We start from the raw sequence: 115,343 nt of genomic DNA, 5'->3' as shown, positions 1-115,343 counted from the left end.
TGAAGAACCTCCTGGCCGCATCCTCGTCCAGGGACGCGGAGTTGCTGACGTCGACCACGACGTCGACGCCGTCCAGCGCGGCGCTCAAGCCGTCTCCGCTCGCGAGGTCGACGCCGGTCGAGCGGTCCAGCGCCACCACGGTGTGGCCGCGCCCGCGAGCCGCCTCGACGACGTGCGGGCCGACCAGCTCGTCCGCTCCGGCCACGGCGATGCGCACACTCTCTCCTCCCGCCACCGCGCGGAGTGCGCGGCCTCTCCAGCGTGCGGGAGCGCGGCCGGTCACGCACGATGGGAGCAGGACCGTCTGGGGGGACTGATGGAACGCTTGCTCGACCTCTTCGCGGCCAGGGTCGCCGAGACCCCGGACGCCACCGCTCTCGTCTACGCGGGCGAGCGCATGTCCTTCGCTCAGCTCGACTTCGAGGCCAACCGGGTCGCGCAGTACGTCGTCGGGCAGGGCCTTCGGGCCGAAGATCTGGTGGGGCTACGGATGGACCGCGGGTTCGAGATGGCGGTCGGCGCGCTCGGCGTCCTCAAATCCGGTGCGGCCTGCCTGCCGCTCGATCCCTTGTACCCCAGCGACCTCGTGGCCTGGATGGGTGCCGACGCGGGCGTGGAGCTCGTGCTCACCAACACCACCGAGGTCGCCGACGACGTGCGGATCGGCGACGCCGTGGCCGGACAACCCGGTCACGCCCCGGACGTCGAGCTCCGGCCCGAGAACCTCGCCTACGTCATGTACACCTCGGGCTCGTCGGGCAAGCCCAAGCCGGTGGGCGTCGAGCACCGCCACCTCGAACACGTCTTCGCGGCGTGGGACGCGCTGTTCCGGCTGCGCGAGGAGCCACTGACCTTCGTCTCGGTCATCGGGATCGGAGTCGATCTCTTCTTCGCCGACCTGCTGCGCTCGGTGTTCGCCGGCGGGACGATGGTGATCGCGACCCGCGAGGCGGTGGCCGACCCGGTCGAACTGCTCGCCGAGTTCCGCCGCCACGGCGGCGACGCGACCGAACTGGTCCCCGCCCAGGCGAAGGCCCTCGGCCGCGCGGGTGAGCTGCCCGTCATGCGGCTGCTGTCGGTCGGCTCGGAGGGGTGGCCCGCGGCCGACTTCCGCGAGCTCGCCGGGCGGCTGCACCCGGGTTCGGTGGTGGTCAACGCCTACGGCCTCACCGAGACCACTGTGGACTCCCTCCTGCTGCGCCCGGACGTCGACGTGCTCGGCGACGCCGCGATCGTGCCGCTCGGCACGCCGATACCCCGCGTCCACGCGTACGTTCTCGACGATCGCCTCCGGCCGGTCGAGCCGGGCGGGATCGGCGAGCTCTACATCGGCGGCGCGGGCGTGGCCCGCGGGTACCGCGAGCGACCCGCGTTGACCGCGGCGCTGTTCGTTGCCGACCCGTTCGTGGCGGGTGCGCGGGTGTACCGCACCGGCGACGTCGTGCGCGCCCGCGCCGACGGCAACTACGACTATCTCGGCCGCGGCACCGACCAGATCGAGCAACGGGGTCCGCGGATCGAGCTCGGCGCGATCGAGGACGCGCTGCTGCGGGAGCCCGGGGTCGTCCGCGCCGCCGCCGCGCTGCGCGACGGCGGGTGATCGGCTACGTCGTGGGCCCCGCCGACGCCGGACCCCTGCGATCCGCGCTCGCCGGGCGGTTGCCCGCGCACCTGGTCCCGTACCGGGTGCTCGTCCTCGACCGGATGCCGCTGCTGCCCAACGGGAAGCTGAACCGCCGTGAGCTGCCCGCGCCCGAGTAAACTCACCGGTATGAGGATCGGCGAGCTGTCGAAGCGCACGGGCGTGAGTTCGCGCTCACTGCGCTACTACGAAGCGCAGGGCCTGCTGACCAGTTCACGTTCCGGCGCCGGGCAACGGCACTATTCCGACGCCGAGGTCGAGCGCGTGTCGCTCATCCGGCAGCTGTTCGACGCGGGGATGTCCAGCCGGGTGATCGCGGCCGTGCTGCCGTGCGTCGAAACCCCGGGCGACCCGGGCATCGTCGAGGACGCGTTCGCCACGATGGCGCGCGAGCGCGACCGGATCGACGCCGAAATCGCCCGCCTGCGCGAGGCCCGGAACGCGCTCGACGTGGTGATGGCGGCCAACCGGCGGCACCAGGCGGAGCTGGTGACCCGGTCGGCCTGACGCTGTGACCCGCGCCTCAGCCGGTTGCCCCTGACACCGGTGTGAACGGTGAAGATGGCCGCAGAGCCCGGAAACACCGGGCCGGTCACCCGGAAGGCAGCGGAAAATGGGACAGGCATGGGGTTTCGGCGCGCACGGCGGGCCCGAGATGCAGGAGTTCTTCGATCGCCCCGATCCCGCCCCCGGTCCCGGTGAGGTGCTGATCCGCGTCGACGTCGCCGGGGTCAACCCGCTCGACCACCTCCTGCGCGCCGGCCTGGTTCCCGGGCTCGACGGCGGGCGTCCGTTTCCCCGCGTGCTCGGCATGGAGGCCGCGGGGACCGTGCTCGCGCTGGGGGAGGACGTCGACGGGCTCGAGGTGGGGGACGCGGTCTTCGGCTTCGCGCTGACCGGCGGCGGCACCTACGCCGAGACGACGGTGCTCTCGGCGCCGAACACCGCCCGCATCCCGAAGGGCCTGTCCGCCACCGTGGCGGCGACGCTGCCGGTCGCGGGGACGACCGCGGTGGACGCGCTCGACCAGCTCGGGCTGCCCGCCGGCGCCACGATCCTGGTGAACGGGGTCGGCGGCGGGGTCGGCTTGGCCGTCGCCCGGCTGGCCGCCGCGCGCGGGCTGCGCGTTCTCGGCACCGGCAGTGCCGCCAAGCGTGAGCACGCCGAAGCCGTCGGGGTGCGGTTCCTCGACTACACCGCCGAGGACGTCGTCGCGGCGGCCCGCGAGCTGGTGCCCGGCGGCCTCGACGGAATCGTGGACATGGTCGGTGGCGCCTCGCTGCGGGCGGTCGCCCCGCTGGCGCGCGAGCCCCGCACCGTAATCGCCGTGGGTGACCAGTCCGTGCCGGACATCGGCGGCCGGTTCGTAGAGCGGCGCCTCGACCGCGAGAACCTGGAGCGCGCCGCCCGATTGGCGCTGGACGGGGTCCTCGCGCCGGTGATCACCGCGGTCCACCCGTTGTCCGACGCCCCGGCCGCCCTCGCCGCCGTCGAAAGCGGCCACCCCGCGGGCAAGGTCGTCATCAAGGTGACCTGAGCAGTCCCGCTGGGCCGTTCGTGCGGCAAAGCTGCCCCGGATTACTCCCGTCCACGCCGCGGGCCGAGGCGGCCGGCCCGTCAGGTGTAGAAGGTGGTGGGGGGCTGTGGGCACACGGCCGACGGGGAATCGGGGCGCTGTGGAGCGGACGACGTGTTGCGTCGTGGGCGGGGGACCGGCGGGCATGGTGCTGGGCTTGCTGCTCGCGAGGGCCGGAATCGAAGTCACGGTGCTGGAGAAGCACGAGGACTTCCTGCACGACTTCCGCGGCGACACCGTGCATCCGGCGACCCTGCAGCTGCTCGACGAGCTGGGCCTGGGGGAGCGGTTCGCGCGGCTGCCCCAGACCCGGATCACCGACGTGGTCCTGCCCGACGGAGACGGCGGGGTCCGGCGGATCGGCGACTTCGGGGCGTTGCGCAAGTGGGGAGTGCGGCATCCGTACGTGGCGATCGTTCCCCAGTGGGACCTGCTGAACCTGCTCGCCGACGCCGCGCGGGCGGAACCGGGGTTCCGGCTCGAAATGGGGGCCGCGGTGACCTCGCTGGTCCACGAGCGCGGCCGGGTCGCCGGGGTCCGCTACCGCACGAGCGGTCCCGGCGGCGAGGAGGCCGAGATCCGGGCCGACCTCACGGTGGCGTGCAACGGCCGGAATTCGGTCCTGCCCGCGGCGGCCGGGTTGGGGGTGACCGAGTTCGACGTTCCCTTCGACACCTGGTGGTTCCGGCTCTCGCGTCGTGAAGGCGAGCAGGTCGAACAGCTGACCCGGCGGCCGGGCCGCGGACGGTTCGCGATCGTCATCCCGCGGGAGGGCTACTTCCAGATCGGGTACGTCGCGCGCAAGGGCACCGACAGCCGGCTGCGCGCTCGCGGCATCGACGCGTTCCGGCGTGATGTGGCCGAGCTCCTCCCGGAGTACGCCGACCGGGTCGGCGAGCTGGTCTCGATGGACGACGTCAAGCTGCTCGACGTCCGGCTCAACCGGCTGCGCCGGTGGCACGTCGAGGGTTTGCTGTGCATCGGGGACGCCGCGCACGCCATGTCGCCGGTCGGGGGCGTGGGCATCAACCTCGCCGTCCAGGACGCCGTCGCGACCGCGACCCTGCTGGCCGGGCGGCTCCGGCGGGGTGGGGTGCGCGGGAGCGACCTCGCCCGGGTACGGCGGCGCCGGTTGCCGTCACTGCTGCTGGTGCAAGCCCTGCAGCGGATCATGCACGCCGACCTCGCCGGCCCGATCCTGTCCGGGAAGCAAGCGGGGCCGCCGGGGTGGATGATGACCGCGGCGCAGTGGGTGCCGATCCTGCGGACGTCGGCGGTGTACCTGGTCGGCGTGGGGTTGCGCCCGGAGCGGGCCCCGGCGTCCGCCCGGCGTGGTGGCCCGCCGGAAGATCAGGTCGTGAGGACGTCGAGCGCGGCGGCGTGCACCCCCGGTGCGGCGGCCAGGTAGCTCTCCGAGGTGATCGTCCACGGTTTCCCGTCGAGGTCGGTGACCACCCCGCCGGCCTCCAGCACGAGCAGCACCCCGCCGGCGTGGGCGCGGACGTTGTCGAACTGCCAGTGCAGGTCCATCCGCCCCGCCGCGACCTGGGCGAGCTGGTGGCTGACCGGCACCGAGATCCGGACGTAGAGCGCGGCCTTCGACATCGCGGCGAACGAGGCGGCCGTGCGGTCGGCCAAGGCGACGGCCGTGCCGGGCTGCGCCTGGCCGGTTCCGGTCAGCGCGCCGTCGAGTGACTGCTTGTCGGAAACCCGCAGGGGCACTCCGTCGAGGAAAGCGCCGCCGCCCTCGGAGGCGGTGAACATCTCGTCCAGCAACGGGAAGTACAGCACCGCGAGCACCGGACGGCCGTCGCGGACCAGGCTGACCCCGATGTTCCAGTCGGTCATCCCGTGCACGGCGTTGAGGTTGCCGCCCACCGGATCGATCAGCCACCACGCGCCGTCGGGCAGCGGGCCGGAGCCGTGCTCGTCGTTGAGAAAGCTCGCTTCGGGGAGGATCTCGGCCAGCGCGGGTTCCAGCACGTCGACGACGGTCAGGTCATTCGCGCGGAGCTCGGCGAGCAACTCGGGCAGCCCCGGCTGGCGGGCAGCGGTGGAGTACCGCTTCAGCAGCCGGGCGCCCGCTTGGCGGACGGCGGCGGTCGTGGCCCGCACCAGGTCCTGGGACATGGGTATCTCCTGAGTCGATTGTCGAAAAGGGGGTGCGCGAATCTCCGGATTCGGCAAAAGCGCGACTGGCGTTTTCACCTTATGGCGATCCGACGGTCACTTCAAATGATCGCTCTGCACTTGTGTGCTTACCCGAGCGCAACCGCCGGTGCGCTCGCCGGGAGAATCGGGAGCAGCAGCCGTCCGTACTGTTCGCGGTCGAGCTCGGTGATGAACGCGGGGTGGCGGGTCGCGGTACCCAGATCGCGCCAGATCCGCTGCGCCGGATCGGATTCCGCGAACCGTCCGGCCCCGCCGACATCCAGCAGCTTGTCCACCGCCTGGCGGATCTGGCGCGCGGCGAACCCGCAGTCCATCCGGGAGCGGGCGATGGCGAGGGGGGACAACCGCGCGCCCGTGCGGGTGGCTCGGTCGACGGCGTGGGCGGTGCGCGCGGCCTGCAGGATCGCGCTGTCGATGAGCATGGCGGCGTCGGCGATGTTCGCCTGCACGGCGGGGGCGTCGATCGCCCGCGCGGGCGGTCGGCCCGCGGAGACCAGCGGCCGGCCGGCGCCGAGCCTCTCCACGACGCGGTCGTAGATCGCCATGCCCATCCCCAATACCGGGGCGGCCAGCGCACCCATCAGGCCCTGCGGTCTCGGTACGCTCAGCGGTCCCTCGGAGGCGCCGGCCACCCTGGCCGGGAAGACGACCTGCTCCGCCGGTACGAATACGTCGTCCGCGATGATCGTGTCGCTGCCGGTGCCGCGCATCCCGGCCATGTTCCAGGTGTTTTCGACCGACAGTTCGCTGGTCGAAACCAAAGCGAAACCGCTTTCCCGGCGAGACGCTCCGGCCTCGGTCACCACGCTGAGAATCGCCCAGGACGCGTGGTGGACGCCCGAAGCCCAGCCCCAGCGGCCGCTGAGCAGGTACCCGCCGGCGACCTCCCGGGCCGGCGCGGCGCCCGCGGAGGAACCGCACACGGTCGCGTCCGGATCCTCGGCCCAGACCCGATGCCTTACCTGTTCCGGGAAGAGCCAGAGGGCGATACCCGCGGTGTAGTACACCGTCAGCACCCAAGACGCCGATGAGCAGCCGCGCGCCACTTCCGCGGCGATCGCCGTCGCGGCGCACGCGCCGGTCTCGTGACCGCCGTACGTCCGCGGTGTGGCGAGGCGGAGCAAACCCTCTTTGCGCAGCGCCGCGATGTCGTCATCGGGCAGTCTTCCCGTGGCGTCCGCTGTCTCCGCGTTGGCGCTCAAGACCGGCACCAGCGATGCCGCGGCCGACACGAGCGCCAGTTCTTCCGCGGGCAGGTCGGCGGTGAGCGCCTCCAGCCGATCGTTCATGACCTTGCTCGGGTCCATCGTCGTACGTCTCCGCTCAGGATCTGGCACTCGGTAGCGTTTGTGAAACTACGGTACCAGATTTGGGGTGTAGTACCATCAGCCCCGTGACCAGGCTGCCGGAGCGGGACGAACGTCGTCCCGGTGCGCGCGAACTCGCCCGGCGTGCCATGCGGGCGCAGGTGGCCGAGATGGCGCTCGACTTGTTCCTGGACCACGGCTACGAGCAGACCACCATCGACGACATCTGCGCGGTCGCCGGAATCTCGCGCAGTACGTTCTTCCGCTATTTCCCTTCGAAGGAAGACGTCTTCGCGAGCGAGACCTCGACCGCGGTCGACGAGATCCTGCGGGCGTTGCGTCAGCGACCTGAGGACGAAGCCCCGTGGTCCGCGCTCCGCCACGCGATGGGCCCGCTCGTCGAGTACTACGCGAGCCAGACCGAACGCGCCCACCGACTGGCCGCGCTCGCCGTGTCGACCCCCGCGCTCGCGACGCTCCACCAGGAAAAGCAAGCGAGGTTCCGCGCCCTGATCGCCCCCGAGCTCGCGCGACGGCTCGGTTCGGACCCGGACGACCCCGCCGATCCGCGACCCCGTGCCCTCATCGCCAGCGCCCTGGGGTGTCTCGAGGCCGCCGTCGCGGCTTGGATCGCCGGCGATGGAACGCAGCAGCTGGGCCGGTTGCTCGACCGCGCGATGGGCTCGATCGGTCCGGAACTGCCTGAGCTGTAGTAAGAGCTACCTTTCCCGCGCGCGCGACTTCACGGCCGCCGCAGCGCCTTGGCCAGCGCGGCGACGTCGACCTGCCGGGGCTTGGGCAGCCACGCCGGCTGGTCGGCGCCGCGCGGGGACAGCACGTTCAGGTAGTGATGCGGAGTCCGCGACAACGTGATGTTCTCGGTGACGCCCTGATAGATCCCGAGCGGGGTCAGCGAAGTGAACAGCTGCGGGTCGAGCAGCTCGTGCTCGCCGCCGCTGCCGACGGCCGTCCGGACGTAGTCCCAGTCGAAGAAACCGAGCGTCACCGCCCACATCGCCGCCCGCGTCAGGGAGACGTGCACGCGGTAGCTGCCGCCTTCGGTGGCCCGGCGGGCCAGCGCCGCCAGGGCGCCGGTCGCGCCGAGCCAGGCGACCAGGTAGTCGTTGATGATCGACGTCGGCGGCAGCTTCGGCTCCTGGAGGCTGCCTTCCGCGGCGACCATGCCGGTCACCGTCCCGGCGACCTGGTCGAACCCGACGCGGCGGGCCCACGGGCCCGTTTCGCCGTGGCAGCTGGCGGTGACGTGGATGAGGCCGGGCCGGACGGCGAACGCCTGTTCGGCGTCGACGCCGAGTTCGGTGAGCAGGCCCGGCCGGCGGTTGGCGTAGAAGATGTCCGCGTCGCGCAGCAGGGCGCGGAGGGTCGCTTGCCCGTCGGGGCCGCGGACGTCGAGACGGGTCGACCGGACGCCGACGTTGGCCGTGGCGATCAGCGGGTCCTCTTCGAACTCCATGGCGCGCCAGACGTTGAGCGCGTCCGCGCCGAGCGACGCCAGGGAACGGCCGATGCCGGCGCCGGCGATCACGTGGCCCATGCCGAGCGCGCGGATGCCGGACAGCGGGTGCGTTCCCCACTCCGGCAGTGGTTCCGGCGGGGTGTCGGCGACCTTCTCGATCTCGATCAGCGGCCGGGACGCGAGGTGCTCGAACACCGGCTCCTCGACGAACTCCTCGACGCTGCGGACCTTCGCGAACACGATCCCGTGCTCCTCGCCGAGCGCTTCCAGCTCGTCGGCGCTGTGGCGGGCGATGGCGCGGCCGAGAGCCTCGGGGTTGTCGGCGCAGTCGAGGACGGCGAGCATCTTCGACTTCAGCCCGGGGTAGATGTTGGCCGGGATGACGCGGCGGCCGTCGCGGGTGGGGTAGAAGCCGAAGTAGGCGAAGACGCTGCGGTCGGACATGGCGGCGGGGTAGCCGTTGAGCGTCTCCCACTTCATCTCCGACGCCGGGGCGAGCCGGCGGATGGCCTGGCCGAGGTCGACGGTGATGTCCTGGCCGAGGCCGGTGCGCATCCGCCACAGCTTCGCGGCGACGACCGACTGCTGGGCCAGCGCGACCGCGGCGGCGCCGCCGATGCGCAGGCTGCTGGGCATCAGCGGGTCGCGCTTGAGGAAGGTGATGGTGCCGCCGCTGTCTTCGGGGGTGAAGCCGAGCGGGGCGAGGAGGGCGCGGAGTTCGGCGTGCGGGTCGAACTCGTCGTCGGTGGCGCGATTGCGGACGGCCTCGAGCATGGCGGCGCGCAGGACGCGCGTATCGGTGGTTTCCACTGTGGACTCTCCGGTCAGGGCAGCAGGGCGGTCGGGACGTCGACGTGGCGGGTGCGCAGGAACTCGCCGAGGGACTTGCCGATCTGGTCGAGGGCGAGGTTGGCCGAGCCGCTGGGCGGGAAGTAGCCGCGCAACACGAACGAGATGCCGTGCAAGTTCGGCTGTTCGTAGCGTTCGACGGCCACGTCCTCCGGGCAGTTCAGCAGCTCGCGGAGGCGGTCGGCGGTGAGGAACCCCGCGAGCCACGGCCACGCGGCTTCGTCGCGGGCCCACACGCCGAGGTTGGCGTTGGCGCCCTTGTCGCCGGTGCGCGCGTAGACGATCCGTCCGAAGGGGACTGTCGCGGTGGGACCGACCGGTTCCGGCTCGCTCGAGGGGGTTTCGGGCTGGCCGGTGAAGACGACGGTGTCCGGCGGGGGAGCGATGTCCAGCACCCGGCCGTCGGGCAGGTGCACCTGGTGACGCAGGTCGGCCTGCCGGACCAGCCCGGGCCAGTAGTCGATCCGCGGCTGGCCGCCCATCGAGTACATCTGGGTCATGTCGATGTAGAAGCCGGGGATGCTGCCCAGGCCGTAGGAGCAGAACTGGTTCAGGAAGCCGGAAACGGTCCTCTGGTCCGGCGCGGCCACGGCGACCTGGACGGCGACGGTGGCTTGCCACTGGTCCGCCGGGTCGGGGACCGGTTGCCCGCAGACGAAGAAGTGCAGCTCGTCGACCGGGTGGTCCTGCCGCGCCCGCTCGGCCTGGGCCTTGAGGACGTCGATCTTGGCGCCGACGTCGAGGCCGGTGGGGAAGAGCCAGGTCGCGCCGCGGTAGCCGCGCTGGAAGTTGACGCCGACCTTGGTCGTCTCCGAGGCGGCGCTGCCGCGGGCGCCGGTGACGCGCACGCGGTCGGGGCCCTCGTGCGCGAGCGTGATGGAGTCGGTGTGCCAGGTGACGTCCGGGTTGAGGTAGCGCGGGCCCTGGATCTCGTACATCAGCTGCGCCGTAACGGTGTCGACGGTGACCGCGCCGCCGTCGACACTGCGCTTGGTGATGACGAAGCTGCCGTCTTCGGCCACCTCGGCGATGGGGAAGCCGGGCAGCGTGTTGTCTTCGATGCCGGTGAAGCCGGCGAAGTTGCCGCCGGTGGCCTGCGGCCCGCACTCGATGATGTGCGCGGCGGCGGTCGCGCCCGCGATGCGGTCGAGGTCGTCGCGGTCCCAGCCGTGCCACCACGCGGCGGGCCCGGTGACGAGGGAGGCGTCGGCGACGCGGCCGGTGATGACGATGTCGGCGCCTTCGTCGAGCGCGGTCTTGATGCCCCAGCCGCCGAGGTAGGCGTTGACGGCCAGGAGGTCGTCGATCTCCAGCGGGGCCCCGGTTTCGAGGTGGTTCAGCTGGCCGTCGACGACCAGCTCCTTCGCGGTGTCGGTGAGGTCGTCGCCGGTCACGTACGCGACCTTCAGGCCGAGGCCTTTCGCGGTCACTTCGGCGCGGATCGCCTCGGCGAGCCCGGCCGGGTGGTAGATCCCGGCGTTGGTGACGACCTTGATGCCCTTCTCGGCGATCGCCTCGAGCTGCGGGGTCAGCTGGCGGAGGAAGAACTCCGGGAAGAACCGGCGGCGGCCCTCGGGGTTGCCGTGGAAGCCGGCGACGACCATCGACATGGTGATCTCGGCCATCGAGTCGCCGATCACGACGTCCACCGGATCGCCCCGCACGGCTTCCTCGAAGGCGGAGAACCGGTCGCCCATCGCGCCGGAGAAGTTCGCGATCCGGACGGGACGTGCCATGCCGGCCACCTCGTTTCATGGACACTTGTCGTCGAAATCGACGCTACTGCTATCGTTGACACGTGTCAACGAACGAGGCTTTGCGGGCGCCCGCCCGGACCGGCAGCGCCGATCCCCGGGCCGCGCGGGTGCGCGACCGGTTGCGCCGGGCCGCGTTCGAGCTGATCGAGGAGCGCCGGGTGGAGCGGATCTCGGTCAGCGACATCACCCAGCGCGCCGGGGTCAGCCGGCAGGTCTTCTACCAGCACTTCCGCGACCGCGACGACGCCGTCGCCCAGGCGGTGGCGGCCGCGTTCCGCGAACTCGCCCCGGACGGTGAGCCGGAAGACCCGCGCGCGGTGATCCACCGCCTGTGCGACTTCTCCGCGCGGCATGCGGACCTCTACCGCAACCTCTACCCGAGCGCGGCGTCGCAGCAGACGGCGAACGCCTACCGCGATCTCCTGCACCCGGCGTGCGTCCGGCTCGTCGAGCACCTGCCGAACCCGGCGACCCTGGCCGACTTCGTGTTGGGCGGCATCATCGAAGTGATCCGGCTCCCGGCCGAAGCATTCGGCGGCGAGGTCGCCGCGGAATCGCTGCGTCAGCGCGTCGACGTCTGCCTGGACGTTTTCGCTTCCTGACTCCGGATCTGACGAAAACCGTCAATGGCTTGACTTTTCCACTACTGAATCGGTATCGCCCGATCGGGTGACATTTGTCGCGGCGGCGTGATCGGCCCGTCTGTTCAGGCATGAGCGTCGACCCCACCGATCAGGAATCGCCTGTGAATCGCACGGCCACCGGGTACACCTTCCGTCCGACGCAATTCCGGACCGTCGGTTTCCGCCCGGGCCGGCGGCTCATCGAAGGCGAGTGAGTGTGACCAGTGACAGGGAAACCGTGCCCGCCGGTCAAGGAAGGAAGGATCTTGCCGAACTCCACGTGCTCGTGAACACGCCGGTCAAGATATTCGCACGCGCTCGGACCAGCCGGGTGGACCCGGACGAGATCGTGCACGAAACCGTCCTGCGACTGAGGCGGCACCTGGACCGCAACCCCGGCGACGAGCCGGCGAACCTGGTTCCGTTGGCGTTGACGATCGCTCGCAACCTCGTCATCGATCACTCGCGAGCAAGCCGTCGCGAAGTGCTGCTTTCCGCGGATGACCTGATCGCCGTCGAAGCCCTCCGGGAAGACGACTTCGCGGACCGGAGCGTCGAGATCATCGACGCCCGCAACGCACTCCGCGCCCTGCCCGACGACCTGCAAGAGATCGTGACGCTGGTGTGCCTGAACGAATGTTCGGTCCAGGAAGCGGCGCAGATCTTGGGAATCGCCGAACGGACGGCTCAGCGCCGCTACAAGAAAGGCCGAGAAAGGCTCCGGCGCGCCCTCGGGGCGCAGGGCAGCTGAGACCGGTGTGAGCCGACGAGGAGCAATGGACAAAACGAACAAGGGAGCGGGAAGCATGGTTCTCGGATGGTTCGGCCGACGCGCCGTCGAAATCGACGAGGTCGAGCTCGATCGGCGCCTAGCGGATCTTCGGCGCGCGCTGAGCGGCGCGCCACCGGAACGCGGTGCCATCGATCCTGAGCACGCCGCGCGTCGCCGCCGGTCCGGGGGCCGGGAACTGCTCGCCATCAGCGGCCACGGCCGCCGAGCGCGGCAGCCGGCCCCGGTCCCGGTCCCGGCGAAGCTGCAGGTGGTGCGGTCGCGGCAGAAAACCGGACGCCGCGGTCAAGCCGTGCACCACCTCGCCTGGGGCAGCGGACGGGCCCGCCGCAAGCGACGGCACCAACCCGCCGCGGTCGTGCTGGTGGTCTTGCTGGCGTTGTCGGCGGTACTGGGCGGGTTCTACTGGTACCGCGGGTCCGGGCAACCGGCGGTACCGCCGCCGGTTTTGGTCCGGGTAGGCGTGATGCCCCTCGTCGACGTCGCGGCGTTCTACCGGTCCGTCGACGAGGGGTACTTCCGCAAAGCCGGCCTGGACGTCCGGATCATCACCGTGGCCAGTGGGCCGGAGGCGGTCCGCGGGCTCGAGACGGGCGAGCTCGACGTCGCGTTCAGCAGTTACCCGGGGATGTTCATGGCCCAGTCCACCCACGCGGCCGACTTGAAGATCATCGCGCCGGCCTACACCGCGAAACCCGGCCACCTGATGCTCGTCGGGGCGCCGAACCGGTCGTTCACGCGGCCCGACCAGGCCGCGCACAAGCGGATCGGGGTCACCAGCCGGGGCTCGATCTCGGACCTGCTCGCGATCTCGGAAATGCGGCAAGCCGGCGGGAACCCGGACAGCGTCAGCTGGGTCAGCATGGACATGCGGGCGATGGTTCCGGCGATGCGGCGCGGCGAGATCGACGGCGCTGTCGTCGCCGAGCCGTTCGTCACAATGGCCGACGAAGCCGGCGCGGTCCAGCTGCTCGATCTCGGGCTCGACCTGAACTTCGAGATCGCCATGTCCGGCTGGGTGGTGCCGGCCGGTTTCGCCGCGAGCCGGCCCGACGTGATCGACGCCTTCCAGGACGCCCTCGCCCGCGGCGTCGGCGATGTGCAGAACCGCGACGTCCGCGAGCAGGTGTTCCAGCAGGACCTGGGCGTCGACGCCCGGACGGCCCGGGAGGTCCGGGTCGGCAGCTTCCCCGCCCACCTGGACCTCGGCGACCTTCAGCGCGTCGCCGACCTGATGCTGAACCAGCAGATGCTGTCCAAGCCGTTCAAAGTCGCGTCGATGCTCCTGCCCGGGCTACCGGGCTCTTGACCGGCCACCCCACATGCCAAACCTGGAGGAACACGATGCCGAAGCTCGAGACCTTGGGCCTTCGACGGAACATCGGTCAGCTGCTGGCCCGGCTCGGTCCGGTAGCGGACGCCATGCACTACACGATCCTCGCGGTGGACGTCGAAAGCTTCAACGCTCCCGGCCGGACCAACCCCCACCGGGTCGTCGTCCGATCCGGGCTGTACCGGGCGGTCGAGGACGCCCTGGCCGCCTCGGGCGTCCGGTGGCGAGGCTGCCGTCGGACGGACCTCGGTGACGGGGTGCTCGTGCTGGCGCCGGGGGCCTACCCCAAAGCGGTTTTCGGGGAACGGGTGCCGCAGGAACTGGCGAAGAACCTCTGTGCCCACAACAGCGGGCACGCGGCCGAGGAGCGGATCCGGTTGCGCATGGCGTTGCACGCGGGCGAGGTGACCCGCGATGCCCACGGCTTCACCGGATCGGCGATCATCCACGCGTTCCGGCTGCTCGATTCCCCTGCGGTCAAGGACGCGCTGGCGGGTTCCGACGGGGACATCGCCGTCATCGCGTCGAACTGGTTCTACGAAGAAGTCATCCGGCACAGCAAGTTCGGTGATCTCGCGGGTTACGTGTCGGTGTTCGCCGCGGTGAAGGAGACCGCGGCGCGCGCCTGGGTGCACGTCCCGGCCATCGACGCGCCGGCGATGTGCGTGACCAGGTCGCCCACGCGTCCGGCCTCCTCCGAGCAGTAGCGGCGTGGCTCCTACGACGGGAAGGCCGTCCGGAAAGCGGCGGAAATCGGTGCGAGGTCGGCGACGAGGCAGCCGAGTTCGCCGGCGGTGAGGGCGTCGTACGGCGGCTCGGCGAGCCGGTCGGTCAGTGCCTCGACCCGCTCCTTCGTGGCTCGGCCGGCGGTGGTGAGCCAGCCGTCCGGTCCGACGAGGCCGCGGTCGCGCATGCCGTCGACGACCGCGGTCAGCTGCGCCGCGGGGAGGTGCCAGACCCGGCCGAACTCGTTGGCGGGCAGGTCCACGGACAGGGCGTGGAGCACGTGGGCTTCGGTGCCGCCGATGCCTTCGGTCACCAGGGCGACGGTGTGGCCGTCGCCGCGGTGTTCGCGCAGCAGGGTGGCCGCGTGCCACAGCCGGGCCACCGGCTCCTCGGGGACCGGAAGCGCGCGCAGGGCGGCGTAGAGGGCGCGTCCCTCGGCGCGAGCGCTGGTCGCCGCCTTCAGCAGCAGGTCACCGGCGCGCGTGACGGCCGGGTCGTCGGCGAGCTCGCCGAGGACCCGCCGCATCCCGGCGACGCAGCCCCGCTCGCGGGCGGCCAGCGCGGCCTCGGGCGTGGTCAGCTCCCAGACGCGCGGGAGGTGCCGGGCCACCTCGCCGGGGGCGAAGTTGTAGAAGATGGCGTGGACGACGTCGGCCGGCACCCCGCGACCGAGCGGCGCGGCCCGGCCGGCGAAGTAGGCGTCCCAGGGGTTGCGCAGGCCCAGCGCCATGAGGGCTTCATCGGCCTCGTCGGCGAAGTAGGGGACCAGGCCGATGGGCTCGACCAGGTCGTACATGCGGCGGGCGACTGGTTCCGGGTGCGACATCTCGTCTCCTGGGGTTTGTGGCGGCGGTTCACCCACTCCACGAACGGCCACCACCGGATCCGACAACCGACCTCGAGCCGATTTTCTCGGCCGTCTTACTGCCAGCCGAGCTCGGTCAGCCGGTTCCGGACGTTGCCCCCGGGCCAGAAGGTCACCTTGTCCAGCCGGCCGGACGAGGTCCGGAACTTGACGCCCCGGCTGAACGGGCCGCGCACCCACCGCAAGCCGGTCACCTCGGCGCGGGCAATCCGGATCGGTACGAGGGTCCGGACGCGCAGCTCGATCTGGTTCCGGCTGACCAGCAGGTCGGCGAACGGCCACGTCACGTTGACGCCGTTCACCCAGGCGCCGCCCCGCAGGACGACGTCGTAGTCCTCGTCCCGCAGCGCCGTGATCCCGCGCGCGTGCTCCGGGGCCGGCGGTGGGACCTGGCCGACACCTCCGGTCTTCTCCCGCCGCCGGCTCTCGAAGAACACCGTCGTCACCAAGAGAGCGCAGAGCGCCAGCAGGAAGATCCCCAGTTCGGCATGAGGGCTCATCGACGTTGCTCCCACATCACCGGCGAAGTGTCCCAAGCGCCCGGCCGATCGACCCGCACGGGCTGGCGCGTCGCGTAGGCTGAGCGCGGCGCGCCGGGAAGTCTGGTCGGCATCCGGAAACCGGATCGGAAGGGCCAGCCGTGCGCGGAGTCGAAACCGTACTTTTCCTGGTGGTCGTGGCGACCGTCGTGGCCACCTTCGCGCGGCGGCTGCGCATTCCGGCGCCGTCGCTGCTGGTCGTCGTCGGGGTGGTCGTCGGGTTGCTGCCCGGCGTTCCGGCGGTCCAGGTGACCCCCGACGTGATCAGCCTGATCGTGCTCCCGCCGTTGCTCTTCGCCGCGGGGGAGGAGCTGCCGTGGCGGGACCTGCGCGCGGTCGGCCGTCCGGTCGCGGTGCTGTCCGTCGGTTTGGTGCTGCTGTCGGCGGCCGCGGTGATCGGGACCGCGGTGGCCGTGACGCCGTTGCCGGTCGGGATGGCGTTCGTCCTCGGCGCCGTGCTGGCGAGCACCGACCCCGTCGCGGTGACGGCCCTGGCGCGGCGGCTCGCGCTGCCGCCGCGGGTGCAGGCGCTGATCCAGGCCGAAAGCCTGTTCAACGACGCGACCAGCTTGCTGCTGTTCCGGGTCGCGCTGTTCCTCGCGGTCGCCGGCGGGGCCGCGTCCTGGGGGCGGACGCTGGGGGAGTTCGGGCTGCTCGCCGGCGGCGGCGTCGCGGTCGGGGTGCTGACGGCGATCGGGGCGTTCCTCATCCGCCGGCGCACCGAAGACCCGGTCCTGGAGACCGTGATCTCCCTGGTGACGCCCTACGCGGGGTACGTCGTGGCGGAGTCGGTCGGCGGGTCGGGCGTCACCGCGGTCGTGGTGGCGAGCGTGATCCTCGGGACCCAGGCCGAGCGGCTGACGACGGCGCGCATCCGGCTGCAGGTCGGCGCGGTCTACCAGACCGTGGTGTTCCTGCTGGAGAGCGTCGTCTTCGGCCTGATCGGGCTGCAGCTGCCCGCCCTCGTCCGCCGGGTGGCGGGCGGCGGCGCCTGGTGGCTGCTGCAGGCGCTGGCCATCGCGGCGACGCTCGTCCTCGCCCGGCTGCTGCTGGTGTTCGTCCTGTCCGCGCTGCGCCAGCGGCGCCTGGACGGCCGGCTCTCCTGGCAGGTGCCCGCGGTCGTGTCGTGGGCCGGGGCGCGCGGGGTGGTGCCGCTGGCCGCGGCGCTGTCCCTGCCGGTGGCCACGATGGACGGTTCGGCGCTGCCGGCGCGGGACCTGGTGCTGCTGCTGACGACGGCGGTGATCGTGCTGACGCTCGTGGTCCAGGGGTTCACGCTGGCGCCGCTCGTGCGCCGCGCGGGCATCGCGCTCGACCCCGCCGACCTGCGCACGGAGTACGCCACCGCGCGCCGGCGGCTGGCCGAAGCCGGCTTGGACCACCTGGACCACCTGGCCGAGACGGAGTCGGTGCCGGCGTTCGTGGTCGACCGGCTGCGCGCGGGCTGGCAGGCCCGGCTCGACCGCGTCCGCGCCGACGTCGAGGACAGCGGCGCGGACCTGGGCACCGGGATCGACGAACGGGCGCTGCGGCGGGAGCTGATCGACGTCGAGGCGGCCGAGCTGACCCGGCTGTTCGAAGCCGGCGAAATCACCGACGGCACCCGGCGGCGCATCCAGCGCCTGCTCGACCTGGAACACGCCGGGCTCGAAGACTGAGCGGCGCCGTCCACCCGAGGTTTCCGCGGAGTTCCGATCTATCAATCTGGTTTGATGTATCGTCCTGGCGTGCCCGATACCGAAGTCCCGCCGCCCTCGTTGGAACGCCGGCTGGGCACCAAGGACGCCGTCGTGATCGGTCTCGGCTCGATGATCGGCGCCGGGATCTTCGCCGCCTTCGGGCCGGCCGCCAAGGCCGCGGGGACGGGTCTGCTGGTCGGGTTGGCGCTGGCGGCCGTGATCGCTTACTGCAACGCCGTCGCGTCGGCCCAGCTCGCCGCGCAGTACCCGGTATCCGGCGGGACCTACGTCTACGGGCGCGAGCGGCTCGGGCCGTGGTGGGGGTTCACCGCGGGCTGGGGGTTCGTCGTCGGCAAGACGGCGTCGTGCGCCGCGATGGCGCTGACCTTCGCCACCTACGCGGTGCCCGGACCGGTGTGGCTGCAGCGGCTGGTCGCCGTCGCGGGAGTGCTCGGCCTGGCCGCGCTGAACTACCGCGGGATCACCAAAACCGTGGCGCTGACGCGGATCCTGGTCGGCACCAGCCTGGTCGCGCTGGCGGTGGTGCTCGGCGGGATCGCGTTCGGCGGGGGCGCCACGACCCGGAACCTCGGCGGGGTCGAGTCGCTGACCTCGGCCGGGTTCTACGGGATCGTCCAGTCCGCCGGGTTGCTGTTCTTCGCCTTCGCCGGGTACGCGCGGGTCGCCACGATGGGCGAGGAGGTCCGCGATCCCCGGCGGACCATTCCGCGCGCGATCCCGATCGCGCTGGGCTTGGCGGTGGTGCTCTACCTCGTCGTCGCGGTCGCGGCGCTGCTCGCCGCCGGGCCGGACGGCCTCGCGAACGCGGCCGCCCCGCTGGTCTCCGCGCTCGACGGCGCCGGTGCCGGGGGATTGGTCCCCGTGGTCCGCGTCGGCGGTGCGCTCGCCGCACTGGGCGCGCTGCTCGCGCTCATCGCCGGGATCGGCCGGACGAGCCTGGCGATGGCCCGCGAACGCGACCTGCCCCCCTGGCTCGCGGCGGTCCACCCGCGCTTCCGCGTGCCGCACCACGCCGAGCTCGCGCTCGCGGTGGTGGTTTCGGTGCTGGTGCTCACGGTGGACCTGCGTGGGGTGATCGGCTTCTCGTCGTTCGGCGTGCTGGTGTACTACGCGATCGCCAACGCCTCGGCGTTCACGCAGAGCGCGGAGAACCGGCGCTGGCCGCGGTGGCTCAACGTGCTCGGCCTGCTCGGCTGCCTGCTGCTCGTCGCGACCCTGCCCTGGGAGTCGGTGTGCGCGGGGCTGGGGATGTTCGCGATCGGACTGGCCGGCCGGGCTTGGGTGCTGCGCGCCCGCTGATGCCGCTCGAGTTCCTTTGAGCGGCATCAGCTTTCCGGGACGGCCGACCGCAACTGCCGCCCGCCCCGACAGTGCGGCGGCGGCTGGGTCCGCGCGGCTGCCCGCATCCACGGCGCACGCGGCGCTGGTGCGGTGCCGGATCAACCCCTTGTCCCGGATCGACCGGGGCGGCGGGAACCCCGGTTCGCTGACCCAGCCCGACGAAACCGCCGGAACCGCGGTGCTGCGCGGGCGCGCCTGGCTCGCCGCATCGGCTCCACAGCTCACCCGGCGGCAAGCCACCGTCCACGCGGCCGACCAACCTCCCGGGCAGCTCAGCTAACCCAACCTCGGCCGCTTCGCCGGCGGCCCGGTGGGTGACGCCGGTGGGGTGTGGACCGGCGGGAGACCCGACCCCGGCCGTTCGCTGGTCGGCGCGTGCGGCATCGGGGTGCCGTCGGGCAGGACGCCCGACGAGCCTGGGGGCAGGCCGTTCGGCGCCTGGGGGTACGACGGCCACGGGCCGCCCGTGTGGTTCGGCGCGCCCGGGTTCGTGTACGTCGGGTGCGAGCCGCGGTCGGGGCGCGGGGGCATGTACTTGTCCTCGTGCGCGCCGGTGCCGGACGAGCTCTTCGAGTACTCGACCTGGCCGTAGCTGCTGCCCTGCCGGTTGTAGTGCTTGTTGTCCTCGATGGGCAGCTTGTGCCCGGTCTCGTTGAAGTAGGTCCCCGCCGCCTTGTTGTGCCCCATGATGGCGTTCTTCTTGGGGACGATCTGGTCCGGCGTGCCGTCCTGGTGGTAGGTCTGGAACTGGCCGTGCTTCTGCATCCACTTGTTCTGCGCGTCGGTCTTGAGGCCGGGCGGCATCTGGTGCTTGTTGACCAGCGAGTCTTCGAACATCGGCCGGATGTTCTGGTGCGTCCAGCTCGGGTTGTCCATGCCCGCCGCCGGGCGGTTCTTCTTGTTCTTGTTCGGCCCCGCCGGCGCCGACTCCTTGTACCAGCCGCCGCCCGGGGACTGGCTGTACTTCCCGCCGCCCGGCGACTGCATGATCGGGTTGTTCCCGATGTTCGTGTCGAGCGTCAGCTTCGGCTTGCCGCAGGACTGCGGCGCGAGGCCGAGCGGGTCGATCTGCCCGAACGGGTTGTCCACGTAGGCGTAGGGATTGGGGCCGGGTACCAGGCCGAGCGGGTCCGGGCTGAGGTAGCGCGCGGTCACCGGGTCGTAGTAGCGCTGGGCGTTGTAGTGCAACCCGGTTTCGGCGTCGAAGTACTGCCCGGGGAACCGCAGCGGGGTCGCCGCCGGGGAACCCGCACCGGCGGGGGCGCCGTACACGCTCGTGCGCGCGCACCACGTGATCCGGCCCTGGTCGTCGACCAGCTCCGCGGGACTGCCCGTCAGGTCGGCGACGATGGCGTCGAACCGGGTGTCCACCCACGCCTGTCCCGGCCGGGACAGGCGGCCGCGCTGCGCGAGCGGCCGGTAGTCGCCGGGCTCGTAGTCCCACACCGTGGCCTGCACCCCGTCGGGCGTGTGCCGGGCTTCCTCGACGAGCAGCTGTCCGTCCCAGGTGAACTCGACGCGCTCGAGCGGCGTCCGGCCGTCGGCGGCCAGGTGCTCCTTGGCGACGCGGCGGCCCAGCGCGTCGTAGGTGTAGTGCCAGCGGCTGCCGTCGGGAACCCCGGCCGCGACGAGCCGGTCGTCGTCGTCCCAGGTGAACCGCCAGGTCAGCTTCGCGCCGCCGGGCATCGTGCGTTCCCGGAGGACGACCCGCCCGCGCCGGTCGTGTCCGTAGCGGGTCCCGCCGGCCGCGGTGACGAGCGGGCCCACGAACGTCCGCCGGCCCACGAGGTCCGGCTCGGCCGTGGGCCACGACGCTTCAGTGACGTTCCCGGCTTCGTCGTAGCGGTAGGACTCGGCGCCGCGCGGGGACCGCACCTCGGTGACCCGCCCGAGCGGGTCGAGGCCGAACTCGCGCGGACCGGCCGCCTGGTCGTGTAGCGAGACCAGCTCGCCGTCGGCCCGGTAGCCGTAGGAGCGCTGCTGGCGGGCGGCGCTGGACCGGTCGGTGATCACCTGGGACGCCAGCTGCGAGTTCGGCGTCCAGGTCTGCAGCAGGGTGGCGCCGGTGCCGAGGGTGCGGCGCACTTCGCGCCCCGCGGCGTCGTGGGCGAACCGCAGGTCCCGGCCGGCGAGCCGGGCCGCGACCGGCAGGCCGGCGGCGTCGTACTCCCACGCGCTTTCCGCGCCGGACGGCGTGGTCCGGTGCACCCGGCGGCCCGCGGCGTCGTAGGCGGAGCGCATCGTGCGGCCGTTGACCGTCTCGGCCAGGACCCGGCCCACCGCGTCCCGCTCGTAGCTGACCCGCGTGGTGCCGTCGTCGGCCGAGAGCAGCTGCCCGGTCGCGCTGACCTCGAACCGGGTGGTGCGGCTGCCGTCGCTCTGCTCGACCAGGTGGCCGGCGAGGTCGTAGCGGAACGTCGTGCGCTGCCCGTCGGGGCGGACGCGTTCGACGAGTCGGCCGGCCGCGTCGTAGCCGAACGTCGTGACGCCACCGGCGAAGTCGGTTTCCCGCACCAGGTTCCCGGCCGCGTCCCGTTCGTAGCGCCAGACCCGGCCCTGCTCGTTGGTCACCGCCTCGACCCGCAGTTCGCCGTCGTAGCCGACCGAGATCCGGCTGCCGTCCGGGAGGATCTGCGCCGTCGGCTGGTCGAAACCGCCGTATTCGTAGCGGGTGACGCCGCCGGCCGCGCTGGTGTGCATCCGGTTGTTGCCCTCGCCGTCCAGCACCCACCGGTCCTGGGTGCCGTCGGGGTTCTGGTGCCAGGCCAGCTTTCCGTCCACGGAGTAGCCGAAGCGCTCGACGCCGCCGACGGGGTCGGTGATCGCGACGACGCGCCCGAACTCGTCCCGCTCGTAGCGCGTGACGCCGCCGAGCGGGTCGGTCACGGCGACCGGCAGGCCGGCCGCGTCGTTGACGATGGTGGCCGTCGCCCCGGCGGGGTCGGTCAGCGCGACCGTGAACCCGTGGTCGTCGTAGCGGTACCGGGTGGTCGCGCCGTCCGGCGCCACGACCGCGGTGAGGTTGCCCCGCTCGTCGAACTCCTGGCGCGTCGCGACGCCGGGCGCGTCGTGGACCGTCACCGCTCGCCCGTCCGCGGCGCGCTCCCAGGTGCGTTCCGTGCCGTCCGGGCGGATCTCGGCGACGAGGTTGCCGAGCTCGTCGTAGCGGAAGCGCGTGGTGCGCCCCAACGGGTCCGTCGAGCTCAGCAGGTGGCCGCGGGCGTCCCACTCCGAGAGCGTCGCCTGCCCGAGCGGGTCGACCTCGCGGACCACCTGGCCGGCTTCGTTGAAGTGGAACTCGGAGGTGTGGCCGAGCGCGTCGGTGGAGCGGGTGACGCGGTTCTCCGGGTCGTACTCGAGCACGCAGTCCAGGAAGCCGCCCGAGCCTTCGGTGCGGACGACGCGGCCGGCGTGGTCGTAGTGGTAGCGGAACCACTCGTCGTTGCGGTCGGTCCAGCCCACGATGCGCCCCGCGCGGTCGTAGGTGTAGGTCATCGGCTGCCCGGACGGATTGGTGACCGAGACCAGGTTCCGGCGGTCGTAGCCGTAGCGGACCAGTTCGACCTCGCCGTCGCCGGTGACCGCGAACAGCGCGGTGACGAGCCCGTCGACGGTTTCGAAGCGGACGCGGTGCCCGGCGGTGTGCCGGATCTCCAGCGGCCGGCCGTCGTCGGCGCGCACGACCTCGAAGGCGTTGTCGTTGCGGTCGGTCACCGAGGTCAGCAACGCGCGCCCCGCGCCCGGCGCGAAGTAGAGCAGCCGGCCCAGCTCCTGGTCGTCGACCAGGTAACCGCCGTCCGGCGCGAGCTTCAGCGGGCGCAGCGGACCGCTTTCCGCCACGACCCAGTCGTCCGTGCCCGGGGTCGGGTAGCGCAGCAGGGTGCCGTCTTCGGCGGCGAAGCTGACGCCGTGCGCGTCGGCCTCGATCCGCTGGTCCACAGTGGACACCCAGCTGCCGCCGAGGAAGAGTCCCGCGCGGTAGCCGGAGAAGTGCGTCCGCCGGAACACCAGGGGCAGCACCCCGAGCAGGCTCGCGTCGACCTCTTCCATCACCATCTGCCCGGTCGAGACGGCGACCGGGTCGGTCACGCAGACCTCGTTGCCGATCGAGCGGTTGTTCTCCCCCTGGTCGCGGATGCCCTGCGGCTTGGTGTCGTCGGGGTTGCCGCGGGAGCCGGTGCCGCCCTGGTGGTTCCCGGAGGTGTCCGGGCCCTTGCCGGGTGTGCCGGACGGGCTGGTGGAGTCGCCGTGGCCCGGGGAACCGTTGCCCTTGTCCCCGGCGGAGTCGCCCTTGTGCCCGTTCGGGCTGCCCCCGCTGTGGTCACCGGCGGTGCTGGTGGAGTCGCCGCCCTTGCCCTTGGGCCCGTCGAGGCCTTTGGGACTGCCGTTGATGTCGGCGTGCTTCGGCGCCGGCGCGGCCTTGCCCGGCTTGATGTTCTTCAGTGCCTTGCCGGCGTCGTCGAACAGCGAGCCGGCCCGCTTCAGCAGCGGCATCAGCGCCCGGAGCGCCTTGACCAGCTTGGTGGTGAGCCCGCTGATCTTCGACGCCGTTTTCGCGACCGCGGCCACCACCTGCGGGACGACCCAGGTCAGCCCGATGCCGAGGGTGAACACGACCTGCAGTGCCCAGGAGATCAGGTGCCCGACCAGTTCGGCGATGATGTCGCGCACGAGGGTCCGGACCGCCGCGACGACCTCGCCGGCCGTCTTGACGCCGCTGGCTGCGCCTTCGCTGCCCTTCTGGGCGGCGGTGAGCAGCGTCGAGGTGTCGTCGGCGCGCTTGCGGTAGGCGTCGGCCGCCGGACCCGACCACCCGCCGAGGTCCGCCTTCACCAGGTCCACCAGGTCGGCGGAAACGCTTTCCAGCTCCTTGGCGACGTTCGTCCAGGTCGCCGACTGCGCCGAGATCTCGTCCGCGTTGCCGGTGAGGGCGTTGAGGGCTTCCTTGAGCGGGCCGACGTGCTCGATGAGCCACCCGACACCGGCGGCGAGGATGGCACCGAACGGGTCCATCGCCATCGACAGCGCGTCGAGCGCGGTCCCCACCGCACCCATCGCCACGGACGCCCAGTCGCCGCTCTCGATCGCCGACTTCAGGTCGGAGGCGCTTTCCAGCAGCGACACCCCGGAGATGGCGCTCGTCGAATCCTTCACCGGCGCAACCAGCGGATTACTCACCGCGCGGGGCCCCCTACTGCAGAGTTCACGATCAGGTGGTCGGAACAGCCGACAGTAGCGAACTCGGTCTTCCGGTGTGGGAACCATGCCCGAAGGGGCACCAAGGAGGAGTCGGAGACGCACAGCCCGTCGAAATCGGTGCTCCCGGGGCAACCGGGCCACCGGTCGCCGTCGGCCGGAAAGCCAATGGTGACAACGGAAGCGGCAGTGCCCGCGAAGAAAGGCCTTTCCGTCTTGACTACCAGGTGACGGGCAGGCTCGTGACCCCGCGCATCAATCCGCCGCGGCGCCACTCGAGGTCGTCCGCGGGGATCGCGAGGCGCAGGCCCGGCAGCCGGCGGACCAACGTCGACAGCAGGACGCGCAGTTCCAACCGCGCCAGCGGCGCGCCGACGCAGTGGTGCACGCCGAACCCGAACGCCACGTGGTGGTTGACCTTGCGGCCGAAGTCCAGGTCCTCGGCCGAGGCGAACACCGATTCGTCGCGGTTGGCCGAGTCCAGCTGGACCAGGACCGCGTCGCCGGCTCGGACGGCCTGGCCGCCGATTTCGAGGTCCTCCTTGGCGATCCGCGCGAGATCCGCGACCGTCGCCAGCGGCACGTACCGCAGCAGCTCCTCCACCGCCGACGGAATCAACTCGAGATGGGCGACGAGCGTCGTCCACCGTTCGCGGTCGGAGAGCAGTTGCACCAGGAAGCTGCCGGTCAGGTTCGCGGTGGTCTCGTGGCCGCCGGCCAGCAGGGCGACGCCGAGCATGAGCAGTTCGTTGTCGCTCAAGCGGTCTTCCTCGTCGCGAGCCGCGACGAGCGCGGTCAGCAGGTCGTCGGCGGGCTTCGCCCGGCGCTGCGCGATCAGCGTGTTCAGTGCTCCCGCCAGCCTTGCGCGTGCCTCCGTGACGTCCGCGGGGGTCACGGCTCCGCCCGAGGCGACCAGTGTTTCGGTGCACTCGCGCACCATCCGGCGCTGGTCCGCCGGCACGCCGAGCAGCTCGCTGATCACCAGCACGGGTAGCTCCCAAGCCACAGCCGACGCGAAGTCGGCGGGCGGGGTGAGGCCGTCGAGGAGCGTGTCGGCGATTTCCCGGATCCGCGGTTCGAGCAGTTCCACCCGGCGGGCGGTGAACGCCTTGGCCACCAGCGCGCGGATCCGGTGGTGCCCGGGCGGGTCCATGGCCAGCAGGTTGCCGGCCGGTTCGAGGCCGGGACGTCCGCGCGGCACGTCGGCCCCGGCCGCGGCGGCGCGCGAGAACCGCGGGTCGGACAGCACGAACCGCGTCTGCTCGTACCGCGTCACGAGCCAGGCGTCGCCGCCGTAGGGCATCGTGACGCGGACCGGCGCGCGCGCCTCCCGCAGCTCGGCGAACCGCGGGTGGACCTGCAGCGCCACGGCGTCCCCGAAGGGGTAGGGGTGGACCTCCATCGCCTCATCGTGGGGCACGCCCGCGCCGGGGCGTACCGCCCAACGGTGGTCGCCCGGCACTCCTCGACCAGTCCCCGCGAACGACGGGCTACCGGTCAACCGGGCGGAACACTCCGACCGGGTCGAAAACCCGGACGCGGCCCGGCGGCCGGGCGGCACACGTCAACGGCCGGTCCACCGTCACGAGCCGTTCCCGGAGCAGGACGGTGCAGTCGGGCCGCGTCAGCGTCACGCGCCAGGCGCTGTCGTCCTCCCGGGCGCAGGCCACCGGCTGCAGGTCGTCCACGCCCGTCGCGCCGGTGGCGACGCGCGCGTGGTGTTGTGCCGCTTGGACGACCGGGGAAACCGAGGACCGCCCGCGCAGGGCGTCCGGGGTGAGCGTTCCGTGCGCGTAGCCGCGCACGAGGGCGAGCGCCTCGGCCGGTCCGACGCCACCGAAGGTGAACCCGTGGGGCAGCAGCACGAGCGCCGGGGCGAACCGGCACCCGCCGATGTGGCTGCACTCCCAGGTGCCCTCCGGGTCGGCCGCGGCCAGCGCCGCCGCGAGCGGGCGGCCGCGGATCGCGCAGCAGGTGTCGTGCTTGCCGTGCGCGCAAACCAGCGTCAGCGGCCGGTCCGACCGGCGCCCGGCGAGGTGCGGCACGGCCGCGACCTCGGCGTCGCCCTGGTATTCGCCGGCCCGGATCTCCTCGCGGCCGGGGCGGGCGTCGACGCGGAACCACCGGCGCGGGCCGTCCGCTCGCGGGGTGCGGCGTCCCGGTCGGCGGATCAGCACGACCCGGCCGCGGGTTTCGGCCGCCCAGCCGGAAAGAGCGGCCAGCACGTCCGCGTCGAACGCCGCGAGGGCGCTGCGCTCCCACGGCCCCGCGTGCTCGACGAGCAGCCACTGGTCCGCCGGCGGCGCCGTGCCTTCCCGGGCGTCACCCGCGGCGTCGGCCAGGTCCGCGCAGCGCGGCCGTCCGGTGAGCGGCATGGGGGTCATGGAGTGCAGGCCACGAGGACGCCTTCCCGCAGCAGTCTCCGGACGAGGACGAGCTGGTCCGCCTCGGGCAGGCCCGGGAGCGACCCGACGCGCCAGGGCCGCCCGTCGAGGACCGCGCGCAGCGCCTCGGCCGCGGCCGGGGGCAGCGTGATCCGGCGGTCAGCCAGCTCCAGAGCGACCCGGCCGTCGCCGGTGTCGTCGAGGCGGTGGCGCAGGCCGTGCCGGCGACGCACGGTGTCGCCGGGGGTGAGCTCGTGGGCGAACCGCGCGGCGGCGATCGGGCCGACAGGCTCGGGGCGCCCGCCCGGCCACACCCGGGCGCAGATGTGCCGCGCGACGTCGTCGGCGGTGACGGTGGTCAGCGCTTCGGCCAGCGCCGCCCGCACGACGTCGAGGTCGGCGGCGAGGTCGGCGGGCTCGGCGACGTCGACCCCCAGCGGCAGAGACGTGCGCAGCCGCTCGTCGGAGGCGACGAGGTCGGCGAGCGCCTCGACCAGCGCGTACCGGGTGACGACGTGGACGCCGATGGTCAGGTGGGCGGAAACGTCGCCGAGCGCGGTGGCCGAGTGCAGCCAGCCGCGCGGCAGGTAGAGGACGTCTCCGGGCTCGAGCACCCGGTCGAGCACCGGAACGTCGTCGCGCGCGCGGGCGGCGACGGCTTCCGCGCGTTCGGCCCAGGGCTGGCCGCGCAGCGGGGCTTCGTGGACGGGAGCGTGCACCGTCCAGTGCTTGCGGCCGGCCAGCTGCAGCACGAACACGTCGTGCACGTCGTAGTGCGCGGAAAAGCCCTGCGACGACGGGGGAGTGATGTAGGCGTTGGCCTGGACCGGGTGGCCGAGCTCGTCGGTGAGGGACACGGCGAGGTCCGCGATGGCCGGCCAGGTGCGGTGCAGGCCCTGCAGCACGATCGTGCTGCCGTCGCCGAAGAGGGCGGCGACCTTGTCGTCGCGGACCTGGTCGCCGATCTCCGCGCCGACGCCGCCACCCCCGGTGAACGCGCCGGAGTCGAGCACGGCGCCGTCGCGGGCGAGGCGCAGGAACGGCGTGCGCAGGCCGCGGCGGGAGAGGAGCTCGTCGACGCCGTCGAGGTCGAGCAGGTCGGGGAAGCCGTTCTCGCCGGCGCCGGCCCGGAGGAGAGGTTCGCGGCCCCAGTGCCGCGCGGCGAAGCCGTCGACGTCCGGGCCGACGAGCCGCCGCAGGGTGGCCTGGGGGCGAGCGCCCGCCGGCACCGAGAAGCCTGTGTCCGGGTCCTCGGTGCCGGCGACGGGCTCGCCGAGATCAGCGTGCGCCACTGTCCGCGCCGCCGTCGGCTCCGCCGTCGTGCTGGCCGGGGGTGCCTTCGCTCGCGCCGGAGTCGGCCGGGCCCTCGGCGCCGCTGTCCGCGCCGCCGTCGGCTCCGCCGTCGTGCTGGCCGGGGGTGCCTTCGCTCGCGCCGGAGTCGGCCGGGCCCTCGGCGCCGCTGTCCGCGCCGCCGTCGGCTCCGCCGTCGTGCTGGCCGGGGGTGCCTTCGCCGGCCCCGGAGTCGGCCGGGCCTTCCGGCCCGCCGCCGGAGGTCGTGGAGATGTCGTCGTCGTTCAGGCTCATGTCGGGTCCCTTCGGTCGTCCCGGCCGGACGCCGGGGTTGATCGCGGCGGGGTTACCCCGCACGACCGCGGGTCATGCACGCGGCGTCCGATATGGACGCGGAGGGTGAACGCGCCCGGCTCGCTCGGGTCGGCTCGAGGTGGTCCGGCCCGAGGACGCTCGCCCGCATCCCGAGGGTTCCACCCGGTCAGAGGCGGAAGCGCGGTCCTCGTGAGCAGTTCCTCCCGTCCGTCTTCGGGCTCAGCCGCCGGGCCCGCGCGGCGCCGGGGTCGAGCTGAACTGGCCCTGCCAGCTGGCCTGCGCGCCGGAGTCGCCGATGCGGTAGATGTCGTAGACCGCCGCGCCCGCGGCCACGACGGCGAGGACCGACAGCACCACCGTCGCCGCCTTCGACGCCGGGGCCAGGAACGTCCGGCCGGTCGCCGGGGTCCGCAGGCTCTCCCGCCGGCGCCACCAGACGAGGAGCGCGAGCACGGCCACCGGGAGCGCGACCCACAGCGCGGTGTCGCCGAGTTGGGTGTGGTCCCGCACGAGCGGGGTCGAGGCGACGCGGCGCTCCAGCCATTCGCCGGCGTCCGTCGTGATCGGGACGAGGACCACGACGACGACGGACAGGATCGCGTTCGGGCCGGCGAGCTTGCCGCGCGCGGCGGGCCAGAGCGCGCTGAGGACCAGCAACAGGGCGGACAAGGGGAGCAGGACGACGATCGCGTGCACGAGCAGCACGTGGGCGGGAAGGCCGTTCAGGGTGGTCATGGTGTCCTTTGTGGAGGGATGGGAACGGGCTAGCGGTGGGCCTGGTCGATCGCCGACTGCAGCGACTGCTGGTAGCCCTCGGAGGTGTACGTCGCGCCGCTGACCGTGTCGATCTGCGCGCTCTGGGCCTGCAGTGCCTCCTGGTTCAGCTCCGGCACGGCCGCCGAGTTGATCCGGACGTCGCGACCGCTTTCCTGCGGGTACTCGATGGCCTGGGCGTCGGTGATCTTGCCGCCCGCGACGGTGATCCGCACCTGGACCGGGCCGTAGCGGGTGTCGGCGGCGTCCCCGGTGAACGTCCCGCCGGTCCCGGCAGCGGGCGCTCCGGAGGTGGGTGCTCCGGAGGTGGGCGGGCTCGTCGTGCGGGTCGGCCGGCTGGTGGCGACCGGCGTCTGGTCGGTGCTGGTGCGGTAGCTGAACAGCAGCACGACGACGGACACGGTCGCCGCGAAGGCGATGGCGATCCTGCGCATCGGAAGTCCTTTCCTACCAGGCGAACCGCTCGGCGTGGACGCGGTCGGCGGGCACGCCGGCGCGGCGCGCGCTCTCGAGCACGGCGCCGGTCCAGGCGTCGGGGCCGCACACGTAGACGTCGTGGTCGGCGATGTCGGGCACGAGGTGGCGCAGCACCTGCTCGTCGGGCACCGGGGCGTACCCGGCGGGCAGCCACGACGCGCGGTCGCGCGAGCGCCGGCCGAGCAGGTAGTGGATCCGGATCCCGCGACGGGCGGCGAGTTCCTCCAGCTCCCGGCGGAACAGCAGGTCCGCCGGACGGCCGGCGCGCTGGAACAGCACGGCTTCCCCGGACTGGTAGGGGAGTTCGTCCAGGAGCGCGCGCAACGGCGTGATCCCGATTCCGGAGGCGAACAGCGCGAGCTTCCGTCCTTTTCGGACGGTCCCGGTCAGGCGGCCGTACGGGCCTTCGAACAGCGCGGGGGTGCCGGGGCGCAGACCGGCGAGCCGGCGGCTGCCCTCGCCGAGGTCTTTCGCCGTGATCCGCAGCCGACGCCCGTCCGGGGCGGCCGAGAGCGAGAACGGCTTGCCCCGCGTCCAGCCCGGCCCGGAGACGAACCGCCAGACGAAGAACTGGCCCGCCGCCACCGGAAGCCGGTCGAGGTCGCGGCCGCGCAGGTACACCGAGACGACCCCGCGGCCTTCGGGCACGACCTGCTCGACGACCAGGCGGTGCCGGACGTTGAGCCACACCGGCAGCCCGACGCGGAACACGAGCACGGCGCCGGCCGCCGAGGCGTAGGCGGTCCACCAGAACGCGGTGGCGACCGGGGAGGCGGTGAAGTCGGCGCCGGTCCACAGCTGGTGCGGCAGCGCGAGCCCGGCGCCGAGGTAGGCGTAGAGGTGCAGCAGGTGCCAGGACTCGTAGCGCAGCCGCCGCCGGGCCGCCCGCACCGACGTCACGGCGACCATGGCCAGCGCGGCCGTGCCGGCGGTCGCCAGGAGCATGCCCGGGTAGGTCGTCACCAGCGCCCACGCTTCGGCCAGGACGCCGGAGCGGTCGGTCGCCGCGTAGCCGAGGGTGATCAGCACGAGGTGGGCGGCGAGCAGGGTGATCGAGGTGAACCCGGCGAGCCGGTGCCGGCGGGCCAGCTCGTCCTGGCCGTAGCTGCGCTCCACCCACGGGATCCGCGCCATCAGCAGCACCTGCAGCAGCAGGAGGTCCGCCGACAGCAGCCCGGTCAGCCGCCCGGTGGAGGTGAAGAAGTCCGTGCCGAGGTCCTGCAGGCCGCGGCCGGACACCCAGAGCGCGACCACGAACAGGACGCTCAGCCACGCCGTCAGGCCCGCGGCGTCCCGCCACCACGCGCGCACCGCGGGCCGCGCCACGCGGCGGGCGGTGAGAGTGGCGGACATCGGGCTCCTCGGGTGATCGCTTCCGCGGTCCAGCCTTCCCGGGCCCGGTTAGCCGTCGACGTGACCGGGGTGAGAGTTCGGTAAGAGAAGATCGGCTCCGACGGTGAACCCGACCACCGCGCCACCGCCGGGGCGGGGTTCGGCGAACACGCTGCCGCCGTGGGCGAGGGCGATGTCCCGCACGATGGCCAGGCCGAGGCCGGAGCCGGGCAGGCCGCGGGCGCCGTCCGCGCGGTGGAAGCGGTCGAACACGCGGACCGCGTCGTCGTCGGCGATGCCCGGCCCGCGGTCGAGCACCTGGACCCGGCCGGCGCGGACGACGACCTCGACCGGCCCGTCGGGCGCGAACTTGACCGCGTTTTCCAGCAGGTTCGAGACGGCGCGTTCGAGCGCTTTCGCCTGGCCGTTCACCGCCGACGTGTCGGCGGTGACGGTGATGGTGCGTCCCGACCGGCGCCGGACGCGCTCGGCGGCGCGCTCGGCCACCTCGCCCAGCTCGAGCGGCGCCGGCTCTTCGGCCTCGTAGCGGCGGGTGGCGAGCTCGACCAGCTCGTCGACGAGGTGGGTCAGCTCGCGGGTTTCCCCGTCGACGTCGTCGAGCAGGCGGGCGCGGGATTCCGGGGTGAGCTCGGCGAACCGGCGCAGGACGCTGGCGTTGGTGCGCAGGCTGGTCAGCGGGGTCCGCAGTTCGTGGGCGGCGTCCTGGACCAGGCGGTCCTGGTCGGCGCGGGCGTCGGCGAGCCGGCCGAGCATCCGGTCGAACGAGGTCGCGAGCCGGCCGACCTCGTCGCGGCCGCCCGTGGGCACGGTGACGTCGTCGAGGCGGCCGTCGCTGACCTGCTCGGTCACGTCGGTGAGCCGGACCAGCCGCCGGGTGATCTGGCGGGCCAGCAGCCAGCCGGCCAGGGCCGCGACCACCAGGACCAGGGCGCTGACGCCGGTGATGCGGGTGGCCAGCTCGCCGAGCACACGCCGGGACTCGTCGACGTCGATGCCGAGCTGGACGGCGCCGCGGCCGGGCCCGAGCGCCACGGTGATCACGCGGTAGTCGTCGCGGCCGGCGGTGAAGTTCCAGTAGCGGTGGTCGCCGAGCGCGCCGGTCGCGGCCAGCGCGCGGTCGTCGTCGCCGACGTCGAGGCGGACCCGGCGGCCGCCGATCGCGCGGACGCCGCCGTCCGCGGCGATCGCCTGGGCGACCATCGGCTGGGCCTCGTCGTGGTCGTCGTCATCGGGGCCGCGGGTGACCGGGCTCGGCGCGAGCACCTGCGTGGCGCCGGCCGCGACCTCCGCCGACGTCGTGAGCAGCGACCGGTCGAGCTCGGCGTCGATGCGCTGGGAGGCGGCCTGGTAGCTGAAGACGCCGACGAGGATCGCCGCGGCCGCGCCGACGCCGGCGAAGGCGATCGCGAGCTTGCTGCGCAGGTTCACGCCGGCCGCACCGAGTAGCCGACGCCGCGGACGGTGTGGATCAGGTCCGCCGCGCCGGCCTGCTCGAGCTTGCGCCGGAGGTAGCCGATGTAGACGGCGAGGTTCTTGGAGTCCGCGCCGAACTCGTACCCCCAGATGCGCTGGTAGATCGTGGTGCGGTCGAGCACGATCCCGGCGTTGCGCACCAGCAGTTCCAGCAGGTCGAACTCGGTCTTGGAGAGCGTGATCTCGGTGCCCTGCCACCACACCCGCCGGGCGGCCGGGTCGACCGCGAGCTCGCCCAGCCGGAGCGAGCGCCGCGCGTCGGGTTCCGCCGACGTGCGGCGCAACAGGGCGCGCAGCCGGGCGAGGAGCTCGTCGAGCTCGAAGGGCTTGGGCAGGTAGTCGTCGGCCCCGGCGTCCAGCCCGGCCACCCGGTCGGGGGTTTCGACCCGCGCGGTCAGCATCAGGATCGGCGTCTGGTCGCCTTCCGCACGCAGCACGCGGCAGACGCCGAGGCCGTCGACGCCGGGCATCATCACGTCGAGGATCAGCACGTCGAACTCGTCGCGCCGGGCCGTGGCGAGCGCGCTGACGCCGTCGGTGACCTCGGTGACGTGGTAGCCCTCGAGGTCGAGGGCCCGGACGAGGGACTCGCGGATGGCGCGGTCGTCGTCGGCGAGCAGGACGCGGTGCGGCATGGCCGCCATGATGCCCGCGCGGGGTTTCCGGTGCGCCGCGGCCTCGCGGATCAGCGGGACGGCAGACCGCCGGTCTCGGCGAACTCGAGCCGCTTGGCGACCGAGACCGCCTGGTCGGCGAACCGTTCGTAGAAGCGGGCGAGGAGGGCGAGGCTGGTCGCGGACTGGACCCCGTGTTCCCAGCGGTCGCCGGTGATCAGCCGGAGCACCCCGGCGTGCAGGGAGTCGATCGTGTTGTCGGTTTCGTGCAGTTCGGCGTACGCGCCGGTGGCGTCGCCGGTGATCCGCTCCGCCAGCCGGTCGGCCATGCCGGCGGCGACGTCGCCGAGTTCGGCGAACGTGGCTTCCAGCTCGGCGGGGACCACCTGGTCGGGGTGGCCGAACCGGGCGGTGTCGGCGATGTGGGCGGCGAGGTCGCCCATCCGCTCGATCTTCTCCGCGCAGTAGACCGCGGCCAAGGTGGTGCGGAGGTCACCGGCGACGGGAGCCTGCAACGCCAGCAGCGACTGGGCGTGGATCTCGCACTCCGCCCGGGCGTCGTCGAGGTCGCTGTCGCTGCCGAGGACCTGCTCCGCCAGGGCCAGATCCGCGGTCAGCAGCGCGGTGTTCGCCCGGCGCATCGACTCCGCCGCCAGCCGGCACATGTTCGTCAGCTGGTTGCCCAGCTCGGCCAGCTCGTCGTGGAACTTTTCCCGCATGGGGTGAAGTCTAGGGGCGGAAGGTCTTCGGCCCTCCGGGACGGGCCGGACACGGCAGGATGGCCCGCATGACATTACCCGCTCTGCCCGACGAGTCCTTCCGGCGCGTGCTCTGCGTCGTCGCGCACCCCGATGACATGGAGTACGGCACGTCCGCGGCCGTCGCCCGGTGGACCGCGCGCGGGATCGAGGTCGGCTACCTGCTGCTCACCCGCGGCGAGGCCGGCATGCCGAACCCACCCGAGGAGACGGCTCGCCTGCGGGTCGCCGAGCAGCGGGCCGCCTGCGACGTCGTCGGCGTCGAGCACCTGACCGTCCTCGAACATCCGGACGGGGTACTCGTCTACGGACTGGACCTGCGGCGGGACATCTGCCGGGAGATCCGCCGGTTCCGGCCCGACGTCGTGTTCGGCAGCGCGTTCGAGGTCGAGACGCCGTACGGGTTCGACCAGGCCGACCACCGAGCGGCCGGGCTCGCGACGCTCGACGCGATCCGCGACGCGGGCAACCGGTGGGTCTTCCCGGAGCAGGTCGAGGACGAGGGCCTCGAACCGCACTCGGCGCGCTGGTACCTCACCCCGGGCATGACGGAGCCGACCCACGGCGTCGACGTCACCGGGGAGCCGCTGCGCCGCGGGGTCGCTTCGCTGGAGGCGCACGCCGCGTACCTGGCCGCGCTCCCGGACCACCCGGCCCCCGCGGACTTCATCCCGAAGTTCGCCGCGATGGGGGGCGAGGCCATGGGTGTCGAGCACGCTGTCCTGTTCCGCGCCCACGACCTGCAGGCACCACCGGAGGTTTAGCGTGCACGACACCGGTCTCGCCGGAGCGCAGAAGACGCTCAGCCCGGTGCTGCGCGCCAAGGCACCCGCGAACGTGCGCCGCCTCCTAAACCTGTTGCCGGGTATGAAACGGTCGTCCCGCATCGTGCGGTTCCGGTTCTGAAACCCGCGCCGCGGCGCGAAGGCGGCGGTTGTTCCGTCCGGCCCGCAGGTGCTATACCGGCACCTGCCCGGTGTCGCGACGACGCGGTGCCACGAGCGAGCGGAGTCTCCGGTGGCGAACCGTGCTGTGCGCTCATCCGTCCTCGTGGCGGCCCTGACCGTGCCCGTCCTGCTGACGGGGTCCGCGGTGGCGTCCGCCGGCCCGGCACCCGGGCGGCAGCTGACGATCGAGACGGTGTCGAACCCGCGTCCCGCGCTCGTCAGCGGGGGACAGGTGCTGGTCAAGGTCGTTCCGCCGGAGCGAACGCCGGCCGCGCGGGTGCGCGTCAGCGCCAACGGCCACGACGTCACCTCGAGTTTCCACGCCCAGCCGGACGGCAGCCTGCTCGGTCTGGTGACCGGCCTGCGAAACGGCACCAACGACCTGAGCGCCCGCGCGAGCGGACGCGGCGCGGACCTGCGCGTCACCAACCACCCGATCACCGGGCCCGTCTTCTCCGGCGCCCAGCAGCTGCCGTTCTACTGCGAGACCCAGGCGTTCGGCCTGCCCCCGGCGGCGCAGCCGTTGTGCAGCGCGCCGACGCAGGTGAGCTACCAGTACAAGACCACCGCCGGGGCGTTCGCGCCGCTCGCTGACCCGGCGACCCGGCCCGCGGACCTCGCGACGGCCACCGTCAACGGACACGCCGTGCCGTACGTGGTCCGCGTCGAACGCGGCACGATCGACCGTGCTGTCTACGAAATGGCGGCCCTCTACGCCGGCGCGCCGTCGCCTTTCGCGCCCGACAGCAGCTGGAACGGGAAGCTGGTCTACACCTTCGGCGGCGGCTGCAACGCGGGCTACCACCAGGGCGCCTCGACCGGCGGCGTGGTCAACGACCTGTTCCTGGCCCAGGGCTACGCGGTCACGTCGTCGAGCCTGAACGTGCTCGACAACAACTGCAGCCCGATCATCTCGGCCGAAGCGGCGATGATGGTCAAGGAACACTTCATCGAGACCTACGGCCCGGTCGCCCACACCATCGGCTGGGGTGGCTCGGGCGGGGCGATCCAGCAGTACGACATCGCGGAGAACTACCCCGGCATCGTCGACGGCATCATCCCCGGCGTCTCGTTCCCGGACCCGCTGAGCGTGGGCGGCCCGGTGTCGGACTGCCGCTTGCTCAACCGGTACTTCGCCGGGCCGGGCGCGTCGTTCACCGCGACGCAGAAGCAGGCCGTCGCGGGCTTCCCCAGCTACGACACCTGCGTCTCCTGGGACCAGACCTTCGCCAGCCGCGCCACCGCGACCGGCAGCTGCAACGCGGCCATCCCCGTCCCGGCGCGGTGGGATCCGGTCACCAACCCGGGCGGGGTGAAGTGCAACTCGAACGAGCAGCTGGTCAACCAGGTCGGGCGGGACCCGCGGACCGGGTTCGTGCGCAGCACCCTGGACACCACCGGCGTGCAGTACGGCCTGGCCGCGCTGAAGGCCGGGACGATCACCGCGGCGCAGTTCGTGGACCTCAACGCGAGCATCGGCGGCCTCGACTACACCGGAAAGCCCGTGGCGCAACGGATCGCCGCCGATCCGAAGGCGCTCGACGCGGTGTACGCCGACGACATCGTGAACTCCGCGTCGCAAGGGTTGCGGGAAACGCCGATCATCGACCAGCGGACCGACCTCGACCTCGCCGGGTTCGGCAACGACATCCACACCACCGAGTGGTCTTACGTGATGCGGCAACGGCTTCTGCGGGCCAACGGCACGGCGGGCAACCAGGTCATCATCGAAAACCACGCCACCGCGCCCGAAGCGGCGGCCGCCAGTGTCTACGAGCTCGGCGCGATGGACCGCTGGCTGACCGCGATCGACGCCGACGGGTCGCACCGGAGCCTCCAGCAGAAGGTGCTGGCGAACCGGCCGGCCGACCTCGGCGACGGCTGCTACCTCACCGCGGCGTCGCGGATCACCGAGAAGCTGACGTACCCGGCGAGCGGCCAGTGCGGCGCGCAGTACCCGGTAGCGGTCAACACCCGCATGGTCGCGGGGGAGAGCCTGACTCTGGACGTGCTGAAGTGCCGGCTCCGCCCGCTGGACTTCCGCGACTACCCGGTCACTTTCACCGCGGCGGACCGGAAACGGCTGCGGACGACGTTCCCGGACGGCGTGTGCGACTACCACCGTCCGGGCGTCGGGCAGCACGCCCCGACCGGAACGTGGCTCAGCTACGGCGACGAACGGACCGGCACCACCCCGCCGGCGAAGCCTTAATACTTCGAATAAGTGGAGAGGGCGATCGCGAGTTCTGCTGGCGTTGTTCTCGTCGGCTATGGCGGGGCGAGGCGGCCGCGAAGGCCGACGCCGTCGTCCGCCTCGCCTTACTTTCGCTGCTGATTCCAGACCTGCCTGGTGGCCGGTGCTCCAAGAGGGTGGACTCCGCACAGACCGCGGTCTCGCAGACGCGGGTTCGGACAGACTGCTCATTGTGACCGGCGACAAGGAAAGCTCTGCTGATGCACTTCGGGTGCCCAGGCAATTGCCGCTGACCGTCGGGGATTTCACGGGACGCGCAGAGCACCTCGCCGCACTGGACGCGCTGCTCACAGGCGGTTCTCGTGACCAGGTTCCGGGAGCTGCGGTGATCTCGGCCGTCGATGGCAGCGGCGGGATCGGCAAGACGACATTGGCGGTGCACTGGGCGCGTCGCGTCCAAGACCGGTTTCCTGATGGGACGCTGTACGCCAACCTGCGCGGCTATGGACCGGGGGAGCCAGCCGCACCGAGTGAGATACTCGATGGGTTCTTGCGCGCATTGGGCACTCCGGTCGACCGGATGCCGCAAGGGCTCGATGCGCGAGCCGGCCTCTATCGATCTTCGCTGGCGGACCGACGAATGCTGATAGTGCTCGACAACGCCAACAACGCAGATCAGGTACGCCCGCTGCTGCCGGCGGCTCCGGGTTGTATGGCCCTGGTGACCAGCCGCGACAGTCTTACCGGCCTGGTCATCACCGAGGGAGCCACTCGGCTCACCCTGGACCTCCTTGGACCATCGGAAGCGCACGACCTTGTGGCTGGGGTCCTCGGTGCTTCGCGAACTGCTGCTGCGCCGGACGCCGTCGCCGACCTGGTTCGGCTGTGTGCGCGCCTTCCGTTGGCGCTGCGGATAGCCGCCGGGAGGGTTGCCGGCATGCCGCACACCACCGTCGCCGATGTTGTCGGAGAACTTGCCGATGATCGCCAGCGACTGGATGTCCTCAGCAGGAGCGGTGATGAGCGCGCGGCTGTGCGAACCGTATTCGACTGGTCCTACCGACGCCTGCAGACAGACCAGGCGCGGATGTTCCGATGCCTGGGTCTCAACGCCGGCCCGGACATCAGCTTGACCGCGGCGGCGGCGGCTGCCGACGTCGATGCGCGCCAGGCGCGCCGCTTGCTGGAAGGTCTGGCCGCGGCGCATTTGATCGAGCAAGTTTCGGTAGGTCGCTACCGGATGCACGATCTTTTGCGAGTCTATGCCAATGAGCAGGCACACCTTCATAGCGGTGCGGATCGCGATCATGCGGTCGAGTCCCTGCTGTCGTGGTACGCCTGCACTGCCTACGAATGCGACAAGTTGGCGTTTCCCGCTCATTCTCGACTTCCGCTGAAGCTGGACTCTTCCGGAAGTCCTTCGTTGATAACCGAACGCGTGCAGGCGCTGGCTTGGCTTGAGGTCGAGTGCACCAATTTGCTCGCCGCCTTGCGTCAAGCGATGGACTATGGGCTGTATCGGCACGCGGTGCATCTGTCTCAGAGCACTCGTTTCTTGATATTCCGCGGTAGCCGAGATCAAAAGCTTGAATCCGAAGAAATCGGATTGACGGCAGCGCTGCGTCTCGGCGACCGTGAAGCGGAACTCAAGTTGCGCGCCACGCGCGGTGAGACGCTCGCGTACCTGCATCGCTGGGAGGAGGCGCTGGGTGAACTCGAGCATCTGCTTCGACTCGCTCGCGAAGTCGGTAACGATGCCGACTTGGCATTGGCGCTGACTCAATTGGGAATGCTGTTCTGTGACCAGCGGCGCTTCGAGGAAGCACTGCCGTACCTTCAGGAGGCGCTGCCACTGAGCGAGGGTGTGGATAGCGGGCGCCTGGAAGCGGTCAACGAGGGAAATCTCAGTAGGGCGTACACCGGTCTGGCTCAATACCAGTGTGCCCTCGAGCACGGCCGTCGCGGCTTGATGTTGCGCCGCCTCGCTGGCGATCTGACCGGTGAAGCCACCGCGTTGCACCATCTCGCGGAAGCCTTTCAAGGACTCGATGATCACGAACAGGCAATCGAGTTGTGCCGAGACGCCATCGCCATCGGACGCGCCCACGGCTACGTCGTGTGGTCTGTGGCCATCCCGCTGGACACGCTGGCGGTGTCGCTTCGACGAATCGGCAGTACGTCCGAAGCTGTCGCCTGTTGGCAGGAGGCGCTCGTACTGTTCGATGAGCACGGCGAACCACGCCGTGCCGCCAGGATCCGGGCTCTGCTCGAGGCGATCCAGTCCGGCAAAAACCAGGGCGCGTGACGTTCACTCGGACGGCGGCGGGCGCTCTGCCGGAGCGGCGCTGCCTCGGTAACGGCTGCTGAGGCCGGCCGGACGGCGTGTCCGGGGCGGGCTGCTCCGACCGGGTGTACCGCCGTGTCAGACTGCCTGGCGATGCTCACCCCAGCCGATCTCGCCGACCTCCTCGAATGCGAACACCGCAGCCTGCTCGACCAGGCCTTGGCCGCCGGCCTGCCGGGTGCGCCGCGGCCCGTCGAGGATCCCGGTGCCGGCCGGCGGCGGCGGGCCGCCGCGCGGGCCATGCTCGCCCGGCTGCGCCGTGAGGGCCACGACGTCTTCGAGGTCGACGTCGAAGACCGCGTCGCCGCGGCCGAGACCACCGCGGCCGCGCTGTGGTCGGGGGCCGCTGTCATCCACCAGGCCGTTCTCCACGACCAGGACTTCTCCGGTGTCGCGGACTTCCTGATCCAGGACGCCGAAGGCCGCTACGAGGTCCACGACGCCGAGCCGGCCCGGCAGGTCAAGCCCGCGGCCGTCGTCCGGCTGGTCGCGTTCGCCGACGCGCTGCGCCGGGCCGGGTGGCCGACCGGCCCGCACGTCCACCTGCGCCTGGGGGACGGCGGTGTCCGGACGTTGCGGACCGAGGACTTCCGGCCGCTGGTGGACCGGCTGCGAGCCCGGCTGGACGGCCGCGCGCCGGTGCTTCCGACGCCGCTGTGGGCCGACGAACGCCCGGCCTGCTCCGGCTGCGGATACGCCCGCCACTGCGCGTCGGCCCGGGAAGCCGATCGGGACCTGCTGCTCGTCGCCGGGATGCGGGGCGACCAGCGCCGCAAGCTCGTGGCCGCCGGGCTGGGGTCCGTCGAGGCGCTCGCGGCGGCTGCGCCGGGCGACCGGCCGCGGGATCTGTCCGCCACCGCGTTCACCACCCTGCGCGCCCAGGCTGCACTCCAGGTGAAACAGGACGCCACCGGCGAAGTCAGCTACGAGGTCGTCGACCCCGAGGCCCTGGCCGCGTTGCCGGCGCCCGATCCCGGTGACGTCTTCGTGGACCTCGCGGGCGATCCGCACGCCTTGGCGGGCGAAGGGCTGGAGTTCCTCTTCGGCGCGCTCACCCCCGACGGCGAGCGGCGGTTCACCCCGTTCTGGGCGCACAGCCGGGCCCAGGAGAAGCGGGCCTTCGAGGAGTTCGTGGACTTCGCCGCCGCGCGGGTCGCCGAGCACCCCGGGGCGCACGTCTACCACTACGGGCCCTACGAGGTGACCGCCGTCAAGCGGCTCGCCGCCGTGCACGGGACGCGCGAGGAGACCGTCGACCAGCTGCTGCGCAGGGGCGCGCTGGTGGACCTGCACACCGTCGTCCGCAAGGCCCTGCGGGTCTCGCAGCGGTCCTACTCGCTCCGGCACCTCGAACCGCTCTACCGGCCCGGCACCCGCGAGGGTGACGTGAAGACCGCCATGTCGGACGTCGAGGCCTACGAGGAGTACCTCACGCTGTCCGCCGAGCCGGGCCGCGCGGAGGAGGTCCTGCGCGGCATCGCCGGGGACAGCGAGGAGGACTGCGTCTCGGCGCTGCGGCTGTTCGAGTTCCTCCACCAGGTCCGCGCCGGCTCCGGCATCGAGCTCGTGGCCCCGCCGGAGGAGTCGCCCGAGGACGCGCTGCTGCGCGCGGCGGAGGAGGACGTCGCCGCCGAACGGCGCGCCGAACGCGCCGCCCGGCTGGCCGCGCTCGTCGATCCGCTGCTCGACGGGCTGCCGGACGACCCGGGCGAGTTCACCGCCGACGAGCGGGCCCGCGCGCTGCTGGCCGCCGCGGTCGGCTACCACCGCCGCGAGACCAACCCCGCCTGGTGGGAGTACTTCCGCCAGCTCGCCGCGCCGCTCGGCGACCTCGAGGTCGACACCTCGTGCACCGTGCCGGTGTCGCTGGAGGCGGGGGAGTGGGTCCCGCCGGCCGGCCGCGTCCGCACCGCGAAGCGGACCCTCGTCCTGGCGTGCGACCCGGACCGGCCGCACCCGTTCGCGCCCGGCGACGAGGTGCGGCTGCGCTACGACGGCGGCACCCGCGACGCCAAGGTCGCGGCCGCGTCGGCGGTGGAGCTGACGCTGGAGGAGAGCTGCCCGCCCGACGCCACCAGCGCCGAACGGCCGTCCGCGGTGCTGCCCGGCAGCCCGGTGCGGCCCTCGCCCAAGGACGAGGCGGTCGCCGACCTCGCGCAGCTGGTGGTGGACGCGCTCCCGGCGCTGCCGCGGCACCCCGGCGTCGACCTGCTCCGGCGGACCCCGCCGCGGCTGCGCGGCGGAGCTTTGCCGGAGCCGGGCGCGGATCTGGTCGCCACCGTGATCGAGGCGGTGGAATCCCTCGACGGCTCGACACTCGCGGTCCAGGGACCGCCCGGTGCGGGCAAGACGTTCCTCGCCGGGAAGCTGATCGCCCGGCTCGTGCGGGCCGGGCGCACCGTCGCCGTCACCTCGACCAGCCACAAGGCCGTGGAGAACGTGCTGAGCGCGGCGAAGAAGAGCGCGCCCGAGCTGCCGTGCGCCAAGCGCGCCAAGCGGACCCCGGACCCGGCCGCGCCGTGGGAGCAGCCGAAGAGCAACCCGGCGCTGGTGAAGTGGCGCGACGAGCACGACACCGGGCACCTGGTCGGCGGCACGGCGTGGACGTTCGCCAACGCCGCCATCCGCGAGGAACCCTTCGACCTGCTGATCATCGACGAGGCCGGCCAGTTCGCCCTGGCCGACGCGCTGGCCGTGTCGATGTGCGCGAAGAACCTGCTGCTGCTGGGCGACCCGCAGCAGCTCCCGCAGGTCGTGCAGGGAACCCATCCCGCGGGCGCCGAGGCGTCGGCGCTGGGCCACCTGATCGGCGAGGCCGACATCATGCCGGCGGACCTCGGCTACTTCCTCGACGAGACGCGGCGCCTGCACCCCGCGGTGTGCGAGCCGGTGTCGAAGCTGTCCTACGCCGGACAGCTGCGCGCCCACCCGACGGCCGCCGAGCGCGCCCTCGAGGACGTCCCCGCCGGGCTGTACCTGGCCGAGGTCGACCACCACGGCAACACGACCCGCTCGGTCGAGGAGGCCGCGGCGGTCGTCGACGTCGTGACGGACCTGATCGGTCGCCTGTGGACGGACCACGGCCCGCCGCGGCCCCTGGCCGACACCGACATCGTCGTCGTGGCCCCGTACAACCTGCAGGCGCGCACGGTGACGCGGGCGTTGGCGGACGCCGGTTTCCCGGGCGTGCGGGTCGGCACGGTCGACCGCTTCCAGGGCCAGGAAGCCCCGGTGGTCATCACGACCATGACGTCGTCCTCGGCGGTCGACCTGCCCCGCGGCCTCGACTTCCTGTTGTCCCGCAACCGGTTGAACGTCGCCCTCTCGCGGGCGCAGGTCCTGGCGGTCCTGGTGTGCTCGGCCAAGCTGGTGGAGGCCGACATCCGCACGGTGGACCAGATGCGGCTGGTGGCGGGCATGATCGGCTTGCTGGGGGAGGCCCGGCCGTGGCCGCCGGTCACGGCCACAGCAGCGGGAACGCCTTGACCAGCGCCCAGCCGATCAGCGCGAGCCAGCCGGCGAACAGGAACAGCAACAGGCCGGCGGCGACCACGGTGAGGGCCAGCACGGCGGCGACGTGCCCGCGATGGAGCTGCACAGCCGCCCCGAGCCCGGCAGGCGAAGGCATCGCGTAGCCGGCCGCGAAGCGGGCGATCCTGCGTGCCACGACCGGCCCGCGGAGCCGAACCGACTGCCGCGAGGATCGGAAAACTCCGGACGTCCCGGTGGCCCGCCGTCCCAGTGGCGTCCCACGGGGACCGCGTTCCCGCTGGTCCGGCGGGTGGGATCGTCCCGGCGTCCCGAATCGGGCGGTGACCGGCGACCGGTGGAGTGGACCACTGCCAGCCTCCTCGCCATGCAAAGACTCGCTCTGGCCGTCGCGGTGCTGCTGGTGGTCCCCGCCGCGGCCGCAACCGCGGTCGCGGCCGAACCCGTCGCGGTGTGCGGGCACACCAGCTCCCAGCCCACCCTGGCCCAAGGGGCGACCGGCGCCGCCGTCGCCGAAGCCCAGTGCGAACTCAACCTGGCAACCAAGGCGAGCCGGTACCCGCCCATCGGCGCGGACGGCTCCTTCGGCCCGGCGACCGACGCCCGCGTGCGCGTGTTCCAGAAGTGCGCCGCCTTGAGCGTGGACGGCCGGATCGGGCCGAACACCTGGGCCGCGCTGAACTCGTGGTCCGCCCGGCCGCGCAAGTGCGCCACCCAGGGCACGGCGGGCACCGCGCAGAGCGTCGTGTGCGGCCTGTCCACCGCCCGCCCGACCCTGCAGAGCGGTTCGACCGGCACCGACGTCGAGGAACTCCAGTGCCGGCTGAACCTCGCCATGGAGCCGGGCCACTACCCGCCCCTGACGATCGACGGCAACTTCGGTGATGGCACCCGCAACCGGGTGATCGAGTTCCAGCACTGCGTCAACGCCAGTGCCGACGGGGTCGCCGGGCCCACCACCTGGGCGAAGGTCACCGACTGGTCCAGCCGCAACGCCTACTGCGTGCCGCCGAAACCCGCCGGGCACCCGATCGACGGCGTCGACACGGCGAAGTACCAGCACCCCGGCGGCGCGCCGATCGACTGGGGCGCGGTGAAGGCGTCCGGCGTCGAGTTCGCGACCGTCAAGGCGACCCGCGGCCTGAACGTCACCGACGACTACCTCGCCACCGACCTGCCCGCCGCGCGCAACGCCGGCCTGGCCGTCGGGCCGTACCACTTTTACACGGGCACGGCGGCCGGCACCGGGGGCGCGCAGGCGGACCGGTTCATCGCCGCCGTGAAGGCCACCGGCTACACCGGCAAGCGCGCCGGTGACCTGCCGCCCGTGTTCGACCTGGAGTGGAAGGACGACGGCTCCGGCGGCTGCCCGCCGTACGTCACCGTCGCCGACACCAAGGCGTGGCTGGACAAGGTGCAGGCCGCGTTCGGCCGGACCCCGATCATCTACACCCAGAAGTCGTTCCTGGACGCGTGCCTGGGCGGTACGACGGCGCTGTCCGCCTATCCGATGCAGCTCGCCGACTACCGGCAATCCGTCACGCAGCCGGCGCTTCCCGCCGGGTCGGCGACCTGGCTGATGTGGCAGTACACCGACGCGGCCATCCCCGACGGCATCCCCGCGCCGGCGACCGGCGACGTCTTCAACGGCACCCAGGCCGATCTCGACCAGCTCGCCAACCGGTGAACCTCCCTACAGGAAGGACGAGAATGACCCTCCCCATGAGCCGCCGCACGGTGTTGCGCGGCGCGGTGGTGCTCGGCGCGGCCGCGGCGGTCAGCCCGCTGCTGCTGACCGGCACCGCCCAGGCGTACCCGTGGTCCCGCACCCTCACCGAGGGCAGCACGGGCGCCGACGTCACCGAGCTCCAGATCCGCGTCGCGGGCTGGGCGGCCGACCACGCCGGCCAGAGCCGGGTCTCGATCGACGGCGAGTTCGGCCCCGGCACGGCGGCGGCCGTCCGCAGGTTCCAGAGCGCCTACGGGCTCGGCGCGGACGCGCAGGTCGGCCCGGCCACCCAGGCCGCGCTCAACGCGCTGGAGCAGAGCGACGGGTCCACCGCGCACTTCGACTTCAGCGAGTTCACCGACCGGGACAGCGGCACGTTCAACGGCGGCAAGGTCAGCGCGGCCACCGCCAAGGAGAACGCCCGGCGCTGCATGTACAAGCTGGAGGCGCTGCGCAAGAAGCTCGGGAACACGCCGATCACGGTGAACTCCGGGTTCCGCAGCATCGCGCACAACGCGGCGATCGGCGGCGCCAGCGACAGCATGCACCTGTACGGCACCGCGGCCGACCTGAACGTGCCGGGCGTGGCCAACAAGACCGTCTACCAGAAGGCCGAGACCTGCGGGTTCTCCGGCCTGGAGACGTACAACACCGACCACCAGCACGTGGACAGCCGCGCCGATCTCGGCCGCTCGTGGTGGTGGGAGAACGGCACGGTCTGATCCGGCCACTGGGGGTCTGACGCCGGGAACCCCGCCAGTCCGGGGTTTCCGGCGTCAGCATGCCGCGAAGCCCGCGCCCTCCAGGCCCTCTCCCAGGGGCCGCCCCTCGCGGAGGGCGCGGGCTTCGCCCTTTTCCGCGCTCAGTGCGGTGGCGGGGTCTGCAGCGCCGCCGAACAGGACGGCCAGTCGTGGAAGTCGTGGCGCGAGCTCCACAGGCGGTGCGCCGCGTCGATGTTCCAGGCCGGGTCGAACGCCTGGCGCGGCGTGCCACCGAGGTCCAGCAGGCGGGCGTCGGAGATCTGGAAGACCCCCCAGTTGCGGCTGCCGTTGGTGTTCGGCAGCACCCACAGCGGATCGAGGAACGAGGCGCAGCGGGCGATCGCGACGGCGGTGTCCGGCGCTTCGGTGAACACGGCCCGGATCCGCTGCTCCACCATGGCCGGCGACCAGCCCGCCAGGCTGGTCCGGTGGTCGTAGAGCGCGTTCTTGGTGGCGTCGTCGACCACGCCGCGGGGCGGAAGCCCGGCCAGCACCTGGAACGCGGTGACGCGGCGCAGGGTCTCCGGGCCGAACGAGCCGTCGACCGAGAGCCGTCCCTGGGCCGCGGCCAGCAGGTTCTGCACCTCGGTGACGCACTCGTCGTGCTGGCCCATGCTCACCGGCGGCTGGCAGCCGGGGGAGAACAGCACCCGGTCGGCGTACCGGCCGGGAGGCGCGCCCGACCCGTCGGCGGTGACCCAGAACAACCCGCCGGCGAGGAGGACGACGGCCGCGATGGCCACCGCGGCGTACCAGCGCCGGCGTCGCGGCGCGGGAGCCTCGACGGGCTCCGCCGGCACCTCGTCGACGCGGCCGGCGTCGGCGAGGGCCCAGAGCTGGTGCAGCTCACGGAGTTCGTCCGCGGAGGCGCCGCAGACCTTGGCGAAGGAGTGGACGACGCGGTAGTCGGCGGGGACGCTCTTGCCCGAGCAGTACCGGTGCAGGCTGGACCCGCTGGCCCCGGCCAGCCTGCCGAGCCGTTCGTAGCCCTGGCCACTGCGGTCCTTCAACATGCGCAGGTAGGCGGCGAACTTGTCCGTGTGCACTGTCACGGTGACGGGAACACCTCGCTCGGGGCAGCGGATGACGGACGGAAGTTAACACCGTCCCGCTGCCTTCCGGGCGGAAACCGGCGGATTGGGCCACTTGGCGGACCGGGGGAACGGACCGGCCCCAGCCGGTTCACCGCGGCAGAACGCACAACTCCCGGCAAAGGTTGCCGTACCGGTCCAGCGGAATGTTCCGGTCTCCCCGGACCCCGGGGGCGGTCCTAGGTTTCCCCTACAACCCAAAAGGGGGAAGAAAACCATGCCGACTGGCAGATTCACGCGGTCAGCTTCAGTGCTGGCCGCGGCACTCCTCATGACCGGGATGGCCGCCGCGCCGGCGCTGGCCGCCTCCGGGCCGAACCTCAAGGTCAGCGTCGTCGCCCAGCAGGGGCACTGGCTCCTGGGCGAGTACGTCGGGCTCGACGTGACCGTGAGCAACATCGGGGACTCCGCCGTCTCCGGTGCCTTCGGGACCGCCTTTTCGGAGTCCGGGACGGACTTCCGGGTCGACCAGCACCAGTGGGGCGACCTCGACGACAGCGGCAGCGGCGCCACCATCGCGCAGGGGGAGACCCGGACCCTCCACCTCACCGGGCAGCTCGGGTCGACGTACTACGGCGACTCCGTCGTGCACGTCGAGGTGTACGGCGCCGGCGACACCGACTACAGCGACAACGTCCAGCGGGTCACCGTGCCGCTCGCGACGGGCACCGAGCGGGTCGCCGGCGTGTTGTACGGGGACACCAACGGCGACGGCAAGCCGTCGCCCGGGGAAGCCCTGGCCGGGGCCCGGGTGCGCTTCTTCGGCGTCGGCACGACGCTCGAGATGTACACCACCACCGACGCGACCGGCCACTTCTCCTACGACGGCCTCCCGCTGACCCGGACCGCCTACCTGAGCTTCGACCAGCTGCCCGGCGGCTGGATCGCCCCGGCCCTGCCGGACCTGCGGCTGGACGGCCGGGGCGCCTACACGGCGTTGGAGGTCGCGGCCACCCGGCCGCTGTCCGACGTGCTGCACGAGACCCTCACGCTGGACAAGGCGAGCTACGCCGCCGGTGACACGGGCAAGGTGACGGTCACGCTCACCAACTCCGGCACCAAGCCGCTGACCGGTCTCTTCCTCACCTGCGACGCGGGTGGCTTCGGCTCGGCGCTGGCCGTGACCGACGACCAGTGGGGCGCGTTCGCCAACCAGCGCCGGGCGGGCTCGCTGGCCGCGGGGCAGCGGATCGTGCTGACCGCGACGGGCAACGTGCCCGACAAGGCGGCCTACACCGGCGTCACCGGGCTCGACTGCACCGCCCAGGACGGCCACACCGGCGGCGCGCCGTACGTGTCCGTCACCGCCAAGGTACCCGGCAAGGTGGCCGACTCCCACGGCCAGGTCTGGCTCGACAAGAACGGCAACAACGCGCCGGACGCCGGCGAGGGCATGGCGTACCGGAACCTGGTGCTGCTCGACAACGGCACCATCCGCGCGTACGCCCGGACCGACGCCGACGGCTACGCGACGTTCAAGGGCGTGCCGGTCGGCAACTACCAGCTGCGGGTGCTCGGCCCGTGGAAGGCGGCGGCCCCGGACAACGGCGAGCTGAACGTCGCCGCGCCGCCCTACGGTGGCGGTGACTGGGTCATGCAGTTCGTCGCCAGCTGAGCAGCGGGGTGGCCCGGGCGGTGGTGAGCCGCCCGGAACACCGCCGCGCGGCGGCTCGGGTTCGGTGGGAAGCTCGGTGCGCGACCACGTTCCGAGGAGAAAGCCCATGGATGACGCCGAACTGGCCATTGTGGACACGGTCCGCGACTTCGTCGACCGCGACGTCCGGCCGGTCGTGCGCGAGCTCGAACACGCCGACACCTACCCCGAAGAGCTCATCGAGCAGATGAAGCGGCTCGGCATCTACGGGCTGGCGATCCCCGAGCCGTACGGCGATGTGCGCGTCTCCACCGAGTGCTACGCGCTCGTGACCGAGGAACTCGCGCGCGGCTGGATGAGCCTCGCCGGGGCGATGGGCGGCCACACGGTCGTCGCGAAGCTGATCCTCACCTTCGGCACCGAAGAGCAGAAGCAGCGCTACCTGCCCCGGATGGCGACCGGCGAGCTGCGCGCGACCATGGCGCTGACCGAACCCGGCGGCGGCTCGGACCTGCAAGCGTTGCGCACGACCGCGCGCAAGGAAGGCGGCGGGTACGTCGTGGACGGCACCAAGACGTGGATCAGCAACGCCCGCCGCTCCGGCCTGGTCGCGTTGCTGTGCAAGACCGACCCGCGGGCGGAACCCGCGCACCGCGGCATCAGCATCCTGCTGGTCGAGAAGGGGCCCGGCTTCACCGTTTCCAAGGACCTGCCGAAGCTCGGCTACAAGGGCGTCGAGAGCTGTGAGATCGCCTTCGACGACTGCCGCGTGCCGGCCGACGCACTGCTCGGCGAGACCGAGGGCAAAGGGTTCGCGCAGATGATGCGGGGCCTGGAGGTCGGCCGCATCCAGGTCGCCGCGCGCGCCACCGGGGTCGCGCGCGCCGCGTTCGACGACGCCCTGAAGTACGCCCGGGAACGCGAGTCGTTCGGCAAGCCGATCTGGCAGCACCAGTCGGTCGGCAACCACCTCGCGACGATGGCGACCAAGCTGACCGCCGCCCGCCAGCTGCTGCTGCACGCCGCCCGCCGGTACGACTCCGGCGAACGCGCCGACCTGGAAGCGGGGATGGCGAAGCTGTTCTGCTCGGAGACGGCGATGGAGGTCGCTCTCGCCGCGATCCGCGTCCACGGCGGTTACGGCTACTCCACCGAGTTCGACGTCGAGCGGTACTTCCGGGACGCGCCGCTGATGATCGTCGGGGAAGGGACCAACGAGATCCAGCAGAACGTCATCGTCGGCCAGCTCGTCGCTCGCGGAGGCCTGCGGTGAACCTCCGGGACGCGGTCGCCGGCTGGCAACCTGACGCCGTCGAGACGTCCGAGGTAATCGGCGCGTGGCCGGCGACGGCGTTCGCGGCGCTGCTCGACGAACCCGCGCCGGCCGGACCGCTACCGCCGTTGTGGCACTGGTTCCACTTCCTCGAGCCGACGCCGCAGGCCGCGCTCGGCGAAGACGGTCATCCGGCGGAAGGGCGGTTCCTGCCGCCGATCCCGCACCGGCGCCGGATGATCGCCGGCGGCCGGCTGGAGGTCCGGTCGCCGATCGTCCTCGGCGACCGGATAGACCGCCGCAGCGAACTGGCCGACGTCGTGGTGAAGGAGGGCCGCAGCGGGCAGATGGCGTTCGTGACCGTGCGCCACGAATTCCGGCGCGGCGAGGAACTCCTGCTCACCGAGCACCAGGACGTCGTCTACCGGTCGCAGCCCGCCGGGCAGCGGCGGCAGCTCGCCGAGCCCGAGCCGGCCGGCGAGCCGCCGCACGAGTGGAAGATCAGCACGCCGACCGGGCCGCGGCTGCTGTTCCGGTTCAGCGCGCTGACCTACAACACCCACCGCATCCACTACGACGAGCCGTACGCGACCGGCGTCGAGGGTTACCCCGGGCTGGTCGTGCACGGCCCGCTGCTCGCCTTGCTGTTGCTGGAGATCCCGCGCCGGCACGGCGACCGCCCGGTGACGTCGTTCGAGTACCGGTTGTCCAGCCCGGTGTTCTCCGGCGCGACGGTGCTGACCCACGGGCGTCGCGAGGACGGCGGGTTCACGTTGTCCGCCATGGCCGTGGGCGGCGCCACCGCGATCACCGGCACCGCGACCTAGGTTCGGTTCCGCGCCATCCACTGCCAGACGTGGGTGCCGTGGTCGCTGGGGTCGTTGCGGGCCACGTAGATCCACGACCAGTGGCCCGGGAACTGGTGGCCGTTCCAGACGACGTGGTCGTAGAGCGTCAACGTCGAGCGCGGGATGAGGTCGTGCGCGTGGACGCTGTTGGCCTGCGGGTCCACCGTGTCGTCGTCCGCGGAGGCGACCAGCCAGGTCGGGGTGCGGATCGCGGTCAGCTCGCCGTCGGGGATCAGCGGTGGGTCGCCGGCCTTGCGGCCCGCGACGACGCCGCAGATCGGGACCGACGCGGCGAACGTGGCCGGGTAGACCGTGGTCATCTTCAGGCTCATGTAGCCGCCGTTGCTGCAGCCGACGACGTAGACGCGCCCGGGATCGACGGCTCGCGTGCGGAGCACGTCCCGGACGATCTCCTGGATGAGCGGGGCGAAGCGGGGGCCGTCGTCCATCCAGGCGGCGGTGCACTGCGGCGCGACCACGTACGCGCCCTCGAAGATCTTCTGCGCTTCCGGTGTGGCGAAGCCCAATGCGCCGCGGTTGGCGCGCAACGTCGTCTCGTTGTCGTAGTAGCCGTCGGGCAGGGACGCGCCTTCGCCGCCGCCATGCAGCCAGACGATCAGGGGACGGCGGCCGCGTCGGGGCGCGGGGGAGTACAGCCGGTACTTCATGCCGGACCGTGAGACGTGGTAGGTGAAAGCGTCGACCTCGGGGTTGGCCAGCCGGCCCTGGGTGAACCGGGTGAAGGTGACCGGCCGGCCGTGCCGCCGGAGCGGGGCGTTCTGCGTGATGGTGTAGACCAGGTCGAGCCGGACGTTGCGGCTTTTGCTGGTGATGTACCCGAGCGTGCCGCCGCCGGTCTGGCCTTCGCCGTGGCTCAGCGCGAGCACGATGTTCCCGCGGCGGTCGAGCCGCGCGGCCGTCACCGGCCGGTCGAGGTCGTAGCCGATGTCCTGCCCGCCGGTGTCGATCGGGCTGGTGGCCTTCGCGTGCACGCTGAACGTGGTGGTGGTCAGGCCCGCCGGGTCGATCGGCCCGAGCCGGGCGGTGTCGAGGGTGACGGAGGTGATCTGCTCGCCGCCGTCGAGCGTTTCGGCGTCGAGGGTGAACCCGACGCCGCTGTCCGGGGCGGCGTGGGCGACAGCGGGTAGTGCGAGGCCGGCGGTGACGCCCGCGCCGGTGATCAAGACGGTGCGACGGCTGAACGCGGTGACCATGCGAACTCCTTTGTCCGCGGGCCAGTCTATCGCCGGAAAGCGGTTTCCGGACCGTGTGTGCGCAGCGCCCGCACCGGCGGGAGCGGGCCTTCGACGCGTTCGACGTCCACCGCCGCGTGCTGACCCGCGCAGCCCTGCGACAACCGCGACGACGGGATGTCGGCGGTGAGGACGTTCGGGTTGCCGTGCGCGCACAGCGGCCCGGTGGGGTGGTCGTCGACCGGGTCGAACCACGCGCCGGTCGCGAGCTGGACCACCCCGGGCCGGAGCGCGTCGTCCAGGACCGCGCCGGCCAGGCAGGCGCCGCGGGCGTTGAACACCCGGACGACGTCGCCGGCCGCGATCCCGCGGGCCGCCGCGTCGGCCGGGTTCAGCCGGATCGGCTCGCGCCCGGCCACTTTGCCCGCCTGGCTGACCTCGCCGGCGTCGAGCTGGCTGTGCAGCCGAGTGTGCGGCTGGTTCGCGATCAGCCACAGCGGCCCGGTTTCGGTCGGTGGCAGCCAGACCGGATGGCCGGGGCAGTCCGGGTAGCCGAAGCCGGCGACGGTTGCCGAGGTGATCTCGATGCGGCCGCTGGGGGTTTTCAGCGGGTGGGCGTCGGGGTCGGCGCGGAAATCCTCGAACAGCGTGTGGTGTTCACGGCCGGGCGGCAAGCGCAGTTCGCCGTCGGTCCAGAACTGCTCGAATGTCGGTTCGTTGCGCCAGCCGTCGTAGAGGTGTTCCAGCCATTGCCGGGCGGTGCGGCCTTCGGTGAACTCCTTCTCCACCCCGAGACGGATAGCCAGCCCGGCGAAGATCGCGTAGTCGTCGCGTGCTTCGCCGGCGGGTTCGGCGATCCGGTGCATTGCGATCAGGTGGGTGTCGCGGCGGCCCGAGCCGAGGTCTTCGCGTTCCAGCGCCGTCGTCGCGGGCAGGACGATGTCGGCGTGGCGGGCCGTCGCCGTCCAGTGGGGTTCGTGGACGACCACCGTGTCCGGGCGGGTGAACGCGCGGCGCAGGCGGTTGAGGTCCTGGTGGTGGTGGAAGGGGTTGCCGCCGGCCCAGTAGACGAGCCGGGTGTCGGGGTAGCGGCGGACTTCGCCGTCGTAGTCGTAGGTCTCACCGGGGTGCAGCAACAGGTCCGCGATCCGGGCGACCGGGATGAACTCGGCGACCGGGTTGGTGCCCTGGGGGAGGTGGGGGATGCGTAGTTCGGGGCCGGTGTCGCCGACGTCGCCCATCGAGCCGTAGCCGTGCCCGAACCCGCCGCCGGGCAGGCCGATCTGGCCCAGCATCGCGGCCAGCGCGATGCCGGTCCACACGGGTTGTTCGCCGTGTTCGGTGCGTTGCAGCGACCACGTGACGGTGACCAGTGTGCGTTTCGCGGCCATTTCCCGGGCGAGCGCGACGATGTCGGGGGCCGGGATGCCGGTGATCCCGGCGGCCCATTCCGGTGTCTTGTCGTGCAGGTAGCGTTCGAACTCGGGGTAGCCGACGCAGTAGCGGTCCAGGAAACCTTTGTCGTGTAGGTCTTCTGTGGCAAGGGTGTGGGCGAGGGCGAGCATCAGGGCGGTGTCGGTGGCGGGCCGGATCGGGTACCACCGGGCGTCCACTGTGGACGGGACGTCGTCGCGTAGTGGGCTGACGAGCGCGACGCGGGCCCGCAGCCGCGCGAGGTGCCCGGGGGTGCCGTGGACGGTGACGCCGCCCGGGGTGACGAAGACGTTTTTCTCGGGCACTCCGCCGAACGCGACGATCAGTTCGGTGTGTGCGGCGATCGTCGGCCAGGTCGAGGCCTGCCGCAGCACCGCGTGGGTGTCGCCGACGACGTGTGGCAGCAGCACCGAGGAGGTGCCGTTGCTGTAGGTGTTGCGCGAGGAGGTGAAGCCGCCGATGGTGTTGAGGAACCGGTGCAGCTGGCTTTGGGCGTGGTGGAACCGGCCGGCGCTGGCCCAGCCGTAGGAGCCGCCGAAGATGGCTTGGTTGCCGTGCTCGGCTCGGACGCGGTCCAGCTCGGCGGCCAGCCGGTCGAGAACGTCGTCCCAGGGAACGTCGACGAACTCGTCGCGGCCCCGGCGATCGTCCGGACCGGGGCCGTCGTCGAGCCAGCCGCGGCGGACGGCCGGGCGCGCCACCCGGCTCGGGTGGTCCAGCGCGGCGGCCAGGTTCCCCAGCAGCGGCGACGGCGCCGGATCGGCCGCGTGCGGCTCGACCCGCAGCCGGCCATCGGGACCGACCTCGGCGGTGAAGGCGCCCCAGTGCGAAGTGCTCGGCTTCATGCCCCGACGGTAACCGTGCCGGCCGGACCCGGCGGACGAGTGGGAACTCCCGCGCCGGGCTTAGGCTGCCCCGCATGACGACGTCCGGCGCTCTGGTCGTGCTCGGCGGGCTGCCGGGCACCGGCAAGTCCACGATCGCGCGGCCGCTGGCCCGGACTCTCGGGGCCGCGTACCTGCGGATCGACACGATCGAGCAGGCCCTCGTCGACTCCGGGGAGCTGGCCGCGCGGCCGCGGGCCGCGGGGTACGTCGCCGGTTACGCGCTGGCCCGCGACCAGCTCGCCAACGGCGTCGACGTCGTCGCCGAGTGTGTGAACCCGTTGCGGCTCACCCGGGACGCCTGGCGCGCGGTCGGTCCGCGGGTGCTCGAAGTGGAGCTCGTCTGTTCCGATCCGCGCGAACACCGCGCCCGCGTCGAAGGGCGGACGGCCGACATCCCCGGCCTCGCGCTGCCGACGTGGCGGGACGTCGTCGAGCGGGAGTACGAGCCGTGGGACCGCGACCACCTCGTCCTCGACACCGCCGCGGCGTCCGCGGCCGAGTGCGTCGAGCAGGTCCTGCGGCACCTCGGCGGAAGCTGACCGGCGGGGAAACTCAGTCCAGGGCGGCCACCTTCCGCAGCAGCACCGAGCGTTCGCGCTGGTTGACGCACAGCCGGGCCGCCAGTTCCAGCTCGGCCCGCGCCTCCGGGAGCCGGCCGAGGCGGGTCAGCAGCTCGCCGCGGACCGTCGGGACCAGGTGCGACCCCGGCAGCCGGTCGGTCGCCACCAGCTCGTCCACGATCGCCAGGCCTTCCGCCGGACCCGACGCCATCGCCACCGCGACGGCCCGGTTGAGCTCCACCACCGGCGACGGCGCGACCCGGCCCAGTGCCTCGTACAGCACCACGATCCGGTCCCAGTCGGTCGCCTCGACCGACGCCGCCGTCGCGTGGGTGGCCGCGATCGCCGCCTGCAGGCCGTACGGGCCGAGGCCGCGGGCCGACGCCTTGGCCAGCTCGGCGAGCCCGCGGTGGATCGCCGAGAAGTCCCAGCGCCGGCGGTCCTGGTCCTCGAGCAGGATCGGCGCACCGTCCGCGCCCGTCCGGGCCGGGAAGCGCGCGGCCGTCAGCTCGCACAACGCGAGCAGGCCGTGCACCTCCGGCTCGTCCGGCAGCAGCGCGGCCAGCGTGCGCGCCAGGCGGATCGCCTCGTACGCGACGTCGGGCCGCAGCAGCCGGTCGCCCGAAGTGGCCGTCGAGCCCTCGGTGAAGATCACGTAGAGGACGCTGAGCACCCCGCCCAGCCGCTCCCGGCGTTCGGCCGGCGGCGGCAGCTCGAACGGCACCCCGGCCGCCGCGATCGTCTTCTTGCCGCGGGTGATGCGGGCCTGCACGGTCGGCACCGGGACGAGGAACGCGCGGGCGATCTCCTCGCTGGTCAGGCCGCCGACCACGCGCAGGGTCAGCGCCACCCGGGCCTCGGGGGAGAGCACCGGGTGGCAGCTGGTGAACATGAGCGCCAGGACGTCGTCGTCGATCCGGTCGGGGTCGACCTCGTCGTCGGTCTCCGGACCGGCCGCCAGCAGGGCGTACCGGTCCTGCAGTGCCGTCCGGCGGCGGATCGCGTCGATCGCGCGCCGCCGGGCCGTGGCCTTCAGCCAGCCGGCCGGGTTGGCCGGCGGGTCGAGCGGCCACGACACCAGTGCCTCCGCGACCGCTTCCTGGGCGGCGTCCTCGGCCAGCCCGAAGTCGCCGGTGAACCGGGTCAGCGCGGAGACGATCCGCGCCGACTCGATCCGCCAGACGGCCTCGACGTCGGCCGGTCCCATCAGTTCCGGCCGTCGGTGGCGCCGCCGGGGACCTCTTCGCTGCCGGGCACCCGCCGGACCTCGACCTTGGCGCCCGGGGCCGCCGGCACCCGCTTGGCCCATTCGACCGCCTCCTGCTTCGAGGCGACGTCGATGAGGAAGAAGCCGCCGAACAGTTCCTTGGTCTCGCCGTACGGCCCGTCGGTGACCACGGGGGTTTCGCCGCTGAAGTCGACCACGACGCCCTGGCCCGGGTCGTCCAGTCCCTCGGCCGCGACGTAGACACCGGCCTTGAACAGGTCTTCGATGAACTGGCGGCTGCTGACCATCATCTCGTCGATGTTGGCCATCATGGCGGCGTTCGACTCGTCGGTGCCCCGCATGATCAGCATGTACTGCGACATCGTGCTCTCCTCGTCCGCGGGGCCGCCTCTCGGCCCTCACCCCCTCTTGTCGAACGGGCGGCCCGCGGATCAACACGGCCCCGGAAAAACTTTTCGACGCCGGTGGCGGCGCCCGGTCCCGGGTGCGGATCGTATAGCGAGGAGGAGCCGGTACGGGTCATCTACCGGCTTGCGGTCCGATCATCGAGTTCACGTCGATCGGCTTCGGGATGACGCCGAGCTGCAGCAACAGGTCCGGCACCCGCTGCAGGCGCCGGGCGTCCAGGATCGAGCCGTAGCCCGGCAGGGTGAGCAGCTTGGCGGTGTCCTCGTCGATCTTGGCGAACCGCACGAGCAGCGGCTCGACCTTCGCGCGGTCGACCAGGGCCTCGTGGGTGGCCTTCTGCATCGCGCGCTGGAACGCGGCCAGCGTCTTCGGGTTCTCCCGGACCCACTTCCGCGTCGCTCCGTAACCGGTCAGCGGGAAGTCCTGGGTCGCGCCGGTGTTGATGTCGATCACCGGGATCGCGCCGGCCGTCTTGGCGGCCTGCGTGATGTACGGCTCCGGCAGGTACGCGGCGTCGGCCTGGCCCTGCTGCAGCGCGGCGGCGATGTTCGGCAGCGGGATCAGCACCCATTTCACCTTGCCGAAATCGACGTTGTGGTCTTGCATCACCGAGCGCGTGAGCAGATCCGACGCGGTGTTCTTGGCCGTGATGGCGATCTTGGCGCCCGCCAGGTCGGTGATTGTTTTCACCGGCGAATTCGGCACCGTGACGATCGCATTGCTCTTGGCGTTGACCGACGTCGCGTCGGCGACCAGCTGCATGTCCGCGGTGCCGGTGCCGGTCGCGGTGAAGAACGGCGGGTAGGTCGAGAACGCGATGTCGGCCTCGCCCGAGATCGCCTTCGTCAGCGAGGCCTGGCCGCTGGCGGCGATGACGGAGTCGACGTTGAGGCCCTCGGCCTTGAAGAAGCCCTCGTCCTGGGCCAGCCAGAACGGCCCGAGGTCGGTGGTGGGCAAGATCGACACCTTGAGCGTCGACTTCTCCAGGTCGCTGCTCGCCGCGGCGTTCGGCTCGGCCGCGCCGAGGGCGCCGCAGCCGGTGACGATCGTGACCGCGGCGAGGGCGAGCGCGGCGCGGCCGGCGCGAGCCCGGCCGCTGCTCCTGACGATTCCAAACAAGACCTGCTCCTCGAAGGAGGTGAGTTGATGTACCGAATCCAGCGGATTCGTGTGAAATATTCCCCGACGTCAGGCAGGCCACTGTAGGAGCCGGGACATCGCTTGACAACGCGGGATGCGCGCCGAAAACGCGAATTCACCAGAATGGCGGCACAAATTCTTGATCGACGATCTTGTTTTTGCGACCGGGCGGTCGCCGGATACTACGAATCAATGCGGCGAAATGGCGGTGGCGCCGCTGAATTCCCGGGCGGGAGGCTCTCGGGCGCGGGAATCCGGCGAGGTCGGGGGTCGGCCATTCGGCGCCCACCGGCACCGGTCGCCGATTACGGAAAGTGATGTCGGAGTGTCCGGCGGGGCTGGTCCGGCGATCTCCGGCGGCGACGCGAACCGGCTGCCCGGAGTTTACCGGCGAAGTGCGGAAAACGTGGTCCGGTGACCTCCGTCGGCGCGGAAAACAACAGGTCGGCGGCGTTCGGCGACGGCGAAACCCGGAGCGTTCACTTTTTGGAAACCGGCCGCCGCCGGCCGCCGTCGGTCCGCGTGTTCGGCGGCGTCTCGCTATTCGCGAGCGCTCGCGGGGAAAGATCGTGCGACGGAGTGTGGCCGTGTCGAAATCATCGAACGCCGCGCGCGGCCAAGAGGTCTCGGGTGCGTGCGAGAAAAGACGGAGGCGATGTCCGCCCGCGAAATACTCTCTCGATCGTCGGAGGAAACACTGTTTCCCCTTGCTTTGTCCGGATTCGCCGCGTTGTGCCGCCAAAGGCGTACACTGCGCAGGCACCCGGGACGCCCGCTGTGAGAATGGTCGACAACGCAGCATTCCTCGACGGCGGCCCGGCGGTTGGTGATCCTTCGATGCCCGGCCACGGGAATCACGCTCGGATCACGAGTCGGCGAATTTCTCGAAATTGATGTTTAACCGAGGAGAAGTCCCGGCGATCGGGGTTGGCCCGGTATACCTCTTGTTGGGGAACAACTTTTACTTCTATTATTCCGGTGTGCGGCCGCTCACGGACGGTACCGAACTGCTGGTCGGCCGGGACGGTGAGCTGTCCTGGCTGGTCGGCTGGATCCGTGATGTCGCCGCGGGCCGCGGCCACGCCGTGCTGGTGGACGGCGAGCCGGGCATCGGCAAGTCCGCGCTGGTGCGGGCCGCCTGCGCCGTCGCCGCCGATGCGGGGTGCCAGGTGTACTGGGGAGCCGGGGACGAGCTCGGGCAGGCCCTGCCGCTGCTCCCGCTCCTGGACGCCCTGGCGATCACGCCGGGCACGCGGGATCCCCGGCGGGCAGCCATCTCCAAGCTGCTGCGCGGCGGCGCCGTCGCGGGCGGAGGCGCCGACCTCGCCGCTGCCGCCTCCGAGCAGCTGATCACCCTGGTGGACCAGCTCTGCCAGGACGGGCCGGCCGTGCTGGTCGTCGACGAGCTGCAGTGGGCCGACCGCACGACGGTCGCGGTGTGGAGCCGGCTCGCCCGGTCGGTCCGGCAGCTGCCGCTGCTCCTGATCGGCGTGCTGCGCCCGGTGCCGCGCCGCGACGACCTGCGGTCGCTCTTCCGGCTCGTCGGGCCGGACGAGCGGCTGCGGCTGGGCCGCCTGGCCGACCCGGCGGTGCTCGAGCTGGTCGCGGCGCTGGCCGGCGGCAAACCGGGCGCCGAGCTGGCGCAGCTGGCCGACGGCGCGGCCGGGAACCCGTTGTACCTCACCGAACTGGTCGACGCCTTGAGCCGCAGCTCGTGCCTGGAGGTCGACACCGCGGGCGTCGTGGAGCTGACCGGCGCGGCCACGCCGGACTCCCTGCCGGAGGCGATCGCGGACCGGCTGGGTTTCCTGCCGGAGCAGGCGCAGGGCGTGCTGCGCGCGGCGGCGCTGCTGGGCGTGGGTTTCTCGGTCGCGGACCTGGTGACCGTGACCGACACCCCGCTCGCCGACCTGCTGCCCGCCCTCGACGAGGCCCGCGCCGCCGGGGTGCTCGTGGCGGCCGGGGACGACCTGGCCTTCCGGCACCCGCTGATCCGCGAAGCGTTGTACGACGAGATGCCGACGGCGGTCCGGGTCGCCTGGCACCAGGCCGCCGCCTTCGCGCTGGCCGAGGCCAGCGCCCCGGTCGAGCGGGTCGCGCGGCAGCTGCTGCCCATGGTGTCCACAACGGACAGCCGGGTGCCGGTGCCCGCCTGGGCCGTGCGGTGGCTGCTCGACGTGGCCACGCCGTTGATCGGGCAGGCGCCCGTGGTCGCGGTCGCGCTGCTGCGCCGGGCGGTGCGGGACGCGCCGCTCGACGACGCCGTGACCGGCGCGCTGGCCTGCCGGCTGGCCGACGCGTACTACCGGACCGACAACGTGGCCCAGGCCGAGCGGATCGCTTCCCGCGCCCTGGACCGCGTCCGCGACCCCGACGTGCGCGTCGACCTGCACACGACCGTCGTCCAGTGCCGCGGGTCCACCGGCCGCGCCGCCGAGTCCCTGGCCGCGCTGAACGAAGCCCTGACGCAACCCGGCCTGGAGCCGCGGCACCGGGCGAAGCTGCTGGTGCTCATCGCGCGCACGCACCGCGACCTCGGTGACGTGGAGACCGCGGGCGAGGTCGCCACCGCGGCGCTGGCGGAGCTCGGGCCGGCCGAAGACCGCTGGGCGACCGGGTGGGCGCTGCACCTGCTGAGCCTGGCCGCGATGTCCAGGGGCGACTGGGACGGTGCGTTGCCGCTGTTCGAACGCGCGATGGCGATCGTGCGGGGCGACCCCGGGCTGATCGACCTCACACTGCTGCTACGCATCAACCAGTCGGTCACCTTGGGTGCGCTCGACCGCTTCACCGACGCGCTCGCCGCCGCCGGGCAGGCGCGCGAGCTGGCCGACCGCACCGGCAGCGTCGGGCGGCTTTCGCAGGCCCAGAGCGCGATCGGGCAGATCCTGCTGGGGGCCGGCCGCTGGGACGACGCGCTGGCCGAGGTGGACGTCGTCGCGGACGACCGCAAGGAGCCGGCGGTGGTGTGCGCCGACCACGGGGTCGCCGCGATCATCCACTTCCACCGCGGCGAAACGGCCGACGCCCGCCGCCACCTCGACATCGCGGCGCTGCACGCGGAACGCATCGGCGACCAGGTCGTGGATCCGCTGGCGCGGGCCCGCGGCCTCGCGTTCGAGCACGCGAGCGCGCCCGAGCGGGCGCTGGCCGTGCTCACCGCCGCGTTCTCCAGCGAAGACGTGAGCCAGGAGCTGCTGGCCGACGCGGCCCGGCTCGCCGTGGTGACCGGCTACGAGCAGACCGTCGTGGAGATCGAGGCCCGGGTGCGCGCGCTCGCCGCCGAGTCCGCCATCCCGCACCGCCGCGCCCTGGCCATGTACTGCCGGGGCCTGCTGGAGCAGGACGGGACGATGCTGCTGCGCGCCGCGGACAGCTACCGCGACGCGGGCCGGCCGCTTTCCCGCGCCAGGGCACTGGAAGCCGCCGCGATCGCCTTCGCCACGTCCCAGGACGAAGACCGCGGTTCGGCGCGGGCCGCCTTCACCCACGCCACCGACCTGTACGCGGAGCTGGACGCGCAGTGGGACGTGGCGCGGCTGCGCGCGATCTTCCGGGCGTTCGGCATCCGCCGCGGCCCGACGGTGAAGCACCGCCAGACCACGCACGGGTGGGACAGCCTCACCCCGACCGAGGGCCGGATCGCCGCGCTCGTGGTCGAAGGCCTGTCGAACCCGCAGATCGCGGCCCGCCTCTACCTGTCCCCGCGCACGGTCGGCACGCACGTGTCGCACATCCTGACCAAGCTGGGCGTGCACTCGCGCATCGACATCGCCCGGGAAGCCGCCCGCCACCAGTCCGCGTCGGGCTGAGGGTGGGCGGCTTCCCGCGCGGTCGGCAGCCGCGCGGGAAGCCGGGCTCAGACCCCCACCTCCGGAGCGTTCCCCTGGGGCCGCACGGTGAGGGCGCGCGCCACCGGCGTCGCGGCGGTGCGGCGCGAGACGGAGATGTGCCCGCTGACCACCTGGCCGAGCAGGATCGCCAGGACCAGCACCAGCGGGGTCTGCCAGGTGCCGGTGCGCGTGTGCAGCCAGCCGCAGGCCAGTACGCCGAAGCCGGCGATGACGTACCCCACGCCTTGGACCACTGCGGACAGCGAGAGCGAGCTGCCCTTGCTGCGCAACGAGATGGTCGTCAGGACGAACGCGAGCGACCCCATGCCCGCGCCGGTGGCCACGGCCCACAGCCAAGGTGCCGCCGCCGGTGCGACGAGCAAGCCCGTCACCCCGATGACGTTGGGCGTGGCCAGGACGACGACGAGCAGGGTCTGGTTGCGCCACCGCCGGGTCCAGCCGGGGACCAGCAGCATCATGGGCAACCCCATGGCCATCGACACCGCGAGGCAGGTGCCCGCGGTCGTCGGCGAGACCCCCGCGTCGCGCAAGATTCCGGGGAGCCAGCCCATGACCAGGAACGTCACCGTCGAGATGAGTCCGAAGTGGATGGTCAGCGCGGCGGCCGGCGTCATCCCGGTGGCTTTCCGGGGGGCCACGAAGGACTCGTCGGGGGTGCGCTGCCACATCTGCATGGCCAGCAGCGCGACGATCGCCCACAGGCCGAGGGCGTAGCGCCACGAGGACGACATGACCACGGCGGGCGTGACCAGCGCGCCCGCCGTGCTGCCGAGCCCGAGCCCGAAGGTGAAGGCGGCGGAACCCTTGGCCAGCAGGGGCAACATGGTGCCGAGCACGGCGATGGACAGGCACGCCAGCGCCGTCCCGACCAGCAGTTGTGCCGAGCCCCCGAGAACCCGGCCGGCCAGCGACAACACCAGCCCGGCGAGACCCACTGAGACGGTCCGGTGGGTGCCGACCCGGCTGCACAGCCACGGTGTCGCCCAGCCGCCGAGCCCGATGGCCCACAGGGGAAGCGCGACGAGCACCGCGGCGACGAGGTTTCCGGCGACGGAGATGTCCGGCAGGGCCGCACCCAGGCTGGTCACGGCCGGGCGCAGGTTGATGGCCAGAAGGAAGATCACAACGGTGGAGGCGGTGGTGTTGGCACGAGTCATCGCTCCTCCTCGGTGTCGAGGTCGGAGCGGCGGGCCCCGTGGAACAATGCTTCGCGGAACGCGTGGATCAGACATCCGTCACCTGACGGATGCCCGGAAGGTTCGTTGCGCCTCAACGTTTCTACGTCGTTTCGCCGGACCTGCGAATGGGCGTGCATCGGCACGGCCGGGCGAAGTGGGGTGACGCTGGGGAGTCGGCGCCCGGGTAAGCGAGCTGTCAACGGCCATCCGGGCGACCGTGGACCGGCCGCGTGGTCTCAGTGCGTCAGCAGGTCGAGGACCAGCGCCAGCGGCGGCCACGCGGCGCGGCCCCGGCGGGTGCACGCGAAGGCCCGCTGCCGGACGGCCGGATCGGCCAGCGGCAGCAGGGCGACGCCCTCCCGGGTGGGCCGTCCCATCGGGAGCAGGCCGACGCCGCGGCCGAACGCCGTGATGAGGTCTTCGACGAGGTCGAGGCTGTCGGCGCGGTGCGTGACCCGGGGCGTGAACCCGGCCATGGACGCGAGCGTGCGCACCACGTCCTCGTCGGCGGTGTTGCGCGAGTTGCCGATCCAGTCGTGGTCGCGGAAGGCGTCGAAGACGGCGAGGGTGCCCGTCCCGCGCACCCGGCGCGCGTCGGCCGCCGGGACACCGAGGCCCCACGCCGTCGTCCACAGTGGACTGACGGCGACCGCGGGGTCCGTCGTTGCGGGTGCGAGGTCGTAGTCGTAGACGAGCGCGAGGTCGAGGTCGTCGGCGAGCAGCGCGGCCAGTGCTTCGGCGGGTTCGTACTCGCTGACCAGCACCCGCACGCCGGGGTGGTTCCGCGCGAGGTGGGCCACGGCCGGCAGCACCGCACGCCGGATCGCCGTGGCGAACCCGGCGACGCGGACGGTGCCCGCCGGTTCGGCGTGCGGGTCGAGGTCGGCCTGCGCGGCTTCGACGGCGGCCAGGATCGTCACGGCGTGGTCGGCCAGCCGCCGCCCGGCCGGGGTCAGGCGCACGCGGCGGCCGTCCGGTTCGAGCAGCGGCGTGCCGGCCTCCCGGGCCAGCACGGCGATCTGCTGGGAGACCGTCGACGTGGTGGTGCCGAGCACATCCGCCACGGCCCGCATCGACCCGTGGCGCGACAGCTCCAGGAGGTACCGCAGCCTGCGCGTGTCCATCCGCCGATTGTCCACGAATCCTGAATGGACTGTCCAGCATCGGCAAGTGGATGCGAACGGTGTCCGGGGTATTCCCTGGAGGCGTGCCCCCAGTGACCCGATCCGGAGCGACCCTCGCGGTCGCGGCCATGCTCTGCGTCCAGCTCGGTCTCGCCGTGTCCGTCGGCCTGTTCGACCGCGTCGGCCCCGAAGGAGCCGCGTGGCTGCGGCTGGCGTGGGCCGGCGTGCTGCTCCTCGTGGTGGTGCGGCCGCGGCCGTCGTCGTTCCGGCGGACGGCGTTCGCGGCCTGCGTGGCGCTGGGGGTGGTCACGGCCGGGATGACCATGCTGTTCATGGAGGCGGTGGCGCGGCTGCCCCTGGGCACGGCGAGCGCGCTGGAGTTCCTCGGGCCGCTGACCGTGGCGGTCACCCGCGGCCGCGGTGGCAAGAGGCTGTGGCCGGTCCTCGCCGCGGTCGGCGTGGTGCTGCTGACCGAGCCGTGGCGGGGCGGCGCGGACCTCGCGGGCGTGGGGTTCGCGCTGGCCGCGGCGGTGTGCTGGGCGGGCTACATCCTGCTGACGCAGCGGGTCGGCGACGAGGTGGCGGGCGTGCGCGGGCTGGCCGTGTCGATGCCGGTGGCCGGGATCGTGGCGACGCTCGTGTACGGGCCTTCGGTGGTCGGGCACCTGACGTGGCAGCTCCTGCTGACCGGGCTCGGCCTGGCGGTGCTGCTCCCGGTGGTGCCGTTCAGCCTGGAGATGCTCGCGCTGCGGCGCTTGACGACGGCGGCGTTCGGCACGCTCATGAGCCTCGAGCCGGCGATCGCGCTGGTGATCGGGCTGGTGGTGCTGCACCAGGTGCCGGACGTGGCCGCGGTGGCCGGGGTGGCGTTCGTCGTGGTGGCGGGGGTGGGTGCCGAGCGGACCGGCGCACGGGAGCTGGTGCGGCAGCCGGTTTGACGGCGCTGGGGTGGCGTTGGACGTGGTGGCGGGGATGCGCGCCGAGCGGACCGGTGTGTGGCAGCCGGTGCGGCGGTCGGCTTGATGGCGCTGGGGTGGCGTTCGTGGTGGTGGCGGGAGCCGGTGCGGCAGCCGGCCTGACCGCGCTGCGGCCGTGGCGCTCAGAGGGGGCTGAGCCGGTCACGCAGACGGCCTAAGTACCCTTTGCCGTCCTGCCGCTCCGACCGCGCTGAACGGACCGCTGGAAGCGTTTGCCGGGGTCCCTGAGCGCCCCCGGCTCACCGCAGGGTGTCGAGCAGCCGGCGGGCGGCCACCGTGGCTCCGTCGGTGCGCATCTCGGCACCCAAAGCCGCCGCCCGGGCCCGGGTCTCGGGCGCCAGTGCCGTGTCGAACGCGGTGCTCAGGGACTCGAACGTCGCCGTCGCGCCGTCCAGGGCCGCGCCGACCTCGTTGGCCGCCACCCGGCTCGCCCAATACGGGTTGTCCGCCAAGCGGATCGGCACCACCACCTGCGGCACGCCCGCCCGCGCGGCCGTCTGCGTCGTGCCCGCGCCGCCGTGGTGGACCACCGCCGCCAGCTCGCCGAACAGGCGCTGGTGGTTGACGTCGCCGATGGTGAAGCAGCCGGCCACGGCCAGGTCCGCCCAGCCGCGCGAAAGCAGCACGCGGTACCCCCGCGCACGGCTCAGCTCGACCGACCAGCGGGCGATGTCCGGCGCCGGGCTGATGCTGCCGAAGCCCACGTAGACCGGCGGCGGCCCGGCGTCCAGGAACGCCACCAGCTCGGGCGGCAGCGGGCGCTCGTCCACCCGCGTCCACGCCCCGGTCTGGACCACTTCGACGCCCGGGACCGCCGGTCCCAGGACCGGGTCCGCCGCCAGCCACGGCCGGTCCGAGTAGACGTGGTCGCGCACGTTGACCACCGGGGCCAGGCCGAGCGCGGCCCGGTGGCGGTTGAGCGCGTCGCGGAACTGCTCGTTCACCTTGTCGGCGTCCAGTTCCCACAACGCCGTGTTGGCCCCCTCCGGCTCCGGCCAGCCCGGCCGCGGCGGCGGCGCGTGGTGCGGCGACGGCAGGTTCACCACCGAATAAGTCACGTACACGTACGGGATGCCCGCGGCTTCGGCCACCGACCGCGCGGCGACCTGCGCCAGCCCGGCCGCGACCAGCGCGTCGCACCCTTCGGCCGCCGAAGGGAAAACTTCGAACTGCGTTTCGACGATTTCGGCCCGGTACCGGGACAGTTCGGCCGGGGTCGTCCCGCGCATCAGCGTCCGCACCGGCGGTCCGACCGGCACCGACTCGATCCCGAGGCCGGCCAGCCGGTCGGCGAACTCCTCGTCCGGCGGGACGCACATCCGCACGTCCGCGCCGAGGGCCCGCAGCTGCGTCGCGAGGGCCAGCAGCGGTTCGACGTCACCGAGCGTTCCGTATGTGGACAGCAGTACTCGCATCCGTGCGCCCTCTTCGCTTCCTCTTCGCCGACGTGATCAGTCTACGGCGCTCAAGTGAGCGCTTTCCCCTCGCGCGGAACGGTCCCCGGTGACTACTGTCGAGGCGGACAAGGGCTCCTGACCGTCAACAGAACTTGAGGGCCATTCGATGCCTGTTTCGTCCGTCCCCACCCCCGATGTTTCGATCATCCTGCCCTGCGCAGGATTCGGGACGCGCTTCGGAGCGCCGTACGCGAAGGAGCTGCACTGCCTGGCTCCCGGCGTCACCGTCCTGGACCGCAGCCTGGAGGCCGTCGTCGAGCTGGCGGCGAGCGGGCTCGCCGTCCGCGTGGTCGTCGTGTTCGGGACGCACAAGCTGGACACGGTGAAGTACCTGGCCCGCTACGCCGGGACCTTCCAGCTCGTCTTCGTCTACCAGGACGACGCGGCCGAGCCGGGGCTCGACGGCGCGATCCGCTGCGCCCTGCCGATGACGCGGGGACCGGTGGCCCTCGTATTGCCTGACATCGTTGTCAGCGGCCCCGGCAGCGCCGGGAGCCTGCGCACCGCCCTGCGGCGGACGGAGGTGGCGGGCTGGACGGTGGTCGCCGCCGAGGAGTCGGATCCGGGCACGCTGCGGCAGATGGGCGCGCTGACCGTGGTCGACGCGGGGGACGCCGTGACCGTCAAGGCGGCCGCGGAAAAGCCGGCGGATCCGTCGGGGTACAACGCGCTCTGGGGCATGGTGGCGGTCGCGGAGGACGAGGCGCACCGGCTGCCCGACGTCGTGGTGCGCGAGGCGGACAGCCCGTTGGCCGGCGCGGCCGCCCTCATGGTCGAGCGGATCGTCAACTACAACACCACCGAAGGCTGATCAGTCCAGTGTGGACGCAAGTGAGGAGGAGCATGCTCGACGACGTGATGGGGGCGCTCGACGCCGTCCTGCCCCGGCTGGCCGCGGTCACCGGCACCCCCGGCGTCGCCGTCGCGGTGGCGACGAGCGACGAGCTGCGCACGGCCGCGACCGGGTTCGCGGACCTGGCCGCGGGCACGCCGATGACCGCCGGCACCCCCGCACCGGCGGGTTCGCTCACCAAACCCGTCACCGGCTTGGCCTTCATGCAGCTGGCCGAGGCGGGCGCGGTCGGCCTCGACACGCCGGTCGACGACGTGCTGCCCGCGGGACTGCGCGGCCGGGACGCGCCGCCCGTCACCACCGCCATGCTGGCCTCCCACCAGGGCGGCTACTACAGCGACATCGTCACGGCCACGGCGTGCACGGCGCCGGCCGAGCCGATCCTCGGCTACGTCCGGCGCCGGCACGAGATCGGGCGCGCGGTGGAGTACGGCGGGGCACTGCCGCTGCTGACGGCGCCGGGGAAGTACTCCTACTCGAGCTTCGGCGTCGGCGTGCTGGGTGGCGTGGTCGAGCACCTGACCGGCGAACCGTACGGCGCCCGCGTCGGGCGGCAGGTGTTCGCCGCCACCGGGATGCCGGCGTCGAGCATCGACGACGGCACCGGCCCCACCGGCGGTGCCACCGGGTACCTGGCGTTCGGCGACTGGTGCCTGCCGAGCCCGCCCCTGCGCACCTCGGCGTACCCGGGCGTCGGGATGTACACCAGCGCCGCGGACTTCGCGCGGCTGCTGCAATCCCTGCTGCGCACCGCCCGCGGCGACCGCGGCCTGGTCGGGCCGGACTCGCTCGCGGCGATGGTGGCCCCGCGGGTGGCCCGCCCGAGCCCGCACGGCGTCCGCTCGTTCTCCGGCCTGACGCTCGAACTCGCCGACCCGGACCTGGGCGACGACTGGTGGTGGGGGCACACGGCGGCGTTCCCGTGGGGGTTCTGGTGGGAGGCGCGGGTCTGGCCGCACCGCGACCTGGCCGCGGTCGCCGTCGGCAACCGGTGGGACATGGCCCGGTTCCACAACCCGGCCACCCGCAGCGCGCCGGGGCTGGCCGTCGAGTGGGCCGGCCGCTGGGCGGTTTCCGGTGCCCCGCAGGAGTTCTCGGACCTGGACGCGCGTCCCCGGTGGACCGGGCCCCGGCCCACCCCGGAAAGCTCGCGCTGGATGGGAGTCCTGGTGGGGGAGCGCACGCACGGCCTGCTCGGCGTGCCGGAAGCGGTGCCGGCCCAGGCGATGACCGACGGCGCGCGTTCCCTCGGCGGCGCCGACACCGGCGGGTGGGACCCGGAGGCGTTCGCGAGCGGGATCGCGGAGGCGCGGGCGCTCGCGCCGGACCCGGAAGCGCTCGGGAAACTGGGGCAGAGCCTGGGACTCGGCGCGGCGCTGTGGATGCTGGAGTGCGGCGCGTCGAGCGCGGACCTGACGATGCCGGTCGGCTTCTACGCCGGCACCTCGTGAAGCCGCACCTCCAGCGCGACCCGGTGCCGGCCGCGGGGCAGCGGCACCCACGCCGGGTCGCCCACCGGCGTCACCTGCGGAAAGCGGTCGAACAAGCTCCGCAGCGCGACCTCGGCCTCCACCTTCGCCAAGGCGACGCCGAGGCAGAAGTGCGGCCCCCAGCCGAAGCCGACGCTGCCCTCGCGGCCGCCGTGCTCGGCTTGCCAGCGCACGTCGGCCGCGTGCGGGTGGGCGAACCGCGCCGGGTCGCGGTTGGCCGCGCCGAGCACCGCCTGCACCGCGTCGCCCGCGCTGATCCGGACCCCGCCCACCTCCAGATCGGTTGCGGCGTACCGCAACCGGGCCAGCTGGACCGGGCCGTCGGTGCGGACGAGCTCGCGCACCGCGGCCGGCCACAGCCCCGGCTCCGTGCGCAGCAGCTCCCGCTGGGCGGGGTCGCGCATCAACGCGAGCGCCGCGTTGGACAGCATGTGCGCCATCGTCTCGTGCCCGGCGAGCACCAGGAACACCACGAGCGCCACGATGTCGACGTCGGTCAGGTCGTCCTGGGCGACGACCTCGCTGAGCAGGTCGTCGCGCGGCTCGGCCCGGCGCCGGTCGACCAAGGCGTGGCAGTAGGCGAACATCTCGCCGAGCGTCGGCGTGATCCGCGCCGGGTCGCCGTCGACCAGCACCTTGCCCCAGCGCCACCAGTCCGCCCAGTCCGTCTCGGGGACGCCGACCAGTTCGCAGACCACGGCCATGGCCAGGGGGTACGCGTACTCGTCGAGCAGGTTCGCCGTCTCGCCCAGGCCGTCGAGCAGCTCGTCGACGATCTGCTGCACCCGTGGGCGCAGTGTGGCGACCCGCGCCGCGCTGAACGCGTGGCTGATGCTGCGCCGCAGCCGCGTGTGCTCGGCGCCGTCGAGGCTGAGCAGGCTCGCCCGGAGGTACGGCAGGTGCTCCGGGGGCGTGCCCAGCGCGAGGAACGCCTCCTCCTGCGTCTGCGCGCCCTGCCCCGGCAAGCCGGTGGGGTCGTTGCGCACGGCCGGATCCGACAGCACCGCGCGGACGGCGTCGCTGCCGGTGACCAGCCAGCCTTCCCCGCCGTTCGGCAGCCGGGCCCAGCACACCGGGGACTCGGCGAGCACGCGGTCGTACCCGCCCATCGGGTCGTCGAGGACGGCCGGATCGCGGACGTCCACCACGGGTTCGGACGACATGGGACTCCTGTCAGCCTTTGAGCGGGCCGCCGTTGATGGCGACGCGGTGTCCGAAGCGGGTGTGGGGGTAGTAGTCGTAGGTCGCGTGGTGCTGGACGCAGCGGTTGTCCCAGAACACCAGGGTGTTCGGCTCCCAGCGCACCCGGCACGCGAGCATCGGCCGGTTCGGCACGACCGAGAACAGCAGGTCGAGCACCGCCTGGCTCTCGTCGGCCGACAGCTGCGGGATGCGCGAGGTGTAGGCCGGGTTGACGTACAGCAGCGGCCGGTCGGTCTCCGGGTGCCGCACGACGACCGGGTGCTCGCTCACGGGGGGCTCGTAGCCTTCGGGGATCTTGTGGCCGCGGAAGGCGTGCGCGCCGTCGTGGATCGCGGTCAGCCCGGTCAGGAGCTCCTTCAGCTTGGGCGAAAGCATGTCGTACGCGAGGTGCATGTTCGCGAAGAGCGTGTCGCCGCCGCTGCCCGGCGCCGGCATCTCCGTGATGTGCAGCATCGAACCGAGCGACGGCTCCTCGTCGGCGGTGCCGTCGGCGTGCCAGCCGTTACCGAACACGGTGGCCGCCTCCGGGGCGGTCGCGACCTCGAGGATGTAGGGATTCCCGTGCTCGGGCGGCGGGTTGACCGGACGCAGCTCGCCGAAGTTCGCGGCCAGGCGCTGGTGGTCGTCCGGCGTGATGTCCTGGTCGCGGAACACCAGCACGTGGTGGTCCAGGAACGCCGTCTTCAGCTCGGTGAGCTGCTCGTCGGTCAGCTCCCGCGTCAGGTCGAGGCCGGTGACCTCGGCGCCGATCACCGGCGTCAGGCCCCGCACCGCCAGGGTCCGGTAGTCGCGCGCCGGCCGCGTCGTGATCCGCTTGACGGCGTCGAGTTCGTACTGCTCCATGGTTTCCTTTCCTCCGTGGGTCTCACAGTCCGAGGGCCGCGGCCACCGCGGTGACGTGCGGGGCGCGCACGATGCCGTAGTGGGTGGCGGGCAGTTCGTGCCAGTGGCTCGGTTCGGGCAGCAGGGTTCGCCAGCCGCCGCGGCCGGCCACCGGCAGGCCGGGTTCGGGTTCGGTGGCGAGCCAGACGTGGCTGGGGGTCGCGGTCAGGCGGGGCAGGGTGTGCCCGGCCATGCTCCGCAGGTTGGCCCGGCACGCGCGGGCGAGCTTCTGCGCGTGCTCGCCGGCGGTGCCGCCGGAGGCGCCCAGCTCGCGCTCGAAGACCGTCTCCAGTTGTGCGTCGTCGTAGTCGGCGGCGCTCGCGCCGGGCGGGGGCGGGTCGATGAGGTGCAGCGCCCGCACCGGCTGCCCGGCCGCCTCGGCTTCGGCGGCCATGCCGGCCGCGACCCAGGCGCCGAACGACCACCCGGCCAGCTGCTTTTCCTTGCCGGGGAACCGCTTCTCCAACGCCGCGAGGTAGCGACGGGCTCGGTCCGTTATGGACCACCCCGGCGGTTCCGGGCGGCTCAGCGCGGGGTCGGCGATCACGCAGACGCCGAGTTCGGGCGGCAGGGCTTCGACGAGCGGGCGGTAGGCGTGGACGTCCCCGCCGACCGGGTGCACGAGACAGACGACTTCCCGGGTCGTCCCTTCGCGCCAGACCTGCACTTCGACGTCGCCGGGGCCGGCGGCTTCGGAAAGCTTGGCCAGCAACGCGGTCATCGTCACCTCCGGGCCGAGCCAGGCGAGGTCGAGGTCGACGCCGTAGAGCCGTTTCACCGAGTCGACGACGTCCAGCAAGGTGAGGGAGTCGGCGCCGAGGTCGTAAAGCGGCACGTCCGGGTCGAGTTCGGCGACGCCCAGGAGCGCGCGGACTTCCTCGGTCAGGTCCGCTTCGGCCGGTTTCGCCACCGGCGGGGCTTCGCGTTCGTGGAACGTCCTGGCGGCGTCGAGGCCGGTCGTCGCGACCAGGAGCTGGGGGAGGCCCGTCGCCAGGGCGCGGGCGAAGGTGCGGCGGCCCTCGTCGTCGCTCAGGCCGACGCTCAGGTGGGCCTGGTGCCGGGCGTCGGTTTCCAGGGCCGTGACGGCCATGCCGCTGTCGCGCCAGACGTCCCAGCCGAGCGAGAGCCGGGCGGTCGGCCCGGCGCGGTGCGCGAGGGCGTCGAGGAACCCGTTGGCGGCGGCGTAGTCGAGCTGCCCGGTGCCGCCGAAGTGCGCCGACAGCGACGAGCAGTAAACGACGAACGCGGGCTGGTCGCGTTCGATGAGCCGCTCGGTGAGGAGGGCACCGGCGAGCTTGACGGACTGGGTGCCTTCGCCGCGGGTGGCGATCAGACCGCCGTCGGGGGTTCCGGCCGCGTGGACTATCCCGGTCAGCGGTGCGGTGATCTCGTCGGCGGTGACTTCCGCGAGGTCGGCGGCGAGCAGGTCGACGCGGTCCGCCCACGGTTCGAGGGCTTCGGGCAGGTGGGGGTGGCGCGCGAGCAGGATGACGCGGCCGGCGGTGTGGGTGAGCAGCTCTTCGGCGACGGCGGTGCCGATGCCGCCCGTGCCGCCGAGGACCAGGTACGTCCCGTCCGCCGGGGTTCCCGGCTCTCCGGTGGCGACGGGTGTCGTGCCTTGCGTCCACCAGAAACCGGCCCGCACCGCGACGCGCTCGGGTGGCGGCGGGCCGGTGAGCAGGTCGGCCGTCGCGTCGAGATCGGGGCTTTCGAGGTCGACCCAGTGGCCGGGCACGCCGGATTCCTGGGGACCGACGGCGGTGATCCCGGCGAGGAGCCCGGCCTCGGGGCGCGTGACGGCGGTGTTCGCGGGCGCGGCACCGGCGGAGACCCACCAAGTCCGGAGTGGACGGTCGTGGGCGGCCCGCAGGAGGGCGGCGGGGGTGTCGAGGCAGGCCCATTGCGCGTGGTTCAGGGACTCTTCGCCGACGGGTCCGGTGATGCCCAGGGGAAGGGTGTGGAGCCAGTCGATTCCGGTGTCCGGCAGGGTGTCGAGGATCTGGCGCAGGTGCGTGGTGTCGGCGGGGTCGGCTTCGAAGGCGTCGGGGCCGAGGCGGGCGAAGTGGTCTGCGGCGTGGACCCGGACGACGCGGGAGTAGGCGGCGTCGAGCGCCGGGGCGGTGAGCGGGCCTTCGCCGGAAATGACGAGGGTGCGGTCGGTCTTGGCGGCTGTGGCCGCCCGCCTCAGGCGGATCCAGGTGGGCTGGTGCAGCCACTCGCCTTCGGGCAGCCGCGCGACGGCGGACTTCCGGGGGAAGTCGAAGTCCCGGGAGTGGAAGGCAGGAGGCGGGAAGTCCCAGGGCGCGGGGGCGGGAGGCTGTCCCCAGTCGACGGAAGCGCCGGCCAGCCAAGCGGCCGCCAGTTCGGCGGCGGAGAGTCCGGAGCTTTCCTGTGAACGCTCGGCAGTCTCCTGGGGCTCGGCGGTGCGGAGCCACTCCACTGCCGCCGCCGCGTCCTCGCAAGCCGCCGCCAGGCGCCAACGAGCCTCCGGCCTGCCCGACTGCAGGTGCCGGAGAACGTCCACATAGGAATCCAGGTGGGCCGACAGGTACGAAGCCACCCGGTCCGCTTCCCGGCGCAACGCGGCCGCGCTGCGGGCCGAAAGCACCAGGCACCGCACCGGCTCCGGGCGCGACGGGGGCACCGGGCGGACCGACTCCAGCACCACGTGCGCGTTCGTCCCGCCGATGCCGAAGCTGCTCACCCCGGCCACCCGCGGTCCGGCCGGCCACGGCTCCGCCCGCGTCGGCACCCGGAACGGCCCCCACTCCACGGCCGGGTTCGGGGCGCGGAAGTCCACCGTCGGCGGGAGGACGCCGTGGTGCACCGCCAGCGAAGCGCGGATCAGCCCCACCACGCCCGCCGCCGCGCCGAGGTGGCCGAGCTGGCTCTTCACCGACGACAACGCGCAGCCCGCCGACTCCGGCATCGCCTCGCGCAGGGCCGCCACCTCGATCGGGTCGCCGAGGCGGGTGCCTGTTCCGTGCGTCTCCACGTACCCGACGTCCGCACCCGTGCGTCCGGCCCGGCGCAGCGCCGCCCGGATGGCCGCGCGCTGCCCGGCGGGGGAAGGTGCGCTGTAGCCCTGCTTCACCGCGCCGTCGTTGGTCAGCGCCGAGCCCGTGACGACCGAGTACACCGTGTCGCCGTCCCGGCGAGCCGCCGAAAGCGGCTTCAGCACCACCACGCCGACGCCGCTGCCGCCCACCGTGCCGCCGGCGTCGTCGCTGAACGGCCGGCAGTGCCCGTCCGCCGAAAAGATGTGCTGCGGCCGGTACCGGTACCCCTCGGCCAGGGTGACGTCGACGAGCACCCCGCCCGCCAGCATCACCTCCGCCTCGCCGCCGCGCAGCATCCCGGCGGCCTGGTGGACGGCGACCAGCGAGCTCGAGCACGCTGTCTGGGTCGTCAGCGCGGGCCCGGTCAGGTCGAGGTGGTACGCCACCTTCGTCGCCAGGAAGTCCTTCTCGTGGTGCAGGGCCAGCTGGAACCCGTCCGGCAGCGCGGTCGGGTCGCCTTCGCGCAGCATCTGCTGGAAGTACGTGTTCTCGCCGCAGCCCGCGATCAGCCCGACGCCGGCCCCCGAAGTGATCCCGGCGTGCGCCAGCGCCTCCACGCACGCCATCAGCAGCTGCCGCTGCTGCGGGTCCATCAGGCCTGCGTCGCGGTGGCTGATCCCGAAGTGCTCCGGGTCGAACGCCAAGGGATCGTCCAGGAGGCTGCGCGCACCGACCAGACCCTCGGCCGCCGGGAACTCCTCGATACCCCGACGACCCGAAACGACCAGGTCCCAGAACGCCGCCAGGTCCCGCGCGCCGGGCAGCCGCACCGCCATGCCGACGACCGCCACCGGCTCGTCGGCGACAGCGGCGGCGGAAGCCCGGGCCGGGGCCGGGCCGCTCTCCAGGTGCCGCGTCAGGTCCCGGAGGGTGACGTGCTCGAAGAGGTCGGCCGCGGTGAACCGGTAGCCGGCTTCCGCGCACCGCAGGTGGAACCGCATCAGCGAGAGCGAGCTGGCGCCGGCGGCGAAGAACGTCTCGTCCGGACCGATCGGCGCGCCGGTCACCTCCTCGAACAGCGCGGCCAGTTCGCTCGACGGACGCGGAGCCGTCCGCTGGAGGTCCGTCCCCGCGGTGCGGGAGGCGGCGTCCCGGTCGAGCTTCCCGCTCGGCGTGCGCGGCAGGGCGTCGACGACGCGGAAGCGGTCGACCCGCGCGTGCGGCGGCAGCAGCGGCACCAGGAAATCCGCCAGTTCCGCGGCCGACGGCGTCCGGCGGCACTCCAGGAACGCGGTCAGCCGGTCGTCTTCGGCCGCGACGACGGCGTTGACGACATCCGCGTGCCGCAGCAGCGCGGCTTCGACCTGCCCGAGCTCGAGCCGGTGCCCGCTGAGCTTGACCTGCCGGTCGGCGCGGCCGTCGAAGTGCAGCACCCCGGCGCGGTCGAAGTGCGCGAGGTCGCCGCTGCGGTAGTACAGCTCCGGCAGCTCGGCGAACTTCTCCGGCGCTGCTTCGCCGAGGTAGCAGCGGTTCGCCGCGAGGCCGCCGATGAGCAGCTCGCCCACCTGTCCCGGCGGCAGCGGCGCGCCCGCGGCGTCGGCGACCCGCAGGACCGCGTTCGCCACCGGGTGGCCGATCGCGGGCCGGTCGGGCCAGCGCGCGGGATCGCCGTCGAGGGTCAGCGCGCTGACGACGTGGGTCTCGGTCGGCCCGTAGTGGTTGTGCAGGCGCGCGCCGGGCAGCCCGGCGAACCAGCGGCGGATCGCCGGCGTGCACACCAGCTGCTCGCCGGCGGTGACGACGTCCCGCAGCCGCGCCGGGTACCGCCCGAGCCGGACGCCGTGCTCGGCCAGCAGCTGCAAAGCCACGTATGGCAGGAAGATCCGCTCGATCCCGGCCGTTTCGAGCTGCGCCAGCAGCGCCGGGACGTCGTGCCGCCACTCCGGGCGGATCAGGTGCAGCCGGCCGCCGCCGCACAGCGTCGTGAAGATCTCCTGGAACGACACGTCGAACGACAGCATCGAGAACTGCTGGGTCGCCGCGGGCGGCGCGTCCTGCCACTGCAGCAGGTTGGCCAGGGTGCGGTCCGGGACGCGCACGCCCTTCGGCACGCCGGTCGAGCCCGAGGTGAACAGCGTGTAGAGCGGCCGTCCGGCGTGCCGGGCCGGGACGTCCGGCACCGGCCCCTCGGTGAGCGTCACGAACCGCTGCTCGACGTCGGTCTCGAACGCTTCCCCCGGCGCGAGCAGGACGCACCGCGGCCGGACCCGGTCGAGCATGCCGCGCAGCAGCTCCGGCGGGTACGCGGGGTCCAGGGCCACGGCGGTGATGTTCAGCCGGGCCAGGGCGAGGAGCGCGACGACGTGCTCGGCCGACGGCCGGAAGTACAGCGCGATGTCGCTCGCGTCGGCGGGCAGGGTGGCCGCGAGCCGGGCCGCGTGCGCGTCCAGTTCGGCGTAGGTCAGCGTCGTGTCGCCGGTCAGCGCCGGGGCGTCGGGCGTCCGCGCGACCTGCCGCGCGAAGCCTTCGGCCACGGTTTCCCACGTCAGTTCGGCGGCGGCACCACGGCCGTGGTCGCGACGGTCCGGAGTCCGGGCGTCGCCGTGCAGGGCGCGGTCGAAGACTTCGCCGAGGGCCGTCGCCTCGGCTGCGGTGAAGTGGCCTTCGCCGTACTCCCACAGGCAGTCGAAGCCGTCGGGGCGTTCCACGACCGACAGCGTGAGCGCGCACTTGGCCTCGGCCGCTTCGATCCACTGTGGACTGACCGCGCAGCCGGGGAGCCGCAGCGCCGCGAAGTCGGTGTTCTCCAGGACGAACAGGTAGTCGAAGGCCGCGTACTCCGGATCGAGGTCGGCGAAAGCGATGTCCTGGCCGTCCAAGGCCGCACCGGACGCTTCGCCGAGCCGGCGGAGCTGGGTGTCCAGGTCTTCGTCCGGGGCGACGGTCAGCGGCAGCCGGACGGTGTTGGCGAACATCCCGACGCTGTCTTCGAACTCCCGCACCGGCCGGTTCGCGACCGGGGCGGCGATCCGAGGCCGGGTCCGCCCGGTCACCGCGTAGAGACTCCAGGCGAACACGCCGAGCAGGAGCTGAAACCGCGTCAGGCCCAGCTCGGCGGCCCACTCGTCGACGCGTTCGCGGTCGATGCGAGTCGTGTGCAGCCGGCCGGCCAGCGAGGCTTCGGCGAGGGGTTCGGCGTCGTCGGACCGCTCGGTCAGCTGGGCGCGGTAGCCGGGGGAGGCGAACCAGCGGGACTGCCAGGCGGCGAAGTCGAGTGGCGTGTGCGCGTCCCGCGGCGCGGCGCCGGACAGCTCCCGGAACAGGATGTTGAGCGACCAGCCGTCGACCGCGATGTGGTGCAGGCACAGCAGGAACGTGCCGTCGGGACGCCAGGCCGCGCGCAGCAGCCGGCCCGAGGCGAGGTCGAAGGGCGCGGTGAAGAAGTCCTCGCCGGGCTCGGTCCACGGGTCGTACGCCGGTTTCGCCACCTGACGCAGGCCGTCGGGGGTGGCCTCGAACGCCGTCCGCAGCGCGGGGTGCCGCTCCACGAGCGCCCGCACGTCCCGGCGCAGAGCGTCGACGTCGGGAGCGCCGGTGATCCGGAACGCGAGCGGCACGTGGTACGCCGTGGAGGCGGGATTTCGTTGCTGCACCAGCCAAAGCCGCTGCTGTTCACTCGTGGCGGGTGCGGCGGCCGCGGTGGTCGGGGCGCCCGCCTCCGGGTAGGCCGCGCGTCCCGCCCCCGAGATCGCCGCGGCGAGATCGGCGAAAGTACCGCGTTGCACGACCGACGGCGGCAGGTCCGCGCCCCAGCGTTCCCGGATCGCGAACCGCAGCCGCAGCGCCTTGAGCGAGTCGCCCCCGGACCGCAGCCACCGGTCGCCGGGACGCAGGTCCGGGACGTCGAGGGTCTCCGCGACGACGGCCAGGACTTCGCGCTCCCACGGGGTCGCGTCGCCGCCGGTGTCCGGCCGCCAGGACGAGAAGCCGCCGGCCAGCAGCGCGGCTTCGTCGACCTTCCCGTTCGCGTTCCGCGGCAGCTCGCCGAGGCGGAACACGTGGTGCGGCCGCATGTACGCCGGCACGGTCTCGGCCTGGTGCGCTTCGAACGCCTCGAAGGACAGGTCGCCGGCCACGACGAAGGCGAGCAGCTCGGCGGTGGCCGCGCGGCGCACGGCGACGTGGACCTGCCGGACCTCCGGGTGCGCGAGGAGCCGCTGCTCCAGCTCGCCCGGCTCGATCCGGAACCCGCGGACCTTGACCTGCCGGTCGGTCCGGCCGACGTAGGCGTACCGGCCGCCCGGGAGCACGCGGACCAGGTCGCCCGTGCGGTAGAAGCGCGCGCGGCCCTCGTCCAGCCACGGCAGCCGGACGAACCGCCGCCCGGTCTCCGCGGGCAGGCCGCGGTAGCCGAGCGCGACACCGGCGCCCGAGATGTACAGCTCGGCGACTTCGCCTTCCACGGCCACGCGTTCGTCCGCCGTCACCGCGACCGCGCCGGTGCCCGGCAGCGGACGGCCGATCGGCACGACGTCGCCGTCGAAGCCGCGCGGGATGGCGTAGCTGAGCGCGAAGGTCGTCGTCTCGGTCGGGCCGTAGCCGTTCTGCAGCCGCGTCGGCGAATCCGGGTTGGCCCGGTACCAGCGGCGGATCAGCGGGGCGTTGAGCTGTTCGCCGCCGATGACGACCCGGCGCACGGTCGCGAAGCTGCCCGGCACGGTCTCGGCGACCGCGTTGAACAGCGTCGCGGTGACGAACATCGTGTCGATGCGTTCCCGGACCAGGGCATCGGCGAACGCCTGGGGGTCGCGGACGGTGTCGTCGTCGAGGATCACGCAGGTGCCGCCGGTGAGCAGCGGCACCCACACCTCGAAGCTGAGCGCGTCGAACGCGGGGTTGGCCAGGCAGGCGAACCGCGTGCCGATGTCGAGCCAGCCGGGTTCGGCCAGCCGCAGGATCCCGGCGTCGCGCACCTCGACGCCCTTGGGCCGCCCGGTCGTGCCGGAGGTCGAGAAGAGGAACGACGCCGGCGCGGGCTCGGCGGGCACCCCTGCCTCGGCCGGAGTCAAGCCGGGCAGCTCGTCGCAGACGACGACCGCGCCGGCGTCGGCGAGGATGACGTCGCGGCGCGCGGGCGGGCTTTGCCGATCCAGCGGCACGACCTGAGCGCCCAAGCGCAGCACGCCCAGCATCACGAGGACGAGTTCCGCCGAACGCGGTAGGTCGACGGCGACCGCGTCACCCGGGCCGACTCCCTTGCGCACCAACGATTCCGCGACCGCCGCGGCACCGGAGTTCAGCTCGGCGTAGGTGAGCCGGCGGTCTCCGTCGGACACGGCGAGGGCGTCCGGGTGCCGCAGCGCGCGATCGTGGATGCGGCGCGCGATCGAGGTCATCGCGCCGCCAGCTCGGCCGAGATCAGCTTGGCGACCAGCGGCAGCGCGTCGCTTTCGAGCATGTCCCAGTGCCCGCAGTCCGCGGGGACCACCTCGAATTCGCCGCGGGCACGGCGGCGCCAGAACTCGGCGCTGCCGGGGATGGTGTCTTCGCCGACGGCCTGCACGAACACCACTCGCGCCGCGGTCTCGCCGGGGTCGTACTCGCGCGCGGTCAGCCGGTTGTGGTTGTACGTGCGGTGGTAACGCTCGATCTGCGCGTCCTCGATCCCGGGGTACATCCCGTTGAAGCGGACCAGTTTCTCGCGGAACTCGGCCGCGGGCACCGGTTCGATCGCCGCCTTCGCGGCGGGGTCGTCGGTGGCGTTCGTGTCGAGCAGGACGACGCTGGCGCGCTCGGCGAGCCGGCGTCCCATCTCGTAGGCGACCAGCCCGCCGTAGGAAAGTCCACAAAGGACCAGGGTTTCCCCCGGCTGCGGGTCGACGAGCCGCAGGTACTCCTCGGCCATCGCCTCGACGCTGGGCAGCGGCTCCTCACCGGCGTTGAGCCCGGGGGACTGGATCCCGAGCACCCCGGCCTCCTCGGGCAGGGCGGCGCTGAGCGGCAGGTAGCAGAACGCCGTGCCACCCGCCGGGTGCACGCAGACGACGCGGGCCGCGCCGTCGCCGCGGCGGAACTCGATCAGGCTGCCGGTCTCCGGTGGGCGGTCCGCGCGCAGCAGGGCGGCCTGCGCCTCGATGGTGGGGTGCAGGATGACGTCCCGGATCGGCAGCTCGCGGCCGAACTCCGCGCCGATGGCGTGGGCCAGCTTGATCGCCGAGATCGACGTCCCGCCGACGTCGAAGAAGCCGTCCGAGACACCGATCGCGGGGTGCAACAACAGGTCCCGCCAGATCTTCAGCAGCGCGAGCTCGACGTGGTCGCGCGGGGCGGCGGTGTTGACCGCGGCGGGCGCGCTCGTCCGAGCGCGCGCCAGCACGGCGTCGCGGTCGAGCTTGCCGCTGCGGCTCAGGGGCAGCCGCTCGAACTCGGCGAACACCGACGGGATCATGTAGTCCGGCAGCCGGTCGGCCAGCGCCGCGCGCCACTCGTGCGGGGTCCGGCCGCCGCCACCCGCGACACCGGCGACGAGCCGCGGCTCGCCTTCGCGATCGACCAGCACGGCGGCTTCCTTCACCCCGGGAACGGCCAGCAGCGCGGCCGTCACCTCGGCGGGCTCGATGCGGAACCCGCGCAGCTTGATCTGGTCGTCGCGGCGGCCCGCGTATTCGGCTTCCCCGCCGGGCAGCCACCGAGCCAGGTCTCCCGTGCGGTACATGCGTTCGCCGGGCACGAACGGGTCCGCAACGAACCGTTCGGCGGTCAGCCCCGGCCGGTGCAGGTACCCGCGGGCCAGGCAGTCGCCGGCCAGGAAGACCTCGCCCGCCACACCCGGCGGCACCGGGCGCAGCCGCTCGTCCAGGAGGTACAGCCGCGATCCGGGCAGCGGCCGCCCGATCGGCGCCGGCCGGTCCCGCGGCTGCGGGTCGAAGTGCGCGGTGGCGTAGAGCGTGGCTTCGGTCGGTCCGTAGCCGAAGCAGATCCGCAGGCCGGGCAGGGCGGCGGCGAACCGGGCGAGCGCGGCCTCCGGCAGCGGTTCGACGCCGGTCAGCAGCTGCCGCAACGCGAGCCCCTGGAGGCGCGCGGGGTCTTCGTCGACCCACCGGACGTAGGCGGGCGGCAGGAACGCCTGGACGACGCGGTGCTCCCGCAGCCACGCCATCAGCGCCGCCGGATCCGGCCGGACGTCTTCGGGCACGACGTGCAGCACCGCGCCGGTCGTGAGGGGCAGCAGCAGTTCGTGCACCGACGCGTCGAAGCCGATGCTCGACCACGCCGAGGTCGCCTCGCCGGGGGTCGCGCCGAAGCGGTCGAGCCACTGGTCGAACAGGGCGAGGACGCTGTGGTGGGTGACGGCGACCCCCTTCGGGCGCCCGGTCGACCCCGACGTGTAGATCACGTAGGCCGTGTCCGCGCGCTCGGCCGGGACCGGTCGGCGGGTCTCGTCGCCGTCGGCTTCCAGCGCCGTGACGTCGTCGTCGAGAACCAGCACCGGCCGGGCGTCCTCGACCATCGCGGCCCGGCGCGCGGCCGGCTGGGCCGGGTCGAGCGGGAGGTAGGCGGCGCCGGTCTTCAGCACGCCGAGCACGGCGACCACCAGCTCGGCCGACCGTCCACTGAGGACGGCCACGACCTGGCCCCGGCCGGCCCCGCGGGTCCGGAGAGCGTTCGCCAGCTTCGTGCTGCGGCGGTCCAGCTCGCCGTAGGTGAGGGTCTGGTCGTCGCAGACGAGCGCGGGGGCGTCCGGCGTGGTGTCGGCGTGGGTGGTGAACCGCTCGACCAGGCCACCGGGGCGCCGGCGCGGGGCCGGCCCGGTGCTCCAGGCGGTGAGGATCTCCCGGCGTTCGGCGTCGTCCAGCAGCTCGTAGCTCGCGATTCCCGCCTCGGGCCGCGTCGCCAACTGGTCCAGCAGCCGGACGAGGTAGCGGGCGTACCGCTCGGCGGTGGCGTGGTCGAAGAGCGCGACGGCGTAGTCGAGGTGCCCGGCGACGTCGCCGGGCACCTCGGCGAGGCCGAGCGCGAGGTCGAACTTCGCGGGCGCGTGCTCGACGTCGAGGGACTCGACGGTGACGCCCGGCAGCTCGAGGACGTCGTGCATGGTCGGCACCCAGGCGAACATCGTCTGGAACAGCGGGGTGTGCGCCGGGCTGCGCGGCGGGTTCACCAGCTCGACGACCCGCTCGAACGGCAGCTCGACGTGGTCGATCGCGCCCCGCAGGGCCGCGCGGACGTGCTTGAGCAGCGTGGCACCGGTGGGGGACCCGGTCAGGTCGGCGCGCACGGCCAGGGTGTTGACGAAGAAGCCGAGCGTGTCCGGGTACTCGCCGCCGGCGCCGCGGTTGGCGGTCGGGACGCCGACAACGATGTCAGCTTGCGCGGAAAGCCGGTGCAAGAGGATGAACCAGCAGGTCAGAATGGTGGAGTAGAGGGTGACGCCGTGCTCGCGTGCGACCGCCCTCAGCCGCGCGGTGAGGTCGGGCCCGAGGGAGATCGGCACCCGCGCGCCGCGGTAGTCCTGCCGGGCCGGCCGCGGCCGGTCGGCGGGCAGGTCGAGCACGGGCGGCACCCCGTCGAGCTGCTCGCGCCAGTACGCTTCGTGCGGCGCCGGGCCGGAGCCGGCCAGCCAGTCCTGCTGCGCGTTCGAGTGCTCCCGGTAGGGCCGCGCGGGCGGCAGCTCCGGCGCGGTACCGCTCAATTGAGCGGCGTAGAGAACACCGAGCTCGCGCAGCAGCAAGGTGCGCGACCACCCGTCGAAGACGACGTGGTGGACGGTGATCAGCAGGACGTGGAACTGTCGGTGGTCCCCGGTAGCGTGGCTGTCGGGGGGCGGCGCCCCAGCCCCGGCCAGCAGCCGGGCCCGAGCCAACGGCGCGCGCGTCAGGTCGAACGGCGCGAAGGGGTCGGTCCGCCGCAGTTCGGCTGCCTCGTCGGGCCGCCCGGCGACGTCCGTGACGGGGCAAGGAAAGCCGTGACCGGCGGGTTCGACGATTTGCACCGGCCTGCCGTCCTCGACGAGGATCCGGGTCCGCAGGCTTTCGTGCCGGTCGGCGAGGGCGTCGAAGGCCCGTTGCAGAGCTTCGCGGTCCAGGGGGCCGCGCAGGGCGAAGGCCATGGTCTCGTTGTAGGCCGGCCCGGCCCCGTCCAGCTGGGAGACGGTCCAAAGGCGCTGCTGGCCGGACGACAGCGGGGCGGACACTCGCATCGAGGACGGCCTTTCCGGGCGGGGCGGGCGAACCGGTACGGCATCGTGCCGTCGCGCCGAGGTCGGGTCGGGGAACGCTCTCTGTCTGCCCGGACAGTTAACACCACACCATCGGGTGATGACGAGGGGTGACCGAAGTTTGCCCGGAAGTCTCTTTTGCTGCGTCCCGGCCGGGCGGGGCCCGCGGCCGAGGCCGCGCACCGACCCCGCGGTTCGTTCGCGAGCCGGCCGAGCCGCGCGCGACGCCGCCCGAGCAGTCCACAATGGACACGATGCCGAGCGGATCACCCGCGTCCCGGGAAAGCCTCGAGGGGCACCTCCACGGACTTGAAGGTGCCCCTCGGAGAGCGGTCCGGGTGGCGAAAACGGCCTACAGTCCCGCGATCTCTCCCGCGGTCAGCACGCGGTTCCACACCACGACATCATCAACACTGCCCGGCCAGAAATCACTGTGCCCGCCACCGGACACCGCGCGCCCGATGGCGAGCGGCCCGGGCGCCGCGTCCCCGGCAGGCTGACTCCAGGTCTTGGCCTGCGCCACGCCATCCACGTACAGCACGTACGTTCCCGCGTCGGCGTCGTGCACGCCCACCAGGTGGTACCAGCGCCCGGTCTGCGGCGCCGCGTCCGACAACGCCCGCCCCGAACTCGTCGAGAACGCCAACCGGTTGTCGGCCGCCGAATACTGCAGGTAGAACCCGCTGCTCGGGTTGCCGTCCTGGCTCACCGCCGTCGCCCACGAACCCGTGCGGTCCAGCCGGACCCACGCGCTGACCGAATAGTTGCCCGTGGTGTCCAGCACCGGCCCGCTCGTCTGCGCGGACTGGCCCGCGCCGTCGAACTGCAGCGCCGTGCCGGTCACGCCGGGGACCCACGTACCGGTCGAGGTGGCGTCGTGCGATCCGGCGGTGTCGTGCGCGATCGTGCCGCCGCCCTCGTCGAGCGGCCACGTGCCGACCGGGTCGTGCTGGCCCGCCGCGTGGGCGACTTGGACGTTTCGGCGCTGATGCGTGGATGCAGGGCCGTCGGGACCTCGGTAGGACGCGGTCGCCGTCAGCGTCGCCGCGCTGCCCGGCTCGGCGTCCGCCGCGGCCGTCAGCGTGTAGGTCCACGTCCGGGACCCGCCGGGCGGGATCGCGGCGTTGGACTGCCCGGCGGCCGTGGCCGACCAGCCGGCCGGCACGGCGACAGCCACCCGCGGGGAGAGCAGCGGGCTCCGCGTCGTGTTCCGCACCGTGACGGTCACCGGCGTGCTCCCCTTGACCGTGAGGACCCCGTCGGCCGGCCCGACGGCGATCCGGGCGGCCGGGCTCGACGGCGTCCAGGACTCGAACTCGGTCACCCCGACGAACGCACCCGGCGGGTTGGTGAACACGAGCCGGACCTTGCTCGTCGTCAAGGTGGGGAACGTGACGCGGTTGACGCCGTTGCCCACCGGCGTCACCGGCGCGCGGACCTGGCCGGGAACCTCCTGCCACGCCGAGCCGGTCCAGTACTGCAGGCTGTACGCCACGGCCGGCTTGACTCCGCCGCCGTCGTCGTAGCCGTGCCAGCGGATGTCGGAAACCGGCGTGGGGGCACCGAAATCGACGCCGTAGAAGTCGTTCGCGTTCGGCGACGAATAGTTGGTCCACCGGGTGTTCTGCGGCACCTCGTTGTACCAGACCTTGCCGTCGAGGGCGTTCCACGCGTTGTCGTAGGTCCAGGTGTAGGACGTGATCGGCCGGGGATAGCCGGTGCGCAACGGGTTGGCGGCGTCGTTCACCAGGTCGTCGGACCGGGGGAGCAGCGTCGCGCCGACGTCGATGGTGGTGTTCCGCAGCGTCGCCGAGCGCTGGACGAGCCGGCCGTCGACGTAGAGCCGCATCCCGGCGCCCTGCCCGTAGTGCTTCCCGTCGCGGTCCCACAGCACGGTTACGTCGTGCCCGTGGTACGGCACGTTCTCGGCGGCGAAGTGGTCCCATGTGGACGGTGTGAGCGGCCGGACGTCCAGCGTGGTACCGGCTTGCGGACGCAGCCCCAGCAGACCGGACAGCACCAGGTCGGTGTAGGTCGAGTGGTTGTAGTCCTCGCTGTGGTTGCGGCCGTCGTAGATCCACGCGTCGCGGTCCGGGTCGTGGGCCTCGGCGACGTACGGCTTCCCGTTCTTGGTCTGGGTGCGGGCGTACGTGGCCAATGCCGCTGCGTAGTCCTCTTTGGACACCGCGGCCTGAGCCGGGTACTCGTCCAAGAGGTTCGCCATGCCGGTCAAGGTCTGCGAGGTGGCGAAGGGCCAGCTCGGGCCGTCCCAGCGGCAGCAGCCGCCGGCGTCCTTCATGAAGAACGGGCTGCGGCGCTCCGCCGTGGTCGGGCCGTAGGCGCTCGCGAACCCGGCGGGGTCGAGCAGCTGGGACCACGCCGCGCTGTCGGCCGGCTGGGCCGCGCCGAACATCCACGGGAGGAAGCCGATCTGCTCGCGGCTGCCGGACAGCCGGTGGGCCGGGTTGCCGTCGCGGGGCATCGCGTAGTAGAAGCCGCGAGCCGGGTCCCACAGCCACTTCTGCAGTGAAGCCTTCAGCCCGGCGGCGCGCTGGGCGTACTCGGCGGCGAGCCGGTGGTCGCCGACGGAGTCCGCGATGCGGCTGATCGCGACGGCGTCGCCGTACTGGTAGGAGTTCAGCGTCGGGCGGTACCCGGCGCCGCCGTGGTACGGCTCGGGCGACTCGTAGGAGGACGCGGAGAACTCCATGGCGTCCCAGACCGGCACCGACCAGTACAGGCCCAGCTCGGCGTTGAACTGCTTGTCCCAGCCCCGGTACTGGCGCACGAGGTCGGGCAGCAAGGTGCGCAGCGGCGCGAAGTCTCCGCTCACCTGCGCCTGCCCGTAGGCGGAGGTCGCCAGCCAGACGCTGTACTCGTGCGCCCAGTCGGTGGTGTCGGCGTTGACGTCGTCGGTGGCCGGCTTGGGACCGGCGCCGGGCCCGGTGAGCCAGAACCGGAGGTAGTCCTGGGTGTAGCCGGGGTCGCGCAGCCACCGCCCTTCGGTCAGCTGGTGCCCGGCGGCGGCGTTGATCGCCTGGTAGGGCGCCGCGTAGCCGCAGCAGTCGAGGAACTCCGTCGAGATCCAGCCGTCGGCGGGGTCGGTGTAGCGCAGGTGCTCCTTCCAGACCCGCCACCGGTAGTAGTAGACGCTCTGCATCGTCGCGTCCGGCAGGTCGACGAACGGGATGTTGGCTTCGTACCAGGCAGGATCGGCGTAGCCGGCGAGGGCGGCGGCGTGGTCGAGGAAGTGCGTCCCGCCACTGGGCGCGGGGACGCTCGCGCCCGCCACGCCGCTGAAGCCGAGCTGGGCGGCGAGTACGGCCGTGGCCACCCAGGCTCGAGTACGTCTCCAGGACCGCCGCATCACGCCTCCTGCACAGGTTTACAACGTTGTAAAACACAGACTCGACCACTATCGCTCAGGAGAACCCAAAAGGGAACACCTTCGCGGGACAAGGCCGGACCGGCTGCGACGCGAGGGAATGATCACTTCCGCGCCCGGGAGCGTGCCCCGGTCACGCATGATGGGCCGACATGGTCGACGACTTCCGCCTGCGCTCGGTCGCCGCGGCGGCGTACGGGCCGGCCGCCCTCTTCGGGCTGTCGGAAGGAGCCGTGCTGCCCGTCATCGCGCTCAGCGCGATCGAACGGGGCGCGAGCACCTCGACGGCCGCGCTGATCGCCGCGATGCTCGGCGTCGGGTCGCTCGCCGCCAACATCCCGGCCGGCGTCCTCGCGACGCGGATCGGGGAACGCCGGTCGATGCTGGTCGCCGCGGCCGTCATGGTCGCGGGGATCGTGACCTGCCTGGCCGACCTGGGCCGCGGGCCGGGGTCGCTGCTGCTCTACGGCGGCGGCGTCGTGCTGATCGGGGCGGCGAGCGCGGTCTACGGCCTGGCCCGCCAGTCGTACCTGACCGAGATCGTCCCGCCGCACCTGCGCGCGCGGGCGTTGTCGACGCTGGGCGGGAGCATGCGGATCGGCCTCTTCCTCGGGCCGTTCGCCGGGGCCGCGGCGATGCGGTTCGCCGGCCTGCCCGGCGCGTACTACGTGAGCCTGGCCGCGATCGCCGCCGCGGCCGCCCTGGTGCTGCGCGTGCCCGACCTCGAGGTCACCGCCGACGACCGGGCCGCCGCGTCCGCCGTCACGACGCGGAAGATGCTCCGGCGGCAGTGGCGGGTGTACGCGACCCTCGGCACCGGCGTCCTGCTGCTGTCGGCGATCCGGCAGACCCGCCAGACGGTCGTTCCGTTGTGGGCGGCGCACATCGGGCTGTCGCCGGCGACCAGTTCGATCATCTACGGCGTCGCCGGCGCCGTCGACGCGCTGACGTTCTACCCGGCGGGCAAGGTCATGGATCGCTACGGCCGGCGCTGGGTCGCGGTGCCGTCGACCCTCGTGCTCGGCACGGCCTTCCTCGTCATGCCGCTGACCGGCGGCGCGGTCCTGCTGACGGCCGCGGCCATGGTGCTGGGGTTCGGCAACGGCATCGGCTCGGGCATCGTCATGACGCTCGGCGCCGACGTCTCGCCGGCGGTGGGCCGCCCGACGCACCTCGGGATCTGGAACGAGCTCGCGGACATCGGCACCGGCGTGGGCCCGCTGATCCTGTCCGCGGTGACCGCGTTGGCGGGGCTCGGCGCGGGGATCGTGGCCAGCGGCCTGGTCGGTTTCCTCGCAGCCGGGGCGTTGTGGCGGTGGATCCCGCGCCGGGCGTGACGCTCCCCGAGACCGGGGAGCGCCACGCTTTCAGGCGCCGGGCCGGTTCCCCGTCGGGATCGTGATCGGCGTGCTCGTCGGCGAGGAGGCCTTGTTGAGGAACAGCATCGCGATCGCGCGGATGAACTGGTCGAACAGGTAGAACCCGGCCGGCGCGATGGGCAGCAGCCCCTCGCGGAACGCGATGTAGGCCGGCCAGCCGGTGCGGACCAGCGCGGCCGCCGCGTAGTCGCGGGGCAGGCCGAGCCAGTCACCGACCGCGTCGCTGAGCACGTACCGCACGAACTCGTCGAGGAACCCGCGCGTGACGCCGAGGTCGACCTGCGCGGTCAGCCCGAGCAGGTCCGCGGCCAGCTCCTTGCCTTCGGTCGTCGGGGCGAGCAGCGGGGTCAGCACCCGCGTCGACTGCGCGTCCGCCTCCGCCCACGTCTTGGGGATGAACTCGTCCCGCACGCCGAGCAGGTGGATGGCGACCTGCCACTGGTGCAGGAAGGCCTCTTCGTCGGCGGCCGACATCGGGACGCGCCATTCGAGCAGCTTCCGGTGCACGTAGGTGCCGAGGCTGTGGAACGTCACCAGGATGTCGCCGTTGCTGATCGGGACCTGCTCGTCGGAGACCGCGCGCCAGTGCGGCGACTGCGGCAGCAGGTGGCGCACGGCGGCGTGCACGAGCCGCGTCTTGTTGGCCGTGACCACGAACTGGCCCGAGGGCTCGAAGGCGTCGAGGTCGCTCAGGTCGTAGCCGAAGGTGAACGTCTTGGCCGCGCGGTCCTGCATGTTCGCGCCGCCCGCGGACCAGTAGACCGACTTGGCCTCCCGCGGGATGACGGTGCTCATGATGCCGCTGCCGAGGCCGTAGAGCATGAACAGGTAGGTGTCCTTGCGCCGGTTGAAGTCGGCGGCCCGGCGCAGCTTGGCGGGGTCGGCCCAGGAGGGCAGCCGGTTGGCCCCCTGGAGGTAGCCGGCGAGGTCGGCGGGCAGGCCGGTGGGCAGCGGGTCGCCGTTGTTGACCCACGGCCGCAGCGCGGTGTTGACCGCGGGCACCCCGCCGGTGTCGAGGATGCCCGCCATCAGGCGGTCGACCTCGTCGTCCCACGTCCACCACGGGTCGGTGCCCGCTGTGGCGGCGCCCGTCGAAGCCCAGGCCGGGACGACGCTCGTCGCGCTCGCCAAGCCCAGCGCGACGCCGAGCGAAAGGACGTTCCTCCTGCTGAGATCGCTCATTGACTTACCTAGCTTCCTTGGTAGGCAAATACCGCTTCGAGCACGTTTAGGTGAGAGATTCTTCATTAACATAGCGAGCCCGGTCGCCGGTCGGCAAGAGGCGTCCGGGGGTCGTCCGGTCCCCGCCGTGGTTGACTGGCACGCATGGTCCCGTCCGCCCAGCACCCCACCCGGTGACCGCCGAGCCGGCGGCGGCCGTCCGGCCGCGCAACCGCAAGCAGCTCATCGTCGAAGCGGGGGCCACGGTCTTCAGCGAGCGCGGCTACCACGCGGCGTCCATGGAGGAGATCGCGGCCGGCGTCGGGATCACCGCGGCCGCGCTGTACCGGCACTTCCCGAACAAGTACGCGCTGTTCGCCGAGTGCGCGAACGTCATGGTGGACCGGCTCGTCGCGGCGCTCGACGAGGTGCCCCCGGACGCGACGGCCGCGGACGTCCTCGCCGCCGTCGCCCGGATCACCGTCGCCCACCGGGCCGCGGGGGGCGTGTACCGCTGGGAGGCCCGGTACCTCAACCGCGACGACCGCCGGGTGCTGAAGGGCAAGTTCGCCCACGTCGTCGGGCGGGTGGCGGACGTGGTGCGGCGCGAGTACCCGCTGCCCGGCGAGCACCTGCGAGCGGTGGCGGCCCTGGGCGCGATCGGCTCGATCACCATGCACCACAACACGATCGGCCGCCGCCGGGTCGAAGACCTGCTGCAGGCGGCCGCGCTGCGCGTGGTCGCGACCGATCCGACGGTGGCGGTCGCGGACGTCGGTCCCGTCGAGCTGCCCGCCCGGCCCGTGCCACGCACCCGGCGGTCGGAGATCCTCGCGGCCGCGATCCCGCTGTTCGAACGGGACGGGTTCGCCGCCGTCACCAACGGCATGCTCGCCGAGGCCGTGGGGCTGGTGCCCTCCGGGCTGTACCGCTACTTCCCGGGCAAGGCAGACATCCTGGCCGCGGCGTGCCTGCAGGCCGCCGACCTGCTCGCCCAGGCGGTCGAACCCAACCTGCGCGGGCTGACCGGCGTCGACGCGCTGACCGCCCTGGCCGCGACCTACGTCGCCTACAGCTTCGAGTACAGCGCCCTCAACAGCGTGGCCAACGCCGAAGTCGTCGGCTTGCCCGCGGGCCTGCGCCGTCCGCTGGTCGCCGCGCAGCGCGAGCACATCGCGGTGTGGGAGGAACACCTGCGCGAGGCCCGTCCGGACCTCGACGCGCGCCAGGCCCGGGTGCTGGTGCACGCCGGTTTCGGCGTGGTCGTGGAAGCGGGGCGCCACCTGCGCTGGCAGGACACCCCCGAGCACCGGGCGGCCGTCGCCGCGTTGCTCATGGGCGCCTTGGCCCGCTGACCGGCGGAAGCCGAGCGGGGCGTCCGGGTCAGCGGTTGCGCCAGACGGGCCGCCGCTTCTGGGCGAAAGCCGTGATCCCTTCGATCGTGTCCTCGCTGACCAGGAGGTCGTCGAACGCCGTCGAGGGGTGGTCTACCGCGTCGACGGGATCGGGGATACCCCGCGTCTCGGCCATGATCCGCAGCGAGGCCCGGACCGACGTGGGGGAGCCGTCCAAGATCCGCGCGGCCAGCTCACGGGCGCCGGCCAGGGCCTGGCCCGCTTCGGTGACGCGGTTGACCAGCCCGTACGTCAGCGCTTCTTCCGCGTCGAGACGGCGTCCGGTGAGGATCATTTCGGTGGCGATCGCCGGCGGGACCGTGCGCGGGAGGCGGACCAGGCCGCCGGCGCCGGCGACCAGGCCGACCTTGACCTCCGGCAGGGCGAACCGCGCGGTCGCGTCCGCGACGACGAGGTGGCAGGCCAGCGCGATCTCGCAGCCGCCGCCGAGGGCGTACCCGTTGACCGCCGCGATCACCGGCTTGGCCATGTCCCGGCGGCTGGTGAGCCCGGCGAAGCCGTTCTTGGGCACCCACAGGGGTTTTCCGGAAGCCGAGTACACGAGGTCGTTGCCGGCCGAGAACGACTTCCCGCCCGCGCCGGTGAGGATCGCGACCCAGAGGTCGGGGTCGGCGAAGTAGGCGTCGAAGACCTCGTCGAGCTCCTCGTTGGCCGCCGGGTGCAGGCTGTTGCGCGACTCCGGGCGGTTGATCGTGACTTCCAGGAGGTGCCCGTCGCGGCGGACCAGGACGTGCTCGTAGCCGTCCCGCAGCACCTTCGGCCGCGGTGGGAACAGCGCGGCCATCCGGGCCGCGGTGGTGGTGACCCGGTTGCCGAACCCGAAGGAGCGCACGAACACCCGGCTGCCGATCGGCTCCCCGGTGGACAGCAGCGCGAGCGCGTCCTCGTCGCCGTCGTGGGTCTGGGCGAGGAAGCGCCGGTCGTCGGCTTCGAGCCGCCCGATGACGATGCCGGTGCGTTCGCCGCCGCGGCCGTGCTTCACGGTGTACGTCTCGATCGTGGCCCAGCCGTCGGCTTGCCGGGCCTCCGCCGGCGCCGGCCACGAGTCGATCTCCGCCTGCAGTGCGGCGCTGTCGTCCGGCCGCCACGCCACCGGCGTGGTCGAGTAGACGCCCGCGGAGTACTTGCTCATCAGGCCGCCGTTGGCGCCGACGAACCCGAACGTGCCGGGCGCGGCCCGCAGGCGCTGGACGGTCTCGGCGATGGCGTGCATGGCGTAGTTGTTGCCCGCGCCGCCGAAGAACGGCAGGCCGCCGGTGAGGGTGAGGCCCCGCGGGTCGCCGGGGTCGAGGCCGAGCCCTTCGCAGACGGTGAAGACGGGCACCGGGAAGCAGCTGTAGAGGTCCATTGTGGACAGATCGGCGACGTCGATGCCGGCGACGTCGAGGGCGTGCCGGGCGGCCAGCACCGACGCGGGACCCCTGCTGAAGTCCGCGCGCTGCATGAGGTCGCGTTCGCGCAGGTCCGCGTGCCCGTGCAGGAAAACCCGCTTCTCCCGCGGTATCCCGAGCCGGTCCGCGGCCGCGACCGACGTGACGACGACCGCGGCGCCCTGGTTCACCTTGTCCCGCGCGACGAGGTAGCGGGTGTAGGGATCGGCGATCGGCCGGTTCGCCTCGGACGGCGTCGCCAGCTCCTCGGCGGTCCGCTCGACGGGCGCGGCGGCGTAGGGGTTCGCGGCGGCGACCCGGGTGAACGGCGCGAACAGCTCGCCCATCGCGGCGGCGTAGTCCTCGCGCGACAGCTTGAGTCGCGCTCGCCGGGCGTTCTCGAACAGCGCGTAGTGGCTCGGGGCATCGGCCAGCTGGTGCATGACCTGGTGCCGGGAAGCGAGTCCCTTCAGGCCGTAGCCGCGGTCTTCGAGACTGCCTTCGACGTGCTCGGTGAAGTCGGGCTTGTCCGCCGCCCGCGCGAGGTGCTGGACGGTGGAGATGGCTTCCGAGCCGAAGGCGAGCGCGACCTCGATCTCGCCGGCGGCGATGGCGGCGGCGAACTCGGTGACCAGGTGCTGGGGGCCTTGGCCGCCGGCGACGTCGAGGATCGCGCGGGCCGGCGTCGCGCCGACGCGTGCGGCCACCGAGCGCGGGTAGTTGTCCGACCGGCCCAGCGGAGCGGACGCGACCGGCGTGGAGTTCTCGAACTGGCGGATGCCGCCGACGGTGTCGGCCGCCGCGGCGACGGCCGCCGGGTCGGCGCCGGTGTCCGCCAGCGCGGCCCGGACGGCTTCGGCCGCGAGGTCCACCGCGGACAGCCGCCGGTAGCCGGGGTCGTCGAGGCGTTCGGCGAACTGGCCGACGCCGACCAGGACCGGGGTGCGCGGGTCGAGGCCGGTCACCGGGCGCTCCTCGTCACGTGCGCCGGGACCGGGCCGTACCCCGGCCACGCGAGACGGCCCTGCCCGGCGAGGTGTTCGATGTGGGCGACGGTTTCGGCCACCGCGGACAGCCGCATGAAGCCGATCTCGGGCCACGGCCGCGACCACGTCAGCTGCGTGGCGATCTCCCACGGCGTCGGCTGCCCGAGCTCGGTGACGACGGCGACGATCTCCGCGCACCGCTGCTCGTGGTGCTCGCGCAGCAGCGCGCTGCGCGCGGCGAGCCCGCGGAAGCGGTACTCGTGCGCGGGCAGGGCGTCGTGGTCGTCGAAGGTCGCGGTGCGCTCCAGCGAGCGGAGGAACTGCCCGAGGGGCGGCTCGGCGGCGCCCGGCCACGAGCCGATCGCCGGGGTGATCCGCGGCAGCACGTGGTCGCCGGTGAGCAGCAGCTGCGCGTCCGGCTCCTGCAGGCACAGGTGCCCGGGGGTGTGCCCGGGCGTCCACACGGCCCGCAGCCGGCGGCCGCGCACCGGGACGAGGTCGCCGTCCTCGAGCAGGACGTCGGGGTCGGGCAGTTCGGCGGCCGGTCGCGGCGCGGCTTCGAGCGCGTCGAGGAGGCCGGTGATCTCCGGTTCCGGGGCGCCGCAACCGCGCAGCCACGTCGTGATCTCGGTGCGGGTGTCGCCGTGCTTGTCGCGGCGGCGCTGGGGGAGCGTGTCGCGTTCGGCCGGGTGCATGCCGATCCACGCGCCGGACTCGGCGCGCAGCCGGGCCGAGAGGCCGTGGTGGTCGGGGTGGACGTGGGTGGTGACGATCCCGGCGACGTCGGCGGTCGACGCGCCGGCGGTGGCGAGGCCGTCGAGCAGGGCCGTCCAGCCCGCGTCGGTGTCCCAGCCGGGGTCGACGACGACCAGGCCCTCGTCGGCGGGGACGAGGTAGGAGAGCGTGTAGCGCAGTGGGTTGTCCGGGATCGGGACCGGCACCGACCACAGCCCGCCCGGCAGCTTCTCGACCGGCGGCCGCTGCCGCGCCCGCCACGCTGCCTGCTGCTCGGTGCCGAGCACCTCGATTCCCGGCATGTGTGCACCTTCCGCGAGATACTGAACAAGGTGCGTCCAGTAATGGCCCGACTCTATAGTGGGCGGATTCCGTTCGGCAATGACCCCGATCACCGGGCGAGGTGAGGCGCATGACGGGCGAGGTCCCGGCCGGGCGGCCCCGCGACCCCGAGGTCGACCGGCGCGTGCTGAGCGCGGCCGCGGAGGTCTTCGGCGAGGACGGCTGGGGCCGGTTCACGGTCGACTCCGTCGCCCGGCGCGCGGGCGTCGGCAAGGCGTCGATCTACCTGCGCTGGCCGAACAAGAAGGAGCTGCTGGCCAGCTGCCTCGAAGCGCGGATCACCCCGGTGGCCGACATCGACACGGGCTCGGTGCGCGAAGACCTGGTCCGCCTGGCCGAGCAGATGCTGACGGCGTTCTTCGGCGAGTCGGGCCGCGCGACGACGAGGTTGCTGATGGACGCCGACCGCATCCCCGGCGTGGCGGAGCGGGTGGCGCAGCTGAGGCAGGCCCAGGTCCTGGCGGCGAGGGCGATCGTCCGCCGCGGCATCGCCCGGGGGGAGCTGCACGGCGGAACGAGCGTGACGCTGCTGCTGGACGCGGTCGTCGGCGGCTGCCTCAACCACGCTCTGGCGACCCCGGCGCACCTGCGGCCCCAGGTGGCGGCGGGGTTGACCGACTACGCCGGCGAGCTGGTCGACTTCGTCCTCGGCGCGGTGACCGCCGGCTAGCCGTAGACCTCGAACCGGGCCACCTGGCCGGCCGGCCACCCGGTGTTGCCGGTGCAGGTCACGCGCAGGAACCGCCGGGCCCCACCGGGGACGGCGATCGTGACGCTGTTGCCCCGCGCCGGATCGAACACATACCCCGTCGCCGGGACCAGCGTTTCGAACGTGGTGCCGTCGGCGGAACCGGACACGGTCAGCGTCTGCGTCCGGGTGCCCCACGCGCTCGACGGCGGGACCGCCAGCACGAGCCGCGTCACCGCGACCGCCGCGCCGAGGTCGGCCTGCAGCCACTGGGGGAACGCGTTGTTCGCGCTTTCCCAGTAGGTGTCCGGGTTTCCGTCGACGGCGTTGCCCCCGCCGTAGTTCTGCGTGTGGCTGCTTTCGCTCGTGGCGCGACCGCGCGCCAGGTCGGTCGCGCCGCCGGTGCTGAGCGTGGGCCGGGTCGGGCGGACCGGCGTCAGCGGGATCTCGCCCTTGAGCATGCGGCCACCGTCGGCCGTCAGCCGCAGGTAGTAGTCCGACGAACAGGCCGTCCCGTCTTCGTCGAGCGCGAGCAGGCTGGAGCCGACGGGGGTCATCGAAGCGTTTTCCGCCGTCTTCGCGATCTGGTTGCCCTCGCCGTACTCGTCGAACATCGAGATGTAGATGCCCGCCACGCCGGCGCGCACCACGTTGTAGAACTGGCGCCACATGAAGTCGCCGTGGGCGCGCTGCCGCCCGGAGACGTCGCCGGGCAGGACGCACGGCTGGTAGTCGATGCCGTGGGCGGCGCAGTCGGCCTGGTCGGGCACGGTCAGGTTCTGGTACGCCCAGTCCGAGCCCGCCGCGTCGCCGATGGCGCCGACCATCCACGGCGAAATCATGTCGAACGAGCGGTAGACGCCGCCGAAGCCGGGCCGCGACCCGCCGTCGCTCGTGCGCCATTCCCGTGGCACGCCGCCGATGACGTAGCAGCCTTGGGCCTTGAACCAGTTCACGACGTCGAGGCAGGTACCGGCGTCCCACGGGTGGTTGCCGTCGTTGTACCCGAAACCCCAGATGCAGACGACCGGTTTGCCGTTCTGGCGCGCGTACGCCGGCGACGCGGTGTGCGCGGACATCTTCGCCGTCCAGTCGGCCTTCAGTTCCGCCTGCATGGCCGCCCAGCCGGTGGCGTCGTACATGATGTAGAACTTCCGCCCCTGCGCCTCGGCGGCGGCGCGGACCTTGGCGGCCATGGCGTCGCGCGTCGGGCCTTCGCTGCTGTTGGGGTTGAAGCGCTGCAGAGCGGCGGTGTCGCAGCCGTTCTCGCGCATCCACCGGAAGTGCGTGTCGACGGTCTGCTGGTCGTAGGACGAGAAGAGCGTTGCGGCCTGGCCGTTTCCGAGGTTGCCGTAAGCGGTGGGGTAGGTGCGGGTGTACTCGCGCAGGTCCGGCCAGGCCTTGATGACGTTGTTGCCCGGCGACGGCGTCCGGCCCCAGTCCTGGCTCCAGTGCCACCAGCCGCCGATCGGCGCGCCGTCGCCTGCGCAGGCGAACCAGCCCTGGTACCCGACGGTGATCTTGCCGACGACGTCCCCGGCCGGGCTCGCCGAGGCGGCCCCCGGCGCACCGAGGGCGGACAGCGCGCCCCACGCCGCGGCCGAACCGAGGAAGACCCTGCGCGAGATCGCCATCCCAGTTCCTCTCGCCACGCCGCTCGAGTTACGTGACCGGACTGTAGGCGGCCGGACAGGAACTGGCAATAGTCGAACCGATTGCGGAAATTTTCGTACCGATGCTCGAAAAATATGACGTCAGTCGACGTCCGTCTGGTTCGCCAGGCCTTCCTGCTGACGCTGCTAAAGCCATCGGCGCGGTGACGGCCGTCACGACGACGAGCTGTCACAGGGTTCCCGCACCCGGTGTCTTGAGGTCGTTCACCCGCCACGACACGAGTGAGGACCAAGCCATGGAACCCCGGATCGACCTGTTCACCACCGAGATCGGCGCCCGGCTCGGCAAGCGGTTCGCGAACCTCGGGCTGGTGGTCGAGCGGTCGCCGCTGCCGAAGTCCACCCGGGAGCTGGTGAGCCTGCGGGCCAGCCAGATCAACGGGTGCGGTTGGTGCATCGACATGCACACCAAGGAAGCCGCGGCCGCCGGGGAGACGGCCGTCCGGCTGCACCTCGTCGCCGCCTGGCGGGAATCGACCGTGTTCACCGAGGCCGAGCGGGCCGCGCTCGCGCTGGCCGAGGAGGGCACCCGGCTCGCCGACCACCACGACGGCGTCTCCGACGCGACCTGGGCCCGGGTGCGCGAGCACTACGACGACGAGCAGGCCGCTGCCCTCGTCGCGCTGGTCGCCCTGATCAACGCCGCCAACCGGCTCGCCGTGATCGTGCACCAGAAGGGCGGTTCCTACGAGCCCGGGATGCTCGCCGAGTTCGCCTGAGCACGGGCGCGCCGGGTCACACTGTCGCTTGTGGACGCTTCAGCCCGGCCGCGAGCACCGTGCCGAGCACGACCACCGGGGTGATCGCCAGGAACGCCCCGCCGATGGTGTGCGCGACGTCCTCGCCGAGCAGGGTGCCGAAGACCGCCACCCCGAACGCGGCGCCGATCGACCGGGCGAACGTGACCACCGCGCTCGCCGCGCCGATGTCGGCCGGGGCCACCGCGTTCTGCGCCGCCGTCAGCGCCACCATCGGGACCATGCCGATGCCGACGCCCGCGACCAGGAAGTACGCGACCAGCGCGAGCTGGGCCGTTCCCGGGGCCAGCGTGCTCAGCAGCAGGAGCCCGGCGACGTTCAGGGCCATGCCGGTCACCAGGACCAGCCGCAGCCGCGCCGGGTCGGCGACCCACCGGCCGGCGAGCGATTGGCTGACCACCAGCCCGATCACCAGCGGCAGCAGGTGCACGCCGGACAGCGTGGCCGACACGCCGTCGGTGACCTGCAGGAACGTCGGCAGGTAGACCAGCGCGCTGAACATCGCGACGTTGGCGATGAACCCGACGAGCGAGGCGATGACGACCGTGCGCGAGGCGAACATCGACAGCGGCAGCACCGGCGCCGCGGCCCGGCGTTCGACCGGGATCACCAGTCCGATGTGGACGATCGCCGCGGCGGCGAGCGCCAGGGTGCCCGGGGACGTCCAGCCCCAGCGCGGCCCGAACGAGGTGATCAGGACCAGCGTGGTGGCCGCGCCGGCCAGGAGCAGCGCGCCGAGGTAGTCGACGCGCGCCGCCGGCCGCCGGACCGGGGCTGGCAAGGCGCGGGCCGCGAGGACGACCGCGACCAGCCCGACGGGCACGTTGATCAAGAACGCCCACCGCCACGACAGGTGGTCGGTGAACAGGCCGCCGAGCAGCGGCCCGGCGATGCTGGCGACGCCGTACACCGAGCCGAACCGGCCCTGGTGGCGCCCGCGCTCGGCGGGCTCGACGATGTCGCCGACGAGCGCGAACGTGAGGACGATCATGCCGCCGCCGGCCAGGCCCTGGACGGCGCGGGCGGCGATCAGCTGGGGGAGGTCCTGGGCCAGCCCGCAGAGCGCGGAGGCGACCAGGAACGCCGTCGTGGCGACGAGGTACAGGCGCTTGCGCCCGAGCATGTCGCCGAGCTTGCCCCACAACGGCGTGGCGGCGGTCGAAGCGAGCAGGTAGGAGGCGGTGATCCAGGCGATGTCGCGGAACCCGCCGAGGTCGGCGGCGATCTTCGGCAGGGCCGTGGAAACGATGGTCTGGTCCAGGGCGGCCAGCAGGACGGCGAGGATCAGCGCCGCCATCGCCGGGCGCACCGCGGGTCTGGCGGAGACGTCGAGGGTCATCGGTCTCGCTCTTCCGGGATCGTGATGGTCTGGTACTCGGTGTAGGTGCCGAGGCCGACGGCGCCGTACTCGCGGCCGAGGCCGCTGGCCTTGAAGCCGCCGAACGGGCCGTCGAAGCCGATCGGCGCGCCGTTGACGGTGACGGTGCCGGTCCGCACGCGGCGCGCGACGGCCAGCGCGTGCGCCGGGTCCGCCGACCACACCCCGCCGGAGAGGCCGTACTCGGAGTCGTTGGCGATGCGGACGGCGTCGTCCTCGTCGTCGTAGGCGATGACGACCAGGACCGGGCCGAAGATCTCCTCCTGGGCGATGCGCATCCCGTTGTCGACGTCGGCGAACAGCGTCGGAGTGACGTAGTTGCCCTTTTCCAGCCCTGCCGGGACTTCCGGGCCGCCGGTGACGAGCCGCGCGCCCTCGGCGACGCCGAGCCGGATGTAGTCGAGCACGCGTTGCTGCTGGTCTCGGCGGATCATCGGGCCGATGAAGGTCGCGTCGTCGGCCGGGTCGCCGACGCCGAGGGACTCGATCAGCTTCTTCAGCCCGGCGACGACCTCTTCGTACCGGCTGCGGGGCGCGAGGATGCGCGTCTGGGCGATGCAGGATTCGGCGTTGTTGAGCAGGGAACCGAACTTGAGGCCCTGGACGGCCGCGTCGACGTCGGCGTCGGGCAGGATGATCGCGGCGGACTTGCCGCCCAGTTCGAGGCTGACCCGCTTGAGCTGCTCGCCGGCCAGCGACGCGATGCGGCGCCCGGCGCGGGTCGACCCGGTGAAGGCGATCTTGTCGACGTCCGGGTGCTTGACGAGGTATTCGCTCGTCTCGCGGTCCGCGGGCAGGACGCTGATGACGCCGTCGGGCAGCCCGGTCTCCACGAGCAGGTCGGCGAGCAGGCTCATGCTCAGCGTGTTCTCGGGTGAGACCTTGAGGACGACGCTGTTTCCGGCGAGCAGCGCCGGGATGATCTTGGCCAAGGCCGAGGAGAACGGCGAGTTCCACGGGATGATCGCGGCGACCACGCCGATCGCCTCGCGGCGCACGACCGACCGGAACGGCAGCGCCGGGTCCGACGGCTCGAGGGTCTTCTCCCAGTCGAACTCCGCCGCGGCCTTGAGGTAGGCGTTGGCCTGCCGCCCCAGTCCGGGCTGGCCCGCCTTGGTGAACCACAGTGCCGAGCCGTTCTCCGCGGAGATGAGCGCGGCGATCTCGTCCGCGCGCTTCTCGCGGAGGGCGGCCAGCCGGCGGAGCACGGCGATCCGTTCCGCCGGTGTGGTGCGGGGCCACGGGCCTTCGTCGAAGGCCTTCCGCGCGGCCGCGACGGCGCGGTCGACGTCGGCGGGCACCGCCTGCGCGGCGCGGCCGATGACCGCGTTGTCGTGCGGGGAAACGATGTCCAGCAGCTCGGCGCTGCTCGGGCTGGTCCACGCGCCGCCGATGAAGAGCTGGGTCCGGGTGATCACGGCTGCCTCCTGGTCGTTCTCGATCTGCCACATCAAAGTAGCACTTAAGGTGACCAACTGGCTCACGTGTGAGGCGGTGCACAATTTGAGAACAGCCCCACTCGGGTGGCGGTTACGCCGGGGAAAGCGACAGTGAAGGGTAGGTTGGGACCGTGAGAGCCGACGCCGCGCGCAACCTCGAACTCCTGCTGACGACGGGCGCCCGCATGCTGGCCGAAGACCCGGCCACGAGCATCGCGGCGATCGCGGCCGAGGCCGGCGTGGACCGCCGGACCGTGTACCGCCGGTTCACCGGCCGCGAGGAGCTGCTGACGGCGGTCTACCAGGCCCGGCTCGACGCGATCGAGGCCGCGATCGAAGCCGCCCGGCTCCGCGAGGCGCCGGTGCCGGTCGCCCTGCACCGGTACGTGGAGGAGATCGTCGGGGTCAACCGCAAGTGGCCAACCGAGGTCAGCCGCATGCGCTCGGACCCGGAGATCTGGGCGCGCCGCCTGCGCGCGGTCGACGAGGTCGACGCCTTCCTCCAGCGGGCGACGGACGAAGGCTTCCTCCGGCCCGGGCTGCCGGCCCGCTGGCCGGGCAACGTGCTCGGCCAGCTGGTGCACCTGTCCACAAAGGACCTGCCAGACCTGAGCGACGCCCAGGCAGCCGACGTAATCGTCGACACGTTCTTGAGGGCGTTCGGCGCGAACTGAGGTTCCGGCCGCGGCGGCGGGCCGGATGTGCGGTGGCCGTGCGGGAGAACTGCGGCGGCCGGCAGGCGTTCGGTGCGAACTGAGCGGTCAGGCCTCCCACTCGGCGAAGACCGCATCACTGTCCGCGCCCGGGTGGGGTGGCGGGGCCGGATGCGCCGTGGCCGTGCGGGAGAACCTCGGTGCCGGGGCTGCCTGCTCGACGCCGTCCACCTCGATGATCGTCGCGCGGGCCGCGAGGTGCGGGTGGGCCGAAACCTCCTCGGGCGCCAGCACCGGCGTCACGCACGCGTCCGTGTCGGCGAACACCGCCGCCCACTCGTCACGCGTCCGGGTCAGGAACACCTCGGCGAACCGGGCGCGCAGGCGCGGCCAGCCGGTGCGGTCGAGCTGATCCGGCAGCTCAGCGGGGTCGAGACCCAGCCCGGCGAGGAGCGCGCGGTAGAACTGCGGCTCGATCGCCCCGACTGCCACCCACCCGCCGTCCCCGCAGACGTACGTGTCGTAGAACGGGGCGCCGCCGTCGAGCAGGTTCGCGCCGCGCTCGCCCGACCAGGTGCCCTGCCCGCGCATCGTCCACAGCATCTGCAGGAGCACGCTGGTGCCGTCGACCATGGCCGCGTCGACCACCTGGCCCTCGCCCGACCGCTCGCGCTCCCACAACGCCGCCAAAATGCCGGTGACGAGGAACATCGAGCCCCCGCCGAAGTCGCCGACCAGGTTCAGCGGCGGAACCGGACGCTCGCCCGCGCGGCCGATCGCGTGCAGGGCGCCGGTCAAGCCGATGTAGTTGATGTCGTGGCCGGCGCGCGCGGCCAGTGGCCCGTCCTGGCCCCAGCCGGTCATCCGCGCGTAGACGAGCCGCCGGTTCACCTCCCGGCAGGCGTCCGGGCCGACGCCGAGGCGTTCGGCGACACCCGGCCGGAACCCTTCGAGCAGCACGTCGGCCCGCGCGACCAGCCGCAGCACCCGGTCCCGCCCTTCGGGCGACTTCAGGTCCGCCGCTACGGACCGGCGGCCGCGCAGCAGGTGGTCGGGCTTGCCGCCGGTCAGGTCGAGCGTGCCCCGGGGACGCTCGACGCGCACGACGTCGGCGCCGAGGTCGGCGAGGATCATGGCCGCGTGCGGGCCCGGCCCGATGCCGGCCAGCTCGACGACGCGCAGCCCGGCGAGGGGTCCGGTCATGGTGGGTCCTCCGTCAGCGGAACTCCGGCGGGCGCTTGCCCAGGAAGGCCGCGACTCCTTCGCGGCCGTCCGGACCGGCGGCCCGGTCCCGGATGGACACGCTCTCACGCCGCAGCGCCGCTTCGGCCGCGGGGATGGCCGTCTCGCGCAGCAGGCGTTTCGTCGCCACCTGGGCGGCTCTCGACCCGGCAGCCAGCTGCCGCACGACCTCCTCGGCGGTGGCTTCGAGTTCGCCGTCCGGATGGACCTGGGCGACCAGCCCGAGCCGGTGCGCTTCCTCGGCGGTGACCACCGGGTTCAGCAGCGCGAGGTGCAGGGCCCGGTGCAGGCCGAGGGAGGCGGTCAGCAGCGAGCTGCCGCCGTCGGGGGAGAAGCCGAGTTTCGTGTACGCCAGGGTGAACCGCGCGGACGTCCCGGCGAGCACCAGGTCGGCCGCCGCGGCGAGCGCCAGCCCGGCACCGGCGGTGACACCCTGGACGACGGCGACCACGACGGCGTCCAGCCGGTGCAGGTCGCTGACGGCGCGGTGGAGGGTTTCGGCGAGGTCGTCGACCAGGGCGCCGACGTCCTCGGCCGCGGCGAAGGCCGCCACGTCGCCGCCGAAGCTGAAGGCGCGGCCCTCGGCGGACAGGACCACGACGTGCGCGTCGTCGGACCGGGCCCGGCGCACGGCCAGGCGTAGTTCGTCCACAGTGGACTGGTCGAGCGGGTTGCCGCGCTCGCCGTCCGCGAGCCGGATCCGGGCGACGCGCCCGTCGAGGGTGTAGGTGACGCTCATTCCTGGTCCCGGGTTCACTCGGCGAGGGCGGCGTGGCCGCGGTCGACGAGGGCCGGCACGAGGGCGCCGAGGCGGTCGAAGCCGTCGCCGACGGTCAGGCCCTGCCGGGCGCGGTAGTGGATGCCTTCGAAGATCGCCGCGATCTTGTAGCACGCGAACGCGAGGTACCACGGCAAGCCGGCGAGGTCCCGGCCGCTGTGCCGGGCGTAGGCCTCGACGAGGAAGTCGCCACCGGGGAAGCCGGGCACGGTCCCGGGCGTGGCGGCGACCGGGCTTTCCGGGCCGTCCCACCAGACGGCCGCGGACGCGAGGTCGGTGAGGGGATCGCCGAGCGTCGCCATTTCCCAGTCGAGGACGGCGACCACCCGCCCGCTCGCCGGGTCGACCACGAGGTTGTCCAGGCGGTAGTCCCCGTGCACGATTGCCGCCCCGCTCCGCTGCGGCACCCGCCCGGCCAGGCGGTCGCCCAGCGCGGTGAGCTCGGGCAGGTCGCGGCTGTGGGAGTCGCGCAGCTGCCGGGCCCAGCGCCGCAGCTGGCGTTCGAGGTAGCCGTCGGGGTGGCCCAGCTCGCCCAGCCCCACGGCGGCGGGGTCCGTGTCGTGCAGCCGGACGAGGGTCTCGACGAGGGCGTCGGCCAGCCGCGTAGCCCCTTCGCCGCCGAAAGGTTCGAGCTGGTGCCGTTCGCGCAGCACGCTGCCTTCGGCGAACTCCATGACGTAGAAGGGAACGTCGGCCACGCCCTGGACGATCGGCTCGGGCACGGGCACCCCGCTCGGGTGCAGGGCACGCAGGACGCGGAACTCGCGGTCCATGTCGTGCGCCGTCGCCAGGACGTGGCCCAGCGGCGGCCGGCGCAGCACCCACCGGCCGGTTCCGTCGCTCAGCAGGTAGGTCAGGTTGGACCGCCCGCCCGCCAGCAGTTCCACCCGCAGCGGGCCGGCCAGCAGCCCGTGCTCGCTCAGGAACGCCTCGAGGGCGGGGACGGACACCCCCGGTGGGCTCGCCGACATGACCGGACCCTTTCCGAAACCGAGCGTTTGCACGGTAAAACTGAACAGGATGTCGAGTACCATCCCCGAGGCGGCCGGAAGTTGTCAAGCGCCGAGAGGACGGACCGGTGGGAGTGCGTGGGATCGCCCCGGAGGAGATCGACGCCCGGAGGGAAGTGGGCGCCCGGTTGCGCGCGGCCCGCCGGACGGCCGGGCTGACCCTGCGGCACGTGGCCCAGGCCCTCGACGTCAGCGCCGGCACGTGGAGCGCGGTGGAGAACGGCGCGACGAAGATCGACGACGCCCGGCTCGCGCGGGCCGCCGGGATCCTGGGCATCGAGCCGGCGGCGCTGCGCGGCTCGGCGCCGGCCGCCGACTGGCGCGAATTCGGGCCCCTGCGGCTCGAACCGCCGCTGGCCGGCGCGCTCGCGGCCTTCGTCGAGCTCGGCTACCACGGCGCCACCATCCGCGACATCGCCCAGCGCGCCCGGCTGTCGGTGCCCGGCGTCTACCACCACTGGCCGGCCAAGCAGGACCTGCTGGTGGCGCTGCTCGACCTGACGATGGACGACCTGCTGACCCGGGCGCGCGCCGCGCGCGCCGAGGCGGACGGCCCGGTCGAGCGGTTCACCCGGCTGGTCGAGTGCCTGGCGCTGTTCCACACCCACCGGCGGGAGCTGGGGTTCATCGGCGCGAGCGAGATGCGCAGCCTCGACGAGCCGAACCGGATCCGCATCGCGGCCAGCCGCCAGGAGGTGCAGCACATGGTCGACGACGAGGTCCGGGAAGGCTGCCGGCGCGGGGAGATGGCCACGCCGCTGCCGAAGGAGGCCGCGCGGGCGGTCGTCACGATGTGCACCGCGCTGCCGCAGTGGTGGTCGCCCGGTGGGCCGTCGTCGCCGGAGACGGTCGCCCGCCAGTACGTCGGGTTCGCCCTGGACGTGGTCCGGCTCGCGCGTTGACACCCCGCTGCCCCGCTCGTACGGTCGAGCCGACCATCCGATCGGCGTTGTTCAGGAGTATCCCGTGGTGGCTTACGACCTCCCTGCCCCCTCTTCGCACGCCCGCGAGCTCCACGAACGGATGCTGGCGTTCATGCGTGACCAGGTGCTCCCGGCCGAGGCCGAGTACCTGGCCCACCGCCGGGCCGCGGGCCCGGACGACCACGTCGTCCCGCCGGTCGTCGAGCGGCTGAAGACGGCGGCGCGCGCCGAAGGGCTGTGGAACCTGTTCCTCCCGGCCGAGTCGGGGCTGACGCAGCTGGAGTACGCGCCGATCGCGGAGCTGTCGGGCTGGAGCCTCGACCTGGCGCCCGAAGCCATCAACGGCCAGGCGCCCGACACCGGGAACATGGAGCTGCTGCACCTGCTCGGCAGCGAAGCGCAGAAGCGGGAGTGGCTCGCGCCGCTGCTGGCGGGGGAGATCCGCTCCGCGTTCGCGATGACCGAGCCGGACGTCGCCAGCAGCGACGCCACGAACATCGCCACCCGCATCGTGCGCGACGGCGATACCTACGTCATCACCGGGCGCAAGTGGTGGACCAGCGGGGCGATGGACCCGCGGTGCGCGTTCTTCATCGTGATGGGCAAGACCGACCCCGGGGCGGCGACGCACCGGCAGCAGACCATGGTGCTCGTCCCGCGCGACACGCCGGGCGTCACGATCGTGCGCGACCTGCCGGTGTTCGGCCACCACGACCAGCACGGCCACGCCGAAGTCCGCTTCGACGACGTCCGGGTGCCGGTGGAGAACGTGATCGGCGAGGAGGGCGGCGGCTTCGCGGCCGCGCAGGCCCGGCTCGGGCCGGGCCGGATCCACCACTGCATGCGCGCGCTCGGAGCGGCCGAGCGCGCGCTCGCGCTCCTGGTGGCGCGGGCGCGCGACCGGGTCGCGTTCGGCGGGCCGCTGGCCGACCAGGGGGTGGTGCGGCAGCAGATCGCCGAGTCGCGGCTGGAGATCGAGCAGGCGCGGATGCTGTGCCAGCGGGCGAGTCACGTCATCGACATCGCGGGCAACAAGGCGGCTCGCGACCTGGTGGCGATGGCGAAGGTGGCGGTGCCCCGGGCGGCGACCCGCGTGATCGACCGGGCGATCCAGGTCCACGGCGGCGCGGGCGTCACGGACGTGACCCCGCTGGCGGCGATGTACGCCTGGCACCGCGCGATGCGGCTGTTCGACGGCCCGGACGAGGTGCACCTGCGGTCCATCGCGAAGGCCGAGCTGCGGCGGGACCCGGTGCTGCCCCCGGCCTGACGGCGGCTTCGGCTACGGTCGGCGGTTGTGCCGACCAAGGGAAAGCGCGGCCGGCGCCCGGCGCACGGCGAGCCGGTCGTCGACCGCGCGCTGGCGCTGCTGGCCGCGTTCGACGCCGAGCACCGCACGCTCTCGCTCGCGGAGCTGAGCCGCCGCTGCGAGATGCCGCCGAGCTCGGCGCTGCGGCTGGCGAACCGCCTGCGCGAGTGGGGCGCGCTCGAACGCGGCGACGACGGCCGCTTCTGCGTGGGCCTGCGCCTGCTGGAGGTGGCGACGCTCGCCCCGCGCGGGCACGGGCTGCGGCAGGTCGCGCTGCCCTTCATGAACGACCTCGCCGAGGTCACCCGCCAGCACGTCCAGCTCGCGGTCCGCGACGGCATGCAGGCCCTGCTGGTCGAGCGGCTTTCCGGACACCAGGCCGCGCCGGTCGACTACCGCACCGGCGGGCGGCTGCCGCTGCATTCGACCGGCGTCGGCTTGGCGCTGCTGGCGTTCGCGCCCCGGGAGGTCCAGGAGGAGCTGCTGGCCAAGCCGGTGTACAGCGAGCCGGACAACCGGCTCATCCCCGCCGACAAGCTGCGCCGCACCCTGGCCGAGGTCCGGCGGGAACGGCTCGCGATCTTCCGCCGCCAGGACGAGACCGTGGCGATCGTGTCGGTGGCAGCGCCGATCTTCGGCCGGGGTGAGGTTCTCGCCGGTGTGCTGGGGGTGCTGGTGCCGAAGCGGGTGGCCCAGCCGCGGCACCTGGGGCTGGCGGTCCAGACGGCGGCGCGGGGCATTTCGCGGGAGCTGGGCGCGCACTGACCCGCTCAGCGAGGCAGCGCGGCCCGCACGAACTCGACGGAGGTGGCCACGACGGCCGCGGGGTCGGCGCCCGTCCAGCGGTGGCGGGCGCCGGGGACCAGGTGCAGCTCCACCGGCGCGCCCGCGTCCCTCAGCGCCTCGGCCAGCCGGACGCTCTGCGTGGGCGGCACCAGATCGTCGTCCGAACCGTGCATCAGCAGGACCGGCGGCGCGCCGGCGTGGGCGTGCGTCAGCGGGCTCGCCGCGCGAGCGAGGTCCGGTACCGACTCCGGCGGCGCGCCCAGCAGGAGCGTCTCGCGGGAGACGTCCCCGGCCAGGCCGAGCAGGTCGGTCGGCGGGAACCACGCGACGACACCATCCACTGTGGACCCGTTCAACGCCGCCAGCAGGCCGAGGTGCGCACCGGCCGACTCGCCCCAGACGAACAGGGGTTTCCCGTCGCGGACAAAGGAGATGGCCGCCCGCACGTCGTCCAGGGGTGCCGGGAAGATCGCCTCCCCGCTGAGCCGGTAGTCGGCCGCCGCGACCCGGAACCCCTGCGCCACAAGCTCTTCGGTCAGGCGCTCGAACCCGGGCAGCGGTGTGAGCCGGGAGCCGCGCCGCCAGCCGCCGCCGTGCAGGTACACGATCGTGGCGATCGGATCGTCCGGTTCGGACAGCTCCAGTTCCAGCGGGCGGAACCCCGGCACCTCGCGGTAGATCACGCGGCCGCCTTGTGGAACCGCCCGCCCTGCATGATCACCGCCAGGTTGGCCGGGTCCTGCAGCAGCGTGACGTCCGTGGTCGGGTCGCCGCGGACGACGAGGACGTCGGCGAAGTAGCCTTCGGCGAGCAGCCCGACCGGCAGGTCCATCACCTGGCCGCCGTGGAAAGTCGTGGCACGCAGGGCTTCGGCGGGGGAGTAGCCGAAGAGCCGGACGAACAGCTCGAGGTCCCGCGCGTTGCGCCCGATGGGGTTGTTGGGGAACCCGTAGTCGCCGCCGGGCAGCACACGCAGGCCGCGTTTGCGCAGCTCGGGGTACAGCCGCTCCATCGCTTCGAGCGACTTCACCGAGCCGGTCTTCTCCGCGTCGATGCCGAACTCGGCGCCCTCGTGGACGTTGGCCCACATGATGCCGACGGCGGGGGACAGGAAGATCGAGTCCTTGTGCTCCTCCAGGAGATCGATGGCCTCGGGGTCGGCGTAGGAGCAGTGGTAGATCGAGCGGAACCCGGCCCGCACGGCCAGCTTGATCGACTCAGGCGCCTGGGCGTGGCAGTTGAGCCACACGCCGGACTCGCGGGCCTGCTCGCCGGCCGCGTTCGCCTCCTCGGCGGTGTACTGGGTGACCATCGAGCCGCCTTCGAAGAAGACGTCGTCGTTGCTCATCAACAGCTTCACGCTGTCGAAGCCGAGTTCGGCCTGCTCCCGCACGAACGCGCGCACGGCGGCCGGGCCGGTTTCCTGCGGGGCCGGGCCGATCTTGACCGGGTTGTTGTCCCGTTCGAACGACGCCGCCCGCAGCCGGGGCCCGGCGGCCAGGCCGGCGGCGATCCGGTCGCGCAGCCGGACCTCGGTCGGCACCGGCGTCAGCGATCCCGCGGAGTAGGCGCTGGTGAAGCCGTGGTCGAGGAGGATCCGGGCGTTGCGCTCGGCGAGCGCGAGGTGCTCGTCCGGGCTCGGCAGGTGGTGGAAGAAGCTGACGTCGACCGGCGGGTTGAACGACGGGTCGAGGTGCCCCACGGCCGAGGGGAACGTCAGGTGGCAGTGCGATTCGACCAGGCCGGGCATGACGGTCGCCCCGCGGCAGTCGACCACGCGGTCTCCGGGCCCGGTTTCCGTGCCGCCGGGCCGGACGCTCTCGATCCGGTCACCCCGGACGACGACGTCGGCCGGGACGGCGGGCGAGCCCGAGCCGTCGAAGACCCGGCCGCCGGTGAAGACCACTTTGGCGGCCATCATGCGCCCAGCATGGTGTAGCCGCCGTCGGCGACCAGGAAGCCGCCGGTGATGTGCCCCGCGTCCTCGGTGGCCAGGAACAGCGCGGTCCCGGCCAGCTCCTCGGGCTTCGGGATGCGGCCCATCGGGGTCGCGTCCCGCAGCTTCTCCGCGCGGCCGGTGCGCCAGTCTTCGCGGCCGAGCGTGGCTTCGGTCTCGATGAAGCCGGGCGCGAAGACGTTCACCCGCACGGTGGGGGCGAAGGCGTGCGCGTACGACTTGGTCAGGCCGATGATCCCGGCCTTCGCCGCCGCGTACTGCGGGGCGCGGGCGCTGCCGCGCGCGACGACGGTCGAGCCGATGTTCACGATCGCGCCGCCGCCCTGGGCGAGCATCCGGTCGCCGAACTCGTGCGTGCACAGCAGCGTGCCCTTGATGTCGACGGCGAGGACGTGGTCGACGGACTCCTCGGTGAGCTCCCGCCACGACATCTGGTCGCGGGCGACGTCGCCGACGTTGTTGATCGCCACGTCGATCCGGCCGAAGTGGTTCCACGCCTCGTCGGCCATCCGGCGGATCTGCGCGTGCTCGGAGATGTCCGCCTGGACGAGGAAAGCCTTGCGCCCCAGCTCTTCGACGCGGGCCGCGGTGCGCTCGGCACCGGCGCGCGAGCCGCGGTAGTGCACCACGACGTCGGCGCCCTCGCGGGCGGCGCGGACGGCGATCTCGGCACCGAACCCGGTGCCGGCGCCGGTGACGAGGACGGTCTTGCCGGTGAAGCGCACGAAGTTCTCCTTCAGACGAGGGTGCGGCCGCCGTCGGCGTACAGGACGTGCCCGGTGACGAAGGCGGCTTGGTCGGAGCAGAGGAACAGGATCGGGCCGGTCAGGTCGGCCGGGGTGCCGAGCCGTCCGGCCGGCACCAACGCGGTGAGGTTCGCGCGGACGCCGGGCTTTTCGAGGTGCTCGCGGGTCAGGCCGGTCTCGGTGTAGCCGGGCGCGACGGCGTTGACCGTGACCCCGGACGCGGCCCACTCGCGGGCCATCACCCGGCACAGCTGGTCGACCGCGCCCTTGCTGGCCGCGTAGGGCGCGTGGTGCGGGTGGGCGAGCAGCCCGGACACCGAGGACAGGTAGACGATCCGGCCGTACCCGCGGGCGACCATCAGCTCGCCCGCCGCCCGGCCGGTCCAAAAGGCGCTGTCGGCGTTGACCGAGAGGATCCGGCGCCAGACGTCGTCGGCGGTGTCGAGGACCGGCCGCCGGTCGTTGACGCCGACCGCGTGGACGAAGATGTCCAGCCGGCCCAGCAGTTCGTCGGCGCGGGCGACGCACTCGCGGGCGCTGCCGGCGTCGGTGAGATCGGCTTCGAGGGTCCGGAGTCCCAGTTCGCCGAGCCGCCGGCGGTCGCGGTCGGCGACGACGACGTCCGCACCCGCTTCGGCGAGCGCGCGGGCGGCCGCGGCACCGATCCCGCCCGCGCCCGCCACCAGCGCGCCCTTGCCCCGCAGACCCAGCCAGTCCACTCCCGCTCCTCGCTCCCGACCTGACGGCGACGCTAAGCGCGGGTCCGTTTCGCGGAAACGGATGTTCCAACCAATGGCAGGCCGGCGCTCGTCCCGGTGCGGCGCTGCTGGGATCGGGGCATGACGAGACTGCCCGGGCTGACCCCGGCCGACCTGTCCGACGACCAGCGCGCCCTCCGCGAGACCATCACCGGCGGCCCGCGCGCGGGCGGCCCGTTCCCGCTGACCGACGCCGCGGGCCTGCTGACCGGGCCGTTCAACGCGATGCTGTTCGCGCCGGAGGTGGGGCAGGCCCTGCAGGGGCTGGGCGCGGCCGTGCGGTACGGGACCACGCTGGGCGACCGGGTGCGGGAGCTGACGATCCTCGCGGTCGCGGCGCGGTGGGACTGCGCGTTCGAGCGGTACGCGCACGAGCCCGCCGCGCGCGCCGCCGGCGTGACGAACGCCCAGCTCGCGGCGGTCGCGGCGGGGACGGTGCCGGACGGCCTCACCGACCTCGAAGGGGCCGCGCTGCGGTTCGCGCTGGCCCTGCTGGACGGCGACGTCGACAACGTGACCTACGCCGAGACCGTGCCAACCATTGGCAACCGCGTGGCCGTCGAGCTGACCACGCTGGTGGGCTACTACGCGACGCTGGCCCTCCAGCTGCGCGTCTTCCGAGTCACCGTCCCCGTGGAGCAGCAGTGAAGCTCGTGACCTTCGACGACGGCCTGGTCGGCCGCCTCGCCAACGACCTCGTCCTGGAACTCGACACCGCGTCGGCGCGCGAGTTCTTCGAACGCGGCGGGAGCGTGCCCGAGACCGGGCGCCGCTTCCCCGCGTCCGAGGTGCGCCTGCGCGCGCCGATCGTGCCGAAGAAGTTCTTCCACACGGCGGGGAACTTCCGGGAGCACCACGAGGACCTCGCCCGCGTCAACTGGTCGCACCCGGTCAACAAGGGCATCGTGTTCTTCCAGAACGTCGACGCGATCATCGGTCCCGGCGACCCGGTCGTGTACCCGTCGCACCTGACGAACGAGCTGGACTACGAGCTCGAAATGGCCGTCGTGATCGGGAAACCCGGCAAGTTCTTCTCCGCCGGGCAGGCGGCCGAGCACATCGCCGGGTACCTCGTGTTCAACGACATCACCGCCCGCGACATCCAGCGCCGCGAGATGGAGTCCGGGGTGTTCTCGTTCTCCAAGGCGATCGACACGTTCTGCCCGATCGGCCCGTACATCGTCACCGCCGACGAGGTCGGCGACCCGCACGACCTGGACATGGAGCTGCGGGTGAACGGCCAGGTGCGGCAGAAGTCGAACACCCGCCGGATGTCGGTGACGATCCCGGAGCTGGTCGCATACCACTCGCCGCAGGTCTACAGCGCGGGCGACCTGATCACGACGGGCACGGTGGCCGGCGTCGCCGCGAGCACCGAAAACCCGTTCGAGAACTACCTGAAACCCGGGGACGTCGTCGAAGCCGAGATCGAGAAGCTCGGGGTGCTGCGCAACCGGGTCGTCTCGTGGGAAGACGCGTACGGCAAGCCGTGGGCGCAGTGATGCGCCTGGCGAACCTCGACGGCCGCGCCGCCCTGGTCTTCGGGGACCGCGCGCTGGACGTCTTCGAGGCCGGCGGGTTCGGCCCGGACCCGCCGGCCGTCCTGGAGAACTGGCCGGCGTTCACGGAGTGGGCGCGGTCGGTGGCCCCGGCGGGCCGCCCGTACGACCCGGCGCGGCTGGGTCCGCCGGTGCCGCGGCCCCGGCAGGTCTTCGCGGTGGCGCTGAACTACCCGCCGCACGCGGCCGAAGCGGGGTTCGAACCGCCGGCGGACCCGTTGGTGTTCACCAAGTTCCCGACGTGCGTCGCGGGGCCGTACGAGACGGTCGAGCTGCCCGGCGACCGCGTCGACTGGGAGGTCGAGCTGGTGGCCGTGATCGGCCGCGGCGGTCACCGGGTGCCGGCGGAGCGCGCCCTCGACCACATCGCGGGGTACACGATCGGCCAGGACCTGTCGGAGCGGCGGGTCCAGGCGCTGGGGAAGCCACCGCAGTTCTCGCTGGCGAAGTCGTTCCCCGGCTTCGGCCCGACCGGCCCGCACCTGGTGACCGAGCTCGCGCCGGACGCGGAGATCTCCTGCCTGCTCGGCGACGAAGTCGTGCAGAAGGCGTCGATCGCGGACCTGATCTTCGGCGTCCCGGAGCTGGTGGCCCGGCTGTCGGCGGTCTGCCCGCTCCTGCCGGGCGACCTGATCTTCACGGGCACCCCGGCGGGGGTGGGCAACCGCCGGACGCCGCCGCGCTACCTGACCGCGGACGACGTGCTGACCAGCCGCATCGACGGCCTCGGCGAGCTGCGGACCCGCTTCCGCCGGCGCCTGGCTACTTCGTGAGTTCCCCGCGGACGTAGAGCACGTCACCCATGCGCAGGTCGTCCTCCTCGAGCGGGGGCAGGCCGTGTGCCGCGAGCAGTTCGCGGACCGTCCGGCCCGCCACCGCCCACCCGAGCCCGGCCAGGTAGGGCGCCGCTTCGTTGCGCTCACCGAAGTAGCGCAGCTTCGCCATGTCCGAATCGAACTCCGCCGACCGGAACAGCTCGGAGATGCGGTTCAGGCGCCGCTTCGTCCGGTCCTCGTCACCGGGACGCGGGTTGGGCCGGCTTTCGGTGGCCACCCGGCTGCCCGGCGCGCTGAGCTCGGTGATGGTGTCCAGCAACCGGTCCTGCGCCTCGGGCGGCAGGTAGCCCAGCAGGCCTTCGGCGCTCCACGCCGTCGGCCGCGCCGGGTCGAAGCCGGCCGCGCGCAGGGCCGCGGGCCAGTCGTCGCGCAGGTCGGCCGCCACCACCCGCCGGTCCGCGGTGGGCTCCGCACCCAGCGCGGCCAGCGTGCGCGTCTTGAACTCGACGACGTCGGGCTGGTCCAGCTCGTACACCACCGTCCCGGCCGGCCAGGGCAACCGGTACGCGCGGGAGTCCAGGCCCGAAGCCAGGATCACGACCTGCTCGAGGCCGGCGTCGAGGAAGAACTCGTCGTAGAACCGGGTGCGCACCTTCGCGCCGTCGATCGCCGCCCGCGCGACGAGGTCGCCGGGCGGCTGCTCGCCCGTCGCGAGCCGGGTGAGCAGGTCGACGCCGACCGCGCGGACGAGCGGCTCGGCGAACGGGTCGGCGATGAGCGAATCGTCCGCGCGGGTCGCGATCGCCCGGGTCATCGCGGCCATGGTCGCGGTCGCGCCGACACTGGACGCGAGGTCCCACGTGTCGCCGTCACGGCGAGGGGAAGTCATGGTGCGATCATGCCCCTGATCGGCACCTGGCCGAAGTCGACTGGAAGGAAGCGCCCGACGAGATCGCGGGTACGAGTTCCTCGTGACGGCGGGGGAGCGCTTGCTCGGCACCGGAACCGCGCTCGCGGTCCTCGACATCGAGTCCGACTGCTACCCGCTCGTGCTGCTGCCGGCCGCCCGCGCGGGCGATCTCGTGGCGTCCGCTTCGACGGCGGGGTTCGCGGCCGAGGTGTTCGGGCGCTGGCCCGGTGGAGGGCGCGACCCCCAACGACGCGCCCGCCACCGGGTCGCCCCGGCATTCCCCCTCTTTCGCCGTGCCCCTAGGGTTCCCGACGCCGTCCTCGTTTCGTCCTCGCGCCGGCATCCGGGGTGCGACCTGCGCGTTTCCGAGGGGGACGCGCGGCACTAGCGTTGGGGGGAGAGGGGGATGCGATGAGGTTCCGGGTGCTCGGGACGCTGGAAGTGCGCGTGTCCGGGGACCGGGTCACCCTGGCGAGCCCGCGCCAGCAGCGCGCGCTCGCCGCTCTGCTGCTCAGCCCGAACTCCGTCGTCCCGGTGGAGCGCATGATCGACGCGCTCTGGGAGGACGAACCGCCCGCGACCGCCGTCAAGCAGGTGCGCAACTGCGTTTCCGCGCTGCGGGCCCGGCTCGGCGAAGCCGGCGCGCTGATCGTCACCGACGGCCCGGGGTACCGCCTGCGGACCGACGCCGACGACCTCGACTCGCTGCGCTTCCGCCGGCACGTCTCGGCCGCGCGGGCGCTGTCCGGGCAGGCGAAGCTCGTCGACGCCGTCGAAGAAATCCAGGCCGCGCTCGCGTTGTGGCGCGGTCCGGCGCTCGACGGGCTGCGGACGACGACGCTGGCCGGCCGGGCCGCGGTGCTCGACGAGCAGCGCGCCGACGCCGTGGAGCTCTGCGCCGAATGGCGGCTGCGGCTGGGCGAAACGGGCGAGGTCGTCCGCGAGCTGACCGAGTTCTGCGGCGAGCACCCGACGCGCGAACTGTCCCACCTGCTCCTGATGCGCGCCCTCGCGAAGGAGGGCCGCTACGCCGAAGCTTCGACTCTGTTCCACGGCCTGCGCCGGCGGCTGGCCGACGAGCTCGGCGTCGACCCGAACCCCGAGCTGCGGCGGCTGCACGACCAGATCCTCGCCGAGGCCACCCCGGGTGAACCCGATCCCGAACCCGCGCCGGAGCACCATTCCCTCGACCGCGCGGTCACCGAACTGGCCGAAGCCGTCACGTGGCAGTGGCGGGCGGAAGCCGAGCTGCGTTCGTTGCACCGGCCGCAGCCGATCGTCCTGCGCTGGTCGGCCCTTCGCGGAAAGCCGCGCGGCGATCTCGACGACATTGCGGACACGTTCACGGCGTTGCCCGTGCCGCAGCTGGTCGTACTCGGCGAACCGGGCTCGGGGAAGTCGGTGCTCGCCCTGATGCTGACGCTGGAGCTGCTGCGCGCCCGCGCTCCGGGCGGTCCGGTGCCGGTCCTGCTTTCGCTGGCGTCGTGGGATCCGCGGCGCGACCACCTGGACCGCTGGCTGGCGGCCCGGCTCGCCGACGACCACCCGGCCCTGCTCAACGCCGGCGAGTACGGGCGCGACGCACCCACCCGGCTCGTCCTCGGCGGCCACGTCCTGCCGGTGCTCGACGGCCTCGACGAGATGCCGGCCGACCTGCGCGTCGCGGCCCTCGACGCACTGGACCAGACCATGGGCGCGGGCCGCGCGCTGGTGCTGACGTGCCGCTCCGCCGAGTACGACCAGGTCGTGCGCGAAGCCGGCGCGGTGCTGAACGCCGCCACGGTGGTGCGGCTCGAACCGGTCGCCCGGCAGGAAGCGATCACGTACCTGTCCGCGCGGGACGGCCAGGACCGCTGGCGTCCGGTCGCCGACCGGCTGCGCCGCGAGCCGGACGCGGCCCTGGCCCGGGTGCTGCGCACGCCGTTGATGGTCGACCTCGCGCGGATCGGCTACGGCCGGCCGAACGCGGATCCCGCCGAGCTGCTCGGCGTTGCGGACGCCGAGGCCCTCGAAGGGCAGCTGCTCGATTCGTTCGTCCCCAACGCCTACGCGCAGGTGCCGCAGCCGCCGGGGCGGAACCCGAAGACGAGCCCGTCCGGGCGGTACTCCGCGGCGCAGGCGACGCGCTGGCTGGGCTTCCTGGCCCGGCACCTCGACCAGGCGCGCAGCCGCGACCTGGCGTGGTGGCAGCTGTACCGGGCGGTGCCGGCGAGCACGCGGTCCGGCCTGATCGGCGTGCTGGTCGCGGTGCTCTTCGTCATCACCGGCTGGGTCGACGACGGCCCGGCGCTGGCGGCGATCTACGGCGTCTCGTTCGGCGGCGCCGCGTACCTGACCCACCGCTTCGGGCGCGCGCCGGAGCCGTTGCGCACCGAAGTGCGGTTCGCCGGGGCGGCCCGGAAGTTCGCCGGCCGGTTCGCGATCGGGGCCGTCGTGGGCGCGCTGCTCGGCCTGGGCTGGTCGCTGGCCACCGGCCTGGTCGTGTTCCTGGCGCTGGCGTTCGGCCTGGTGTTCGCGGTGCACGTGTGGCTCGCCAAACCGGTCGACGCCAGCCGGGTGTCCAGCCCGCGGACGATCCTGCGCAACGAACGCACGGGGGCGGTCGCGTTGTCGGTGTCGTTCCTGGTGTCGCTGGGGTTGTTCGACGGGATGGCCTTCGCGTTCACCGCGCAGACGCGGTTCCTGCCGGTGCTCGGCGGCCGGTACGACCTGGCGCTGGCGATCGCCGGCGGCCTGGCGGGGGTGTCGTTCGGGTGGTTCATGGGCCGCGGCGTCGCGGCGGTGTGCTACGGCCTCGCGGGCGCGATCGTGGGCGGCCAGGTGTTCCCGGCGGCGACGAACCCGGTGCTGCCGTTCATCACCGGCATCTGCTTCGGCGGCGGAATCGGCCTCGCGGTCCTGGTGACGCGGGCGTGGGGCAACTACTTCGTCCACCACGTCTGGCTGGCGGCGACGGGCCGCCTGCCGTGGCGCCTGATGCACTTCCTCGACGACGCCCACCGCCGCGGCGTGCTCCGCCAAGCGGGCGGCGTCTACCAGTTCCGCCACGCCCGCGTCCAGGAGCGGCTGGCCGAGGCCCACCAGGAGGAGTCTCAATGAGCGTGTCAAGCGGCAGCTGTGGCCGTGCCCGGTGGTGAAGGATGGAATTCACGGCCGTCGCGCAGCAACGCCCAGACGACGTCGACCAGCCGGCGGCCCAGGGCGATCAACGCCTGGGTATGCCCTTTCCCCTCACCACGTTTACGCAGGTAGAAAACCCGAGAGGGACCGTCGAGGCGTTTGATGGCCGACAACGCGGCCAGGTAGAACACCCGGCGCAGACCGCGGTGGTAACGCTGCGGACGGTGCAGGTTGCCCCGCACCCGCCCCGAATCACGCGGCACCGGCGCCAGACCGGCGTAGGCCGCCAGGTGCGCCGAGCTCCGGAAAGCCGTCTGCAGGTCCCCACCGGTCCCAGCCAGCAGCTGAGCACCCAGGACCGGGCCGAACCCGTCGAGGCTGGTGATAGGCCCGGCGCCCGGGTGCTCGGCGAACCGGTCGCC

General features: G+C 72.9%; 88 protein-coding genes (1 of these 88 running past the window's edge). 40 read left to right on the top strand and 48 right to left on the bottom strand.

Going from position 1 to position 115,343, the window contains the following annotated elements:
* Positions 1-217, bottom strand: partial view of an SDR family oxidoreductase gene (locus ACZ7OH_RS25050; protein WP_470282979.1) — the 5' end (the start) only. Its footprint begins 542 nt before the window's first position; 217 of the gene's 759 nt are visible here — the first part of the coding sequence; it begins with the start codon at positions 215-217; its stop codon lies beyond the left edge, outside the window.
* 99 nt (positions 218-316) lie between these two features.
* On the opposite strand from ACZ7OH_RS25050, the gene ACZ7OH_RS25045 reads away from it, so the two are divergent.
* The 5 genes from ACZ7OH_RS25045 to ACZ7OH_RS25025 all read left to right on the top strand — a co-directional run bounded on the left by ACZ7OH_RS25045 (position 317) and on the right by ACZ7OH_RS25025 (position 4,626).
* Entirely contained in the window at positions 317-1,600 is a 1,284-nt protein-coding gene (locus tag ACZ7OH_RS25045) for an amino acid adenylation domain-containing protein (RefSeq protein ID WP_470282978.1), read from the top strand.
* Entirely contained in the window at positions 1,597-1,761 is a 165-nt protein-coding gene (locus tag ACZ7OH_RS25040) for a hypothetical protein (RefSeq protein ID WP_470282977.1), read from the top strand. Before ACZ7OH_RS25045 ends, ACZ7OH_RS25040 begins: the two co-directional genes overlap by 4 nt.
* Positions 1,762-1,771: 10 nt before the next feature.
* On the top strand, positions 1,772-2,149 hold the full coding sequence (locus tag ACZ7OH_RS25035; protein WP_470282976.1) for a MerR family transcriptional regulator: 378 nt from the start codon (positions 1,772-1,774) through the stop codon (positions 2,147-2,149).
* Between the two features lie 106 nt (positions 2,150-2,255).
* On the top strand, positions 2,256-3,179 hold the full coding sequence (locus ACZ7OH_RS25030) for a quinone oxidoreductase family protein (protein ID WP_470282975.1): 924 nt from the start codon (positions 2,256-2,258) through the stop codon (positions 3,177-3,179).
* A 139-nt stretch (positions 3,180-3,318) separates the two neighbouring features.
* Positions 3,319-4,626, top strand: coding sequence for an FAD-dependent oxidoreductase (locus ACZ7OH_RS25025; protein WP_470282974.1), 1,308 nt, complete (start codon positions 3,319-3,321; stop codon positions 4,624-4,626).
* Here the strand turns inward: ACZ7OH_RS25025 and ACZ7OH_RS25020 are convergent.
* Positions 4,569-5,348, bottom strand: coding sequence for an inositol monophosphatase family protein (locus tag ACZ7OH_RS25020; protein WP_470282973.1), 780 nt, complete (start codon positions 5,346-5,348; stop codon positions 4,569-4,571). The two genes, ACZ7OH_RS25025 and ACZ7OH_RS25020, sit on opposite strands and share 58 nt — an antisense overlap.
* A gap of 128 nt (positions 5,349-5,476) precedes the next feature.
* Positions 5,477-6,679, bottom strand: a complete 1,203-nt coding sequence (locus ACZ7OH_RS25015) for an acyl-CoA dehydrogenase family protein (RefSeq protein ID WP_470282972.1) — start codon at positions 6,677-6,679, stop codon at positions 5,477-5,479.
* Positions 6,680-6,783: 104 nt separating this feature from the next.
* Here ACZ7OH_RS25015 and ACZ7OH_RS25010 point away from each other — a divergent pair, with 104 nt between their 5' ends.
* Positions 6,784-7,410, top strand: coding sequence for a TetR family transcriptional regulator (locus tag ACZ7OH_RS25010; protein WP_470282971.1), 627 nt, complete (start codon positions 6,784-6,786; stop codon positions 7,408-7,410).
* 29 nt (positions 7,411-7,439) lie between these two features.
* Here ACZ7OH_RS25010 and ACZ7OH_RS25005 read toward each other — a convergent pair whose 3' ends face one another.
* Together ACZ7OH_RS25005 and ACZ7OH_RS25000 are read right to left on the bottom strand one after the other, a co-directional pair.
* Positions 7,440-8,984, bottom strand: a complete 1,545-nt coding sequence (locus ACZ7OH_RS25005; RefSeq protein ID WP_470282970.1) for a CoA transferase — start codon at positions 8,982-8,984, stop codon at positions 7,440-7,442.
* Between the two features lie 14 nt (positions 8,985-8,998).
* Positions 8,999-10,759 carry an acyclic terpene utilization AtuA family protein gene (locus ACZ7OH_RS25000; protein ID WP_470282969.1) on the bottom strand — a complete coding sequence of 587 codons (1,761 nt, stop codon included), beginning with the start codon at positions 10,757-10,759 and terminating at the stop codon, positions 8,999-9,001.
* A gap of 62 nt (positions 10,760-10,821) precedes the next feature.
* Between ACZ7OH_RS25000 and ACZ7OH_RS24995 the strand changes: the two genes are divergently transcribed.
* From ACZ7OH_RS24995 to ACZ7OH_RS24980, 4 genes are all read left to right on the top strand, one after another.
* Positions 10,822-11,382: a TetR/AcrR family transcriptional regulator gene (locus tag ACZ7OH_RS24995; RefSeq protein WP_470282968.1), complete on the top strand. Its 561-nt coding sequence runs from the start codon at positions 10,822-10,824 to the stop codon at positions 11,380-11,382.
* 259 nt (positions 11,383-11,641) lie between these two features.
* Positions 11,642-12,154, top strand: coding sequence for an RNA polymerase sigma factor (locus tag ACZ7OH_RS24990; protein WP_470282967.1), 513 nt, complete (start codon positions 11,642-11,644; stop codon positions 12,152-12,154).
* A gap of 55 nt (positions 12,155-12,209) precedes the next feature.
* The gene (locus tag ACZ7OH_RS24985; protein WP_470282966.1) at positions 12,210-13,502 is read left to right on the top strand and encodes an ABC transporter substrate-binding protein; all 1,293 of its coding nucleotides are present in this window, start codon (positions 12,210-12,212) and stop codon (positions 13,500-13,502) included.
* A gap of 35 nt (positions 13,503-13,537) precedes the next feature.
* A complete protein-coding gene (locus ACZ7OH_RS24980; RefSeq protein WP_470282965.1) occupies positions 13,538-14,233 on the top strand; it encodes a hypothetical protein in 696 nt (231 codons plus the stop codon).
* A gap of 11 nt (positions 14,234-14,244) precedes the next feature.
* Here the strand turns inward: ACZ7OH_RS24980 and ACZ7OH_RS24975 are convergent, their stop codons facing one another.
* Positions 14,245-15,078: an SCO6745 family protein gene (locus tag ACZ7OH_RS24975; RefSeq protein WP_470282964.1), complete on the bottom strand. Its 834-nt coding sequence runs from the start codon at positions 15,076-15,078 to the stop codon at positions 14,245-14,247.
* Positions 15,079-15,173: 95 nt separating this feature from the next.
* Entirely contained in the window at positions 15,174-15,617 is a 444-nt protein-coding gene (locus ACZ7OH_RS24970) for a hypothetical protein (protein ID WP_470282963.1), read from the bottom strand.
* Between the two features lie 140 nt (positions 15,618-15,757).
* On the opposite strand from ACZ7OH_RS24970, the gene ACZ7OH_RS24965 reads away from it, so the two are divergent.
* Together ACZ7OH_RS24965 and ACZ7OH_RS24960 are read left to right on the top strand one after the other, a co-directional pair.
* The gene (locus ACZ7OH_RS24965; protein ID WP_470282962.1) at positions 15,758-17,314 is read left to right on the top strand and encodes a Na+/H+ antiporter; all 1,557 of its coding nucleotides are present in this window, start codon (positions 15,758-15,760) and stop codon (positions 17,312-17,314) included.
* A 69-nt stretch (positions 17,315-17,383) separates the two neighbouring features.
* Positions 17,384-18,655, top strand: a complete 1,272-nt coding sequence (locus ACZ7OH_RS24960) for an APC family permease (RefSeq protein ID WP_470282961.1) — start codon at positions 17,384-17,386, stop codon at positions 18,653-18,655.
* Between the two features lie 318 nt (positions 18,656-18,973).
* On the opposite strand, the gene ACZ7OH_RS24955 is transcribed toward ACZ7OH_RS24960, so the two are convergent.
* From ACZ7OH_RS24955 to phoU, 11 genes are all read right to left on the bottom strand, one after another.
* Entirely contained in the window at positions 18,974-23,851 is a 4,878-nt protein-coding gene (locus tag ACZ7OH_RS24955; RefSeq protein ID WP_470282960.1) for an RHS repeat-associated core domain-containing protein, read from the bottom strand.
* 262 nt (positions 23,852-24,113) lie between these two features.
* Positions 24,114-25,295: a cytochrome P450 gene (locus ACZ7OH_RS24950; RefSeq protein ID WP_470282959.1), complete on the bottom strand. Its 1,182-nt coding sequence runs from the start codon at positions 25,293-25,295 to the stop codon at positions 24,114-24,116.
* A gap of 88 nt (positions 25,296-25,383) precedes the next feature.
* Complete coding sequence (locus tag ACZ7OH_RS24945) at positions 25,384-26,277, bottom strand: sucrase ferredoxin (protein ID WP_470282958.1); 894 nt, start codon at positions 26,275-26,277, stop codon at positions 25,384-25,386.
* Entirely contained in the window at positions 26,274-27,569 is a 1,296-nt protein-coding gene (locus ACZ7OH_RS24940) for a cupin domain-containing protein (protein ID WP_470282957.1), read from the bottom strand. The genes ACZ7OH_RS24945 and ACZ7OH_RS24940 overlap by 4 nt, the downstream gene beginning before the upstream one ends.
* A complete protein-coding gene (locus ACZ7OH_RS24935; RefSeq protein ID WP_470282956.1) occupies positions 27,556-27,861 on the bottom strand; it encodes a hypothetical protein in 306 nt (101 codons plus the stop codon). Before ACZ7OH_RS24935 ends, ACZ7OH_RS24940 begins: the two co-directional genes overlap by 14 nt.
* A 240-nt stretch (positions 27,862-28,101) precedes the next feature.
* A complete protein-coding gene (locus tag ACZ7OH_RS24930; RefSeq protein WP_470282955.1) occupies positions 28,102-28,617 on the bottom strand; it encodes a DUF2231 domain-containing protein in 516 nt (171 codons plus the stop codon).
* 29 nt (positions 28,618-28,646) lie between these two features.
* Entirely contained in the window at positions 28,647-29,090 is a 444-nt protein-coding gene (locus ACZ7OH_RS24925; RefSeq protein ID WP_470282954.1) for an FMN-binding protein, read from the bottom strand.
* A 13-nt stretch (positions 29,091-29,103) separates the two neighbouring features.
* Positions 29,104-30,486 carry a ferredoxin reductase family protein gene (locus ACZ7OH_RS24920; RefSeq protein ID WP_470282953.1) on the bottom strand — a complete coding sequence of 461 codons (1,383 nt, stop codon included), beginning with the start codon at positions 30,484-30,486 and terminating at the stop codon, positions 29,104-29,106.
* Between the two features lie 48 nt (positions 30,487-30,534).
* Complete coding sequence (locus ACZ7OH_RS24915; RefSeq protein ID WP_470282952.1) at positions 30,535-31,914, bottom strand: HAMP domain-containing sensor histidine kinase; 1,380 nt, start codon at positions 31,912-31,914, stop codon at positions 30,535-30,537.
* On the bottom strand, positions 31,911-32,603 hold the full coding sequence (locus ACZ7OH_RS24910) for a response regulator transcription factor (protein ID WP_470282951.1): 693 nt from the start codon (positions 32,601-32,603) through the stop codon (positions 31,911-31,913). The genes ACZ7OH_RS24915 and ACZ7OH_RS24910 overlap by 4 nt, the downstream gene beginning before the upstream one ends.
* Positions 32,604-32,644: 41 nt before the next feature.
* Entirely contained in the window at positions 32,645-33,292 is a 648-nt protein-coding gene (gene phoU / locus ACZ7OH_RS24905) for a phosphate signaling complex protein PhoU (RefSeq protein ID WP_470282950.1), read from the bottom strand.
* A gap of 59 nt (positions 33,293-33,351) precedes the next feature.
* Between phoU and ACZ7OH_RS24900 the strand changes: the two genes are divergently transcribed.
* The 5 genes from ACZ7OH_RS24900 (at position 33,352) to ACZ7OH_RS24880 (ending at position 42,302) form a co-directional block, all read left to right on the top strand.
* Positions 33,352-34,095, top strand: coding sequence for a PIG-L deacetylase family protein (locus tag ACZ7OH_RS24900; RefSeq protein WP_470282949.1), 744 nt, complete (start codon positions 33,352-33,354; stop codon positions 34,093-34,095).
* 1 nt (position 34,096) lies between these two features.
* Positions 34,097-34,237: a hypothetical protein gene (locus ACZ7OH_RS24895; RefSeq protein ID WP_470282948.1), complete on the top strand. Its 141-nt coding sequence runs from the start codon at positions 34,097-34,099 to the stop codon at positions 34,235-34,237.
* A gap of 111 nt (positions 34,238-34,348) precedes the next feature.
* Positions 34,349-36,490, top strand: coding sequence for a DUF6351 family protein (locus ACZ7OH_RS24890; RefSeq protein ID WP_470282947.1), 2,142 nt, complete (start codon positions 34,349-34,351; stop codon positions 36,488-36,490).
* Positions 36,491-36,704: 214 nt separating this feature from the next.
* Positions 36,705-38,777: an ATP-binding protein gene (locus ACZ7OH_RS24885; RefSeq protein WP_470282946.1), complete on the top strand. Its 2,073-nt coding sequence runs from the start codon at positions 36,705-36,707 to the stop codon at positions 38,775-38,777.
* Positions 38,778-38,909: 132 nt separating this feature from the next.
* A complete protein-coding gene (locus ACZ7OH_RS24880; protein WP_470282945.1) occupies positions 38,910-42,302 on the top strand; it encodes a TM0106 family RecB-like putative nuclease in 3,393 nt (1,130 codons plus the stop codon).
* Here ACZ7OH_RS24880 and ACZ7OH_RS24875 read toward each other — a convergent pair.
* Complete coding sequence (locus ACZ7OH_RS24875) at positions 42,274-42,483, bottom strand: hypothetical protein (RefSeq protein WP_470282944.1); 210 nt, start codon at positions 42,481-42,483, stop codon at positions 42,274-42,276. The two genes, ACZ7OH_RS24880 and ACZ7OH_RS24875, sit on opposite strands and share 29 nt — an antisense overlap.
* Before the next feature lie 189 nt (positions 42,484-42,672).
* On the opposite strand from ACZ7OH_RS24875, the gene ACZ7OH_RS24870 reads away from it, so the two are divergent.
* Both ACZ7OH_RS24870 and ACZ7OH_RS24865 read left to right on the top strand, forming a co-directional pair.
* Positions 42,673-43,992 carry a GH25 family lysozyme gene (locus ACZ7OH_RS24870; RefSeq protein ID WP_470282943.1) on the top strand — a complete coding sequence of 440 codons (1,320 nt, stop codon included), beginning with the start codon at positions 42,673-42,675 and terminating at the stop codon, positions 43,990-43,992.
* A gap of 23 nt (positions 43,993-44,015) precedes the next feature.
* The gene (locus tag ACZ7OH_RS24865; protein ID WP_470282942.1) at positions 44,016-44,756 is read left to right on the top strand and encodes a D-Ala-D-Ala carboxypeptidase family metallohydrolase; all 741 of its coding nucleotides are present in this window, start codon (positions 44,016-44,018) and stop codon (positions 44,754-44,756) included.
* Positions 44,757-44,896: 140 nt separating this feature from the next.
* Here ACZ7OH_RS24865 and ACZ7OH_RS24860 read toward each other — a convergent pair whose 3' ends face one another.
* Positions 44,897-45,847, bottom strand: a complete 951-nt coding sequence (locus ACZ7OH_RS24860; protein ID WP_470282941.1) for a helix-turn-helix domain-containing protein — start codon at positions 45,845-45,847, stop codon at positions 44,897-44,899.
* Between the two features lie 256 nt (positions 45,848-46,103).
* Between ACZ7OH_RS24860 and ACZ7OH_RS24855 the strand changes: the two genes are divergently transcribed.
* From ACZ7OH_RS24855 to ACZ7OH_RS24845, 3 genes are all read left to right on the top strand, one after another.
* On the top strand, positions 46,104-47,501 hold the full coding sequence (locus ACZ7OH_RS24855; RefSeq protein WP_470282940.1) for a hypothetical protein: 1,398 nt from the start codon (positions 46,104-46,106) through the stop codon (positions 47,499-47,501).
* Positions 47,502-47,607: 106 nt separating this feature from the next.
* Positions 47,608-48,753 carry an acyl-CoA dehydrogenase family protein gene (locus ACZ7OH_RS24850; protein ID WP_470282939.1) on the top strand — a complete coding sequence of 382 codons (1,146 nt, stop codon included), beginning with the start codon at positions 47,608-47,610 and terminating at the stop codon, positions 48,751-48,753.
* Entirely contained in the window at positions 48,750-49,580 is an 831-nt protein-coding gene (locus ACZ7OH_RS24845; protein ID WP_470282938.1) for an HTD2 family dehydratase, read from the top strand. The genes ACZ7OH_RS24850 and ACZ7OH_RS24845 overlap by 4 nt, the downstream gene beginning before the upstream one ends.
* Here ACZ7OH_RS24845 and ACZ7OH_RS24840 read toward each other — a convergent pair.
* Positions 49,577-50,815 carry a prolyl oligopeptidase family serine peptidase gene (locus ACZ7OH_RS24840; protein WP_470282937.1) on the bottom strand — a complete coding sequence of 413 codons (1,239 nt, stop codon included), beginning with the start codon at positions 50,813-50,815 and terminating at the stop codon, positions 49,577-49,579. The genes ACZ7OH_RS24845 and ACZ7OH_RS24840 overlap by 4 nt on opposite strands.
* Before the next feature lie 26 nt (positions 50,816-50,841).
* Entirely contained in the window at positions 50,842-53,073 is a 2,232-nt protein-coding gene (locus tag ACZ7OH_RS24835; RefSeq protein WP_470282936.1) for a molybdopterin-dependent oxidoreductase, read from the bottom strand.
* A gap of 74 nt (positions 53,074-53,147) precedes the next feature.
* Between ACZ7OH_RS24835 and ACZ7OH_RS24830 the strand changes: the two genes are divergently transcribed.
* On the top strand, positions 53,148-53,654 hold the full coding sequence (locus ACZ7OH_RS24830) for a P-loop nucleotide/nucleoside kinase family protein (protein WP_470282935.1): 507 nt from the start codon (positions 53,148-53,150) through the stop codon (positions 53,652-53,654).
* A gap of 13 nt (positions 53,655-53,667) precedes the next feature.
* Here the strand turns inward: ACZ7OH_RS24830 and ACZ7OH_RS24825 are convergent, their stop codons facing one another.
* The 3 genes from ACZ7OH_RS24825 to ACZ7OH_RS24815 form a co-directional block, all read right to left on the bottom strand.
* Positions 53,668-54,882 carry an RNA polymerase sigma factor gene (locus ACZ7OH_RS24825; RefSeq protein ID WP_470282934.1) on the bottom strand — a complete coding sequence of 405 codons (1,215 nt, stop codon included), beginning with the start codon at positions 54,880-54,882 and terminating at the stop codon, positions 53,668-53,670.
* Positions 54,882-55,265, bottom strand: a complete 384-nt coding sequence (locus ACZ7OH_RS24820) for a YciI family protein (protein ID WP_400898975.1) — start codon at positions 55,263-55,265, stop codon at positions 54,882-54,884. Before ACZ7OH_RS24820 ends, ACZ7OH_RS24825 begins: the two co-directional genes overlap by 1 nt.
* Before the next feature lie 157 nt (positions 55,266-55,422).
* Positions 55,423-56,430, bottom strand: a complete 1,008-nt coding sequence (locus ACZ7OH_RS24815) for an ABC transporter substrate-binding protein (RefSeq protein ID WP_470282933.1) — start codon at positions 56,428-56,430, stop codon at positions 55,423-55,425.
* A 1,001-nt stretch (positions 56,431-57,431) separates the two neighbouring features.
* Between ACZ7OH_RS24815 and ACZ7OH_RS24810 the strand changes: the two genes are divergently transcribed.
* On the top strand, positions 57,432-60,263 hold the full coding sequence (locus ACZ7OH_RS24810) for a helix-turn-helix transcriptional regulator (RefSeq protein WP_470282932.1): 2,832 nt from the start codon (positions 57,432-57,434) through the stop codon (positions 60,261-60,263).
* Positions 60,264-60,310: 47 nt separating this feature from the next.
* Here the strand turns inward: ACZ7OH_RS24810 and ACZ7OH_RS24805 are convergent, their stop codons facing one another.
* Together ACZ7OH_RS24805 and ACZ7OH_RS24800 are read right to left on the bottom strand one after the other, a co-directional pair.
* Positions 60,311-61,462 carry an MFS transporter gene (locus tag ACZ7OH_RS24805; RefSeq protein WP_400898981.1) on the bottom strand — a complete coding sequence of 384 codons (1,152 nt, stop codon included), beginning with the start codon at positions 61,460-61,462 and terminating at the stop codon, positions 60,311-60,313.
* Between the two features lie 257 nt (positions 61,463-61,719).
* Positions 61,720-62,607: a LysR family transcriptional regulator gene (locus ACZ7OH_RS24800; RefSeq protein WP_470282931.1), complete on the bottom strand. Its 888-nt coding sequence runs from the start codon at positions 62,605-62,607 to the stop codon at positions 61,720-61,722.
* A 92-nt stretch (positions 62,608-62,699) separates the two neighbouring features.
* On the opposite strand from ACZ7OH_RS24800, the gene ACZ7OH_RS24795 reads away from it, so the two are divergent.
* Positions 62,700-63,545: an EamA family transporter gene (locus ACZ7OH_RS24795; protein ID WP_470282930.1), complete on the top strand. Its 846-nt coding sequence runs from the start codon at positions 62,700-62,702 to the stop codon at positions 63,543-63,545.
* A gap of 278 nt (positions 63,546-63,823) precedes the next feature.
* Here the strand turns inward: ACZ7OH_RS24795 and ACZ7OH_RS24790 are convergent, their stop codons facing one another.
* On the bottom strand, positions 63,824-64,999 hold the full coding sequence (locus tag ACZ7OH_RS24790) for a glycosyltransferase (RefSeq protein WP_470282929.1): 1,176 nt from the start codon (positions 64,997-64,999) through the stop codon (positions 63,824-63,826).
* A gap of 148 nt (positions 65,000-65,147) precedes the next feature.
* Here ACZ7OH_RS24790 and ACZ7OH_RS24785 point away from each other — a divergent pair, with 148 nt between their 5' ends.
* Both ACZ7OH_RS24785 and ACZ7OH_RS24780 read left to right on the top strand, forming a co-directional pair.
* On the top strand, positions 65,148-65,852 hold the full coding sequence (locus ACZ7OH_RS24785; protein ID WP_470282928.1) for a glycosyltransferase family protein: 705 nt from the start codon (positions 65,148-65,150) through the stop codon (positions 65,850-65,852).
* A gap of 32 nt (positions 65,853-65,884) precedes the next feature.
* Positions 65,885-67,345 carry a serine hydrolase gene (locus tag ACZ7OH_RS24780; RefSeq protein WP_470282927.1) on the top strand — a complete coding sequence of 487 codons (1,461 nt, stop codon included), beginning with the start codon at positions 65,885-65,887 and terminating at the stop codon, positions 67,343-67,345.
* On the opposite strand, the gene ACZ7OH_RS24775 is transcribed toward ACZ7OH_RS24780, so the two are convergent.
* From ACZ7OH_RS24775 to ACZ7OH_RS24755, 5 genes are all read right to left on the bottom strand, one after another.
* On the bottom strand, positions 67,327-68,547 hold the full coding sequence (locus ACZ7OH_RS24775; RefSeq protein ID WP_470282926.1) for a cytochrome P450 family protein: 1,221 nt from the start codon (positions 68,545-68,547) through the stop codon (positions 67,327-67,329). The two genes, ACZ7OH_RS24780 and ACZ7OH_RS24775, sit on opposite strands and share 19 nt — an antisense overlap.
* A gap of 10 nt (positions 68,548-68,557) precedes the next feature.
* Entirely contained in the window at positions 68,558-69,430 is an 873-nt protein-coding gene (locus ACZ7OH_RS24770) for a TauD/TfdA dioxygenase family protein (protein ID WP_470282925.1), read from the bottom strand.
* Positions 69,431-69,452: 22 nt separating this feature from the next.
* The gene (locus tag ACZ7OH_RS24765) at positions 69,453-77,864 is read right to left on the bottom strand and encodes an AMP-binding protein (RefSeq protein ID WP_470282924.1); all 8,412 of its coding nucleotides are present in this window, start codon (positions 77,862-77,864) and stop codon (positions 69,453-69,455) included.
* Complete coding sequence (locus tag ACZ7OH_RS24760) at positions 77,861-81,667, bottom strand: non-ribosomal peptide synthetase (RefSeq protein WP_470282923.1); 3,807 nt, start codon at positions 81,665-81,667, stop codon at positions 77,861-77,863. The genes ACZ7OH_RS24765 and ACZ7OH_RS24760 overlap by 4 nt, the downstream gene beginning before the upstream one ends.
* Positions 81,668-82,037: 370 nt before the next feature.
* Positions 82,038-85,019: an MGH1-like glycoside hydrolase domain-containing protein gene (locus ACZ7OH_RS24755; protein ID WP_470282922.1), complete on the bottom strand. Its 2,982-nt coding sequence runs from the start codon at positions 85,017-85,019 to the stop codon at positions 82,038-82,040.
* A gap of 203 nt (positions 85,020-85,222) precedes the next feature.
* Between ACZ7OH_RS24755 and ACZ7OH_RS24750 the strand changes: the two genes are divergently transcribed.
* Positions 85,223-86,407 (top strand): MFS transporter, encoded by a 1,185-nt coding sequence (locus ACZ7OH_RS24750; protein ID WP_470282921.1) that lies wholly within the window; start codon positions 85,223-85,225, stop codon positions 86,405-86,407.
* A gap of 30 nt (positions 86,408-86,437) precedes the next feature.
* Here the strand turns inward: ACZ7OH_RS24750 and ACZ7OH_RS24745 are convergent, their stop codons facing one another.
* On the bottom strand, positions 86,438-87,631 hold the full coding sequence (locus tag ACZ7OH_RS24745; protein ID WP_470282920.1) for an oxygenase MpaB family protein: 1,194 nt from the start codon (positions 87,629-87,631) through the stop codon (positions 86,438-86,440).
* A gap of 173 nt (positions 87,632-87,804) precedes the next feature.
* Between ACZ7OH_RS24745 and ACZ7OH_RS24740 the strand changes: the two genes are divergently transcribed.
* Entirely contained in the window at positions 87,805-88,965 is a 1,161-nt protein-coding gene (locus ACZ7OH_RS24740) for a TetR/AcrR family transcriptional regulator (RefSeq protein ID WP_470282919.1), read from the top strand.
* A gap of 28 nt (positions 88,966-88,993) precedes the next feature.
* Here ACZ7OH_RS24740 and ACZ7OH_RS24735 read toward each other — a convergent pair whose 3' ends face one another.
* Together ACZ7OH_RS24735 and ACZ7OH_RS24730 are read right to left on the bottom strand one after the other, a co-directional pair.
* Entirely contained in the window at positions 88,994-91,360 is a 2,367-nt protein-coding gene (locus ACZ7OH_RS24735) for an acetyl-CoA acetyltransferase (protein ID WP_470282918.1), read from the bottom strand.
* Positions 91,357-92,418, bottom strand: coding sequence for an MBL fold metallo-hydrolase (locus ACZ7OH_RS24730; protein ID WP_470282917.1), 1,062 nt, complete (start codon positions 92,416-92,418; stop codon positions 91,357-91,359). Before ACZ7OH_RS24730 ends, ACZ7OH_RS24735 begins: the two co-directional genes overlap by 4 nt.
* A gap of 110 nt (positions 92,419-92,528) precedes the next feature.
* On the opposite strand from ACZ7OH_RS24730, the gene ACZ7OH_RS24725 reads away from it, so the two are divergent.
* Positions 92,529-93,128 carry a TetR/AcrR family transcriptional regulator gene (locus ACZ7OH_RS24725; RefSeq protein ID WP_470282916.1) on the top strand — a complete coding sequence of 200 codons (600 nt, stop codon included), beginning with the start codon at positions 92,529-92,531 and terminating at the stop codon, positions 93,126-93,128.
* Here ACZ7OH_RS24725 and ACZ7OH_RS24720 read toward each other — a convergent pair.
* On the bottom strand, positions 93,125-94,780 hold the full coding sequence (locus tag ACZ7OH_RS24720; protein ID WP_470282915.1) for a glycoside hydrolase family 99 protein: 1,656 nt from the start codon (positions 94,778-94,780) through the stop codon (positions 93,125-93,127). The two genes, ACZ7OH_RS24725 and ACZ7OH_RS24720, sit on opposite strands and share 4 nt — an antisense overlap.
* A gap of 275 nt (positions 94,781-95,055) precedes the next feature.
* Between ACZ7OH_RS24720 and ACZ7OH_RS24715 the strand changes: the two genes are divergently transcribed.
* Positions 95,056-95,538, top strand: coding sequence for a carboxymuconolactone decarboxylase family protein (locus tag ACZ7OH_RS24715; protein WP_470282914.1), 483 nt, complete (start codon positions 95,056-95,058; stop codon positions 95,536-95,538).
* A 16-nt stretch (positions 95,539-95,554) separates the two neighbouring features.
* On the opposite strand, the gene ACZ7OH_RS24710 is transcribed toward ACZ7OH_RS24715, so the two are convergent.
* Positions 95,555-96,916: an MDR family MFS transporter gene (locus ACZ7OH_RS24710; protein ID WP_470282913.1), complete on the bottom strand. Its 1,362-nt coding sequence runs from the start codon at positions 96,914-96,916 to the stop codon at positions 95,555-95,557.
* Positions 96,913-98,373 carry an aldehyde dehydrogenase gene (locus ACZ7OH_RS24705; RefSeq protein ID WP_470282912.1) on the bottom strand — a complete coding sequence of 487 codons (1,461 nt, stop codon included), beginning with the start codon at positions 98,371-98,373 and terminating at the stop codon, positions 96,913-96,915. The genes ACZ7OH_RS24710 and ACZ7OH_RS24705 overlap by 4 nt, the downstream gene beginning before the upstream one ends.
* Before the next feature lie 152 nt (positions 98,374-98,525).
* Here ACZ7OH_RS24705 and ACZ7OH_RS24700 point away from each other — a divergent pair, with 152 nt between their 5' ends.
* Positions 98,526-99,068 carry a TetR/AcrR family transcriptional regulator gene (locus tag ACZ7OH_RS24700; RefSeq protein ID WP_470282911.1) on the top strand — a complete coding sequence of 181 codons (543 nt, stop codon included), beginning with the start codon at positions 98,526-98,528 and terminating at the stop codon, positions 99,066-99,068.
* 87 nt (positions 99,069-99,155) lie between these two features.
* On the opposite strand, the gene ACZ7OH_RS24695 is transcribed toward ACZ7OH_RS24700, so the two are convergent.
* From ACZ7OH_RS24695 to ACZ7OH_RS24685, 3 genes are read right to left on the bottom strand one after another with little or no spacing between them, the layout of a single operon-like run.
* On the bottom strand, positions 99,156-100,250 hold the full coding sequence (locus ACZ7OH_RS24695; RefSeq protein WP_470282910.1) for a CaiB/BaiF CoA transferase family protein: 1,095 nt from the start codon (positions 100,248-100,250) through the stop codon (positions 99,156-99,158).
* A gap of 13 nt (positions 100,251-100,263) precedes the next feature.
* Positions 100,264-101,028: an enoyl-CoA hydratase-related protein gene (locus ACZ7OH_RS24690; RefSeq protein ID WP_470282909.1), complete on the bottom strand. Its 765-nt coding sequence runs from the start codon at positions 101,026-101,028 to the stop codon at positions 100,264-100,266.
* Positions 101,029-101,042: 14 nt separating this feature from the next.
* Complete coding sequence (locus ACZ7OH_RS24685) at positions 101,043-102,038, bottom strand: phosphotransferase family protein (protein ID WP_470282908.1); 996 nt, start codon at positions 102,036-102,038, stop codon at positions 101,043-101,045.
* A 107-nt stretch (positions 102,039-102,145) separates the two neighbouring features.
* On the opposite strand from ACZ7OH_RS24685, the gene ACZ7OH_RS24680 reads away from it, so the two are divergent.
* The 3 genes from ACZ7OH_RS24680 to ACZ7OH_RS24670 all read left to right on the top strand — a co-directional run bounded on the left by ACZ7OH_RS24680 (position 102,146) and on the right by ACZ7OH_RS24670 (position 105,074).
* Positions 102,146-102,979 (top strand): TetR-type transcription factor C-terminal domain-containing protein, encoded by an 834-nt coding sequence (locus ACZ7OH_RS24680; protein WP_470282907.1) that lies wholly within the window; start codon positions 102,146-102,148, stop codon positions 102,977-102,979.
* 121 nt (positions 102,980-103,100) lie between these two features.
* Positions 103,101-104,270, top strand: coding sequence for an acyl-CoA dehydrogenase family protein (locus ACZ7OH_RS24675; RefSeq protein ID WP_470283184.1), 1,170 nt, complete (start codon positions 103,101-103,103; stop codon positions 104,268-104,270).
* A gap of 27 nt (positions 104,271-104,297) precedes the next feature.
* Positions 104,298-105,074 carry an IclR family transcriptional regulator gene (locus tag ACZ7OH_RS24670; protein ID WP_470282906.1) on the top strand — a complete coding sequence of 259 codons (777 nt, stop codon included), beginning with the start codon at positions 104,298-104,300 and terminating at the stop codon, positions 105,072-105,074.
* 5 nt (positions 105,075-105,079) lie between these two features.
* Here the strand turns inward: ACZ7OH_RS24670 and ACZ7OH_RS24665 are convergent, their stop codons facing one another.
* From ACZ7OH_RS24665 to ACZ7OH_RS24650, 4 genes are read right to left on the bottom strand one after another with little or no spacing between them, the layout of a single operon-like run.
* Positions 105,080-105,778, bottom strand: a complete 699-nt coding sequence (locus ACZ7OH_RS24665; protein ID WP_470282905.1) for an alpha/beta hydrolase fold domain-containing protein — start codon at positions 105,776-105,778, stop codon at positions 105,080-105,082.
* Complete coding sequence (locus tag ACZ7OH_RS24660) at positions 105,775-107,016, bottom strand: amidohydrolase family protein (RefSeq protein WP_470282904.1); 1,242 nt, start codon at positions 107,014-107,016, stop codon at positions 105,775-105,777. Before ACZ7OH_RS24660 ends, ACZ7OH_RS24665 begins: the two co-directional genes overlap by 4 nt.
* Positions 107,013-107,777 (bottom strand): SDR family NAD(P)-dependent oxidoreductase, encoded by a 765-nt coding sequence (locus tag ACZ7OH_RS24655; protein ID WP_470282903.1) that lies wholly within the window; start codon positions 107,775-107,777, stop codon positions 107,013-107,015. The genes ACZ7OH_RS24660 and ACZ7OH_RS24655 overlap by 4 nt, the downstream gene beginning before the upstream one ends.
* 11 nt (positions 107,778-107,788) lie before the next feature.
* Positions 107,789-108,517, bottom strand: coding sequence for an SDR family NAD(P)-dependent oxidoreductase (locus ACZ7OH_RS24650; RefSeq protein WP_470282902.1), 729 nt, complete (start codon positions 108,515-108,517; stop codon positions 107,789-107,791).
* Positions 108,518-108,637: 120 nt separating this feature from the next.
* Between ACZ7OH_RS24650 and ACZ7OH_RS24645 the strand changes: the two genes are divergently transcribed.
* The 3 genes from ACZ7OH_RS24645 to ACZ7OH_RS24635 are packed head-to-tail and all read left to right on the top strand — an operon-like array spanning position 108,638 to position 110,888.
* Complete coding sequence (locus ACZ7OH_RS24645) at positions 108,638-109,204, top strand: carboxymuconolactone decarboxylase family protein (RefSeq protein WP_470282901.1); 567 nt, start codon at positions 108,638-108,640, stop codon at positions 109,202-109,204.
* The gene (locus ACZ7OH_RS24640; RefSeq protein ID WP_470282900.1) at positions 109,201-110,058 is read left to right on the top strand and encodes a fumarylacetoacetate hydrolase family protein; all 858 of its coding nucleotides are present in this window, start codon (positions 109,201-109,203) and stop codon (positions 110,056-110,058) included. The genes ACZ7OH_RS24645 and ACZ7OH_RS24640 overlap by 4 nt, the downstream gene beginning before the upstream one ends.
* Positions 110,058-110,888, top strand: a complete 831-nt coding sequence (locus ACZ7OH_RS24635; RefSeq protein WP_470282899.1) for a fumarylacetoacetate hydrolase family protein — start codon at positions 110,058-110,060, stop codon at positions 110,886-110,888. Before ACZ7OH_RS24640 ends, ACZ7OH_RS24635 begins: the two co-directional genes overlap by 1 nt.
* Here ACZ7OH_RS24635 and ACZ7OH_RS24630 read toward each other — a convergent pair.
* Complete coding sequence (locus tag ACZ7OH_RS24630; RefSeq protein ID WP_470282898.1) at positions 110,878-111,780, bottom strand: SAM-dependent methyltransferase; 903 nt, start codon at positions 111,778-111,780, stop codon at positions 110,878-110,880. The genes ACZ7OH_RS24635 and ACZ7OH_RS24630 overlap by 11 nt on opposite strands.
* A 40-nt stretch (positions 111,781-111,820) precedes the next feature.
* Between ACZ7OH_RS24630 and ACZ7OH_RS24625 the strand changes: the two genes are divergently transcribed.
* Both ACZ7OH_RS24625 and ACZ7OH_RS24620 read left to right on the top strand, forming a co-directional pair.
* Positions 111,821-112,189 carry a DUF6630 family protein gene (locus ACZ7OH_RS24625; protein WP_470283183.1) on the top strand — a complete coding sequence of 123 codons (369 nt, stop codon included), beginning with the start codon at positions 111,821-111,823 and terminating at the stop codon, positions 112,187-112,189.
* A gap of 23 nt (positions 112,190-112,212) precedes the next feature.
* Positions 112,213-114,900: a BTAD domain-containing putative transcriptional regulator gene (locus tag ACZ7OH_RS24620; protein WP_470282897.1), complete on the top strand. Its 2,688-nt coding sequence runs from the start codon at positions 112,213-112,215 to the stop codon at positions 114,898-114,900.
* A gap of 5 nt (positions 114,901-114,905) precedes the next feature.
* Here ACZ7OH_RS24620 and ACZ7OH_RS24615 read toward each other — a convergent pair.
* On the bottom strand, positions 114,906-115,343 hold a 438-nt coding region (locus tag ACZ7OH_RS24615; protein ID WP_470282896.1), incomplete at its 5' end, for a transposase.

This window comes from Amycolatopsis sp. NPDC114478, from assembly GCF_055633805.1.
Note: the sequence above shows the minus strand (reverse complement) of the source record. Positions and strands in the feature narration are given on the sequence as shown.

Bases quoted from the DNA above. Each gene is read 5' to 3' on its own strand.
- ACZ7OH_RS25045 (WP_470282978.1), top strand. From the start codon at position 317: ATGGAACGCTTGCTCGACCTCTTCGCGGCCAGGGTCGCCGAGACCCCG.
- ACZ7OH_RS25035 (WP_470282976.1), top strand. From the start codon at position 1,772: ATGAGGATCGGCGAGCTGTCGAAGCGCACGGGCGTGAGTTCGCGCTCA.
- ACZ7OH_RS25030 (WP_470282975.1), top strand. From the start codon at position 2,256: ATGGGACAGGCATGGGGTTTCGGCGCGCACGGCGGGCCCGAGATGCAG.
- ACZ7OH_RS25020 (WP_470282973.1), bottom strand. From the start codon at position 5,348: ATGTCCCAGGACCTGGTGCGGGCCACGACCGCCGCCGTCCGCCAAGCG.
- ACZ7OH_RS25015 (WP_470282972.1), bottom strand. From the start codon at position 6,679: ATGAACGATCGGCTGGAGGCGCTCACCGCCGACCTGCCCGCGGAAGAA.
- ACZ7OH_RS25000 (WP_470282969.1), bottom strand. From the start codon at position 10,759: ATGGCACGTCCCGTCCGGATCGCGAACTTCTCCGGCGCGATGGGCGAC.
- ACZ7OH_RS24985 (WP_470282966.1), top strand. From the start codon at position 12,210: ATGGTTCTCGGATGGTTCGGCCGACGCGCCGTCGAAATCGACGAGGTC.
- ACZ7OH_RS24980 (WP_470282965.1), top strand. From the start codon at position 13,538: ATGCCGAAGCTCGAGACCTTGGGCCTTCGACGGAACATCGGTCAGCTG.
- ACZ7OH_RS24975 (WP_470282964.1), bottom strand. From the start codon at position 15,078: ATGTCGCACCCGGAACCAGTCGCCCGCCGCATGTACGACCTGGTCGAG.
- ACZ7OH_RS24970 (WP_470282963.1), bottom strand. From the start codon at position 15,617: ATGAGCCCTCATGCCGAACTGGGGATCTTCCTGCTGGCGCTCTGCGCT.
- ACZ7OH_RS24950 (WP_470282959.1), bottom strand. From the start codon at position 25,295: ATGGAGGTCCACCCCTACCCCTTCGGGGACGCCGTGGCGCTGCAGGTC.
- ACZ7OH_RS24945 (WP_470282958.1), bottom strand. From the start codon at position 26,277: ATGACCCCCATGCCGCTCACCGGACGGCCGCGCTGCGCGGACCTGGCC.
- ACZ7OH_RS24935 (WP_470282956.1), bottom strand. From the start codon at position 27,861: ATGAGCCTGAACGACGACGACATCTCCACGACCTCCGGCGGCGGGCCG.
- ACZ7OH_RS24930 (WP_470282955.1), bottom strand. From the start codon at position 28,617: ATGACCACCCTGAACGGCCTTCCCGCCCACGTGCTGCTCGTGCACGCG.
- ACZ7OH_RS24925 (WP_470282954.1), bottom strand. From the start codon at position 29,090: ATGCGCAGGATCGCCATCGCCTTCGCGGCGACCGTGTCCGTCGTCGTG.
- ACZ7OH_RS24920 (WP_470282953.1), bottom strand. From the start codon at position 30,486: ATGTCCGCCACTCTCACCGCCCGCCGCGTGGCGCGGCCCGCGGTGCGC.
- ACZ7OH_RS24910 (WP_470282951.1), bottom strand. From the start codon at position 32,603: ATGGCGGCCATGCCGCACCGCGTCCTGCTCGCCGACGACGACCGCGCC.
- phoU (WP_470282950.1), bottom strand. From the start codon at position 33,292: ATGCGGGAAAAGTTCCACGACGAGCTGGCCGAGCTGGGCAACCAGCTG.
- ACZ7OH_RS24900 (WP_470282949.1), top strand. From the start codon at position 33,352: ATGGCCCGCATGACATTACCCGCTCTGCCCGACGAGTCCTTCCGGCGC.
- ACZ7OH_RS24880 (WP_470282945.1), top strand. From the start codon at position 38,910: ATGCTCACCCCAGCCGATCTCGCCGACCTCCTCGAATGCGAACACCGC.
- ACZ7OH_RS24870 (WP_470282943.1), top strand. From the start codon at position 42,673: ATGCAAAGACTCGCTCTGGCCGTCGCGGTGCTGCTGGTGGTCCCCGCC.
- ACZ7OH_RS24865 (WP_470282942.1), top strand. From the start codon at position 44,016: ATGACCCTCCCCATGAGCCGCCGCACGGTGTTGCGCGGCGCGGTGGTG.
- ACZ7OH_RS24855 (WP_470282940.1), top strand. From the start codon at position 46,104: ATGCCGACTGGCAGATTCACGCGGTCAGCTTCAGTGCTGGCCGCGGCA.
- ACZ7OH_RS24850 (WP_470282939.1), top strand. From the start codon at position 47,608: ATGGATGACGCCGAACTGGCCATTGTGGACACGGTCCGCGACTTCGTC.
- ACZ7OH_RS24840 (WP_470282937.1), bottom strand. From the start codon at position 50,815: ATGGTCACCGCGTTCAGCCGTCGCACCGTCTTGATCACCGGCGCGGGC.
- ACZ7OH_RS24835 (WP_470282936.1), bottom strand. From the start codon at position 53,073: ATGAAGCCGAGCACTTCGCACTGGGGCGCCTTCACCGCCGAGGTCGGT.
- ACZ7OH_RS24830 (WP_470282935.1), top strand. From the start codon at position 53,148: ATGACGACGTCCGGCGCTCTGGTCGTGCTCGGCGGGCTGCCGGGCACC.
- ACZ7OH_RS24825 (WP_470282934.1), bottom strand. From the start codon at position 54,882: ATGGGACCGGCCGACGTCGAGGCCGTCTGGCGGATCGAGTCGGCGCGG.
- ACZ7OH_RS24820 (WP_400898975.1), bottom strand. From the start codon at position 55,265: ATGTCGCAGTACATGCTGATCATGCGGGGCACCGACGAGTCGAACGCC.
- ACZ7OH_RS24805 (WP_400898981.1), bottom strand. From the start codon at position 61,462: ATGACTCGTGCCAACACCACCGCCTCCACCGTTGTGATCTTCCTTCTG.
- ACZ7OH_RS24800 (WP_470282931.1), bottom strand. From the start codon at position 62,607: ATGGACACGCGCAGGCTGCGGTACCTCCTGGAGCTGTCGCGCCACGGG.
- ACZ7OH_RS24790 (WP_470282929.1), bottom strand. From the start codon at position 64,999: ATGCGAGTACTGCTGTCCACATACGGAACGCTCGGTGACGTCGAACCG.
- ACZ7OH_RS24785 (WP_470282928.1), top strand. From the start codon at position 65,148: ATGCCTGTTTCGTCCGTCCCCACCCCCGATGTTTCGATCATCCTGCCC.
- ACZ7OH_RS24780 (WP_470282927.1), top strand. From the start codon at position 65,885: ATGCTCGACGACGTGATGGGGGCGCTCGACGCCGTCCTGCCCCGGCTG.
- ACZ7OH_RS24775 (WP_470282926.1), bottom strand. From the start codon at position 68,547: ATGTCGTCCGAACCCGTGGTGGACGTCCGCGATCCGGCCGTCCTCGAC.
- ACZ7OH_RS24770 (WP_470282925.1), bottom strand. From the start codon at position 69,430: ATGGAGCAGTACGAACTCGACGCCGTCAAGCGGATCACGACGCGGCCG.
- ACZ7OH_RS24765 (WP_470282924.1), bottom strand. From the start codon at position 77,864: ATGACCTCGATCGCGCGCCGCATCCACGATCGCGCGCTGCGGCACCCG.
- ACZ7OH_RS24760 (WP_470282923.1), bottom strand. From the start codon at position 81,667: ATGCGAGTGTCCGCCCCGCTGTCGTCCGGCCAGCAGCGCCTTTGGACC.
- ACZ7OH_RS24750 (WP_470282921.1), top strand. From the start codon at position 85,223: ATGGTCGACGACTTCCGCCTGCGCTCGGTCGCCGCGGCGGCGTACGGG.
- ACZ7OH_RS24745 (WP_470282920.1), bottom strand. From the start codon at position 87,631: ATGAGCGATCTCAGCAGGAGGAACGTCCTTTCGCTCGGCGTCGCGCTG.
- ACZ7OH_RS24730 (WP_470282917.1), bottom strand. From the start codon at position 92,418: ATGCCGGGAATCGAGGTGCTCGGCACCGAGCAGCAGGCAGCGTGGCGG.
- ACZ7OH_RS24725 (WP_470282916.1), top strand. From the start codon at position 92,529: ATGACGGGCGAGGTCCCGGCCGGGCGGCCCCGCGACCCCGAGGTCGAC.
- ACZ7OH_RS24720 (WP_470282915.1), bottom strand. From the start codon at position 94,780: ATGGCGATCTCGCGCAGGGTCTTCCTCGGTTCGGCCGCGGCGTGGGGC.
- ACZ7OH_RS24715 (WP_470282914.1), top strand. From the start codon at position 95,056: ATGGAACCCCGGATCGACCTGTTCACCACCGAGATCGGCGCCCGGCTC.
- ACZ7OH_RS24710 (WP_470282913.1), bottom strand. From the start codon at position 96,916: ATGACCCTCGACGTCTCCGCCAGACCCGCGGTGCGCCCGGCGATGGCG.
- ACZ7OH_RS24695 (WP_470282910.1), bottom strand. From the start codon at position 100,250: ATGACCGGACCCCTCGCCGGGCTGCGCGTCGTCGAGCTGGCCGGCATC.
- ACZ7OH_RS24690 (WP_470282909.1), bottom strand. From the start codon at position 101,028: ATGAGCGTCACCTACACCCTCGACGGGCGCGTCGCCCGGATCCGGCTC.
- ACZ7OH_RS24685 (WP_470282908.1), bottom strand. From the start codon at position 102,038: ATGTCGGCGAGCCCACCGGGGGTGTCCGTCCCCGCCCTCGAGGCGTTC.
- ACZ7OH_RS24675 (WP_470283184.1), top strand. From the start codon at position 103,101: ATGCTGGCGTTCATGCGTGACCAGGTGCTCCCGGCCGAGGCCGAGTAC.
- ACZ7OH_RS24660 (WP_470282904.1), bottom strand. From the start codon at position 107,016: ATGATGGCCGCCAAAGTGGTCTTCACCGGCGGCCGGGTCTTCGACGGC.
- ACZ7OH_RS24645 (WP_470282901.1), top strand. From the start codon at position 108,638: ATGACGAGACTGCCCGGGCTGACCCCGGCCGACCTGTCCGACGACCAG.
- ACZ7OH_RS24635 (WP_470282899.1), top strand. From the start codon at position 110,058: ATGCGCCTGGCGAACCTCGACGGCCGCGCCGCCCTGGTCTTCGGGGAC.
- ACZ7OH_RS24630 (WP_470282898.1), bottom strand. From the start codon at position 111,780: ATGACTTCCCCTCGCCGTGACGGCGACACGTGGGACCTCGCGTCCAGT.
- ACZ7OH_RS24620 (WP_470282897.1), top strand. From the start codon at position 112,213: ATGAGGTTCCGGGTGCTCGGGACGCTGGAAGTGCGCGTGTCCGGGGAC.